Source organism: Leisingera sp. M527, from assembly GCF_025141525.1.
Classification (GTDB): domain Bacteria; phylum Pseudomonadota; class Alphaproteobacteria; order Rhodobacterales; family Rhodobacteraceae; genus Leisingera.
Map to the genome: position 1 here is coordinate 3,568,672 of NZ_CP081037.1, position 93,829 is coordinate 3,662,500.

Genomic DNA, 93,829 nt, shown 5'->3' on the forward strand with positions numbered 1-93,829 from the left:
CATTGACACTTCCAAGATCAGCAACTGGGAGAATTTGCTGCCGCAGATCAAAGATGTGGACGGCGTCACCATCGACGGCAACACCTACATGGTGCCGTTTGAATGGGGCAACACCGGGCTGATCTACCGCACCGACCAGATCAATGCTGCGGACGTCTCGCTGCAATTGCTGGGTGATCCGGCTCATCAGGGCAAGATCGCCATTCCCGATGCGGCCTCCTCGGCCTATGCAATGGCAGCTTTGGCCACCGGGGCCTCCAGCTATACCGATATGTCGGATGAAGAGTTCCAGAAAGCCTCGGACTTCCTGCGCGTGATCCACCCGAATGTCCGCTTCTACTGGTCCGACGCGGGCCAGCTGGATCAGGCCCTTGCCTCAGGCGAGGTTACCATGGGCTGGGGCTGGAACCAGTCGGAGCTGAATCTGATCTGGAACGAAACCCCCGCAAAGATGATGCGCGACGTGGACAAGGGCATCGCCACCTGGGTCTGCGGCTATGTGCATCTGAATTCCTCGACCCAAAGCGACGAACAGGTCTATGACATGCTGAATGCCCTAAGTGCCGAGGCCAGCGGCAAATACATCATTGAAAACTGGGGCTACGCCCATGCCAATGCAGATGCCTTTGCCTCAGCCGATCAGGATCTGATCAAGACCTACGGCTTTGCCGATGTGGACAGTTTCTTTGAGGACAGCCTGTTCTTTGACGCTGTAAAGCCCGAGCTTGAGGGCCGCATGCTGAAGGAATTCGAACGCATCAAAGCCGGGTTCTGATCCAGCCGGCGGCGGGCACTGAAACCCGCCGCACCGCCAAGACCAAACAACCAAGACACAAAGGATGTGCCAGCATGCAAGGCGCAAATGGGTATTCCATTCTGTTCGAGCCGGTGAAGATCGGCCCCGTCACCGCACGGAACCGCTTTTACCAGGTGCCCCATTGCAACGGGATGGGCCATGTGCGCCCCCAGGCAGAGGCCGCGATGCGCACGATGAAGGCCGAAGGCGGCTGGGCCGTCGTTTCCACCCAGGAGACGGAAATTCATCCGACCTCGGACCTTGGGCCTTATGCGGAAAACCGGCTTTGGGATGAGCATGACATCCCCGCCCTCCGGCTGATGACGGAAGGTGTGCATGACAAAGGTGCGCTTGCCGCGATCCAGCTCGCCCATAACGGCCATCATGCCACCAACCATTTGACCCGCGCGCCGGTGCTTGGCCCATCGGACATGCCGATCGACACACCATTCCCGAAGCAGGCTCGTGCGATGGACAAATCCGACATCCGCGACCTGCGCCGCTGGCACCGGGCCGCCGCGCGGCGGGCCAAAGAGGCGGGTTTCGATATTGTCTATGTCTACGCCGGCCACCAGATGACCCTGCCGCAGCATTTTCTGCTGCCGCAGCACAACAACCGCAGCGATGAATACGGCGGCAGCCTGGAAAACCGGCTGCGCCTTACCCGCGAACTGCTGGAGGAAACCCGCGAGGAGCTTGACGGCCATTGCGCGGTGGCCTTCCGCTTTGCCGTGGATCAGATGGCCGGGCCGGACGGGATGCAGGCGCAGGAGGAAGGCCGCGCCGTGGTGGAATTGCTGGCTGATCTGCCCGATCTTTGGGATGTGAATGTCTCAGACTGGAGCAATGACAGCCAGACCACCCGGTTCCAGCCGCAGGACGGGTTTCAGGTTCCTTACATCGAATTCGTCAAACAGGTGACTTCCAAACCCGTCGTCGGTGTCGGCCGTTTCACCTCGCCGGATCTGATGGCCTCGCTGGTCAAAAAGGGGGTGCTTGATCTCATTGGTGCGGCCCGGCCCTCGATCGCAGATCCGTTCCTGCCGAAGAAAATTGAAGAAGGCAGGATTGAGGAAATCCGCGAATGCATCGGCTGCAATATCTGCGTCTCTGCTGATATGCTCGGGGTGCCGATCCGCTGCACCCAGAACCCGACCATGGGCGAGGAATGGCGGCGGGGATGGCACCCTGAGGTGATCGCATCAAAGGGCCATGAGCAGCACGCGCTGGTGGTCGGTTCCGGACCCGCCGGGCTGGAATGCGCGATGCAGCTGGCCAAACGCGGCTATGACGTGACCCTTGCCGAAGCCGGGAAGGAGTTTGGCGGGCGGGCGCTGCGCGAAAGCCGCCTCAAAGGGCTGGCAGCTTGGAAACGGGTCGCGGACAACCGTCTGTGGCAGCTGCAGCAGCGGGCCAATGTCCAGATGTTCACAGACAGCCCGATGACCGCCGAAGAGGTGGCGGATCTCGGCATTCCCAATGTCTTCCTCGCAACCGGCAGCCAGTGGCACCGTGACGGGCGCGGGCGGTCTTCACTGGCCCCGCTGCCGGTGCAGGATATGCCCTGTTTCACACCGGATGACATCATGTCTGGTGAACTGCCGCCGGACAGCGGGCCGGTGCTGCTCTATGATGACGACCAGGGGTATCTGGGCGGGGTGCTGGCCGACCACCTGGCTGCCGCGGGCCGCAAGGTGATCCTGGCCACGCCCGGCGCTGTGGCTTCGGCTTTTACCGACCTGACACTGGAGCAGGCCCGGGTGCAAACCAGCCTGTTGCAGGCAGGCGTGGAGATCGTGCCGCTGCATCTGCTCCACTCGGCGGATGCCACCGGCGCGGCACTTGCCTGTGCCTACACCGGCCGCATCCGGCAAATCAGCTGCGCCAGCCTTCTGATGGTGACGTCACGCCAGCGCGATACGGCGCTTTTCGATGCCCTGCGCGCTGACTACGGGGACCGGTTCACCACGCTGGAAATGATCGGCGACGCCGCGTCGCCCGGCCTGATTGCCGATGCGGTCTTTGCCGGCCATTTGGCGGCACGCAACTTTGAACGCGACCCGGCGGCAGCCGATGCTGAATGGTTCCGCCGCGAACTTATCTCACTCAACGATATGGGAGGCGCATAATGCCCAAAGATGACCTGCAAGTGATGCGTGACCTGATTGAAACCCATCAGCCCGGATTTGCGCTTGAGCGGCATTTCTATACCTCTCAGGCGGTTTATGACCACGACATCAAGATGTTCTGGAACCGCAACTGGATCTGGGCCGGCCATGTCAGCCAGATCGCAGAGCCGGGCGACTATTTCCTGTTCGACTACGGCCCGGAATCCATCATCGTGGTGCGCGACCGCAGCGGCGATGTCCGCGCCCATCTGAATGTCTGCCGCCATCGCGGATCCCGCGTGTGCCTGGAGAAACAGGGCTCAGCCCGGGTTTTCTCCTGCCCTTATCACGCCTGGACTTTCGGACTGGACGGAAAACTGCGTGGCGGCCGTGCCATGGGGCCGGATTTCGACCCCGGCGAATACGGGCTGTTCCCGGTGCAGGTGCAGATCTTCCAGGGGCTGATCTTTGTCTGCGCCGACGAAAACCCGCCGGTACTGCAGGACAGCCTGGACAAGCTGGCACCGCTGTCCGCCCCGATGCAGCTGGAAAACCTGACGCTTGCGCACGAGGCCTCTTATCCGGTGCCCGCCAACTGGAAGCTGGCGCTGGAGAACTATCTGGAGTGCTACCATTGCGCGCCCTCGCATCAGGAATATTCGCGCAGCCATTCGCTGAAAGACCCGGCGGATGTTGAAAAACATGGCGAAGCCCTGCGCGAACGCTCTGCCGCCATCGGCCTGCCGACCGAAGAACTGGACCTCACCGGTCCCAATGCCCTGGCCTCGGGCGCGGATGTCTACTGGCGCCGCTACCCGCTGTTTCCCGGCTATCAGACCGGCAGCAGGGACGGCGCACCGCTGGCGCCTCCGCTAGGCGAGCTCAGCGGCCATGACGGCGGTGCCACCGACCTTGCGGTCGGCACGCTCAACTATTTCCTGATCTACGCCGACCACTTTGTCGGCTACCGCTTTGTGCCGCGCTCCCTGCAGGAGACCGATATACAGATCGCCTGGTATGTGCGCGGCGGTGCGGAAGAGGGTCGCGACTACGACAAGGAAGCGCTTACCTGGCTCTGGCATGTGACCTCGCTCGATGACGAGAAGATTATCCGCCACAATCAGGAAGGAGTGAATTCGCACCGTTTCGTTCCCGGCCCGCTGTCGGAAATGGAATGGAGTCTGCCCGGCTTCTACCGCAGCTATTTCGGCATGATCTGAACGCCTTACACCCTAGCAACTGTGTCCAGGTTTTCAGTCCCGGCACCTGGTGGAGCGGATTTGGGATGAAACGATCTGGCTCTGAAATCCAGATCTTGCAGATGTATTCGCAGGGTGTGAGGCCGCTAAGCGTCTTGAGCCTGCGAGCAAAGTTGTATGCGTCCATGAAGCCGGCGAGGTGCGTGCGCAGCTGATCATGGCTGTCGTAATGGAATCGTTGTACCGTCGCGTCCTTAATCGTTCGGTTCATCCGCCCGACCTGGCCGCCGCTCGGGCAAACAGTCCCCCGGACTGTTTGCCTTTCCTCGCAGCTCCATGGCTGAAACGCATAGAGGCAATCATCCAGCGGCAGTGGCGTGTGCCGCCGGAATGCGACGATCATTGCCTCCTCCGCTTCGAAGAGAACGGCCGAACACGGCTCCTTCGGCCCGGTCTTCAAATCCTCCACCGTCGCAGGCTTGCGCCACTTCGCGACGGTCTTGGGATTGATGCCCAGCTCCTTGCTCAGCTGCGCGGGCGGAGCCTGCGATCGCTGTATTGCTGCTCTGACGGCGTGCGTGCCCTATCGGCAGATTGCTGCGCAACCGCCTGCCGGCTGACAGCGCGTGGCGCTCCCATGACGAACTTGTCCCATAGTGTTTCCTTCCAGGCCCGAGAAAGGATCACACCATCAAAACCTGGGATCAAACACCTAGACCGCGAGATCGCGGTAATTGTTTAAGATCGCGGTTACTGCCGCCTTGGTTTTCGAAGGCAACACCGGTTGTTCCAGCTCGGCCAGCATGATCCTGAGGTCATCGCCGATACGCTCCAGCAGATCCTGATCCGGCGCGCCTGCGTTGCTGAGCGGTATGTTTGGCCCGAAATAGCGGGAGTTCCAGACCTGGGTCCGGCAATTGTCGACCGTGTGCTGCCGCGCAAGAAAGTTCCCCGACGGGCCGACTTCCCGGATCAGATCGGCAGCCATCTGATCGGCGGAAACTTCCAGGCCTTGCCACATCTTACGCAGCAGCCCCGCCAGATCGTCGCAGAGTAAAAGCGCATGCAGCGAATATGTCAAACCCTGATCAAGGGATCCCATATAGTCGATTGTGGCGGGACGGTTGTAGAACATCTGCGTCATGTTCGAGGAGATTTCCCAGACTGCATCCTGATTAAAGCGGCGGGCAACCGAGCAGCCGCCGATGCCAGTCAGCGACGGGAACCCCAGCGACCGGCGGATCTGGCACATCGCCATATCAGCCACTGAAGTCTGGGAAAAGCTGCCGATGGCACCGGTGGCCGGCTCCATGAAATTCACATCCGAACAGCCGACGCAGAAACTGCCCTCGGCGGCCAGCTGGCCCAGCACCGCAGCAGCGAAGTCTGTCATCAGCGCATGGGTGATGCAGCCAGCCAGGGTAATTGGGGATGAAGCGCCGCCGATCGGCAGGGTACCAACCCCAACCGGGACGCCTGCCCGGGCAGCGGTGATGATCTGGTCCGAGTGGATCCGTGCGAGATTGACCGGCAGCGGCGTGACCAGGTGCAGGAAGTAGGGCTTTTTCCTCAGCGCGTCCTGCGATCCGCGCAGCGCGGCCGCCATTTCAGTGACAGCGACAAGCGACGACGGGTGCTCGCAAAGGTATTCCAGCGGCTTGGTAGTGTTTTCCATCAGGCAGACAAATTCGTCGATCTCGCCGAACTGGTTCGACTGTTCGACATTCTTCACCGCAATGCAGACACCGTCGACATGCGGCAGCTTGTCGGCAATCAAGGTGATCAGCGCCAGGTCCTCCCGCGTCGAAGGGCGCGGCTCACCGGAGACCGCGTCATAGACCGCGATGCAAGTCATGCCGGGCATGAACCATGTGTGCTCGCAATCAATCGAGATGGGGTTTTCACCGTTGCGGTCCCAGAGCGTGGTCTTGCGGGCGGCTGTTGCCAGCGCCCTGCGGGTCACGGTTTCCGGGATCTTGACGATACCGCCGTCTGAAAGGACACAGCCAGCCTGCCGCAACAAACCATCCGCTTCGCCGCCCGGCTCGATGACCACGCCGGAGGTTGCAAGCAGCTCAACCGTGGTGTCCACGATCTTGTCCACCTGCCCCTGCGTCAGCGGCGCATAGGCCGGAGTGGCCCGGGAATGCGGGCCCTTGCTGGCAGGCGCTTCGATTGAGACGGTTTTTCTGCGGCTTCTCGCACGGCGCATTTGTTCTACCCCTTTCTTTGAGTGATCGCTCAAACTTGGTGTTCGAAATCCGGTTTGTCCAGACATCAATGCCTCCTCCGGCAAATTATTTATTTGAGCGCTTAAATAAATAATGCTAATGATTCCAACCAGAGGGAAGGAGACCCGCATGAAGGACGACGCGCTAATTCAGTCTGATCCCAGGGCCGGACGTACCGGATTACCCGCCTGGAGTTATACCAATCCGGAGCTTCTGGAAGAAGAAAAGGAGCTGCTGTTCCGCCGCCACTGGCAGCTTGTTTGCCATGTGAATGACGTGCCGGAGCCCGGCGATTTCATGGCCGCGGATTTCACCGGTGAGCGTGCCCTGGTGGTGCGGGGGAAAGACGGCGCAGTGCGCGCCTTTCACAATCTTTGCCGCCATCGGGGCAGCCGTGTCGTGGCTGAAGACAAGGGTCATTGCAAAAACGCCATCATCTGTCCGTTCCACGGCTGGGCTTTCAATCTGGATGGCACCCTGCGCGGTGCGGCACGGCCCGAAACCCTGCCGGATCTGGATCCGCAGGAATGGGGGCTGAAACCGGTTGAGATGGACATCTGGCACGGGTTTGTCTTTGTGCGCTTCAAGCCGGGACCGCAGCCCGCGGTGTCCGAAGTGATGGCGCAGTTCGAGGCGGAGCTGGCGCCTTACGGCCTGGCAGACCTTCTGCCGGACGGGAACGGGATCAGCGCCACTGAAATTGCCGCAAACTGGAAATGCGTCCGCGATGTGGACAACGAAGGCTATCATGTGCCGCTGGCGCACCCGGGCCTGCATGATCTTTTTGGCAGCAACTATGACGATCAGCCTTTCAGTAACGGCGCTGCACGGTCATTCGGCGCTTTCCGTCCCGGTAACGGGCGGCTGTGGAGCGTGCGCAACTACAAAAAGCTGCTGCCCAAAGCCGATGGGCTGGACGAGGAACATCAGGCAGCCTGGCTCTATCTTGGGGTCTTTCCCAACCTGGTGTTCGGCATCTACCCGGACTCGGTGATCTTCTACCACGAGTTTCCGGTGGAAAACGGCCGCACCATCCAGCGCGCCGCCTGTTACAAGCGACCGTCCGAAGACCGGCAGCTGCGCGCCGCGCGCTATCTCAGCGGGCGGATCGACCGGATCACCTCGAAAGAGGATGAGCAGCTTATAGAATGGTGCTGGGAGGCGGCCTTTTCCAGCGGCTATGATGGCGTCATCCTGTCGGATCTGGAGCATGGCGTGCGCAGTTACCACGACGAGCTGCGCAAGCTGTTCCCGGTTCTGCAGCATGATGAACCCGGACCAGGGCAATTGAAGGCCTGCAACGCAGAACTGCTTGCGCAGCTTGACAAGGCTTGAAGGCGGGCGCCGCCCGTGCGGGGGCGGCGCCCTTAAAACCACCCAGGAGGAGCCAGGAATGTTAACTGGAGAGAGGCGCCAGGGCCTCGCATTAATCAGCCCGACATTGCTCTATTCGCTGCTGATGCTGGCCGCGCCTTTGGTGATGGTGCTGACGTTCAGTTTCTGGACCCAGAACTATCTGGATCTCGACACCACGCTCACGCTGGACAACTACCGCGAGGCCTGGAGCAAGCCGATCTACCGCGCCTTGCTGCTGCGTTCATTGAAAATCTCGCTCATTGTCACGGCAGTGACCGTGGGGCTGGCGTTTCCGATCGCCTATTTTCTGTCCTTTCACGTCAAACAGCGCAAGGCATTGTGGCTGTTCCTGATCACCGTGCCGTTCTGGACCAGCTACCTGCTGCGGGTATTTCTGTGGAAGGTCATCCTCGGCTATAACGGCGTGCTTAACACGGCCTTCACGGGGCTGGGCATTATTGACGAGCCGCTGACCTTCCTGCTGTATAATGCCAATGCTGTGGTGCTGACCCTGGCGCATGCCTGGGCACCCTTTGCGATCCTGCCGATTTTTGTGGCACTTGAGAAAATCGACCGCTCACTGCTGGAGGCCGCTGAGGATCTGGGCGACGGGCCGGTGCGGCGGTTCTTCCGCATCACCCTGCCGCTGGCGATGCCCGGCGTGGTTGCCTCCACCCTGATTGTGCTGATCCCCACCATCGGCGATTTCATCACTCCGAAACTGGTTGGCGGCACTGACGGGCTGATGATCGCCAACATGATCCAGATACAATTCGGCAAGGCAAACAACGCGCCGTTAGGGGCTGCGCTGGCGATCACTTCGATGCTGATCGTAGCCGGCATAAGCGCGGTTATCTTCCTTGCTGGCAAACGTTTTGGAGGCAAGGTGCAATGAAACCCGCCCTGAAATTCCTCTCTGCCAGATGGCTGGCCGTTTATGCGGTTGCCTATATGGCTTTCCTCTACGCGCCGGTGATCCTGCTGCCGATGTTTGCCTTCAACGATGCCACGATCATCTCCTTTCCGCTGACCGGCTTTACGACACAGTGGTTCGACGTGCTGTGGCAAACCGAATCCCTGCATGGCGCGGTGCGGAATTCGCTGTTGGTCGGTCTCTCATCGGCGGTGCTGAGCACCATCCTTGGCGCCTGCGCGGCGCGGGCTGCGGCGCGCTACCGGTTTCCCGCAAAACGTGGCATCATGAGCTTTATCATGCTGCCGCTGGTGCTGCCCGAAATCATCGTGGCGGTGTCCCTGCTGGTGCTGCTGATGCAGCTGGGCATGCCGCTGTCGCTGGCAACCGTGGTGCTGGGGCATGTGCTGATCTGCACGCCCTTCTCCATCGCCATCCTGAACTCCGCCTTTCAGGGGCTGGACCAAAGCCTTGAGGAAGCGTCCTTTGATCTGGGCGAAAGCCGCTGGGGCACCTTCCGCCGCGTGGTCCTGCCTCTGGTCATGCCAGGTGTGGTGTCCAGCCTGCTGATCACCTTCACCATTTCGCTGGATGAGTTCATCATCGCCTTTTTCCTGACCGGCACCGAAGTTACCCTGCCCGTCTATATCTGGAGCCAGCTGCGCTTCCCTGCCAAACTGCCATCAGTGATGGCGCTGGGGACCATCCTGCTGGCTTTGTCCGTCCTGCTCCTGATCCTGGCCGAGTGGTTCCGCCGCCGCGCCGCGCGGAAACAGGGTCTCGAAGCTTCAGCCACCGGAGGATTTGCCTGACATGGCCATCCCATCTCCCAATCCCATCATCGACCTTGCGGGCGTCACCAAGTCCTTCGGAAGCTTTCAGGCTTTGAAAGGCATCGATGCAACCGTCTATGAGGGCGAATTCTTTTCACTGCTGGGCCCATCGGGCTGCGGCAAGACAACCCTGCTGCGGATGATCGCCGGGTTTGAGACGCCAACGGATGGCACCATCGTGATTGCAGGCCAGGACATGGCAGGCGTGCCCGCCAACCGCCGCCCCACCAACATGGTTTTTCAATCTTATGCTATCTTCCCGCATCTCAGCGTCGCCGAGAACGTCGGTTACGGGTTAAAGACACGCAAACTGCCCAAGGCCGAGATTGCCCGCGAGGTAGAGCAGGCGCTGCAAATGGTGGATCTGGGCGGCCTTGGGACCCGCGCCGCGCATGAACTGTCCGGCGGCCAGCGCCAGCGGGTTGCGCTGGCCCGGGCGCTGGTGATGAAGCCGAAGGTGGTGCTGCTGGATGAGCCGCTGTCGGCGCTCGACAAGAAGCTGCGCGACCAGATGCAGGTGGAGCTGCGGCAGCTTCAGCAGAAGCTTGGCATCACCTTCATCCTGGTGACCCACGACCAGGAGGAGGCGCTGACCATGTCAGACCGGATCGCGGTGATGTTCGACGGCCGGATCGCGCAGCTCGCCACCCCCGAGGAACTGTACCGCCGTCCGGTGGACAGGCGTATCGCCTCTTTCATCGGGGTGATGAACTTCCTCGGCGCCAAGGCCACCGGGCGTATGAACGGCCATCTGGCGCTCGACATTCCGGCACTTGGCAGCATCGAGCTGCCGTCGGCACAGATCCCCGACGGGCTGGACCTTCGGACCCTGGATTCGATTGGCATCCGCCCGGAAATGCTGACCATCCTGTTTGACGGAAGCGAACCGGCCGAGCAGGTGGCCAGAGGACAGGTGACCGGCACCGCCTATTACGGCGACATGACCTATTACAGCGTGCGCCTGCCCGGCCACGGCGAGGACGTGACCATCTCGATGCGCAACACGGCAGGCCGGTCCATCGTGCCGCCCGGCAGCGAAGTTCCGGTGGGTTGGGGCGCAGACTCCATTGTGCTGTTCCAATAAGGCTGGGAGGCATTGACCTCTGCTCTTTTGCAAATGCTCTGAACAACAAGAAAACGCCCCGCCATTTGGCGGGGCGTTTCGTCATCCGGAAGGCCTGACTGTTTCAGAAACCGGCTTTGATCAGTTCGAATTCGGCAATCATCTTCTCGCGCAGCGCCGAAGGCACCGGGGCCTGCCAAAGGGTTTTGGCGCGCAGCGCGTTGCTGCTTTCAAGCCCGGCCGCCGCCAGGTCTTCGGTGTTCATATCCGCCATCGCCTTGGCGTTGCCGTGGCCATAACCCCAGGCGGATACCAGGTGGTTTGCAGTCTGCGGCTCCAGCCAGGCGTTGATGAAGTCATAGAACTTGTCCTCGGACCCCGGTGCATTGGTGAGCTTTGCATAGCCGCACACCCAGCTGGATGCGCCCTCTGCCGTGTCGCGCTTGATTCCGATCGGATGGCCTTCGTAGGTCATCGTCGAATAGGTCTCGTTCCAGGCCCAGGCCAGATAAACCTCGCCGCTTTGCATCAACTGCGCCAGCGAGGCCCCATCGGACCAATAAGTGCGCACGTTCTGGTGCACGGTGCGCAGGAAGTCAGACGCCGCACGGAATTGGGCGTCTGTGGCATTTGTCCAATCATTGACACCGGTGGCCAGGAACCCCAGCGCATAGGCGTCGTCCACATTGTCCCCGATCGAGATGCGCCCCTGGTGTTTGGGGTCCGCAAAGGCCTGCAGGGACGCAACGTCTGCGTCGTTCAGATGTTCCGTGTGATAGGTGACTGCGGTATTGCCCCAGTCTGCCGGGATGAAATAGTTCTGCCCGTCCTTGGTGTAGGCCTTGACGTCGCGAAAGCTTGGCTCGAGCTCGTCCCAGCGGTCGATCCGTGCAGTGTCGAGCGGTGCGAGCAATCCGGCCTCGATCCATTTCGGCACCGATTGCGAACAGGGATGCGCAACATCTGCGCGAAACCCAGATCGCAATTTCTGGAACGCCTCTTCTTCGTCACCGAAGAACGCAAAGGTCGGGCTGTCGCCATGCGTCTCAATGTAAGCAGAGAAGAACCCTGGATCCTCGTAACCGGCCCAGTCGAAAACGGTCAGCTCCGCGTCTGCGGCCAGGCCCGCGCCTGCCTGTAGCGAAAGAACCGTGCCAAGCGCAGTGGCTGTTTTCAAAAATTTCATGAAAGTCTCCCTGTTGCCGCGGCCCTGTTTTCCCGCCATTTGCCTCCTCCGGCACAGGCTTGGCCGTGATAGAAAAGGTTAGGAGGGAAATCGGCTTGACACAACATTTATTTAAGCGCTCAATTAAATTGTGAACTGAAATATGCCCGCCAAAAGGTAAACTCTGATGCGCGATCCCCGCCATGACATCCTGTTCCAGCCGCTGAAAATCGGCCCTGTAGAAACTAAAAACCGGTTTTATCAGGTTCCGCATTGTGCGGGCATGGGCTGGCGGCGTCCGCGCACCGTGGCGGCGATGCGGGGGATGAAGGCGGAAGGGGGATGGGGGGTCGTTAACACTGAATTCTGTTCGATCCACCCGACTTCGGACAACGACTATTACCCCTATGCAGCACTTTGGGACGAGGATGACATCCGCGCCAACCGGCTGATGACCGACGCGGTGCACGAACATGGCGCGCTGGCCGGGGTGGAGCTGTGGATCGGCGGCGGCATGGTGACCAATTTCGGCACCCGCCTGGCGCCTTTGGGCCTGCGCAACCGGCCGCAGACGGATTCCACCGTCCTGCATCCCGGGCAGGCGCGCAAGATCGGCCGCGAGGACATCCGCAACATCCGCAAATGGCACCGCGACGCTGCCTTGCGTGCGGTCGATGCCGGGTTCGACATCGTTTATGTTTATGCCACCCACGGCTACCTGCTGTCGGAATTCCTCGACCCGGTGAACAACACCCGCAGCGATGAATACGGCGGCAGCCTGGAGAACCGGGTGCGGCTGGTGCGCGAGCTGATTGAGGAGACCAAAGAGGCCGTTGGCCACAAATGCGCCGTGGCCACCCGGTTCAGCGTCGGGCTGGAAGATTCCGAAAGCTATGATGCTTTTGCCATGCTGGCGGATCTGCCGGATCTTTGGGACCTTGTGGTGCCCGATTACGGGGTGGAGATGGGGGCGAGCCGTTTCGTCAAGGAAGCCTCCTTCACTGATAGCATCGCGAAAGCAAAATCGCTGACCTCGAAACCTGTTGTGGCAGTGGGCCGCTACACGTCGCCCGACACCATGGCGCAGGTGATCCGCCAGGGCGGGCAAGATCTGATCGGCGCGGCGCGGCCATCGATTGCCGACCCGTTTCTGCCCAAGAAGATCGAAGAGGGGCGTAGCGAGGACATCCGCGAATGCATCGGCTGCAACATCTGCTATGCGCATGACTCGCTGGGGGTGCCGCTGCGCTGCACCCAGAATCCGACCATGGGCGAGGAATGGCGCCAGGGCTGGCATCCAGAGAAATCCGGCCGCAGCACAGCCCCTGAGAAGGTGCTGGTGGTAGGCGCCGGCCCTGCCGGGCTAGAGGCTGCCCGGGTGCTGGGCGAACGAGGCCATTCGGTGATGCTGGCCGAGGCAAGCCGGACCCTGGGTGGCCGCGTCACCCGCGAATCCCGCCTGCCGGGGATGATCGAATGGGCCCGCGTGCGCGACTGGCGCATCGGCCAGATCGACAATCTGTCCAACGTTGAGGTTTACCCGGAAAGCCCGCTGGATGCCTCCGATGTGCTGGACCTTGGCGTCTCTCACGTCATTGCCGCCACCGGGGCGGTCTGGGCCACGGACACCATCGGGCGCCATTCCGGCACCGGGCTGGAAGAAGAAGCGCCCGGCATGATCGTCTCGGCAGAAACGGTTCTGAACGGCGAAGCGCTCAACGCCGATCACGTGGTGATTTATGACGACGACCACTACTATCTCGGTTCGGTCCTGGCACTGCAGCTGCGCAAAGACGGGCACCGGGTCACCCTTGTGACACCTGCAGGCCGCCCCTGCGATTGGGGCCAGTGGACGACGGAGGTCTACCAGTCCAACGCCGCCCTGGTCGAGGCAGGTGCCGCGGTTGTGCCCAACCGGATGCTGGTGGCCGCGCAGACAGGTGAGGCGGTGTTGTCCTGCATGCTCTCAGAAGCCCGCAGCACGCTTGCCTGCGATGCGATCATCCCCCTCACCCGCCGCCTGCCGGTGCTGGGGCTTTATGACGGGCTGAAGATGTTGGGAGACGGGTTGCAAGACACCGGGATCAAATCGGTAGCCCGTATCGGCGACGCAGAAGCCCCCCACATTATCGCCGCCGCGGTGCAAAGCGGCTACCGCGCAGCGATGGATCTGGGGCAGGAGGTCGATCTGGCCAAGAAATACGGGCGCCGCGAGCATACAGTGTAAGGCAGAATTCTAAGCCCCGGCTCCTGCGGAAACTGCCGCAGGAGCCGGGGCTTTTCATTTCCTGTGGATAGGAAGCGCGACACGTCCCGGGCTAGAGCGATGGCCCTGGCCTGCCGTCACAACCGCAGGTATTCGGAACAAAAAAAGCGGGCGCCGGAACCACCGTTTGCGCCCGCCAGTTCGGGGAAGGGTGACGGGAGCCGGTGCCACCCCCTCCAGCTTTACGCTGCCAGCTGCGCTTCCACCTGCTGGATGGCACGTTCCAGGATGTCGAACATTTCGTCGGTCTGTTCCAATGTGATGATCAGCGGCGGCGAGAACACTGCCATGTTGATCAGTGGGCGGACGATCAGCCCCATCTCCTCGCAAGCCGCATCTATCATCGAACCGAGCTTGCGCTCGGCCTCCAGATTCTCTGCCTGGCATTCGATGCATCCCAGCAGACCCTCGCCGCGGGCGTCGCCGACGATATCGAACCTCATCAGATCGCTCAGACGCGCCTGGAAATGCGGAGTGACGGCGCGGACATGCTCCAGGATGCTTTCGCGCTCGATGATCTCGATGTTCTTCAGCGCCGCAACGCAGGACACTGGATGGCCGGAATATGTGTATCCGTTGGTGTAGGAGGACGGTGTGCCCAGATCGCTCATCTGCTCCATGACGCGGTCAGAGATGATGCAGGCGCCAAGCGGCAGATAGCCGGATGTCAGCCCCTTGGCACAGGTGATCATGTCAGGCTGGATGCCAAAGACCTCCTGGGAGGCGAACCAGTGGCCAAGACGGCCAAAGCCCGTCACCACCTCGTCGGAAATATAGAGGATGTCATTGGCGCGGCACAGCTCCCACGTCCGTTTGTGATAGCCGGGTGCAGGCACGATGACACCGCCGGAGGACAGGATCGGCTCGGCAATAAAGGCGCCGATATTGTCCGCGCCGATCTCTGCAATGGCAGCCTCCAGATCCGCAACCTTGGCATCGCACCAGTCCTCCACGCTCATGCCTGCAGGGCGGCGGTAGGGGTTCACGTCGGGCAGGAAATGCACCAGCCGGGTTTCAAAATCGAAATGGCTCTGGTCGCGCTCCTTGCCGGTCACCGAATGGGCCAGATAGGTGGAGCCGTGGTAGCCCTTCTCGCGGGCGATGATCTTTTTCTTCTGCGGCATCCCGCGGCGGTTGTTCATGTACTGCATGGTGCGCAGGGCCGTATCCACCGCGGTCGAGCCGCCAGTGGTGAAGAAGACGTTGTTGAGGTCGCCCGGCGCCATTTCGGCGATCTTCCGGGCCAGCACTGCCGACGGCTCGGTGGTGTTGGTGAAGGGCGAAGTATAGGGCAGCTTCATCACCTGCGCGGCGATGGCATCGGCCATGTCCTGGCGGCCATAGCCAATCTGGGTGCACCACATGCCGCCCGGTCCGTCGATGTAACGTTTGCCGGAGGCATCCCACAGATGGATGCCGTCGGCACTCTCCATCAGCATGTTATCGTAGCCGCGCCAGTCATCCATTGCCATCCAGGGGTGCAGCTGATGGGTGCGGTCCCATTCGTGCAGGGTGTCGGCGCTCGGTTCGTTTGCGAATGTGTTCGGGGTCATCTTGGTCATGGGAGTACCTGATCCGGGTTAAAACGGGCGCGGCGGGGTTGCCCGCGCACGGCTGTTAATGAAGAAGGGCTTGTCCTCGATGGTGACCGGCACCAGGCGCCTGTCCCACTGCCCCTCTTCGTTGACGTAAACTTCGGCCCAGAGGTCATCGGTGATGCCCTCGCCGAAAGGCGCCTTGAACTCGGCCAGCGCGATGTTGCGCTTGGTGGTGGGGGACCAGACGCCAGAGGTCACATGCCCCACCTCCTTCTTTTTCTTGTGATAGATCAGCGCGCCATCCGCGGGTTTGAAACCGCCGATGTCGATCTTGCGCAGGTGATAACACAGGCCGGTCTCCTGCTGTTTCAGCAGCGCCCGGCGGCCGTTGAAATGGCCCTTGGTTAAATCCACCATCTTGGCGAATCCCAGCTCCAGCGGGGTGCGGCCCCGGCCCAGACGCATGGCCATATGCACGGGCTGGAAGTCAAAACCCGCGGCGATGAACCCGGCCTCGATCCGGCAGATGTTGAGCGCCTCAAACCCGATCGCCCGCAGGCCCCAGTGGCCGCCCTTGGCCCAAAGCCTGTCCCAAAGCTCCAGCGCCTTACCATTAGGCACCCACAGCTCATAGCCGAGATCGCCGGTGAATCCGGTGCGGGAAATCCACAGATCCGGCTCGATTTCGCGCCAGTCGAAGGGTTTCATATCCGCCACGGCGCCTAGTCCTGCGTCCTGCAGCAGCGAAAACGAGGTCGGGCCCTGCAGCGACAGCGCCGCGATCTCCTGGCTTTCGTCGGAGATCTTTGCGTCAAAGCCCCAGGCGGAGTCGAGCAGCCATGTGTACATCGGCTCCTGACAGCAAAGGCGGAAGTCAGTCTCCGAGAAGCGGAACAGGGTGCCGTCGTCGATCACCATACCCTCTTCGTCGCACCACAGGACATAGCCGACCCGCCCGGCGCGCAGCTTGGCGGCATTGCGGGTCACCAGCCGGTTCACCACTTGCAGCGCGTCCGGTCCGGTGATGCGGTATTTGTGCATCGGCGAGATGTCGAACAGGGTGGTCTGGTTGCGGATGGCGAAATATTCGAACTCCACTGTGTCCAGCATCGCAGGCGAAACATAGCCCGCCCAATTGGTCCAGCTTTTGGCGGTGCTGAGCGCCTCCAGCCGTGGCTGGAACGGGGTTTCGATCAGACCGATGGGTACATGTTTGGTCATCAGATCACCCCGTCTTTCAATAGCTGCAAGGCGCTGTTGCGGCCGGCAAGCCCGGTCACATCGCCGCCGGGATGGGCCCCCGCACCGCACAGGTAGTAGCCCTTGGGGCCGAAGCGGTAATGCGCCATGCCGTTGGCTGGCCGCACCGTGAGGATCTGATCGATGCCCATCTCCGCATGATGCCAATGCCCGCCCGGCGCTCCGGTCCGCGCCTCGATACAGGCGGGGCTGAGCACCTGGCGTTCCGTGACCAGCGCGCTGAAGCCGGGTGCGTATGTCTCCAGCGTGGAGAGTGTGACGGCGGCAAGCCTGTCACATGCGGCCTCATCCCAGCCGCCCTCCAGCCCATACGGAACAGAGCTGACAACAGCGGACAGCACATGCTGCCCGTCTTTGGCCAGCCCTGGGTCGGCAAGGCTGGGAATGACCGCCTCAATCACCGGGCTTTCCGCGATCCCGCCGAATTTTGCCGGGTTGAAGGCGCGCTCCACATAGGTGGCACTTGGCGCAATCAGCAGCCGGCCTGCCGCGAGTTCGGGGGTGAGGCCGGTGAACTTCGGTACACCGTTCAGGACCAGATTGACCTTGGCGGCCGCGCCCTTGCAGCGCTGGTTGCGCATCCGCCGCACCATTTCCACGTCGTAATGTTCTGCACCCGCCAGCTTCATCGCGGGCATTGGGCCAGTGTTGCTCAGAACTGTGCGGGCGGAGATCTCCGTGCCATCCTCCAACACCACACCTGACGCGCGGTCATTTTCGACCAGCACACGGGACACGCCGGTGCCGGTGCGGATTTCAGCGCCGGCTGCGCGGGCTGCAGCTTCAAACGCAGCTGAAACCGCACCCATGCCGCCGATCGGCAGCTGCGCTCCGCCGCCCTGCCCCAGCCGGTACATCAGCGAGAAAACCGTCCCGGGTGAGCGCGGCCCGGCATAGGCGCCGCGCACCGCATCCGCTGCCAGCGCCCCGGCCAGCGGGCCGTCTTCCAGATCGTCCAGGATCAAATCGTAGGCGTTGGAAAATAGCACGCGGAGAAACTCGCGCATGTCTTTCTTGCCCGTCCGCTTAAGATCCAGCCCCAGTTTGGCCAGCCCGGCAAGTTCCGTGAGTGTATTCAGGCTGGCCAGTCCGCCCTCAAGAGATGGCGGGGATTTTGTTGAAAGCTGTCCCAGAAGGCCGGCGAACAGTGTCAGGCGGCGCATCAGCTCCGTAAAAAGCGCGGCTTCCGGGTGGGGCCGCCCATCGGCCAGTTCTGCCTTGCCACCGCGGATCACGGCATGGTTCCCATCTTGGGACAGTGAAACAGCAGAAAGCTCGCGCATGTCCAGAGGCGCGCGGGCGGTGCCGAGGCCCAGCTCCTTCTTCACCTTGGGATGAAGGTTGTAGAGCAGATGCGCAATCTCCGGCACCTCTATGCCGCTTGCCAGCGTGGTATTGCGGGCCATGCCGCCGGTGGTTGCGTTCTTTTCGATCACGCAGACGGATTTGCCTTTGCGGGCCAGCGTTGCAGCCGCGGCCAGCCCGTTGTGGCCGGCACCAATGACAATTGCGTCGTAGGTTGGTGTATTCATTGTCTGCTCCTCACGCCGCGTAACCGGTCACTGCGCGGCCCTTGCCGATGTTGCGCAGGATTTCCTTGGCGGCATTGGCGCCCGGCGCCGCCATTACGCCGCCGCCCGGATGGGCTGAGGATCCGACGATATACATGCCGTCAATGGGGGTGTCGTATTGCGCGTAGCCTGGCACCGGGCGGTTAAAGAGCAGCTGATCAAAGGTCAGCTCGCCCTGGAAGATGTTGCCTTCGGTCAGACCGACCTCCTGCTCGATATCCCAAGGCGTGCGGATCTCGGCGTGCAGTGTCTTGCTGCGGATGTCGGGGCAGGCCTGCTCCAGCTTGTCAAAGACGCAATCAGCAAAGGCGCCGCGGGTCTGGCCGTTCCAGTTGGTGCCTGCGCGCACGCCGCCCACCTCCAGATCATAGGGCGCGTATTGCACAAAGACGGTCATCATATGCTTGCCCGGCGGCGCCATGGTCGGATCGATCTGACTGGGGATCAGCATGTCGAAATACGGATTCTGCGACCAGCGCCCCTCCTTCCAGTCGTCATAGGCGCGCTCCAGCTCATTCAGGCTCTCCGAACAATGCAGATCGCCGCGCAAGAAGGGCGCGCCTTTGGGGGCGGCCGGGAATTCGGGCAGCGCATCCAGCGCGATGTTCAGCTTACCCGAGGAGCCGCGGATCTTGAAACGCTTCACTGCCTTGGTGAAGTCCTCGGGAAGGTGTTCTTGCCCGGTATGCTTTAGGAACGTGCGCTTTACATCCATGTTGGAGGCCACGATGGGAGCGTGGTATTCGTCGCCGTTTTCCAGTGCCACCCCGGTGACCTTGCCACTGTTCACCAGGAAACGGTCGACGCCGGAGCCGGTGACGATGGTGCCGCCCGCCTCCTCGAAACAGGCCCCTAGCGCGTTGGAGATCGCCCCCATACCGCCGCGTGCAAAACCCCAGGCCCCGATCGCGCCATCGACATCGCCCATGTAGTGGTGCAGCAGCACATAAGCCGTGCCGGGTGAATAAACCCCAAGGCCAGTGCCAATGATCCCGGCGCCGGCGATATGCGCCTTGATCAGGTCATTTTCAAAATGCTCATCCAGGAAATCGCCGATCGACATCGACCAGAAACGCAGCGTCTCGCCCAGTTCTTTCTTGCCCAGCCCATGCGCCTGTTTGATCAGGAACAGCAACTCGCCGATGTCGCGCGGCTTCAGCGACGACGGGTCCGGTGCATTGCGCAGCAGGAAGGGCCGGATAAAGCGGCACTGGCGGATCACCGTCTGGCTGAACCGGTCATAGGCATCCGCGTCATGGGCGCTGTGACGGGAAATTTCCCGGCGCAGGGCGTCATGGCCCGACATGTAGGCAAAGTAATCGCCATCGCGGCTGAAACTGGCACCGCCCTCATAGGGGATCACCTGCAGCCCGTATTTCGGCAGTTCCAGGTCGCGCACAATCTCGCGACGCAAAAGCGAACAGACATAAGAGCAGTTGGAGTACGTCCAGCCCTCATGCAGGGAACGGCTTACCGCCGCGCCGCCGATCCAGTCGTTTTTTTCCACCACCAGAACCTTCAGCCCAGCCTTGGCCAGGTAACAGGCCGCGGTCAGGCCGTTGTGCCCGGCCCCTGCCACGATGGCGTCATATCTGTCATGCTGCCCCATGAGTTTCTCCTGGTTCGACTGTTGCTGACTGGAGACTAGTAGAGAAGATATTTGCCGTAAAGTTTTTTTGAGCGCTCAAATAAAAATAATCCGGCTGACAGGCGCAGCGAAGTGTGGAACAAGAAAGAAAATTGACATTTGGATTTCTCATGGTGGCATCGCAGAGCGGCGGCAGGAAGCCGCGCAAGGAACGCAAGGAAAACGCCGACATGCGGCGCCGGCAGATTCTCGATGCGACTCTGAAGTCGATTGTTGCCAATGGGCTTGCCAAAACGACGCTGGCGACGGTGGCCAATGAGGCCGGGCTGTCCCAAGGTGTTGCCGTCTTCTACTTCAAGTCCAAGACCGGCATTCTGACCGAAGCGTTGCGGGATCAGTACCAGACCTACGAGGCCCACTGGCAGGCTGCCCTGGACAAGGCCGATGCTGCACCCGCGCCCCGGCTGCGCACGATCATCGAGGCGGATTTCAGCCCGAAGATCTGCAACCCCAGTGCGCTTGCCATCTGGTTTGCCTTCTTCGGAGAGCAGAATTTTGTTCCGCAATATGCCGAGATCACTGGCGAGTTTGAAGATAAGAGATCTAAAATCCTTAGCGAGATCTGCCGGCAGCTGGCGCCGGATGATCCTGAAAAGGCGCGCCTGACTGGCGGCTGGATTGATACGCTGACCGATGGTTACTGGCAGAAATTGCACTTGTTTCCGCACATTTACACGCGTGAGGCGGCACTTGAGCAGACTCTGACATTCCTGCAAACGCTGTTTCCTAATTATACGGAGGCTTTCCAGGCAAAGACTGGCAATTAGCAGCCTAACAGGAGTTCCTCGCGTCAAAGAATTTCTGCTTGAACCTCCATGGGCTTCAACCAGTTGGCGGCGTTGAACTGAACCGCACCGGGTTTGCCGGAGACTGATTTCAGTTAGTTACGCGGCAATGTCCTCAGTTTCCAGAGCGGCGTAGAAATGGGCCTCTGCTTCTGCCGGCGGGATGTTCCCAATGGGTTCAAGCAGGCGGCGGTTGTTGAACCAAACCACCCATTCGAGCGTTGCGTATTCCACGTCTTCGAAGTTGCGCCAAGGGCCGCGGCGGTGAATGACCTCGGCTTTGAACAAACCGTTGATCGTCTCGGCCAGGGCGTTCTGCGCCTTCAAATGATCCCCCGGATCATTTGATCCGCTGCGCGGATCTGCTTGAACTCATAGCTGTCTCCAACGCTGCCCGCAGAGGGCTCGATACCGGCTTCGCCCAACCGCTCTGTGTATTTGATCGAAAGGTATTGGCTGACCCACTGCGTGACAGGCGATGCCAGCATCGCCGAGAACGGCGGCCGGAGTGATGAACAAGCCCCATCGCCTTTGTCGGCCGCCGCTCGTGAACAGCCTGCTCCAGAGCATCCATTGCCCGGCAGGCGCATGCGAAGCATGTGCGAGAGGGGAGAACGAACCCGGCATGCGCCGAGGTGCTGACACGACCCATTGACCGGCAGGCGATTGCCCAGGATGTGTTGCGCCAGAAGCCCGCGGGCGGTGCCGTCTTTGCCTTCCGTGGGCGCCGAGGCGACAGGCTGAAGCTTTTGTATTGGGATGGCCAGGGGTTCTGCCTTTACTACAAGGTTCTGGAGCGCGGACGCTTTCCGTGGCCCAGCAGCGGGGACGGTGCGGTTCGCCTGACCTCGGCGCAGCTGGCCATGCTCTGGGAAGGGATCGACTGGCGGCGTCCGGACTGGGGTGCGCCACCGGCGCGCGTCGGGTAGTTCACCCTCCTGAATCCCCTTGTTTTATTGGCCATACTGGATGCTGAATGGTAGATATCGGCATGTTCGATGACGCCCGCATTCTCTCCAACGATCCCGCCGTTCTGAAGGCGCTGATCGCCTCTATTCAGGCGGAGAATGCACGCATGTCAGCCTCGCTTCAGGCCCATGAACAGCTGGTCCAGACCCTGCGTCTGCGGATTGCCAAGCCCCAGAAGCAAGCCTTCGGCAAGTCATCAGAGAAGATCGAAAGGGAGATCGCCCAGCTTGAGCTCGCGCTGGAAGACCTGCTGATCGCCGACGTCGAGCAGCGCAGCGAGCCGCTTGAGGAACAGGGGGTGGAGCCTCCTGCCAACGATCCCGGGGTCCCAGAGGTGCGCCCCCGCCGCAGGCCGCGGGTGTCGGACGAGACGCCCCGCGAACGCCGTGAACTTGATCCCGGCACCTGCTGTCCCGATTGCGGGGGCGATCTCCGCGTGGTCGGCGAGGATATGAGCGAGCTGCTCGACATGGTCGCCGCACAGATGAAGGTCATCCAGATCGCGCGGGTGAAGAAGTCCTGCCGCCGGTGCGAGAAGATGGTGCAGCCCGCCGCCCCGAGCCGCCCCATCCCCGGCAGTATGGCCGGGCCGGGTCTGCTGGCTCATGTTCTGGTCTCGAAGTTCGATGACCACCTGCCATTGTACCGGCTCTTTGTGCTCAAGAGCGATCTGCGCCGAGTGACGGAGCAATTGGCAGTGCTGCGCCAGAAGCATTTCGGGCAGAGCTCGGAAAGAGACCTCGACGATCCTGCGGAAGATGACCTTTGCCTCGCGCTTGAGGATGACCTTGACGATGATCCGAAGGAAAAACCCAAGGGTAAGCGCGCATGAAAAGTACCCAAGGATATCAAGGTCATCACCGTTGATCATTTCCCCGACGATATGAGCTGCGGCACATGCGGCCATGATCTCAAGTCAATCAAGCGCGAGGAACGTGCCGGGAGCTTCCGGATCGTGCCGGAGCATGTGGTTCTGGTGAAAGACGTATACCACACCTGCGCCTGCAACCGCGGGATCTGCAAGGAGAACAAACCCGTGGCCGCAAAGTCGAAAAACTACATCATGAAGGGACGCGGCATGGAGCCGGGGTTTGCAGTCGAAGCTGCATGCCAGAAGTTCTTCGAGCATATTCCGCCCTACCGGCAAGCGCGGCGGTTCAGGAACGCCAACATCAATCTGGCCCGCCAAACGATCGAAAAAGGTGTTTCCCACTTGGCCAAACACGTGGAGCTGGTCCAGGATGAGCTTCATGCGCATGTGCTTGCTGGTCCCACCGCACAAATGGATGAGACTCCGGTGAAAGTTCAGGCGCCTGGAAAGGGAAAGTGCGATACCGGGTACTTCTGGGTGATCAATCGCGATGAGCGCAATTGGAATCCCGAGGCCCGGCCAGCTGTGGTGTACCGCTATGCCCATTCCCGCGCCGGCGCAGTTGCAGAGGAATTGCTTTCCGGCGCGTCGCTCCGTTTCCTGCAGACCGATGGCTACTCGGGTTACAACTGTCTCTTCAAAGAGAGCCGGGAGAATGACGGATTGATGCCGGTGCGCTGCAATGCCCATGCGCGGCGCAAGTTCTTCGAAGCCCATCTGGCGACCAAGAGCAAGCTGGCAGCCAAGGTCATTCAGATGTACCGCAAGATTTATGCTGTCGAAAAGGCGGCCAAAGGCCTGCCCCCGAAGGAGCGCGAACAGTTGCGCCTCGAGAAAACCCTGCCCATCCTGACCGAGCTCAAAGCCATCCTGACGAAACATCAGGATGACGCCACCGGGAAACTGAAAACGGCCATCAATTACACGCTCAACGCCTTTGACGGGCTGCAGCGGTTCGTGTTCGATGGCCGGCTTGAGATCGATAACAACGCAGTCGAACGCTGCATCCGCGGCATTGCTCTGACAAAGAAGAACTCGCTTTTCGCCGGGAACCATGAGGCGGCTGAAGTCTGGGCAACCTACTATTCGCTCATCGAAAGCGCGCGCCTGAACAAGGTCAACCCCCGCAGCTACCTGAACTGGGTGGTGCAGGAAATCGAGCGCAACCGCGGTGAGTTGGACTATGGCCAGCTGATGCCTTGGCACTGCCCGGTCGGCCGGATCGACGACTGACAGGCTATCACCGCCCCCAATCGGGGCGGTGACGCATTCTCACACAGCCGGAACCCCAAGCGGGGTTCCGGCCCAAAGCCGTGTCTGGACGGTCTCCCGATGGGGGCGACAGTCTTCATGTCTAAATCCGTGGTACCCTGCGCCCATCCGGTCAGTCTTAGGCAGTAACTGGGACGAGTTCAGCCGCAAGCTCCAGAACAAACCCGCTGACCGCCTCCTGGGCTTGGTCCTGCGATTTCTTCCCGCGCAATTGGCGGGCCAGCGCAGACCCGCGGGCGGAGGTTTCCTGTACCAGCAGCAGAAAAGCGATCTCCCGCAATTGGTGCATGGCCAGATCGGCCTCGTCTTGCCCTAGCAGCCTTTCAAGTTCAGCCGGTTCCGCGCATTCGAACAGCAGGCGCTTCAGGGTGGGCCCGTGTTTTGACGCCTCGGCCCAGGCAATGCAAATGTCGGTCATGCCTGCCATCTCGGAGTGAAAAACCTCAACCGGCATGCATGCCGTCTGTCTGGAATAGCCGGCCTGCCGCTCGACATGGAGCTCCCGCTGCGCCGGGTTGTAGGACATCTCAAGCCCATCGAGCGACACGTCCGATGCAAAGGGATTTCCGAAACGCTTGCGCAGGCTGAGCGCTTCCGCAAAGAGCACCAGCTGCAAAAGACCGGCCTGCGGCAGATCGCAGGAAATACGCTGGATGCCACTGCGGCCGGCGTGCTTGTAGTTGAGCGCGAGCCGGGCACCGCCGTCCTCCCGCGCCTCCATCGAAAACATCTTTGCAGGCATGGCACGGGTTAAATGGAAGGCTGCCGGGCCTTCAAGCCGCAGCAAACAGGTCCGGCGATGCTAGGCGGCCATGCGCCTAAGGCGGCGCCTGGAAAGGAAGTGTTTGCATTGAGAGCCCTTCGGTCATTCTGGAGCTATTGAAGCCGCCTAGAGGTACGTCTGCGGCATGGGGAATCGCCTAATCGTCCTTTGAGTGAAATGTTGGTCTGATGCATGTCTGCCAGCAAAACAATTTTTTTGCGGGCCAGTCAATTTCCGGGGCGGATACACCGCTTACGAATTATCGCATTCGAGCACGCGCGCGAGATGGGCGCGCGGGAACCGCCCTTGAACCAGGCATCATGTGGCAGCCACGGCGCTGACCACGGACAGAAGCATCATCTCGACACCGGGAAACCCCTCGCCAGGCCCTGGCGCCCATGCGACCCAAAACTGGGTGATCTGACACATCGGACTGGCGCTGCTCCGATCTTTGACGTCACCGAGGAGCCAGCGGCCTCATCACGCGAGCGGTGAAACCATATCGCGACTGCCGTTGTGAAAAATACCAATTGACACCAACCGCCCTATTACAGAAGCCGCTTCGTCCTTCCTGACGGTTTTCCGATGCCGGCCGCTGCGTGGCGGGAGGGCGCCTGCGGGCGTCGGCCCGCGATGCCAAACCTCGGAAAGAGCATGCCGCGGGAGCGTGCGATGTTGGCCTTGCGATCCGCGCAGGCCAGCAGCCCGTAGTGCCGGATGCGGTGGAACCCATCGGGGAGCACATGCGGTGGATGAACTCGGGCTTGCAGGAGATCCATCGGGTGCCGTCCGGCGATAGGCCGCCGCCCGGCACAATCATGCGGACATGCGGGTGGTGGGTCAGCGCCGATCCCCAGGTGTGCAGAACGCTGGTCATTCCGATCCGCGCGCCCATCTGCCGGGGGCCACGAGCTGCTGGATCGGGTTGTCGTTTCATACGATCAAGATACCAAGAATCACATTCTGGACATGCAGGGCAAATTGATCGCCATGCTTAAAAAAGCAAAACCCGCTGAAGAGGCGGGCATTGACGATGCGAAAAGTTCGCTAAAGTTGGATGCGGGAGCAGGCAACCGTCGTATCCCACCTCAATTGACCGCCGCCATTTAAGAGCTGACATGGACCTATGTTAGCCGATTGTGTTGAAAAACTCTTTGGTTTTGCCTGGCCTGTGTGATCTATCGCTTTGACTTCGTTTAGATGCCGAAGTCCTGTCCGCCACTTCAATCTGCGGCCGGCAGCATTGGCTTGAGCTTTGCCAATTTCCGGAGGTTTTGAGCGGTGGCTGCGAGGGTGAATTCGTCTTGAACGCCGCACGGGCCTCGTAATCGAAGCTGTCCCAGACCGAGGATGCGTTTGAGGTGTGCGAAGAGCATCTCGACCTTTTTGCGCCGCCCAGTCTTACGGATTGCTCGAGTTCCGCTTTTGAACATCGGCACTGATCAGGCTGGCGTCGACCGCGAAGCCCTGACCACCGACCAACCCTTCTTCCCTGCAGCGCGCGACCATCATCTCGAACACCTGGCGCAAGAGGCCGCTCTCGCGGAAACGACCGTGCCTGTTCTTTGTGAATGCCGAGTGGTCCGGGATGCGATCTGTCAGATCAAGGCGACAAAACCACCGATAGGCGAGGTTCAAATGCACCTCTTCGCATAGCCGCCGCTCGGGCCGGATGCCAAAGCAGTATCCAACCAACAGCATCCGGATCAGGAGTTCCAGGTCAATGGATGGGCGGCCCGTGTGACTGTAGAAGCCGGCCAAATGCACGCGGACGCTGCTAAGATCAACGAGCCGGTCAATCGACCGCAAAAGGTGATCTTGTGGGATGCGATCTTCCAGCGAAAACTCGTAGAATAAGGCTGCTTGTGCTTCCTGCCTCGGTCCCATCATCGCCAATCCTCCCGTTCCTTGAGAGAACTGAATCAGCCACTTACCCTCCGATCAAGCACGGGTTTTTCAACAAAATCAGCCCGAGGACGAAGCCGCTCCGCGGCATTGGCGCGGGTGGCTGATGTTCAGCGATGATCTGACAGTGGTGCATTTGGGGAACGGCATTTCTGCCTGACGATTGAGCCCTTCTCAATCATCAGACAGGAGGCTCCCATGACAGAGGAGAGATCAACCCCGCTTCGAGAGCGGATGATCGAGGACATGCGCATCCGCGGGATGGGCGACAAGGCGCAGAAAGCGCATATCCGGGCGGTCAAGGATTTCGCCATTTTCCTCGGGCACCCGCCGGATACCGCCTCACCGGAGGAACTCCGCGCCTATCAACTGCACATGACGGATACAGGGGTCACGCCGGCGACTTTCAACGCCAGGATCGTGGCGCTCAGATTCTTCTTCGGCATGACCTGCGGGCGCGAGGAGATGAAGCGCTACATGCAGTTCCGCACCCAGCCCAGGAGGTTGCCTGTAGTCTTCAGCGTTGAAGAGGTATCGGACATCCTGATGGCGGCGCCGGGGCCCGGGCTCAAATACCGTGCCGCGCTCAGCATTTCCTACGGCGCGGGGCTGCGGGCCGCCGAGGTCTGTAACCTCAAGATCGGCGATATCGACAGCAACCGGATGCTGATCCATGTCGAACAGGGCAAAGGGCGGAAGGACCGGAAGGTGATGCTGTCACCCGGGCTTCTGAGCTTGCTGCGCGACTACTGGCGCGAGGCGCGGCCGGAGGGCTGGCTGTTCCCCGGCAAGCCGAAGATCAACCCGCTGTCGCCACGGCAGCTGAACCGCGCCTTCACGTCAGCGAAGAACATGGCCGGCATCAAAAAGGCCGCCACTCTGCATACCCTGCGGCACAGCTTTGCGACGCATCTGCTGGAGGCCAACACCGATGTCCGGGTCATCCAGGTGCTGCTCGGCCATGCCAAGCTGAGCACGACGGCCCAATACACCCATGTCGCCACCAAGACGATCCGTGACACGGTCAGCCCCTACGAGATGCTGGAGCAGTTGCAGGATCAGACAATCAAGCGAAGCCTGAAGTGACGGGGCACTGGGGTGTCCCGCCCGGGGCTGGAGATTGCTGATATATTCCGTGCCCATGGTGCCGCGTGGCGGCGGGCCAATGCAGGGCATGTCAGCCTGACCCAGCTCAAGGTGATGTCGGCAATCGAAGCCTGCCGGACCGAAGCGCTCGGCGGGCATGTGGCCGGGTGCGCCAAATGCGGCCATCGCCACATCGCCTACAATTCCTGCAAGAACCGGCACTGCCCGAAGTGCCAAGGGCCAGCGGCGCGCGACTGGATGGAAGCCCGCGCCGAGGACCTGCTGCCCGTGGAGTATTTCCACGTGGTCTTCACCCTGCCCGCAGAGATCGCCCGGATCGCCTCCTGGAACAAGCGGGCGGTCTACGGTCTGCTGTTCCGGGCGTCGGCACAAACGGTCATGACCATCGCAGCGGACTCCAAGCGCCTTGGTGCTCGGGTGGGCATGACCAGCGTGCTGCATACCTGGGGATCGGCGCTGACCCATCACCCCCACATCCATATGATCGTTCCCGGTGGCGGCCTGTCTCTGGACGGCGCGAGATGGATTGCCTGCAAGCCCGGGTTCTTCCTGCATGTGCGGGTCCTGTCGCGCTTGTTCCGGCGGCTGTTTCTGGAGGGGCTGATGGCGCTTCACCGCGCCGGGGAGCTGGCCTTCTTCGGCGACCTGGAACCGCTGGCGCAGGCCGATGCCTTCGCAGAGTGGCTGGCTCCTTTGCGCAAGTCCGAATGGGTGGTCTATGCCAAACCGCCCTTCGGAGGCCCGGAAGCCGTTCTCGCCTATCTCAGCCGGTACACCCACCGGGTGGCCATCTCGAACGCACGCCTCGTCAGCGCCGACGCAGGCACCGTGGCATTCCGTTGGAAGGACTACAGGATCAAGCGCGGCGACAGGCAGAAAGTCATGCGTTTGGCCACGCCCGAGTTCATCCGCCGCTTCCTGATCCACGTCCTGCCCGCTGGTTTCCACCGCATCCGGCACTACGGCTTGCTCGCCTCAGCGCAGCGCAAGGCCAACATCGCCCGGTGCCGTGCCCTGCTCGGGACAAGGTGCCCGGCTCAAGAACCGCCAGAAGCCGCCGAGGTTCTCCCGCTCACCCTGCGTGAGCCATGCCCGTGCTGTGGCGGAACAATGCATATCATCGAGATCTTCCGGCGCGGGCAAAAACCCCGGTCGCGCGCGCCACCGCGGAAGGAGGCGGCATGACGAAACGCCCGTCATTCCGGTATTGTGAACACCGGGCATCCGCAGCCGCCCGGCTGTCTCCATTTACGCCTGTACTCTCCTGCAAGCTCAGAACCACGCCGAAACGCCGCTTTCGTCGCAGCAATTGTCCGGAGGCCCCCGTTAAGAGCATCCCAACCGGCATCGGAATGCCTCCGGCTTGGCCGCTGGCTCCAACCGCAGACCCCGCCGTCTGCGCTCTTTCCCCATAGACAGCCCCAAGAGTCCCGCGGCTTCCACCTTGGGAGGTTTTCCAACGCGGGCCGATGTCGCGCCAAGCCGCACCCTCACACCGCGGCCCGCATCAGAAAACCTTCACCAAACAAGGCAAATGCTGCAAAACGCACAAATGTCCTAAGCGGTCTGAGAAGCTGCCATCAAACGATGGCTCCGGGCCCTCCGCGAGGAATGACGGAAAACCGAAACTCCGCCGGCAGAGTCGGTTAGACCCGAGACGCCCTATTCATTCATCACAAGAGCGGACTGTTGGCCGGTCATCCTGCGGACCTCAGACACAGCCTCGGCAAGTGCCGGGCCAACCTCGTCAGAGATGCGTTGATCAGTAAGTTGCTTTGAGGTGGAACTTGCCAGAAAAGCCACCGGCTCACCTAAATCAGACGGCCGGTATGGCACAGCAGCAGCGTTGATGGTCTCGGAAAACCGGCTTACGCCCCTCACCTGAGTGTAGCCGTCAGCCAGGATCTCGTTATGCGCGGCAAGTCTTATTGCTGCGAATTCCGCCAGCAACTCTGCTGGCTCATCGCCTTGGCTGTCAAGAAAACGGGCAAATTCCTCATCGTTGAGTGCACCCAGATACGCTTTGCCGCTGGAAGAAGTATGAAGCGGCATCCGATAGCCGACATCCAGCCAGATTGCCGAGGAGTTCACTGGCCGCCAGGCCCTGGTCAGCAGCATCCGCTGGTCATCTTTGATGCTGATCGCCGTCAGCGTGCCGGTTTCATCCGCCAGCCGCTGCATCACCGGCGAGGCGATCTCAACAAAGGCGAATGAGGCCGCGGCGATGTTCCCCAGCGCCAGCGCTGCCGGGCCAAGGCGGTATTTATCGTGCCGCCGCCCGTGGGTCAGATACCCAAGCGCGCACAGTGTGAAGGTCAGCCGTGACACCGTCGGCCGCGGAATGCCGGTGCGTTCGGAGATTTCAAGGTTGCCCAGACCGTCATCCGTCGGGCGGAAGGCCCGCAGGATGGTCAGGCCCCGCGCAAGTGTATTTGCAAATCTCTTGTCCGATGCATCGGCTGGCATGGTATTCCCTGTATCTATGCGGACGTCCGGCCCGAGCGGGGTATTCGCAGTCCGCTGGTCCCCGATACTACTGAACCGCATTTGACAGCACCAGAGAGATCGACGGAAACGCCACCAGCAGAAGCAGCACGACCACATCAACGCTCAGGAACCGCCAGATGCCGGAAAATACCATGCCCACCGGGGCGTCCTTGCCGACAACATTGGACAGCACAAAGACATTCAGCCCCACAGGCGGCGTTATCAGGCCGATCTCCAGCAGCTTCACGACAACGACGCCGAACCAGATCAGGTTCAGCCCATAGGATTCCACCAGCGGCACCACCAGCGGCAGGGTCAGAACCATGATCCCGATCGGATCCAGGAACATGCCCAGCATCAGATAGACGACGCAGATCGCAAACAGCAGCGTGCCCGTAGATAACTGCGCCTGCGCCACCCAGTCCACCAGCGCCGGGGCCATGCCCGTGAGCGCGATGGCCGCGACAAAGATCTTGGCCCCTGCGGCAACAAAAAAGATTGCGCCGGTTTGCACACAAGTTTCCCGTACCGCCTGCCAGATGCCCGCCAAATCAAGCTGCCGCTGCGCCAGTCCGATCAGCACAGTCAGCACCACGCTGACCGCCGCTGCTGCGGTGGCGGTAAAATAGCCGCCGTAGATCCCGACCACGATCACTGCGAAAATCACCGCCGCGGGCCAGGCCCTGCGAAACGCCGCCAACTTGTCGGCAAAGCTGGCCGCCTCGCCGCGCGCCGGCACCGCCGCCGGATCCGCCTTGATCCACATGGCAATGACCAGGACAAAACCCGCCAGCGTCAGCAGCCCCGGCAGAATGCCGGCAATGAACAGCTTGTTCACCGAGGTCTCGGTAAAGATCGCATAGATGATGAACAGAATGCTCGGGGGGATCAGAGAGCCGAGTGTACCCCCGGCCGCGACGCTGGCGGTTGCCAGCCTTGGGTCATAGCCAAGACGCAGCATTTCAGGTGTGCAGATTTTGCCCATGGTCGACGCACAGGCCAGGCTGGAGCCGGTAATGGCGGAGAACCCGCCGCAGCCCATCACCGATGCCACCGCAATGCCGCCGCGCAGGCGCAGCAGCCAGACCTTGGCCGCATCATAAACAGCTGTGGTGATCCCGGCCCGATAGGCAATGTTTCCCAGCGCGATGAACAGCGGGATCATCGACAGATCAAAGGAATGCAGCAGATCGAACGAGTTATTGAAGACCAGCGAGGAGGTTGCCCGGAAGGCCCGTTCCGGCATGAAGGTGCCGGTGCGGAACGCAAAGATTGTAAAGGCCGCCAGCGTCGCCACGCCGATCAGGGCAAAGGCAATCGGCACACGGATGGCCAGAAGCACAAGCATAACGGCAAAGGCCACAAGGCCGATCAGGGCGGGATCCACGGGCAGTCTCCTCGGCAGGTCTGTTGAATGTCAGATGGATGTCAGGTTTTGTGCAGCGCGATCTCGCCGCCGCGCAGCAGGGTCAGCGCATCACCGGCAGCCATCACCGCAAGCCGCAGCCATCCCAGCGCAATCCCAAGGGTAAAGGCCAGCCGCCCCGGCCATTGCGGCAGGTTCAGATCGCCGTAAAACACACTGCCGGTCTGCCACTGATGCAGGAATTCCCGGCCGCCGGAATACAGGATCGGCGTCAGCGCCAGCAGTCCGAACAGGGTGCCGAACACTGTCAGCCACCCCGACACGCGCGGCGGCAGCAGATTGGTCAGAAACTCCACCGCGATATGCGCCCGTTGCGCAGTCGCGGCGGCCAGGGGCATCACAATCGCCAGAACCATCAGCTCGCGCACGATGACAATGGTGTCCGGCACCGAGCTGTTGAACAGGTTCAACGCCACCACATCGGCAAAGATCAACAGCGCCAGCAAGATGATAGCCGCAGCCGATACATCCACAAAAACCCGTTCCAGCCTGTGCAGCATCTTGTCCTCCCCCGGTACTGCCAGACGGCGCTGCCGCCGCCCGGCCCCTGTTCCGCCTTGATCAGTTGCTGCGCGTCCAAGGGTAGCCCTTGGCTTCGAACTCGGACGTGAACTCAGCCACAGCGGCGGTATAGGTCGCCATCAGCCGGTCGGCATCCAGACCAACGCTGCGGGCATTTTCCATCCAATCCGCAATAAAGGGTTCCGCCGCAGCATTCAGGGCAGACTTGTCAGCCGCGCTCAGCTCGATGACCTCGATCTTGCGGCTGGTCTCGCCTGCGGTCATCGCCTTCATCGCTTTGCTGTTGGCCCCGGTCACGATCTTGGCAAACTGGTCCGCCAGTTCCTCGCCCGCCTGCATCAGCACCTGCTGCTGGCCAGCCTCCAGGCCGTCAAAGACCTGTTTGTTCATGAACATGCCGTAGCCGCCGATCTGCCCCCAGTTCAGGACAGTATAGCTGTCGATCACCTCGTCCCATTTCAGCGAGGGAACGATGTAGTCATAGCCCTGGCTGCAATCGATCAGCCCGGTGTCCAGCCCCTGATAAGCTTCATAGACCGACAGGTTCACACGGGTTGCGCCCATTTCGCCAAAGACCTTGCCGTAAACGCCGGCGCCGCGGACCTTCTTGCCCTTGATGTCCTCAACCGAACGGATCGGCTCTCCGGCGCAGGCCACATTCACAGCCGAGGCGGTGAAGGTGCCGATATAGACTAGGTTTTGGCGGGCCAGATGTTCGGTGATCTGCGGTTCCGACCGCATCAGACGGTCGGCTGCACGCATGGCGACCCAGGCATTCGGCCCGCCGATGGGAAAGTCAGCCAGCGAATAGGCCGCCATTTCCTTTTGGAAATAGGCTGCAATGATCGACCCGGCATCCGCCACCCCGTCGCTGATCCCCTGCACTGCCGCGCTTGCCTTGAACAGCGCGCCGCCCCACTGGACATCCATCCGCAGATCGCCTGCCGACAGCTCGCCAATACGGCTGTTGTACCATTTCAGTGCGGCAGGAACCGTGCCCCGGTCGGGGCCGCTGTGGCCGTAGTAAATCACGGTCTCCCCAGAGACCGCCGTCGCGCCAAGACAGGCCGCAATGGTCAGCCCTCCCAGAATATTCCTGATCATTCCCATGACTGGCATCTCCTCCTCGAAAGCCATTCGCTTCATTTTACTATGTGGAATTTTTGCGCTCTGTCCAGAATTTTATTTCACATAATGGAATTTCTAGTGACTGCCTGCACTCGACCCGCAGCAGAACAGGACTTCCTCTTCTGCGCCTCTGCAGGACAAGAAATTGGCGCAGCAGATCAAACGCCTTCCGCCAGCTCGCTGGCAAAGGTCTCGATCAGTTTCGCTTTCAGGATTTTCCCAGTCGGCGCGGCAGGCAGGGCCGTAGCCACGATAATACGTGCCGGCCGCTTGTAGGGCGCAAGCCGGTCGTGCAGGAAGGCTTTCAGTTCCGCCTCTGTCACGCTACTGCCGGTGGCGGCGCTGACAAAGGCCAGAACCTCTTCATTCCCTTCAACGGTACGGCCCACCACGCTTGCCACCACCACATCCGGATGCTCGGTTAGCGCCGCCTCAATCTCCACCGGGTAGACATTGAAGCCGGACCTGATGATCAGCTCCTTGGTGCGCCCGGCAATATGCAGCCGCCCTTCATCATCAAAGCGGCCCAGATCGCCGGTGCGGAACAACCCGTCCTCTGTCAGCGCTGCGGCTGTTTGCACCGGATCGCGGAAATACCCCTTCATGATTTGCGGACCACCCACAAGGATCTCGCCGATGCCTTCCTCCGGGGTGGCGCCCGGCGCCTCCAGATCCAGTTCAAGGGTACAATCTCCCATTGCCAGTCCGACGCTGATGTCAGGATCGCCGAATGCGTTGCGGGTGGCACAGACACCCGCCGTGCCTTCAGTCAGCCCGTAACCGTTTTGCAGCGGCAGACCATAGAACGCCTCGGCCTCGCGTTTCCAGGCCGGATCCAGGGGCGCACCGCCCGAGGAGACAAACCGCAGTTTGCCCGCGTCATAGCGCGGCTTGCCGGCTGATCGGGCATAGTTGAACAGATGCGCATGCATCTGCGGCACTGCGGGCAGCAGGGTCACATCCTCCTGCAGCGCCTGGTACAGACGCTCTGCCGAGAATAGCGCCTCCATCCGCATCGCCGATTGCGCCAGGGTGACGGACAGCATGGTGACAAGCCCGAAAATATGGCTGAGCGGCAGCGCCAGATAGGTAACATCCGACTGCTGAATCCCCCGCACCTCGGCTGAGGCCGCCGCCCCTGCAATAAGGTTGGCGTGGGTCAGCATTGCGGCCTTGGGGGTGCCAGTTGTGCCCGAGGTGTAAAGCAGAAGGGCGGTCTGTTCGCACCCGTCCTCTGACACCGGTTCCGGCACGGCGCCAGCGCGCGGCATCAGGTCCGCCGCGCCAAAGGCACCCTGCACGTCCTGTGCGCCATAGTAGTCCGCATGGACGCGGGCCGCTGCGGAAGAGGCGGCTGTGAACATGACGGCACTGGGATCGGAATGGGCAAAGATCCGGTCCAGTTCAGCCGTGGTCAGCCGCGCATTGATGGCAACCGCGGATGCATCCAGCAGGCTGGCGCCATAGAAGAACGCGATCACCTCGGCGCAGTTCTCAAACACCAGAACCACCCGGTCGCCGGACCGCACGCCTGCGGACTTCAGCTGCTCCGCCGCGGCATGTGCCGCTTGGGACATCTCCTGCCAGGTCAGGCGGCGGCCATCCTGATCCATCAGCGCCAAAGCATCGGGGCGGGCCCCGGCGGCTGCCTGCAGCAGCCCGTGTACGCGGTTATGCATGTCTTTCCTCCTCCCGTGCGCCGTTACGCCGCCAGGCCCAGCCGCCCGAAGACCGCCAGCGCCTCAGCCTCCAGCCGGGCGGTAATTTCGGCAAAGGGCTCCACCCTGTCGACAAACCCCAGCGCATGGCCTGCCGACAGCAGCCCCTGCGAGACGTCGCCAGTGGCATAGGCTTGGCGTCCGATCTTGCCGGATACATGCTTCAGCAGTTCCTGAATGCCGATCTCCGGATTGTCGCGCTCCAGCCTGGCAACCGTTTCGGTGGTCTGATTGCGCAGGCTGCGCACAGTGTTACGCACCGAGTGCATGGTCAGCTGCGTGTCCAGCTCGCTCGCATTCACCATTGCCTGCTTGTAATCCGGATGTGCGGTCAGCTCACTGGCAACCAGGAACCTGGTGCCTATCACCACGCCGGCCGCGCCCATCACAAGTGCTGCCATGATCTGCTTGCCGTGTCCGATGCCGCCGCCGATGAGCCAGGGGATGGTCAGCCGGTCCCCGGCCAGGCCTGCGTTGACCATGCTGCCAACCATATCCATGCCGGGGTGGCCGCCGCATTCGGCACCGACAATCGACACCATGTCGACCCCCACCTGCTCCGCCTTCACCGCATAGCGCAGGCTGGGCACCTTATGCAGCACGGTAATCCCGGCATCCTTGAGGATGGGCATGAACGCCTCGGGGCTGCGGCCGGATGTTTCGACAAACTGCACACCTTCGTCCGCGATCAGACGGAACACCTCTTCGGTCTTCTCGCCCGGCACCAGCTTGGGGATCATCGAGACATTGACCCCGAAAGCCCTGCCTTCGCACATCTCGCGGCAGCGGCGGATCTCGGCGCGCAGATCGTCCATTTCGGGGAAACTAGCGGCAGTGATGAACGAGACAATCCCGGCCCGCGCCGCAGCCGATACATATTCGGCATTGGCCAGCCATTGCAGGCCGCCCGCCACAACCGGCAGCCGGGTGCCATAGGTTCGGGTCACGGCCGTGTCGAAAATCGCCGGAAGTGCAGAAGTATGCATCATGTCGGTCTCCTTACCGGAATACTGGGGAGGTTTTCTTGAGAAAGGCGCCGATGCCAACCTGGGCTTCGTCACCGCCAAGGGCCTTGGCCATGGCATCGCGTTCATGGGTCATCTGGTCTTCGAAATTGGCGGTTTCGGCCTGGTTGAGCAGCTCCTTGATGTCCGCAATCGCCATCTCAGGGCCACGGGCCACCGCATCGGCCAAAGCTTCGGCCTGCGCCAGGGTGCGCCCCTTGGGTGCCAGTTCCGTCACCGCCCCCAGCTGGTGCATCCGCTCCGCGCTGAGCGGCTCTGCCAGCATCGCCATCCGTGCCACGGTTGCCCGCGGCAGCGCCTGCGTCAGCGCATAGGTGGCGCCGCCATCCGGCACCAGGCCTGCCTTGACGTAGGCCAGGGTGAACATCGCCCCCTCTTCCGCCACGATCATGTCCGCCGCCATTGCAAGCGATAACCCAGCCCCAGCCGCGCCGCCTTCGACAGCTGCAATCACGGGCTTGGGGCAGTCCCGGACCGCACGGGTCAAGGCGTTCAGCTTGCCGATCTGCACCTGCCGCTCCTCATAGGGCATCGCGCGGCGTTCCTTCAGCATGTTCAGATTGCCGCCGGAACAGAAGAACCCGCCCGCGCCCGCCAGGATCACCGCTGCAATCGCAGGATCCCGCGCCGCCCGCGCCAGACCCTCCTGCAAGCCTTGGTAATACTCATACGACAGCGCATTGCGCATGCCTGTGTTGCAGTTCCAGATTATCAGGGTCCCACCGCGGACCTCATGCCGGTAAAGCGCGCTCATCCCGCATCCTCAGCTGCTGTCCCGCGCACCCGCTTGAAAACGCCGGTGGAGGCCGCAATCAGCCGCCCGGCCCCGTCGCGCAGGTCGCAAGAGACAAATTTGGTTGTGCTGCCGCCGCCGGTGATCCGGCCGATCGCCCGCACGCACCCCTGGCGGGCCACTGCCAGATAATTGACGTTCAACGACAGGGTGACAAAAGGGGTGATCCCTTGCGGATCGCAGGTGAGGCTGGCGGTGATCCCGCTGGCCGTATCCAGCAACGTTGCCGCCACGCCACCATGCAGGCTGCCCTGCCGGTTCAGATGCAAAGGCGAAATCTCCAGCACGCAATGCGCCTCAACCGCCTCCGGGTCGAGTTCAATGCCGTAGCCCATCGCCTCAAACAGCGGGATCAGGGGCCTGTCGGGACGGACCAGCGGCATGTCTTACCCCGCCTTCAGCGCGATGAAGCGCTCCAGATGGTAATCCGTGTCGCCGAACAGATGATCGATCATCGTCAGGCGGCGGGCGAAATGGGACAGCGCGTATTCATCGGTCATGCCGATGCCGCCATGCATCTGGATGCATTCCTCGGCCACCAGTGCCCCGGCGCGGCCAATCAGGTTCTTGGCAGCGCTGACGTGGACTTCGCGCAACTCCCGCGGCTGATCCAGATTGCCCGCCAGGTTAATCACGGCCGAGCGCGCCTGCTCCACCTCTATCAGCATATCCGCCATCCGGTGCTGCAGTGCCTGAAACTTGCCGATCGGCATGCCGAACTGCTTGCGCTCCTTCAGATAGGCGATGGTCAGATCCTTGGCGGCCTCCATCGCCCCCAGCGCCTCGGCGCAGAGGGCAGTCAGGCCGCGGGCAACAGAAGCTTCCAGCGCGCCCAGCCCCTCTCCGGCAGCCCCCAGCCGCGCCGCATCCGTCAGGCGAACCCTGTCCAATGCAACCGTTGCAGACGGTATGCCGTCCATATTGCGGTGGCTGCTGACGGTCACGCCCGGGGTGTTTTCCGGCACCAGAAACAGCGAAATGCCTGCCATATCCGCCGCATCGCCAGCCTCCCGCGCCGACACCACCAGGGTCTGCGCCTCAGAACCGTACAGCACATGGGTCTTGATGCCGTTCAGCACGATGGCATCGCCTTCGGCAGCAGCCGTGGTTTCCACATGGTTCAGGTCATAGCGCGCCCCGGCCTCGCCCTGCGCCAGCGCCGCGACATGGGTTCCCGCAATGATCTCATCCGCCAGTCCGCGCTGGCGGCCGGTGCCAAACGCGGCAATCAGCCCGCCCGCCAGAACCGCGGGCAGCACCGGTTCGATCACGCCAGCGCGGCCCAGCTCTTCGAACACCACCGTCAGGTCAAAGCCCTGGCCACCGAAACCGCCCTGATCTTCGCGGAACATGGCCCCCAGCACGCCCAGTTCGGCCAACCCGGCATAGATCCCGCTATCAAATGGCATACCCGCCGCAATCAGTGCCCGACGATTTTCATGTGAATACTTGTCCGCCAGAAACCGCTGCAGCGTATCGCGGAGCATCATCCGCTCTTCGGTCAGATTGAAATCCATGTCGCCTGCTCCCGTTACAGCCCCAGAATGGCCTTGGTGATGATGGTGCGCTGCACCTCGTTCGAGCCGCCGAAAATCGACAGCTTGCGCATGTTGAAATACGCAGGCGCCGCGGCTGCTGCGTGATCGGGCCCCAGCGCCGCCGCATTACTGCCGCCGTCCAGGAAATCAGGCTGGAACGGCAGCGCGTCCGGCCCCATCGCCCGGCGCAAGAGCGATGTTAGCTCCTGCCGGATCACCGTGCCCTTGACCTTCAGCATCGAGCTTTCGGCGCCGGGCGCCTGCCCCTTGGCCGCAGCCGAGACGACCCGCAGATTGGTGGTGGCCATCGCCATCAGGTCGATCTCTGCCTGCGCCATGCGGGCCGCGAAATGCGGGTTTTCCGCCAGCGGCCGGCCGCCGGACGCCACCCGCCCGGCCACATGTTTCAGCGTCGTCAACAGCGCGTTTGAAAAACCGACCCCGGCGATATTGGTGCGCTCATGGGTCAGCAGGTACTTGGCATAGGTCCAGCCCTTGTTCTCCTCCCCCACCAGGTTCTCCGCAGGCACCCGGACGTTGTCAAAGAACACCTCGTTCACCTCCGGCTCACCATCGATCAGCACGATGGGGCGCACCGTGACTCCGGGCGTGTTCATATCGATCAGCAGGAAGGAGATGCCTTCCTGTTTCTTGGCATCCGGATCCGTCCGCACCAGGCAGAAAATCCAGTTCGCGTGCTGGCCCAGCGTGGTCCAGGTTTTCTGGCCATTGACCACATAGTGATCGCCGTCACGCACCGCCCGGGTCTTGACCGCCGCCAGATCGGAACCTGCGCCCGGCTCGGAATAGCCCTGACACCACCAGTCCTGCCCGTTCAGGATGCGCGGCAGAAAGCGCTGGCGCTGCTCTTCAGATCCAAACGCCAGCAGCACCGGCGCCAGCATCGACAGGCCGAATGGCAGGCTGCGCGGGGCATGGGCCAGACAAGCCTCTTCTTCAAAGATATGGCGCTGCACCGCGTTCCATTCACAGCCGCCATAGGCCCGCGGCCAGTTCGGCGCCAGCCAGCCGCGCGCATTCAGCAGGCTGTGCCACTGCTCGACGTCCGCCTTGGCCAGCCGCTTGCCCAGCCGCACCTTCTCGCGCAGTTCATGCGGCAGGGTGTCGTTCAGCCACTGGCGGACCTCAGCCCGGAACGCCTGTTCTTCCTTGGTGTAGTTCAGATCCATCGCCTATTGCCCCTCAGAAGATTTCAAACAGGCCGGCAGCACCCATGCCGCCGCCGATGCACATGGTGACAACTCCCAGCCTGGCGCCGCGCCGCCGCCCTTCCAGCAGCAGGTGCCCGGTCATCCTTGCACCGGTCATGCCAAACGGGTGGCCGATCGAGATTGAACCGCCATTGACGTTGCAAATCTCCGGGTCGATCTCCAACCGGTCGCGGCAGTAGAGCGCCTGCGAGGCAAAGGCCTCGTTCAGCTCCCACAGATCAATGTCGCTGACCGTCAGCCCGTGCCGTTTCAGCAGGCGCGGCACCGCGTAGACCGGACCGATGCCCATTTCATCCGGCTCACAGCCTGCCACAACGAACCCTTTGAACGCACCCAGCGGCTCGGCGTCTTCACGTTCGGCCACGGCACTGTCCATCAGCACCAGCGCCGCTGCCCCGTCGCTCAGCTGCGAGGCATTGCCGGCGGTGACGAAATGCCCCTCACCCTGCACCGGGGCCAGCCCGGCCAGCCCCTCCAGCGTGGTGTCCGGCCGGTTGCAGTCGTCCATGGCAAAGGTCACCTCCTTACGGGTGATCTCGCCGCTTTCCTTGTCCTTGAAGGCCTGGGTCACAGTGATGGGCACAATCTCATCATCCAGACGGCCCGCAGCCTGCGCCGCTGCCGTGCGCTGCTGGCTGGACAGCGCCAATTCGTCCTGCGCCTCACGGCTGATGCCATAGCGTTGGGCGACAATATCGGCAGTCTGGATCATCGGCAGATACAGCTCGGGCTTGTTCTCCTGGATCCAGCTTTCCTGCGCCTGCGGCGGGCGTGCGGGCGGCATCTGACTGATGCTTTCCACCCCTGCCCCGATCGCGGCCGGCGCGCCCTCCATCACAATCGAATGCGCTGCCATTGCCACCGCCTGCAAGCCGGACGAGCAGAAGCGGTTCACCGTGGCTGCGGAAACAGACACCGGCAGCCCTGCGCGGATCACCGACTGGCGGGCAATGTTGGACCCGGTCCAGCCTTCAGGGTAACCGCAGCCGACCAGCGCGTCCTCAATCAGGTCCGGCGCAATGCCTGCGCGCTGCACCGCATGGCTGATGGCATGGCCTGCCATGGTGGCGCCATGGGTTTCATTGAAGGCGCCGCGGTAGGATTTGGCCAGACCAGTGCGCGCAGTGGAGACGATGACCGCCTGTTTCATGAAAAACTCCTTCAGGTGTTGAGGCTGCCGAATGTCCGGCCTTTGGCGGCCAACCGTTCCAGCAGCGGCGCAGGCTGCCAAAGCAGGGGATCTTCCTCGTGGAAGCGGCAGATATCCTGCAGGATCCTGTCCAGCCCCTTGGCATCGGCATAATGCATCGGCCCGCCGCGCCAGCGCGGAAACCCGTAGCCGTTCAGCAGGGTCACATCCACATCCAGCGGCCGCAGCGCAATGCCATCGCCGACCACGCGGGCGGCCTCGTTCACCATCGCTGCCATGTAACGGCTGATGATCTCATCTTCGCCTATCGTCCGCGGTGTGATGCCCTTGGTGGCGCGCTCTGCCGCGATGATTTCTTCCACTTCAGGATCAGGCTTCGGCCCGCCAGCGCCTTCCTCATAGATGTAAAACCCGCGCCCGGTCTTGCGCCCGAACCGGCCCAATTCGCACAGTCGGTCGGCAAACTCGGGGTAGGTTTCCCTTGGATCGCGCTCAGCCGCTAGGCGCTTGCGGTTGGCCCAACCGATGTCCAGCCCGGCCAGATCGCCAACGGCAAACGGCCCCATCGCCAGACCAAACCCGGTCAGCGCCTTGTCCACCGCATAGGGGCTGGCCCCGGCCAGCACCATGCCGTAGACCGCCTTGCTGTAATGCGACAGGATCCGGTTGCCGATAAAGCCGTCGCAGACGCCCGCGCGCACCGCCACTTTCTTCAGCCGCTTGGCCAGCGCAAAGCCGGTCGCCACCGCATCAGGGGCGGTATCTTTGCCCACCACAACTTCCAGCAGCCGCATCACATGCGCGGGCGAGAAGAAATGCAGCCCGATCACATCCTGCGGGCGGCTGGTCATTGCCGCAATCCGGTTCAGATCCAGATAAGAGGTGTTCGAGGCCAGAATGGCGCCCGGCTTGCAGACCTCATCCAGCCGGGTGAACACGTCCTTCTTGACGTCCATGCTTTCAAAGACAGCTTCGATCACCAGATCTGCCTGTGCGAAATCCTCGTACCGGGTGGTGGTGCGGAACGCTTGCGCTAGAATGGCATCTCGCTGCGGCGCTGCCAGCTTGCCGCGTTTCACAGCACTCTCCAACATCCTGCCAACGCTGTCTGCCGCCCTGTCTGCCGCAGCTTCGTCACGCTCGGCCAGGGTCACATCCAATCCGCTCAGCAAAGCGCTGACAGCAATCCCCGCCCCCATAGTGCCGCCGCCAACAACGCCCATCCGATTGATTGCGCGCGGGTCAACACCTTCGATTTCCGGCAGTTTCCCAACCTGGCGCTCGGCAAAGAAAGCGTGGATCAGGGCGGTGCTCTGGTCCGAGGCCATCAGCTCCTGAAACAATGCGCGCTCTTTCTTCAGCCCGTCCTCGAACGGCAGCGACATCGCCGCCTCCACTGCATCGAGGCAGGCGATTGGCGCAATCGCCCCGCGTGCGTCCCTGGCAACTTTGACCCGGACGCCCTCCAGTTCCGCCGGCTCCAGTATATTGCACAGCAGGCTCCCGGCCGGGCGCGGCTCCTTGCCTGCCGCGATCAGCTCCCGGGCAAATGCGATACCTTCGGCGCGGGCATCGGTGCCGTCCGCCACCCGGTCAATCAGCCCCATGGACAACGCCGCATCGGCACTAACCGGGTTGCCACCGGTGATCATCCGGGCCGCATCTGCCGCCGGGATCAGCCGCGGCAGACGCTGGGTGCCGCCCGCGCCGGGCAGCAGCCCCAGCGACACTTCCGGCAGGCCGAGACGGGTGCCCTTTACCGCGACCCGGTAATGCGCGCCCAGGGCCGCCTCCAGCCCGCCGCCAAGCACATTCCCGTGCATCGCGGCAATGACCGGCACCGGCGCCGCCTCGATTTCAGTGATCAGATCCGGCAGGAACGGCGCCAGCGGCGGCTTGCCGAATTCGCGGATATCCGCGCCGGCAAAGAAACTGCGCCCCGCGCAGCAGATGACAACAGCCTTGGTTTCCGCGCGGCTCAGCGCGGCCCGAAAACTCCCCTGCAGACCGGCGCGCACCGTATGCGAAAGCGCGTTCACCGGCGGGTTGTCCACTCGCACAACAGCAACGCTGCCATCCATTGTCAGATTAACCTGGTTTGCCATCCCGTTCCTCCGCCCGTTGTTCGCAGCATCTCTTGGCTTGGGATTCTGAGTAGCAATTTCAATTTCTAATTTCAATATGTAAAATTACATTCCTCTTTGCAGAATTCACTTCCACCGAGACACTGCTCATCCGCAACGTCACACAGGACGCGGCGGAGAAGGCAAGCCAGCACGCGTCAACTGCCAACCGTGTTGCATGTCGGCCAGTCAGGTTCCGGACCAGGGCCCATAATGAAGGTCCGCTTCTGCAGTCGGTCAAGCATCCGAGCCTGTCGCCGCGGTACCGGGAGCTGATCGGGGATCTGGCTGGCGCCCTGAACGCTCCGGATGTGCGGCGGGAGGCGGCGGCGTCGCTGCGGGCACTGATTTCGGAGGTGCGGATGGTTCCGGACGCGGACGCGCTCGGGGGCCATCAGCCTGAACTTATTGGAGAACTGGCGGGGCTGATGGCTTTGGGTCAGCCGGAATCGAAAAAGCCCCCGCTTTTTGCGGAGGCTTGGTCGGAAACGGTGGTTGCGGGAGCAGGATTTGGACACTGTTTCATCCAGGCCGGGTAGCTCGCGAGGGGGTAAGCCCACCCGGTTCTACGAAGGCACAAACGTCCGCCACTCAAAGCGGACGATCGCTGTAGGCGCTTTTTTGGACTACCCGAGCGGCATCTATGCCCGATAACCGACCTTCAAGTCGCGTTAAACAACATCCCGGAAATCACTGGCCTGATAGGGCACGAGCAGTTCTTTGAGCGGAGCAAGAAAGCCTGCTTTCCGCAGCGGGTCTGAGCCCATGTCAAGAAGTAACTCGTCGTGATAATGTGCCATGTGCAAGAGCAACGTCGCCGAACGTGCCGGGCCTACTGGCATCCAGGACCGTTTCCAGCGCCTGAGTGCATCAATCGAAGCACGCATGTCTTCTTCGTTTGGCAAGGCTATGTTTCCGACGACGACCTCGGAAAGCCATCGGGCCTGTAGTGCAAATGTCGTAACGCTCATGAAAGACGAGGCGCGACCGACAAACGCCAGGTTGGGCACGCCGGGATGCAGAATGTGCCGGTAGAGGTAGATACCGTCCGGTTCTTCGCCCAACGCGTCGCGCAGTTCCTCGGGCAGAAATCCAAAACCAGTTTTCCAGCCGGTGCCAAAAACGACGCAATCCACGGCCAGCGTGTCACCATCCTCAAGGATCAGCTCTTTTTCGGTGAACCGCTGCAAGCCGCTGCGATGAGCTGATATCTCTCCGGAGCGGATATTTTCTATGAACCCGGGCCGTGGCACCATCGTCACTTCGGAATAGGCGTCATATTCGATCGGATGCACGGGAACCAGATTGTTTCCATTGGCGATCTTGGTTCCCAGCTTTTGCTGGGTGCCCAGCAATAGCTCAACCACTCGCCAGAAAAGCCACGGCAAGGGATAGCCAACGGTGTGAAGCCCGCGCACGATGGGTGTTGGCCGGGCATAGGGCGGGATCATCGCCGCGACGAGCCGTGTCAGCATTCCCCACTTGAAAGGAAGCAGCCCCAGAAGTTTTCTGGGAACAGGCCAATGAGCGGTGCGAAACACCAGATGCACCTTGTCCGCCACGCCAATTGCAGCCCCGGCGATATCACCTGCACTTTTGCCATACCCAACGACGGCAACGCGACGCCCGCGCAATATCTCAATGTCCTTGACCTGGCTGTTGTGAAGGACTTCACCCTGAAATTGATCCCGCCCTTGAATCTCTGGCATCAGAGGCGTTTCTGAGTAAAGTCCGGTGGCGATCACGACCAGATCGGCCTGCACGCTGTTGGTGCCGTTCTCATTTTCGACTTCAAGCGCCCAGCCGTCGCCCGATCTTTGAAGCGCGGTGACGCGCATACCCAGTTGCAGGCAGTCGCGAATACCAAAATGATCGCAATAATCCTCCATGTATTTTTGGAAATCAGGGCCCGGCGTGTATTGCGGCACTGCTTCAGGCAATGGAAAATCCGGGAATTCGTAGAGATCCTTTGGAATTTGCACACCAAACCCGTGATACCCGTCGGCCCAGACGCCTCCCAACTGGGAACTTCGGTCGTATATCGTGCAGCTTACTCCCTTTTTGCTTAGGTTCTTGGCCGTGGCGAGACCGGATACACCTGCGCCGATGATTGCTGCTATCTTGATTTTCCCCTGGATCATGGCGTTTCCCGCGTTCCGTTCATCAGTTTGGAAACGCCCAACAACACCGCCCCCAGAATCCAGAACGTCAGCACATAGGCGCCGAACAACGTCCAAAGAAACCAAATCCAGATGCCTTGCCAAACTGTTTTGTTGTAAGCCAATCCGGGACGATCCAGCCGCGCCCGAAAAACGTCCAGCATATGCAAAAAACCGACGATGGCACCCATTGCGGTGCCGATCAAAAGATATGTGCTCATCTTGCAGCCCCCCATTTATCATATCGGAAAAATGCACATTTTGAAACGAGCAGGCTGGAGATCTTGTCGCACAGCGGTCATTGGAGCAATCACAGTGAAGGTTCGCTTTGTCTAAGATTTTTCGATGCGGGCCAGTTGGTTAGGTTGGGCTTGGCGGGGTGGCCCGCGTTGACAAATCTGACAAGGTGGAAGCCGCGGGATGTGTATGCTGCGCTATGGGGAAAGCGCAGGCATCCGCCATGGATATTGGTGGAATTTTCGCGGGGTTTGCTGAGCTTGGGCGATTGGCGGCACGGCCTTTGGGGCAGTGTCCGGAAACTTCGCGGGTCTTGCCGGGGCGGTTTTCATCGTCTTGAGCTGCGAGCACGGGCGCAGGCCAAAGCGCACCGTTGGCCAGCATGGGAAGTTTCTGATCTCAGAGTGGTTGTGAGACGGGCTTTTCATCATGCGGCCTGCAATCTTGGCGGTGCCCGGGATCGCGGAACCTCGCCGCTCCGGAAGGTTTCGATGATGCGCATGGTCCGCCGCAATCGGGGCATGGTTCGCGCAGGGTCAGGGGTTCTTTGAGGCCGTCTTCTGGCTGGTCCGGTTCGCCAGAGCCCGCCGTTCCGAGAACCGCGCGGACCCGGGCGACTTTCTCTTTGCGACCACTGCCCGCGAGGAAGCCATAGTGCCGGATGCGGTGGAACCGGCCGGGGAGGACATGGATCAGAAAGCGGCGGATGAACTCGTCGGTTGAGCCGCATCACCTTCATCCGGTCCCCGCGCTTGATCCGGTAATCCTTCCAGCGGAACGCTACGGTGTCGGCGTCAGCGCTGACCAGGCGATGGTTTGAGATCGCCACGCGGTGTGTGTACCGGCTCAAATAGGCAAGCACCGCCTCCGGACCACCGAAGGGCGGTTTGGCATAAACAACCCAGTCGATCTTGCGCAGCGGGGCCGACCATTCAGCGAAGGCGGGTGCGTCTGCCAATCCCACAAGTTCTCCGAAGAGTCTCAAGTGCCCGGCACCGTGCAGCGCCATCAGCCCGTCCAGAAACAACCGCCGGAACAGCCGCGACAGCACGCGTGCATGCAGAAAGAATCCGGGCTTGCACGCGACCCACCGGGTGCCGTCCGGCGACAGGCCGCCACCCGGGACGATCATGTGGATGTGGGGATGATGGGGCCACGCCGGAGGCGTGCTTTCAGCACGACGCCGAGCCCCAGGTGTGCAGCACGCTGGTCAAGCCGACACGGGCGCCGAGGCGCTTGGGATCGGCGGCGATTGTCATGACCGTTTGAGCGGACGCTTTGAACAGCAGGCTATAGAGCGCCCGCTTGTTCCAGAGAGCAATCCGCGCAATCTCGGCCGGTAGTGTGAAGACCACGTGGAAGTACTCCACGGGCAGAAGGTCCTCGGCGCGTGCTGCCATCCAGTCTCGCGCCGCTGGTGCCTGACACTTCGGACAATGCCGGTTCTTGCAGCTGTTATACGCATTATGCTGGTGGTTGCACTTGGTGCAGGCCGCCACATGCCCGCCGAGCGCCCCCGTTCGGCAGGCTTCAATCGCTGACATGGCCTTCAACTGCGCCAGGTTCAGATGCCCGGCATTGGCCCGCCGATAGGCAGGACCGTGGATTCGAAAGATGTCAGCAACCTCCAGCTTCGGGCGCGGCACTGCCCGCGCGCGTCACTCGGACCTTCGGTCCCGGAGCTGCACCAGCAACTCGTAGGGGCTGTCGGTGTCGCGGATCAGCTTGGTCGCGACATGGGTGTATTGCGCCGTCGTGCTCAGCTTGGCGTGCCCAAGCAGAACTTGAATGACCCGCACATCTGTTCCGGCTTCTAGCAGGCGGGTTGCGAAGCTGTGGCGCAAACTGTGCAGCGTGCTCCTCGGCTTCTTGATCCCAGCCAGATGCTTGGCTGCGCTGAAGGCACGGTGCAATTGGCGGGGTGAGAGCGGATTGATCCGGGGCTTGCCTGGAAAGAGCCAGCCATCCGGCCGCGCCTCGCGCCAATAGTCGCGCAGAAGCGCCAAAAGGCCAGGCGGCAGCATGACCTTGCGATCCTTGCCGCCCTTGCCTTTCTCGTGCCTTTCTCGACATGGATCAGCATCCGGTCGCTGTCGATATCGGTGACCTTGAGATTGCAGACCTCCGACGCCCGGAGCCCGGTGCCATAGGAAATGCTGAGTGCAGCGCGGTACTTCAGCCCCGGGCCGGGCGCGACCTTCAGCAGCTCGAACACCTCTTCGGCGCTGAACACGACCGGTAGCTTCCTTGGCTCCGTGCGGTAGTGCAGGCATTGCTTCATCTCCGGGCGCTGGCATGTCATCTCGAAAAAGAACCGCAGCCCGGCAAGCCGCACATTGTAGGTCGAAGGGGTGACATTCGTGTTCACCATATGCAGCTGGTAAGCGCGCAGGTCTTCGGGCGTTGCAGTATCCGGCGATCGGCCAAGAAACTCGGCAAAGTATCGAACGGCCCTGATATGCGCTTTCTGCGAACTCTCCCCGAGCCCTTTGATCCGCATATCTTCGATCATCCGCTCTCGAAGCGGTGTGGTCTTTGTGTCCGCCATGGGACCCTCCTGTCTGTTGATTGAGAGACCCCAATCGTCAGACAGACACGCCCATTCCCAAAATCTCAGTCGTCAGATCATCCCGCAACGGTATCACCGAGCGCCCCTGCCGCGGTAGCGGCTTCGTCCTCGTCCCGCACTGTCTGAGTTCACCGGCTCCAGAACCTCGCAGTCGCTGCGAACGGCTGAAACGGCGGGCTGCGCCGCAGCACAAAACCTAGGCTGGTTGCGCCAAACGGCCGAGTTTGCAAAGGGCGCTTACTGCGCTCCGCTGTCTCCGGTGCAACCCGCAGCATCCCGCAGCATCCCGTGAAGCAACTTGGCCTTGCCGAGGGTCCGCTTCCGGGAAAGTGACCATGAATTTTCGCACCAGCAGCATCGTCGGTGCGGCACCACTTATCTACGACCGCTTCGGTGAAGGGATTTTCGATGCGGGCCGTAGTGCAACGTTTTCTGGTGGTGCTTCGTCGGCCCGCGTTGGAAATCCCTTCACCTTTGCGGACATTGAGTGGGGGTGGTCGGCTCTGCAGCGCAGCACGCGATATCGGACATTGGCAGGTAGCGTGGCCTGAAAATCCAGAGCGTTGCCAATCAGCTCTGGCTCTCCCTTCGGTGCCACCATTCCTCCAGGCGGTTGCAGATCACGCCGTTCCGGGAACTGGAAAAGACTAACCGGAATACCCCGTCCAGTTTTACAAGCCTCCCAGAGGCTTTGCGCCTGAATGCGGCCTGCCATCCTGCAATTGCTGTGTTCCCTGCAATAGACCAGATCTGCGCTGAAAACCTGACGTCTTCCTGCGCGTCTGCCGCACCTTCTTGCCAATACTGCCTGATTTGATCCCGGCCCCTCAGCGGTTCGCTGAACGGGGTCTCATGGTATTCTGCAGCTACCGTGAACAGGGCAGCCGCCTCGTCCGGGTCGCCTTCGATCCAGGCCCTGCCATAGGCCTTCAACCAGTCTTCAACATCCTGTTCTCCCATGCGGACCTCCAATTTTGGCAAGTGGCTAGCGCAATATCCTTTACGCGCTGCAGCAGGCCGACGGCTCTGCCGCCGGCCCGAAAAATCACACGGCCAGCGACTGCGCGACCTTGATCAGCTTTTCCTCGTCGATGTCGTACATGTAACCGTAGATATTGGCGTGTTTGGGGGTTCCGGCGGAGTCCCGCATCAATAGGACATCATGCTCAAGGGAGGCAGTGTAGTCGCTAATGCAAATGCTTTCTGCCGGGTAAACCTGTTCAATATCGACACCATGTTCCTGCTTGTAGGCGTCAATGATCCCCTCTTTGGTGAACGAAGTGGCGCCGCAATGGGTGTGGTGAACGATGACGATGTTCTCGATCCCGAACAGGTGCTGCGCCACTGTGACGGACCGCAGGGCGTCATATGCCCGGCCTCCTGCCACACAAACCTCGAAGATGTTGGTGGTTGAAGCGATCTTGTTGCCGCTGTCATCAGTAACTATCTCTCCGGGGTGTGTCTGACCGAACTCTTCGGCGACCAGCCGCGGCACTTGGGCGATGCGCGGGTCATAGCAATAGACGACCACGGTTTTCAGCGGCACTGCCTTGGCGAATTCCTTGCGCACCGCCGCTTCGTCAAAGCCGGGTTGCTTGGAAAAGGCATAAGCGTCGAAGCTCTGATGATTGCCACACATGTTAATCTCCTTTCATCAAGTTAGAAAACCGCTGCAAGCGCGCGCTGCACCGATGCGCGCTCCTGCGCCTCGTGGTACCAGCACCGGGTGGCCGGCAAGTCCTTAAGGCGGCCGGTACCCAGCAGGTGGATCATGGGAAAAGCGGCACAGTCCGCCGCTCCGAAACGGGTGCCTCCGAGGAAACTGCAGATGCCGAGCCTCTGCTCGATGGCCGCAAGCGCGCGCGTTGCCCGCGCCTCGCCGAAGGCCAAGCCGGCGCTGCTGCCCTCTTCGCGCTCCAGGCTGAGCCCGAAATTGACGGGTGCCACCAGGTCGGTCATCACTAGGCTCAGGGCTTCAAGCGCGTGGGCGCGGTCCGCCCGGGCGACTGGCAGCAACTGGCCGGACTTTTCGGCCAGATACAGTAGGATCGCCATGGATTGGCTCAGGGTGATCTGGGCGCCGCAAGGGCCTTCGCTGTCGATGATCAGCGGCACCTGGCCCATCGGGTTGAGGGCAAGGAACCCCGGCCTGTCCTGATCACGCTCGCGCAGGTTCACAGGCACCGCCCGGTAAGGCAGCCCGGTTTCCTCCAGTGCGATCAGCACCCTGTAGGTGTTGCCGGTGGTCCATCCATAAAGATCAATCATTTCCCCCTCCCGCTGCCGGTACCGGGCTGTGATCCAGCTTAATCTGCAGCTCCTTCATCACCGCGCCGTAGCCGCCGGCCATCAGCCCGGTGACCCGGCCTGCGTCGAGGTTCAGTTCAACCGTGATCTCGCTGGGGGAAGCGGGCTCCATGAAGTGGCCCTGCTCGATCAGAAGCTTTGGCCTGCGCACGCCGAGGTGTTCATACAACGCGCAGGCCAGCGGTCCGGCTGCCATGCCGGTGGCCGATTCTTCGCTGATGCCGTAACGCGGTGCAAACATGCGAGCGGTGGCGTCAGCAGAGGTAGCACCGGGATCCGTCGTGAACACGTAAAAGCCGATCAGATCCAAGGCTTCGCTGATGGCCTCGAGTTGCGCTAGGCCGGGTTTCACCGCCTTGAGCGCGGCACCGTCTTTGACTGCAACCAGCACAAAACTGTTGCCGGTATTGGCCAGCTTGGGAGAGAAGCGCGGATCCAGATCCTCCGGCACCAACCCCAGTGCGTTCAGCACATCCTGTTCCTGAACGCCCCGGTCCGCCCAGTCCGACGGGTCTTCGTACCGTGGTGCCAGCTGCTCCATATAGGCGGCGCCATCCCGGATGATGATCTTGCGCGGGCCGTCCACGGTCTCTTTCGAGGTCTCCCCCTCACTCACCCGTCCGAGCTCAGCAAGATAGCTGAGGGAGGCGATGGTTGCATGGCCGCAATGGGCAATGCGGCGCGTCGGGGTGAAGAAATCCAATTTGACCCCTTCAGTTTTGGATCGGGACACAAAGGCGGTTTCGGACAGGCCGACCTTCTGCGCAATTTCAAGCATTTGCGCGTCGCTGAGGCCGTCTGCATCCAGGACAACGCCGGCGGGATTGCCGCCGATTGCTTGCGGCCGGGTGGCCTCGCCTTCGCCAAGCCGTTCCAAGTCCTTTTCGCTCAACCCATCGCGTCCGGCCTCAAGAAGCTCCGGGTCGCCATGATCTTTGAGAGTAACAAAACCGTTGACGATACGGGCGGTGACTATGGCTTCAGTGCGGGTCATGCATTCGGTTCCTTTTGATGAGTTACTCTCAGCATGATCCATCCCTTGCCAGGAATACATTGATATAACTATGATACAGATTCATGAAACAAACAGACAATCTGCTGCCCAAGCTGATCCAGAGCTCGCCCCTGCTGGAGGCGATTGCCGAGGAGCAGAACTTTACCCGCGCCGCGGAGCGCCTCGGCATCGAGCAATCGGCGGTCAGCCACAGGATCAAGGCGCTGGAGGACGCGCTCGGGGTGCCGCTGTTTGACCGCACAACCCGCCGGATCATGCCGACTGAAGCTGGCCGTATCCTGTGTGACGCCGCGCAGCACAGCGGCAGCGCCTGGCGTGCTGCTCTCACCCGGCTGCATGACCTGAAGACCAGCTGCAGCCTGCGCCTGTCGGTGTCTTCCTCGGTGGCGATGAAATGGGTTGTGCCCGCCCTGCAGCGTGCGCAGGACAGCGGGCTGGATCTTCTAGTCGACGTGGATGATCGGCTGGTCGACCTGCACGCAGGTGAGGCCAAGGCGGCAATCCGCTATGGGCTGGGCCCCTATCCCGGGCTGCATTCCGAGCCTCTGCTGCAGGCGGTTCTGCTGCCCGTCAGCCGGCCCGGCTATCTTGGGCCGGTGCCGCTGCAGGACTATTGCCGCCAACCCGGCGCCCGGCTTCTGGTGGATCGCTTCGGCGAAAGCGACGGCACCGGCTTCAGCTGGCAGGAGTATTTCGCTGGCCGCAGCTGGGATATTGAATTCGAGCGCTCGGTCAACGCCTTTGCCCGCGCCGATCTTGCCATTCAGGCCGCCATCGGCGGCATGGGTATCGCGCTGGGGCGCAGCCTGCTGGTGGAAAATGATCTTGAGGCCGGTTTCCTGGAAACTGTCGGCAAGCCGGTAAAATCCCGCGCCCGCTACTGGCTGGTCACCACCCCCGCCAATGCTGCCACCGATGGGTATCAGGCGTTGCGCCAGTGGGTTCATGAAGAGATTTCAGTAATCCGCGCGCAGCAATCAAAGCTGTTCAGTACGGGCTGATCCCCATATTCATGAGGCAGGCTCATGTACATATGGTTCGCCTCGCGCCCTGTTTCTGAGCTAGCCAGCAGGCAGATGCTCAGTTCAGCGGGGGTGCGGCATGCACTATGTCCTTTGCGATGCCTTCTCGGATGGCCCGTTCACCGGCAACAGCCTGGCGGTTTTCCCTGATGCGCGGGCGCTGAACAGCCGCCAGATGCTGCAGCTGACCCGGGAGCTCAAGCACTTCGAGTCCGCCTTTCTGACCGGTCCTGCCCTGCCGGACGGCAGCCGGCCGCTGCGGGTATTCGATCTGGAGGAAGAACTGCCCTTCGCGGGTCATCCGCTGCTGGGCGCCGCGGCTGTGCTGCACCAGCTTGAGCACCCCGCAGAGACCGCTGAGGCTGTCTTTGCCTTGGGAGAAAGGCGGGTCAGCCTGCGATCTGGTCGGCGTGAAGCCGGGTTTGACGTGCAGATGGATCAGGGACTGCCGTTGTATCTGGCAGATTTGAACGGCCCCGCCGCCCGGGAGCTTGCCAGCTGTTTCTCGCTGGCGCCTGAAGATCTGGCCCCGGGTCTGCCGATGGAAGTCATTTCCACAGGGCTGCGCTATCTGGTGGTGCCGGTTCACCAGGGCCTGGACAGGGCGGCCATCCGGGTCCCGGATCTGGAGCATCGGCTGGCGGATGTAGGCGCCCAGTTTGCCTATCTGTTCGATGTTCATCGGAACGAGGGGCGCCACTGGACAAACGACGGACGGATCGAAGACATCGCAACAGGCAGTGCCGCAGGCGTCATCGGCGCTTATGCTCACAAACACGGGCTGCTGAACGCGGCAAGCGGACTGGAACTTAAGCAGGGGCAGCATGCAGGCCGCCCTAGCCGGATTTCGGTGCGGGTCGACAGCGGGCCGGACGGGATCAGAGCTATCCAAGTCGGAGGTCAGGTTTCAATCCTGGGCACCGGCCGGTTCGAGGTGCTGCCATGACCCCTGCCCTGCGCCATATCACCCGCGAAGAAATCGCCGCCCGGCTGTCCCACGCAGCCCTGCTGTCACCAGTGCGTCAGGCGATGATTGCCTACAGCACGGGAAAAGCCACTGCGGCGGCTCAGGTGCTGTTCCCGGCGCCGGGCGCCGATGTGCATGTCAAAAGCGCAGTTCTGCCTGGCGCCCCCATTTTCACCGTCAAGCTCGCGGGCTGGTCGGAAAGCCTGAAAGCAGACACCGGCAGCGGCCATAGCGGGCTGATCCTTGCCTGCTGCTCCAAGACCTGCCAGCCGCTTGCGCTGCTGCACGACGGCCACCTGATTTCCGACTACCGGACCGGCGCTGCCGGCGCTTTGGCCGCGCACAGCTGCCTTTCCGCCGGCCCGGTGGATGCGGCGCTGCTGGGTGCCGGCACCCAGGCGCGCCATCAGATCCAGGCGCTGGCGCAATTGCGGGAAATCCGCAGCCTCCGCATCTGGGCCCGTCGGCCTGAGGCAGCCAGATCGCTATCAGCTTCCCTGCAGGCCGGGTTTCCGGCAAGCCGGATCTCCACCGCCGGCAGCACTGCCGAAGCGATGCGTGGAGCCCGGTTGCTTGTCTGCGCTACCGCCGCCATAGAACCCTTGTTTCAGGCCGCTGATGTGAAGACCGGACAGACAGTAATCAGCATTGGCTCTGATGACGAAACCAAATGCGAGATACCCGCCGCTCTGCTCGCCCGGGCCGACAAGGTCTTTACCGACAGCCTCGGACAGGCCCGCGCCTATGGCAACGCAGCCCGCGCCCTGTCTTCTGGCATGACGGAGGCAGAACTTGGGATGCAGGAATTGGGCGCTGCCTGGGTCGGCAATGACCGGCTGCGCAACAGCGAACGCCAAGTCATCGTTTGCAGCCTGACCGGGCTGGGCGTGCAGGACCTTGCTGCGGTTTCAACCTTGTTCAACTGGGAAACACCCCGGACGAACTCCGCACCCGCACAAAAGACCGGATAAAGGCGGCGGCCTTGAGGAACCCGCTGCGGCGAGCGGGACCTGCTTCCGCCTTTTCATAATGATCGATGTGAAAAAAAGGAGACACGAAAATGACCGACACTCTGGGCTGGAAAATCGAAGGCCATTCGTTCCGGGACGGCAGCCTGCTGGCAGATTGGGAAAAGATCTACCAGGACAGTACCTGGCACTGGCAGTACGACACCCACGAGATGACCTTCGCCATCTACAAGCACGACGGCCAGTACTGGAAACTGTATCATGCCCGCTTTGTGCAGCCCGGCGCCGATGAATATTCCTATGGCTTTGGCGGCCAATCATGCCGGATGGTGGAGGTGGAATACACCCGCCGTGCGCGTTCGACCCATTCTCACATGCTGATGGAAAAGGGCGACCGCCAGTGGATCCGGACCTACGAGTACGACCCCGCGATCATGACCGTCATCACCGCCGGTGAGGAAAACGGAAAATACGGCGCGCCCTATACCGAAATCCGCAAGAAACAGTGGGCCTGACCATGGCCGGGCCTCTCTGCATCATTACCGGCGTCGGCGACGCCACCGGCAGCGCCACGGTGCGCAAGTTCATCTCGCAAGGCTACAAGGTAGCCATGATCGCCCGCAACGCGGACCGACTGCAGGCGCTGGCAGACCAGCACCCCGGCGCGCTGGCTTATGCCTGCGACATCTCCGATCTGCAGGCCTTCGAAACCTGCCTGACCAGAATCGAGGCGGAAATGGGTGTGCCCCGGGTACTGTTGCATAATGCGGTGTCGCACAGTTTTGGCCGGTTCCGCGAGCTGGACCCGCTGGAGATCGAACGGAACTTCCGGGTCAACGCTACCGCCTTGCTAGTCTTGGCCCGCTTCTTTGCGGACAAAATGGCCGCCAGCGGCGGTGGGGCAATCCTGGCCACCGGCAATACTGCGTCGCACCGCGGTGTGCCGAACTACGCGCTATTTGCCCCGACAAAGGCTGCTCAGCGCAATCTGTGCGAGGCACTGGCGCGGGACCTGGGGCCGGAAGGCATCCACGTCTGCTACCTGTCGGTGGATGCCGCCATCGATGTGACCTGGCTGGGCGCCAGCGACGCAGAACGCCCCAGCTGGCTGGTGCCGCCGGCGGACTGGCCGCACGCAAGGGAGGACTTCTTTGCCCAGCCCGACGGCATCGCAGAGGAAATCTATCACCTCACCCACCAGCACCGGTCCACCTGGTCCTTTGAGACTACAATCCGACCCTTTGCGGAAAAGTGGTGATCCCCGCAGCCGCGGTGGGCGGCCTCAGCCTGCATCTTAACGGTTGATGTGTTTAAGGAGGAAACCACGATGCGCTGGACACTGTTTCTGATTTTCCTGGGGCTGGCCTGGGGAGCAACCATACCTCTAAACAAGCTCGCCGTGGCGGGCGGGCATTCCACTGCTGCCCTGGTCTTTTGGCAGCAGCTGGCCGGGTTTGCCTTGCTGCTGACTTGGCAGTCTTTCCGGCGGCGGAAGGGGCAGCGCAGAGGGGCCAGGCCGCAATGGGGTCTCTATTTCATTGTTGCGTCGCTGGGTACGCTGCTGCCGCATGGGCTGAGCTTTGCGGCCGTCAGCATGGTGCAGGCGAACATGATGTCCATCGGCATGGCGTTGTTGCAGAACTCTTACTGCTAAGGATTCACATCACGAATCCATGCGGTTAGACGGGGCCGATGAGTAAGCCCGCACCTGCCCGCTACCGCACGACGAATTGGTCCAGCTACAACGATGCGCTCAGGAAGCGCGGTTCGCTTCTGATCTGGCTGGATAAAGAGATGACCTGGCTCGCGCCGCATGAAGGACGGCCAGGGCGCCCACCGGTCTTCTCGAACGCGGCGATCCAGTTCTGCCTGTCGATCAAGGTTCTATTCAAGCTGCCCCTCCGGCAGACCGCCGGGATGGTCGCCAGCCTTTTGCATCTGGCGGGGCTGGACTGGCCCGTTCCTGATTTCTCTACGCTGTGCCGCCGACAGAAAGCACTGGCCGTCCAGATCCCGTATCGCCGCGCCGATGGGCCGCTGAACCTGCTGGTGGACAGCACCGGGATCAAGTTCCTTGGCGATGGCGAGTGGCAGGCCCGCAAGCACGGCGTTCAGGGGCGGCGCCAATGGCGCAAAGTGCATCTTGCGATGGATGCTGCCACGTCTGACATCCGTGCTGTAGAATTCACCCCCAGCCGCGACGGCCCCTCTCGTGGTTATGCTGCGCAAACCACTGCCGGGCAGTGGACAGCCCGGTCCTGCCGGAACTGCTCGATCAGATTCCGAAGGCCGAAGAGATCAGCAGCGTGACCGCAGACGGAGCCTATGACACGCGCCGTTGCCACTCCGCCATCATCGAGCGTGGTGCCGCCCCGATTATCCCTATCCGCAAGAATGGTCGGCCGTGGAAAGAAAACTGCCCGGCGGCACAGGTCAGAAACGAAACCTTGCGCGCCACCCGGCACTACGGCCGGGCCTTCTGGAAACGCTGGACGGGATACCACGCCCGGAGCCGGGTCGAGGCAAAGATGCGCTGCTTGAAAGCATTCGGCGAGCGCATCGCTGCAAGAGACCCTGACCGCCAAACCGCCGAAATCCACATCCGTATCGCCCTCATCAACCGCTTCAATGCACTCGGCGCCGCCGAGATCGTCCGTGTCGCCTAAGCTCAGAGGGGAAAGGGGTAGTCAGGCCTCAAGAGGGAGTTCTGCAACAATGCCCAGCACAAGCAAGGTCTTTGCGTCTGCGAGCGGGAACCCCAGATCGCGGGATCGCTTAAGGAAACGAAGCCTGCCAACGTCACGCGCTGAATATAGGCGCCGGTTATTCGGCGCCCGCTGTGGCTTCGGAACAATGCCTTCACGCTCATAATAGCGGATAGTTTCAACACTTACGCCGCTTTGTCTGGATGCTTCTCCTATCGCGGTCATGTGAATACGCCCTGCTTGATCCTGTAGCAACTACAGGAGTTATACATCTCAATGACCCTTGCTTCAATTCAAAGGCCTGGCAACGATTGGAGGTGTGGAATGCAGAAATACCTTAGACTCAGCTACCTGGGGTCGATGACGGCCCTTGGGGTCGCGTCCTGCTGTATACTGCCAATGACAATGATGCTGCTGGGCTTGGGAGGCAGTTGGATCGCAATCTTTGGCAAGATTGCAGCCGCCAGTTACTACGTCCTTGCGGTCTCGACAGTGCTAGTTGCGGTGTCCTGGTTGATGGCCCATCGGCGGGGAACGATGGCGAAGCTGAAATGGTGGCTTGCTGGAAGCGCCGCAATGACCGGCTTGGCATGGGTCATTGCGTCAAAAGAAGCCCAGATCAACGAATATCTAATAATGCAGATGTGAAACGATGACAGAACAAACGGTAGTGCTTGAAAGCACTTTGACATGTCCAGAATGCGGGCACATTGAAACCGAGACGATGCCGACAGATTCCTGCCAATGGTTCTATGAATGCAAGTCGTGCAAGAAGGTGCTGAAACCTAAAGACGGCGACTGCTGCGTCTATTGCTCCTACGGGACCGTACCGTGCCCGCCGATCCAAAAGGGCGATGATTGTTGCGGGTAGTCCCAAGCGTAAGGATCGTCCTGTTCCATAGCTTTATTGGGGCCGACTAATGGACGACCGGTATACGCCGTTAGCGACGTGCCGCACACGCGAAGACCCAGACACTGTTCGACGGCGGCAAAGGGCTCACTGCCGCCATGCGGCAGTACAACACCGAGAAACCAGCACCAGCCTGCCCCAGGCCAGTTGTGATCGGCTCAAGCCAGCCCGAAGCGGCCATGCGAGTGAGGCACGCGGCGCTGGATGCTGCAGGTGCGAGGCTTGCCAGCCAATCCATCAATTGCGGACGTTCATTCAGGCACGGGCAAGGGCAATTCATTAGAAGCTTCGCTCTCGGTCCGAGAATTCCCCATTTCATCGCCCGGTTGACCTAACCGCAATTAGCCGCGCTGCTAAAACAGCATGTTAGAATGATGCACCAACGTCGGGTTGGTGTCGTGGCAGGGCGTGGTGGATCGGAGGACCTTTCATGCCCATTGCCAATTTACCCACCATTCGCGTCCGCCTGGAGATCGCCGGGAACCACAGGGATCTCGCCCTGTTCAATCTGGCTATCGACAGCAAGCTGCGTGGCTGTGACCTGGTGAAACTGAAGGTCGCGGATGTCTATGCTTCAGGCCAGGTCAAGGAACGCGCCTCGATTGTCCAGAGCAAGACGCAGCAACCAGTACGCTTCGAGATAACGGAGGGCACGCGCAAGTCGCTCTCGCGATGGATGGATGAACCGATGATGGTCGGCTCAGAATACCTCTGGCCCGGCCGGTTTCACGATCGTCTGCACATCTCAACGCGGCAGTACGCCCGTCTCGTGCGGGGCTGGGTGAGGTCCATCGGGCTGGATTCCACATCCTATGGGACGCATTCCATGCGCCGGACAAAGGTGGCGCATATCGACAGAAAGACTGGCAACCTGCGGGCCGTTCAGCTCCTGCTCGGACATACCAAGATGGACAGCACCGTCCGCTATCTCGGCGTCGAGCTGGAGGATGCTCTCGCGATCTCCGAAAGCGTGGAAATTTGAAGAAATTGGGCCGCTTGCAAAGGCGGCCCTTAGCTGCCGCTCATACTTATATCGCATGCTACACCGCTGTCCGTCATTTCGGACATTCGCTGTATTTGCAAAACACCCGCAGCTGCCTTGAAGGTAATAGGAGCAGTACTTAAGCCTGCGGAGCGCTGCTCCCCTGGTTATGACGCGATTTCCTTTGCCTGCTCGCGCAAGGCAAATTTCTGGATCTTGCCGGTCGAGGTTCTGGGGATCTCCGAAAAGACGAACTTGCCAGGAACCTTGTAGGGGGCCAGACGGCCGCGGCACCAACTGTGCAGGATCTCCGCATCCGCCTGCTTGCCCTTGGCAAGCTCGACAAAGGCGCAGGGGGTTTCGCCCCATTTCTCATGCGGCATTGCCACAACGGCAGCAACCGCAACCGCCGGGTGGCGGTAAAGCGCCTCTTCGACCTCGATCGAGGAGATGTTCTCACCACCCGAGATGATGATGTCCTTTGACCTGTCCTTGAGCTGGATATAGCCGTCGGGGTGCATGACACCCAGATCGCCGGAGTGGAACCAGCCGCCGACAAAGGCTTCCTCGGTGGCCCTGGGATTGCGGAAATAGCCCTTCATCACGACGTTCCCGCGGAACATCACCTCGCCCATGGTCTGGCCGTCGCGCGGTACAGGCAGCATCGTGTCGGGGTCCAGTACGTCCAGCCCCTCAAGAGGCAGGTAGCGCACGCCCTGGCGCGCCTTCAGTGCGGCCTGTTCGGCAGGCGGCAGGTCCGACCAGCTGCAGTGCCAGTCATTGACCACCGCAGGACCGTAGGTTTCCGTCAGCCCATAAAGGTGGGTCACCTCAAAGCCTGCGGCCTTCATGTCCGCCAGCAGGCTTTCCGGCGGCGGCGCGGCGGCGGTAAAGAACTGCACCGGCTGGGAAAGTTCACGCTTGGCTTCTGCGGGTGCCGAGATCAGCAGCGACATCACGATGGGGGCGCCGCACAGGTGGGTCACGCCCTCGTCCGCCAGGGCGTTCCAGATCGGTTCTGCCCGCACCTGCCGCAAGCACACATGGGTGCCTGCTATGGCAGACAGTGTCCATGGGAAGCACCAGCCGTTGCAGTGGAACATCGGCAGGGTCCAGAGATAGACCGCGTGCTTCTGCATCGAGGTGGTCAGCGCATTGCCCTGCGCCAGCAGATAGGCGCCCCGGTGGTGCGAAACCACGCCTTTGGGGTCGCCGGTGGTGCCGGAGGTGTAGTTGATCGAGATCGCATCCCATTCGTCCTCGGGCATGATCCATGCGAAATCCGGGTTGCCGCGGGTCAGGAACACCTCGTAGTCGGCGGCTTCCACGTCTGTCCTCGGTCCGCCGTATTCAGGGTCGTCGCACTGGATCAGGACAGGCGACACCGTGGCAAGCGCCAGCGCCTGTTGCATCAGCGGCATGAATTCGCTGTCGACGATCACCAGCTTCGACAGGGCGTGGTCGAGCTGGAACGCGATGATTGCCGCATCCAGCCTTGTGTTGATCGAATGCAGCACCGCACCGCACATCGGCACGCCGTAATGGCATTCCAGCATCGCCGGCGTGTTGGGCAGCAGCACCGACACGGTGTCGCCGCGGGTAAGGCCGTTCTTGGCCAGGGCAGAGGCCAGCCGCCGCGACCGCGCGTAAAACTCCGCATAGTTGCGGCGCAGCTGACCATGCACGATGGCCGTGCGGTCAGGAAAGACGCTGGCGGCGCGCTCCAGAAAGGTCAGCGGCGTCAGCGGCTGAAAGTTCGCGGGGGTGCGGTCCAAACCGGTGTTGTACGGGTTGTCCGTCATGATCCTATTGATCCTGCCATTGGGGACTGCGTTTTTCGAGAAAGGCGCCGATGCCCTCTGCGGCGTCGCGGGCCAGCATGTTTTCGACCATCACACCAGAGGCATAGCTATAGGCGCCGGCCAGGGGCATTTCCCGTTGCGCATAGAAGGCGCGTTTGCCGGTGGCCAGGGTCATCACCGACTTGGAAGCAATCTTGCGGGCCATATCCATCGTGGCTTCCTGCAGTTCTGCAGGCGGTACGGCGCGGTTGATCAGGCCGATCTCTTCTGCCCGCCGGGCCGGGGTCATGTCGCCGGTCAGCAGCATCTCCATCGCGTGCTTGCTGGAAACGCTGCGCGACAGGGCCACCATCGGGGTCGAGCAGAACAGGCCGATATGCACCCCCGGCGTACTGAATTGCGCGGTGTCTGCAGCAATCGCCAGGTCGCAGCTGGCCACCAGCTGGCAGCCCGCCGCAGTGGCAATCCCGGTGACCTCGGCAATCACCGGCTTGGGGCAGTTGACGATGGCCTGCATGGTGGCAGAGCACATCGCCATCACCTTGGCAAAATAGGCCCGCCCACCATCCCCTGCCACGCGTCCGGCGGTCATCTCCTTCAGATCATGCCCGGCGCAATAGGCCGGGCCGTTTGCCGCCAGGACGACAACACGCACCTGTGAATTTTCTCCTGCATCGGCAAAGGCTTGGGCCAACGCCGCCAGCATCGCCTCAGACAGGGCATTACGCCGCGCGGAATCGTTCAGAGTCAGTCGAAGGATGCCATCGTCATCCAGATCGCTCAGCAAAATGTCTTGCTGTTGCACAGGGCATCTCCTTTGTTGGGGGTCAGCGGATGTTTATCTCGACGCTATCGGCGAGCGTATTGGCGATGAAGCAATAGCGGTGGGCGCGGTCCTGCATCTCCTCCAGCTCTTTTTCGCTGACGGAAAATCCGGTGTCGAAACGCACCACCGGGTGCAGGTCGATGCGTGTCACCGACATCTGGCCCTTGGGGTTCTTGCCCAGATGCGCCTCGGCGTAATCGTGGTAGGTGGCCACCGGCCAGCCGGCTTTGGCCGCCAGCGCCAGGAAGGTCATCATGTGGCAGCTGGACAGGGCCGAGGCCAGCGCCTGTTCCGGGTTGGTGTTGCCCGGATCTCCGCCCCAGTCGGGGGCGGAGTCCACCTGGACGTCATAGCTGTTGTTGTACTGCACCGTGTGGGCGTTCGAATACTGGCCGGTTTGCAGCACAGGTTCAGCACGCTGCCAGTGCAGCTGGATTGAAAGGTCGGACATGGCGGTATCCCTCATTATCGCTCAGGCTGCGGCCAGGGTTTTCTTCGGATCGAAGAAGGGGGTTTCCACAATGGTCGCACGGGCCGGGCCGGTGCCGGCCGTGACCTCAACCGTTGCCCCCAGCACGGCCTCGTCCGCCGAGACCATCGCCAGTGCAATGTTCTGCTCCAGCCGCGGCGAATTGACAGCAGAGGTGACCTTGCCGATGGCAGTGCCATCCTTGCGGACCGGCCAGAAGGTGGTGTTGGGCCCGGTCAACGGTGCGCCTTCGATGATCAGGCCCACTTGCTTGCGGCTGACGCCTTGCTCCTTGATTTCCCGCAGGGCTGCCTTGCCGATGAAGCTGGCTTCCATATCAAGGTTCACTAAACGGTCCAGCCCAAGCTCATAGGGGTTGGTGTTGATATCGGCGTCAGCGTGGTAGGACAGCATGCCGCCCTCGATACGGCGGATCGAGGAGGTATGGCCGGGCTTCAGCCCGAACGGCTCCCCCGCTGCCATGATCTTTTCCCATAGCTCATCACCGCGCAACCCGTCTTGCAGGTACAGCTCATATCCCAGTTCGCTGGACCAGCCGGTGCGCGACACGATCAGCGGAATACCGTCCAGATCAACCTCGCGCAGCCAGTAGTATTTCAGATCCATGATGCTGTCGCCGAACAGTGCGCGCATGATCTCGCCGGACTTCGGGCCTTGCAGTTGCAGCGGTGAGACGTCGGGTTCGACGATGGAGACATCCATGCCGGAATGCACGGCCACGCCCTGCGCCCACAAAAGGATGTCGCTGTCGGCCAGCGAGATCCAGAAATGGTTTTCCGCCAGCCGCAGCAGGATCGGGTCGTTCAGGATGCCGCCGTTCGCATTGGTGACCAGCACGTATTTGCACTGGCCAACGGCCATCTTCGACAGGTCGCGAGGGGTCAGCATCTGCACGAATTTCGCGGCGTCCGGACCGGTGATCTCCACTTGGCGTTCCACTGCGACGTCGCACAGGATCGCGTCGTTCACCAGGTTCCAGAAGTTCTGCTCCGGATTGCCGAAATCGCGCGGGATGTACATGTGGTTGTACACCGAGAACCCCTTGGCGCCCCAGCGGACGGTGGCGTCGAAATAGGGGGATTTGCGGATCTGTGTGCCGAATCCGAAACCGTTTGATTGCGTCATGTCTTTCACCCTCTGCACCGCTCGCCGTGTCAGCCGCGGACTGTTTGAACTGGGCGAAGGATTACCCGCAAAGTTGGGTCAGGAGCGGACTGAAAACTAGCTGTGGGCAGACCGAACGGGCTGATGCCAGGCGGGTTTTCAGTCTTTTCGGGCGGTTTCCGTCATTTGCGGGATCTGGTTGCTAGTCCGGGCAGATTCGGCTGGGTGGATTTAACATGGCGCGTCACGATGTAGGTCATGTAGCGGTCAATCCCCAGTTCGGCAGCCAGCAAGCCGTCCATCACGTCCTGAAAAGCTGCCAGGCTTGGAGTGAAGACCTTGAGGACGTAATCCATGCCGCCGCCCGTTGCGATGCACTCGGTGAACTCGTCCAGCTTCCGGATATGGACCTCGAAGCGGTCAAAATCAGACTTGCGGTGATGGGCGAGCGAGACCGTCACGATAACTTGCGTGAAATCGCAAACCCTGTCGAGTGCGATGTCGGCATGGTAGCCGCGGATAAACCCAGCTGTTTTAAGCCTCGTCAGACGCGCCCAGCAGGGGGTTGGCGACAAGTTGACGATCTCTGCCAGTTTGGTTTTGCTCAGCTGACCGTGCTTCTGGACTGCGCTGAGGATGCGGATATCGGTCGCATCAAGGCTGAACTTGTCCATGCATCAGGGCCTTTCAAAGCAAGGGTTTGACAGTCCAATACAATCACCAGCAATAGCCCGGAAGCAACATTTTGCGCCAGCGAGGCGGTTTGCGGCGCAGGCCACTGGCTGATTACCGTCTGGCGAAATTTGCAAAAGAGCGTATTGCTTGAAATCGATAGCAACCCACTGCCACTGCGCCATGGAAAGGTACCGGCATAAGAATTTCGGGGGTTCTGCAACTGACTATTCTGAATGTCAGCTTAACTGGACTTTGAGCTACCATCAAAAGACGCAAGGAAGGTCCGGAAACCGCCCGACCTGCATGTGCTGGCGCGCCAAGCGGGTCACCAGGCATGCGGCGGCTTAGGGCTGGCTTGAGCCGATCACAATTGGCCTGGGGCTGGCTTGTGCTGGATTCCCGATGCTATGCCGCCGCATGGTGGAAGTGAGCCCTTTGCCGCCATAAGTCGCCTGGCAGTCTCTCGCATGTGCAGCGCGCCGCAAACGGCGCTTTGCGGCCATCCAAAACACATCCAACGAACGATAGCGGTGCCGGGCGAAGCAGACACTGCGGCTTGAAACCACAATATCCGCGTTTAGTTTAGCATCTCGCGTTTCTGCAAGCTTCAGGCCGAAATTTGAACAACCATTTCAATCTCGATCTGAAGATCAGGCCCGGCCAACGCAGCGACACCGATACCGGTCAGACTTGGCTGCTCCCCATTAAGAAATCCCGCGATCTGCGCCATTGCGATGCCCATTGTCTCGTCGTTCAGCTCCGTCATGTAGACCCGCATCTGAACGATATTGCTGGTGCTGGCTTCAATTGCCTGCAAGGCTGCGCTGAGGTTTGCAACGACTTGCTTGGTTTGCGCTTCAAGTGTTTCCGGCACCGCAGACCCCGCTGTGTCCCATGCAACCTGACCGGAGACAAAGGCCAATCGGCCAGGATTGGCCATGGATATCTGGGAATAGCCGACCTTACTGGCGTCCGGCAGTGAGAACGGCGGTGAGAAAGTCGACCACGGTAGCGGCGGGATGATCCTGCTGCGGGCGGCGTAAAAGTCGTCCACCTTTGCCCTTCTTTTAACGGAGGGAGGGCGGGAGGATCTTCACCGTGGATTTATATCGCAAGATCGAGACTTTCCGGCCATTCGTCGCAGGCGCGGCAAAGAATGGCTGTCTCAGGCTCGATGGTCGGGAAGCGGGCTTTCTACTGCCCACTTTACGTTGCCAGCTTTAAGTCGGAACCAGTCTTCTGAGCGCGGAGGCATGCGTGGATAGCTCTCAATACCATGTTCGCTAGAATTGCTTCGATGGCTAGACCCTCACGGAAAATACGTCGGTTTGTAGAGAGAAGGACAAAGGTTTCCGCCTTGCATTTTGCGGTCTTGGCGAGTGGCAGAGATAATGTCACCTGCCACTCACCTTTCTTCTTACTCAAGCATGATAGCGCCAATCTCGTACATTCCGTTGTCGTTCTTAATCAGCATCAGTGTGACCAAAGCGCCTTCTGATACATCATCCGTCATTTGAACACTTGAGGCTAGAGTGAGATCCATTGTCATTGCAGGCCAACCGATTTCGGGGATCGGCTCGTGGCTGACGTTTGCAGAGTTTTCGCCAATCGAATTGATGGTTGCCTTCGCATGAACAGCACCTTCCATTTGAGCATCGCTCATCCCCATGTTGGAATGGTCCATAGTGCTAGGGCTCGTCTGAGCGGAAGCGATTGGTGCAGCCAAAAGCGAGGTGGCAAGGGTTACAGCAAGTTTTTTCATTGAATTGTCCTCTTGGGGTGATTTCACATTTCTGACTATTCTGCCGGTACTGGTGATGCCTCTCGGCCGGGTTCCTGCAGCAGGGTTCGGTTGACCCGGGTAAGAGCCAATCGCTTCCAGATCACAAAGATTGAAGGAATGACGAAAAGGGTTAGCAGCGTGGCAGTCGCCATCCCGCCTACCATCGGGGCTGCAATGCGCTGCATGATCTCCGAACCGGTGCCTTGGCCATACATGATCGGAATTAGACCGGCGAAGATTGTCGCCACCGTCATCACTTTGGGGCGTACTCGTAGAAGTGCGCCTTCGAATACCACCTCTTCGACATCATCGGTTGTCAATTTGCGCTGTGCCTCAGCCGCGAGGTTTTTTCGCTTTTCCCAAGCTAGATTGAGATACAGCAGCATAACAATCGCGGTTTCAACCGCGACACCGGCCAGCGCAATGAACCCCACCAGAACAGCGACAGAGATGTCGAAGCTTAAGTACCACAGGAACCAGACACCTCCTGCGAGGGCAACCGGCAACGCGGCAAGGATGATCCCAACCTCGATTACTCGATTGAAGGCCAAAAATAGCATCAGTGTGATGATAAGCAGCGTGGCCGGCGCTACCAGCTTCAGCCGCTCCTGCATGCGCTCAATGTACTCGTACTGACCGGACCATGTGATCGAGTAGCCAGGCGGCAATTCCACTTCGTCGACGACCAGTCGACGGGCTTCGGTTACGTAGCCTCCCAGATCCCGGCCCGCGATGTCGATGAAGACAAAACCAGTGCGGCGTGCGTTTTCAGACCGGATCATACCGGGCCCATCCACCACTTTAACCTCTGCTAGGTTGCCAAAGGGGATATGCGCACCGGACGGTGTGACCACCGGAAGGTCGCGCAGGCGTTCGGGGCTGTTTCGCCACTCCTGGGGGTAGCGAAGGTTTATTGGAAACCGCTCGAGACCTTCCACGGATTCCGACACCTGCATCCCGCCGATGGCGGTCTGAACGACATCCTGCACTTCACGCACGCTCATCATATAGCGCGCAGCGGCATCGCGGTTGACGTCGATCTCCACAAAGCGTCCTCCAACTGGCCGCTCTGCATAGGCTGATGCCGTGCCGTCGATACCTGCAACCACGCGCTCGATATCGACACCAATCTGCTCGATGACGCTCAAATCAGCGCCGGAGATTTTGACGCCGACGGGTGTCTTGATCCCTGTGGCAAGCATGTCGATGCGGTTCTTAATCGGCTGAATCCAGACGTTGGTCACACCAGGAATTTGCACGGCGCGGTCGAGCTCGCCGCGTATGCCTTCCATCGTCATGCCCTCGCGCCATTCGGATTCAGGTTTCAGCTGAATCGTCGTCTCGATCATTGTGAGCGGAGCGGGATCCGTGGCGGTATCGGCGCGTCCAAGCTTACCATGCACCGTCGCGACCTCAGGGACCGTAGCAATCAGCCGGTCAGATTGCTGCAGCACTTCGCGTGCCTTGCCGATGGAAACACCGGGATACAGTGTCGGCATGTAGAGGAAATCGCCCTCGTTCAGCTCTGGCATGAACTCGGTTCCGATACGCTGCAGCGGCCACCACATGGAAGCGACGAGCACACCGGCAAGCAACGTCGTGGCCCAGGGCCACGCGACAGCAGCATCCAGAAAGGGCCGATATATCCAGATCACGATACGGTTCAGAGGGTTCTTGTGCTCCGAAAGAATCCGGCCGCGCACAAAGTACCCCATCAGAACTGGTACCAGCGTGATGGAAAGGATCGCCGCCGCTGCCATTGCGTAGGTCTTTGTGAAGGCCAGCGGCTTGAAAAGCCGCCCTTCCTGGCTTTCCAGAACAAAGACCGGCAAGAAGCTCACGGTGATGATTGCCAGGGAAAAGAAAAGTGCTGGCCCTACTTCGGTTGCGCATTCGGTGACGAGGCGCCAGCGGTTCTGATTGGTCAGCTTTTCCTTCTCTAGCCTTCGATGCATGGCTTCGATCATGACGATGGCCGCATCCACCATCGCGCCGATGGCGATGGCAATCCCGCCCAAACTCATGATGTTGGCATTCACCCCCTGCAGCTTCATGATGATGAAGGCGGCAAAGATGCCGAGAGGCAGTGACAGAAGGATCACCAGGGACGAGCGAATGTGCAGCAAGAAGGCTGCACAGACCAGAATGACAACGATAAATTCTTCGGTCAGCTTTGTTTCGAGATTCTCGATTGCACGCTCGATAACGCCCGCGCGGTTGTAGGTCGTGACAAGCTCAACGCCTTCAGGCAGGTTTGCCCGCAACTCTTCGATACGCGCCTCAACAGCCTTGATCGTGGCCAGGGCGTTCCCGCCCCACCGCAGGATGACGACACCGCCAACGGCATCGCCTTCGCCGTTAAACTCCCCGACGCCGCGCCGCATTTCCGGCCCAAGGCGGATGTCTGCCACGTCGCCAACTGTCAGTGCTGCACCGCGTTCGTTGACCATAAGCGGTGCTTTGGCCAGGTCCGCCAGTTCATCAACATAACCAGTAGAGCGGATCATGAATTCCGCCTCGCCCATTTCGATCACAGAACCGCCGGTCTCGCGGTTGGCGTTTTGAATGGCACTGCGGATTTGCGGCAGGGTGACGTCAAAGGCTCGCAGTTTGTTCGGGTCCACAACGACCTGATACTGTTTGACCATCCCGCCTATGGTTGCGACCTCGGACACACCATCGACGGTTTGCAGCTCATACTTTAGAAACCAGTCTTGGAGTGTCCGCAGCTGGGCCAGGTCGTGCCCGCCTGTCCGGTCAATAAGCGTATATTGATAGATCCAGCCGACACCGGTTGCATCCGGCCCGAGCTGGGGCGAAACCCCTTCTGGAAGGTTCGCAGTAATCTGACCCAGATATTCGAGAACGCGGGTGCGAGCCCAGTAAAGGTCCGTGCCGTCCTCAAAAACGACATAGACGTAGCTGTCGCCGAAAAAGGAAAACCCCCTCACGTCACTGGCTCCGGGCACAGAAAGCATGGCAGTGGCAATGGGGTAAGTGACCTGATCTTCAACGACCTGGGGGGCTTGCCCGGCATAAGGCGTGCGGACAATGACCTGAACATCCGACAAGTCGGGAATAGCATCTACGGGAGTTTCGCGGACCGCCCAGACACCGATCACGCCCATCATGACTGCAAGTGCTAGAACTACGAAGCGATTTGCAACAGAAGCCCGTATTACAGAAGCGATCATTGAGTCACCTCAACCGGCTTTGTGCCTACCAGGGTCATTGAGAAGTCTGCATTCTGGGTGAAAAGCAGAGTCACTTCTTGTCCATCCGGCAATCCAGTTAAGTCGAGGGCTGGATCAATCGAGAAGTCCATGGTCATTCCCGGCATGCCAATCTGCGTCACTGGACCGTGGGTGATGTTCACCGTCCGCGTTGCGGAGTCGACACTATTGATCTTGCCCAACACCTCCATCGGCGGTGAGACCGTTTCTACCCCGGTGAGCACCATGGTCATGCCGCTCGGCCGCGCAAAGGTCAGCGCCACTTCTTTGCCGACCGGAAGGCTGGTAATTTCCAGCTCTTCACCCACTTGGAAATTCATGGTCATGCCTGGCATGCCAATTTCCATGATAGGGCCGTGAGTTATCGTGACCATGCGGGTTTCCGCGTCGACCTGGTCAATGGTTCCTGAAACGAGAACCTCTGAAGCTCCCTCGGAGGTGTTTGGCTCATTGGTCTCTGGAGGTGTGTCTGCAATGGGCTGGGAGCCTGCAGCCCGGACAGCGGTAATGGTGAACATCCCGTCATCACTTTTTGAGAGATCGAACTCGACTGGCACATCCAGGGGTACTTCGGCAGTGTCTAGGCCTGCCACTGGCATATCCATTTGCATTGCAGGCCAGCCGAGTTCCGGAATAGGTTCATGTGAGAGCGACAGCTTTCCGTCCGTTGTCACGCCACTCACAATGCCGGTGCCTGTGGCAGCAACACCGTCGTCTGGACCAAGCTCAATGAGCCCGAGCAGGCCATCTGCTCCACGAGACAGCCGAAACGACACCTGTTGACCTTCAGCCAAACGCGAAAGAGAAACATCAGCCCGGATCGGGAAACTAGACGTCATTTCCGGCCAGTCGAGGCTGTCCAGGGCTCCGTGCCGGATCTGTGCGGTCCGGGCCTCAGGATCCAGCGCAGCCAGCTCGCCTGATCCACGTGCAGGGGCCTCGTCAGTCGGCGCCATGCGCATGAGCCCGGCGCTCAGTGCGCTTTCGCTGTCGATCAGGAATTGGGCCGAGGCAACAACCTCTTCCCCCGGCGCCAGCCCTTGTGCGACTTCTGTCCGCCCGCCGCCGCCGAAATTGTCACGCAGCCCCGCGGTGATGAGGCGGGGTTTGAAAGTGCCGTCGCCGGTTTTCAGTATCACCCGTTCTGCGGCGCCGGTTCGGATAACAGCCTCGGTCGGGACCGTGAGCGCCATGCGGTTTTCTGACGGGATCAGGCTGACCGTGCCAAACATGTTCGGGCGTAGCAGCATGTCGGAGTTGTCAAATTGCAAGCGAACGGGAAGAGTCCGGGTTACTGCGTCAAGTTCAGGGTAGATGTAGTCAACTGAACCTTTGAAGACACGGCCGGGCAGATGCTCGAAACGCGCTTCAGCAAGCATATTGTCAGTCAGCTTTGCAATGTCGCGCTCAAAAACATCGACAATTAGCCAAACGGTTGAAAGCTCTGTCAGCGATGCAGCGCGTGTACCGGGCTGCAGAAACATTCCGTCCGCAGCCTCAAGTGAAATCACAACGCCGTCCTGAGGAGCCTCGACTTCAATGTTGCGCTCGGGAATGCCGCTGGTTGCAATACGCTCGATTTGCCTGTCAGACATGCCGTGACTGCGTAGTTTGTTACGGGCAGCATCAATGATCTGAAGGTTTCTCGCCTCAATGGCGCGAACCAGATCACCGGCTGACGAGCCGATCTGAGGAGAGAACATCTCAAACAAGACATCGCCCTTTTGAACGGGGTCTCCAACAGCGCGCACATTCAGCATTTCGATCCAACCGTCCACGCGAGTGTGAACATGGCTTGTCCGGTGCTCGTCATAGCCGACGAAACCAACGGTTTCGATCTTGCCGGAAACCTCGGACATGCGTGAAATCGCGGTACGGACGCCAATGGCGTTAATCTCTGCCGCAGATAGCTGCACTTCTGCAGGATCGCTGGAAGGCTCTTGGCCTGCATATACAGGGACAAGATCCATGCCCATGGGGGACTTACCCGGCCCCGGTTGCCGGAAGTTCGGATCCATCGGTGCAACCCAATACAAGATTTCGGCCTCGTTTGCCCCGGTCATTGACGACGGGTTGAGGAAAAGTTTTTCGAGAGAGATGCCTCCAGCAACCCCTGCAGCAAGCGCAAGAATACCGAGAGCTAAATAGCGTCCACGCATGGAAAACCTCGTTTTGGCTTGCGGCATGCAAGCCTTGTCTGATCAGAAACAGATGGCGCACTCGATTGAGCGCCAAGCGGATTCAATCAGATTGAACGGGGAGGACGATCATGCGGGAGCTCTGACCTGGAAACCACTCCAGCCGAGCTCGCTATCACGAGTTGAACTGATACCAGGCGGCGCTCAACAGACAGAATTGGTGCTGCGTTGAATTCATGAAAACAGCAGACAGTCACTGAACAAGTGGCATGCCGTTCTTCACCAGGGGTTTCACAGGCGCCATTTTGATGGTGCCCGTGCTGCATTCGTTTTGCCACTTTGTGCAAAGTGCAATTCTCGTGCTGTGCGTCAGAAACAGCTACGGTGGTTTTTGCGGGAAGCGATGCATGAGCAGAAATTACCGCAAGCGTGTTCAGGAAAACCACAGCAACAAGGATGGTTGACGCAAAGGTGCGTATCAACCGACCGAAGTCACTCCTGAACCCAGTAACTGCCATAGCGTGGCACATAATGAAAATTTTCTTTGGCGCAACCCCTTCCGGTGCGAAATGAAGACCATCAGGTTCCCTGGTCCTAAGCGGGTATTACCGGAGTAATGCATTGAGCGCGTTGTCTCCCAAGCCTGGACAGCAGCTTCCCTGCGCATCATTTGGGCTCTCCTCAGCCTTTCTTTTCTTAGAAGCACTGATGATCGCTCTCTGCTCAGAAAGACCGCAAAGGTGCAGAACGTTTTGTGGCGAACTGACAAAAGCGCACCCGGTTCGCAAATGTATCAAAACGTATCCTTGAGTTGGAGACCCGCACTGGCTAGCTAGATAGAGCGAAAGCAAACGGAGCTGTTTTGATGCGCTCAAAAGCGGGAAAATTGTGGGCATCATTGACGCTGGCGTTGTTGCTGGTGCTGTCCGCGCTTTTCGCGCCCCTGACTGCAGAAGTAGAAAGTCAGGCAGAGGCTGCTCCTGTTGCCCAGCATGAAACGGCAGACGGGCACAGCCATTCCTACCCCGGCCTATGCCACAAGGCTGCGGCCTGTGAGGTGCCGGTTGCACTGCAGCCCTGGCAGCAAGTTTCCATCACAGAAAAAGCAGGAAAGCTGACGGTCGTCCTGAATGATTCCGGCTTGGCTTCTGTGGTGCCCGAAGCGCACCTTCCACCTCCCAAAACGTGATCCTAAGCACCTGAGACCACTGCTTGCCATTCCCTTCGCTTGAGGACTGCAGCAGCGTGCAATTGCACCGTTCTATGAGTGAATGCTGCTTCGGCTGATTCCGGCGCGTAAAAAACTGCGATTGCGGATGCCTGCAGGGGCCAACTGATCAACATCTCAACAGACCAAAGGATTGACGATGCCACCCATCGCACCTTGGCGCACGGCCATTGCCGGTGCCGCACTTGCCCTGTCCGCCGCCGCCGCGGCCCAGGCCGGGACCTATGACATCTCTGTGGACAAGATCCGCATCAACGCCGGGGACTTCCGCAAGTCCGGTGTCGGCTACAACAACAGCCAGACCCCGACGATCCTGCGCTTAAAGGAAGGCGAAGAGGTCACGTTCAATGTGACCAACAACTTGCGCGAAAACACCTCCATTCACTGGCACGGGCTGATCCTTCCGTTCGATCAGGACGGGGTGCCGAAGATCAGTTTTAACGGCATCAAGCCGGGCCAAACCTTCACCTACAAGTTCCCGATTGTGCAGGCAGGCACCTACTGGTTCCACAGCCATTCCGGCTTCCAGGAACCGGACGGGGCCTATGGCGCCATCGTCATCGAACCGAAGCGCGGCGAGACAGTACAGACAGACCGCGACTATGTAGTACAGCTGACCGACACCCACCCGCACCGCGGCAAGCGGATCATGCGGAATCTCAAGATGTCGGCGGACTACTACAACCGCTCGCAGCGCACCCTGCTGGACCTGATCCAGGATTCCGGCAGCATGGGGCTGAAAGCGGCGCTGGAAGACCGCAAGATGTGGGGCCGGATGCGGATGATGCCCACCGACATTGAGGACGTTCAGGGCTTTGCTCCGATGATCAATGGCCAGAGCACCGCGCAGAACTGGACTGGCCTGTTTAAGCCAGGCGAGAAAGTCCGGCTGCGGCTGATCAACTCGTCTGCGATGGCCTATTTCGATGTGCGGATTCCCGGTCTGAAAATGACCGTGGTGCAGGCAGACGGCAATGACGTGAAGCCGGTCGCAGTGGATGAGCTCCGTATCGCGGTGGCTGAGACCTATGACGTGATTGTACAGCCTCGGGAAAACCGGCCCTACAGCATTGTCGCAGAATCCATGGGCCGCACCGCGATGGTGCGCGGCACCCTGGCGCCGCGCGAGGGGCTGGCCGGACCGGTCCCCGAAATGCGCCCCAAGCCGCGGCTAACTATGGCCGATATGGCCGGCATGATGGGTGACATGGGCATGGAAGGCCATGTGATGCGCAGCGACACCGGCATGTCGGACAGTGTCATGATGATGCCGGGCATGGATCACAGCCAGCACCAGATGTCGGTCGCCTCTGACAGCCCGTCCATGGCTGGAATGGACCATAGCCAGCACAAAATGAGCGGGGCCAAGACATCCAAAAGCGGCGCGATGGCCGGGATGAACCACAACGGGCATCAGATGGTGATGGCCGGCGAACAGGAAGGCTTTTATGCGGCAGGCAGCGGGCTGACCCCCAGCGCGGCAAACGGCGGAAAATTCCTGTCCTATAATGACCTAAGCGCCCGACGGCCGCTCTATAGGGACCGTCCGGCGACACGCGAGATCGAGCTGCGCCTCACTGGCAATATGGAGCGCTACATCTGGTCGATCAACGGCAAGAAACTCTCGGAGGCCGAGCCGCTGCGGCTGAAGTACGGCGAACGGGTCCGGTTCAAATTCGTCAATGAAACCATGATGGCCCACCCGATGCACCTGCACGGTATGTGGACGATCCTGGATACCGGTAAAGGCCGCAGGGATCCCATCAAGCACACCGTCAGCATCGCGCCGGGCACCACCGTCTACACCGAAACCGAAGTCGATGCGACTGGCCAGTGGGCCTTCCACTGCCACCTCTCCTACCACGCCGACGCGGGCATGTTCCGCAAAGTAATCGTCGAAGGCGGCCCGGCTTGACCCTGCAAGATCAGAAAGAGACGCAAACATGAGCAAAACACGCAACGCGGCCTTTGCCGCGGCCGGCGCGGCGGCACTTTGGTCCGCCCCTGCCGGAGCAGAGCAGCTGATCTACGGCTTTCAGGCAGAGCAGCTGGAATACCGGAAAAGCGACGGCGCGGACACGTTCGTCTGGGATTTCGACGCCCTGATCGGCAACGATGAGCTGAAGCTTGTCTGGCGCAGTGAAGGCGAGCGGATTCAGGGCGCAGGCGGGTTCGAGGCCCTGGAAAACCAACTGCGGCTGCAGTTCCCGGTTTCCACCTTCTTTGATGCGGTGGCCGGGGTGCAAGCCAGCATGCCGGACGGTCTTCCGGACCGCTACAATGCGGTTCTGGGCCTCAAAGGGCTGGCGCCGCAGTGGTTCGAAATCGACGCCGACCTGTACCTCTCGGACAACTCATTCTTCCGGTTCGAGGGCGAGTATGAGGCTGCGCTGACCAACCGCCTGATCCTGACTCCGAACCTCGAGCTGACAGTGCCGCTGCAGGATGATCCAGCCTACGATCAAGCGGCTGGCGGCGCCACGGTCGAAGCCGGGCTTCGGCTGAGCTACGATCTGATCGACCGGGCGGTCTCTCCCTACATCGGCGTCAACTACGAGGAATCCTTTGGCGGCACGGCGGGTCTGCTGCGCGCCAGCGGTGAAGAGAACGGTGTATTCTCGGTCGTCTTCGGGACCCGCCTGATGTTCTGAAGCTACTGCGCCCGGCCGGGACAGCCCGGCCAGGTGCATCCCCTTTCCGCCATAGTTCAGGTGGCGGAAGGGCAATTCCCCCTCTCTAGATCAAGGAGATACCAATGAAGAAGCTTTTCCTTTCCGCGGCGCTGGCCGCCCTGGCCAGCACCCCTGTTCTGGCCGGTGTATCAGGCCACGGCGACGGCCATGGCGCCCATGGCAGCCATGGCGAACAGATGGCGGCCGGCATGCCGGGGAACCGCAGCAAGGTCAACCGCACAGTGAAAGTGATTATGAAGGAAACCGACGACGGCGAGATGATCTTCACGCCCTCTGCCATGGAGTTCAAGCAGGGCGAAACCATCCGCTTTATGGTGGTAAATAAAGGCGAACTGGACCACGAATTCGTCCTGGACACGCCGGAGCGCAACGCCATGCACAAGCAGGCCATGTCGGAGCAGATGGAAATGCACAACACGCCGAACGCCGTCACCCTGGCCCCCGGCAAGCGCGGCGAAATCATCTGGAACTTCAGCAATGGCGGAACATTCGAATTCGCCTGCCTGATCCCGGGCCACTATGAATCCGGCATGTATGGAAAAGTCGCTATAGAGTAACACTCCCGGGCGCCATATCACTCACGAAAATGCAGCTGGCGCCCCACTGCGCGGTAAATCTTTTGATTTGCCGCGCCTTTTCTTTCCTTTTGCCGACTGTGTTCAATGCCCGCCGAGCAATCTTTTCTAGAACTCTTCTCCTTCGTCCATGGCGTCGCGAATTGGCTGGGCTTCAGACTTAATGAAGCCTCGCCGGAATGGCTGCATCCAGCAATGCATCTGGTTCTACTGCTGGCCCCGGCACTGCTGGCAGTCTCTGCGGCTGCGCTGCTCGGCCGGGCGCTCCATTTGCGGCTCGCGCGTTCCTCCGCCAGCCTTGCGAACTCGATGACCGTGTCCGTCGCCGGTCTTGACCGGAACCTAGTTACCCACATTGTCCGGACCACGCGCCGGCATCAGTTTTCCCTGATGCTTCTGAGCCTGTCTTTGTTGCCTGTTTTGTATCTATCGTTGGAACTGCCCAAGCAAATCGTAAATAACGTATTGAGCAAATCGCACGCACCTCTGAGACTGTTGGGATATGATCTGACTGCTACACAGCATCTGGCAGTTCTAAGCGGTGTTTTTCTGCTGACAATCACGCTGAACGGTGTCGGGAAGTACCTGCTGAATGTGCTGAAAGGGCGGCTTGCCGAACGCTGTCTCAGACGTCTCCGGCTGCTCATCTATTGTCGTTGGCGCAAACAAGCCGGCCGCCCGCGAAAAAGCGAGCTTCCGCAAATTTTGGGACAGGAAGCAGAGCCGATTGGCGGCTTTGCAGCGGATCTGGTTGCGCTTCCGGTGACCCAGGGCGGAACGTTGCTTACAATCCTGCTGTTCATGTTCATTCAGGATCCGATCCTGGGTGCTGCGGCACTGACTGTTCTGCCGCTGCAACTGTTTCTGCTGCCTTATTTGCAGCGGATCGTAAATCGGCTGAGCCGGGAACGTATTCAGGAGATGCGGAGACTTACCCGCGGTCTAATGGAACAGCTGAACCCTGAACAGGACCGCCCCAGAGATGTGCTGCTTACAATGGCCTCGTTGCGGCAGTTGGAGGCGATCCGCAGGCGGATCAACCGGGTGAAGTTCTTTGCCAAGGCGTTGAACAATTTCCTGACCGCGCTGACGCCGTTCCTCTTTTATTCGCTAGGCGGGTACTTTGTGCTTGAGGAACGCATCACTCTGGGCGCTCTGATCGCAGTGTTGGCAGCGCATAAGGATTTCTCAGCTCCGCTGAAAGAGCTGTTCCGCTTTTACCAGCAGCTCGAAGATACCCGGATACGCTACAAGGAGATCCTGGGGTTTCTGTTGGAACCGCAGCAAGCGGATTTAGAGTCTGCAGTGAAAAACTGACATCCAGCAGCGCTGCTGCCCAGCCTTCTGGCAGAAAAAGCTATGCTGGCAAGTCCGTCCGATCTCAGTGGATCCCGTTTGCGCGTTGCAGCTCTCGCACGTAGCGTGTCACCAGGTTGACTTCGCCATCAGTCACCCCGGGCACTGGCGGCATGTTTCCGAACCGCCAGTGATGTGCTCGAACGCCGTTTTTGGCAGCCAGCAGGAATGCGGTATCGGAGTGGTGGCTTGGCTCATAGATCTTGTGAACTAGCGGTGGGGCAACCCCTTCCTGACCAGCGGCGTTTTCGCCATGGCAAGATGCGCATTTGGCTTCAAAGATGTGTTTTCCGATCTGCGCGTTTTCAGAAAGGGTCTCGGGCAGCTTCACCTCAACAATAGCTACGCCCTCCAATATGGCTTCCGCTGCTCCCGGCTTCTGCTCTGTTGGTCGGGAAACGCCCCACATGGCAAATCCGCCGACGGCAATCACTGCTATTGCAAGTAAAAGGCCCGTTCTGTTCATGTCTTCCCCATCCAATTGTCAAAGTCGCCACCGTTGCGGGAGCTGTCCTGGCGGCCACTAGGTTTGCGGCCTTCCAGCGCAGGAAGGTCAACGCCTGTACGGCCCGTGATTTGTATCGGTATGTATCCGAATTTGGCCGGTCTCACTGCCCAAGCGGCAGCTTCAGCACGGCGCAGAGACCGCCCTCTGGCTGGTTGTGCAATGTGAGGCTGCCGGCATGCGCACGCAGGATGGTGCGGGCAATCGACAACCCCAGCCCGTGTCCGCCGGTTTCAAGCGAGCGAGAGTCTTCCAATCGCGTGAAGGGATCGAATACACGCTCCAAGTCAGTTTCTGGAATACCCGGTCCTGGGTCCGACACAGTGACTACCGCGCCACCGTCCTGTAATCGATATTCAACCTGCGCCGCGCCGCCATACCTCAACGCGTTTTCAATCACATTGCGCAGAGCCCTTCGCGTGGCGCTCTGCCGCAGGCAGATCTGGACGGGATCCCCAGGCAGCAGTTCAAAACCGTTCAGCATGTCGTTTCGTAAAGCCTGGAGAAAACTGCCCAGCTCGCAGTCTTCAGGCTTCTCTGCGTCTGCCAGGCCACGGGCAAAGGAGAGTGTTGATTCGACCATGCTCTGCATCTCCCCGATAAGGGATATCATGCTACTGCGGGTTTCATCGTCTTCCACAAACTCTGCCCGCACCCGCATGGCTGTCAGCGGCGAGCGCAGGTCGTGGCCTAAGGCGGCAAGCATCCGGGTGCGCTCGGCGACCAGGCTGGTTATTCGATGCTGCATTCTGTTGAACGCATGGATGAGCTCTTGTATCTCCAGGGGCCCGTCTGCGGGAAGCGGTTCAGTAGCTTCCTCACCCCCCAGGTTTTCAGCCGCTGAGGAAAGCATGCGCAGTGGAGCCGTGACACGGGTCAGCACAAACAGAAAAATTGCAGCCAGGATGAAGCCTGCGCTGAGGGCAAAAGTGATCGTCGGCTGTAAGGACCATTGCAGCGGTGGCCGCTCGAACAATGTCGCTGCGTTCAGCCATTGGCCATCGCTCAGCGCAATTGACAGGTTCAATTCAATTGCCAGCATCTGGCCGCGCATCATTTCCCGATGGATCTCAGCCATCTCTGGTTCCAGATAGGGAAGTGGCAGTCCAGCACTATCAGTCTCGTGCAGTTCAGCCCGGATCTCCCGGCTGGTGTCTCCGCCCAGAAGTGCGCGAACCCGTGCCTCGGCAGCACCATCAGTGTCATGTGAGGTGTGCGTTACGGCCGGGCCATCGCTCAGTTCGAAACGCACCAGGGGAGAATTGGCAGCCCGGATTATCGAGGGATGGAGGGACGGGGGGGCTTCTTCAATCAGCCTTGCGACATTGGCTGCTCTGCCGGCTGCTTCGGTGCTCATTGCAGCCCGGATCGCTAAGCTGCGTTCCCCAGACAAGAAAAACAGGCTTACGGCTTGTGCGGCGGCCAGCGCCAGCACGACCAAAAGCACTAACTGCGACCGTAACCTGCGCGGAACAAAACTCATTGATCCAAAACTTCGATATCCACGGACAGGCAGTATCCGCCATTGCGAACCGTGGTAATCAGGCGCGGGCGCAAGGGATCACTCTCAATCTTGCGGCGGAGGCGGCTGATCTGATTGTCAATTGCCCGATCCATTGGCGCCGCTGCACGGCCAGCGGTCAGATCCATCAACTGATCGCGGCTCAGTACCAGGCGGTTTCGCTCTAGCAGCGCGACTAGCAGCTTGAATTCGGAGCCGGTCAACGCCGTTTCTTGTCCTGCGCTGTCGAGGATCACCCGCCTGTCGCTATCCAAAACCCATTGCCCGAACTTCACACGTTTTCCTGCCAAGCGGCCTGCGGGTGGTTCTTCCTTTGCTGTACGGCGCAGGATGGCCCGGATGCGGGCCAACAGCTCGCGCGGGTTAAAGGGTTTGGCCAAGTAGTCGTCTGCACCGGTTTCCAGCCCGGTGATCCGGTCGTGCTCCTCGCTCAAGGCGGTCAACAGCAGCACGGGAAATTGCCCTTCTTCAGACAAGCGTTTGCAAACGGACAGCCCGTCCTCACCTGGCATCATCACATCCAGAACAACCAGATCGAAGCTTCCGGAGGCGAGCATCGCATCCATTTCTTCGGCGTCTTTGGCGGCGGAGGACCTCATGCCGTTTTTCTCCAGGTAACGTGTGACCGCAGACCGGATTTCACGGTGATCGTCGACCACCAGAATATGGGGGGTGTTGCTCATACTTGTTTGAAATATACCAACACTGCGGCAAGGTTCGAAAGAGATTTGTCGCGAAGTGTATCAGAGGCAGCTTCGCTAGCTTGCCTGTTTGCGCAGTAATGAAAACACTCAGCAGCGAGCGAGCAGTGTGAGGTTATCTACCTTGCAGAAGAGCTTTCCTGCTTATCTGCGAGTGCATTAACTTAAGGCCCCACATGAACGAGCCGTATTGTCCGGCAGAGTAAATTGCGACGGTCGGCCGCTTGACCCGGATGGGTAGGAAAGGCATCGTTGCCTGTGTCCGTGAACTTAGCCACGAAAACGGGATAAACTGAGCAGTGCGCCTCTTTGCCAGACTGGAAATTGGTTATTTGTTGCTGGCTGCGGGTCTACTCGTCGCAGTTATCTTCCTGTGTGCAAGCCAGGCCAATGCACACGGGGCTGGCGGCGGAGCGCATATCGCTGTCACTGTTCAGGACATTGATCAAGAACAGGCGGGCAGTGGCCATACTGAACACTGTCATGGCAGTTCGCTCTGTGGTGGTTTTGCTGTTCTCATAGGCAATTGCCTTTCAATGCGGCCAAGCATGCAGATCTCTCGTCATGATATGCCGCTGGCCTTATTGAGGCCGTTTACGATCACTGGCTTTGATCCGCCGCCTCCCCGTTACCTTTCCTGAACACTGATCCTGCGCCTTCAAAGCGCAATCTCAAACTATTTCAGGAAAACAAGATGACACTTTCCAAACTGGTTTCCGGCGCCGCATTGGCGTCGCTCATTGCTGTAGCTGCTCATGCCCATAGCGGTGCAACAGGCGTCGTAAAGGAACGGATGGATGGCATGGGAGTTATGAAAGACAGCATGAAAGTGCTGGCTCCGATGATGCAGGGAAAAACGGCCTATGATGCAGCCGCAGTCCGCAGAGAGGCCAAAAAAATCGGAACCCATGCGGGTGATGTCCTGACGGCGCTCTTTCCGAAGGGCTCAAATGGGCATCCATCTGAAGCCAAGGCTGAAATATGGACGTATTGGGAAGGTTTCGTCGATCTCGCGGAAAGACTGCAGACTTATTCTGATGGTCTGGCGTCGGCGGCGGAGAACGGGTTGATGATGTCAAAAGCCCAAGGGACGGGCATGATGTCCAACAGCACAATGATGGGATCATCCCATATGGGTTCCGGAAGCATGATGGGGGGCGGTATGGTGGCGGGCGGCGCAATGATGGGCGGCAGTCCAGGCGCTGAGGCCCTGTCCCAGATGCCTGCCGACGGTGTGTTCATGATGCTGAGCCAAACCTGTTCAGCGTGCCATACCCGTTTCCGTGAGGAGTGAGGCCGTGACATGAAGCGCATGTTACGTTTTGCCCTTGGCACCGTAGTTGCTGCGCCGGCAGCTCTCGCCGCAGTGGTCGCTTGGCCTATCGGCGAGCCGCTGAGCGAGCTTAACCTCGAGGGAGATGTGAACCGGGGAGCCTATCTGGCCAGAGCGTCTGGCTGTATCGCTTGCCACACCGACTTTTCTAAAGGCGGAGCACCTTTGGCGGGAGGAGTAAAACTCGAAACTCCATTCGGTACTCTGTACTCGCCCAACCTCACATCGGACAGCGAACATGGACTCGGCAGCTGGACGGTTGAAGAATTTGCACTGGCTGTCCGCCAGGGTGTTTCTCCTGACGGACAGCCTTATTATCCGGCCTTCACCTACCCGTTTTATAGAAACTTCACGGATCAGGACATTGCTGATCTCTGGGCCGCTTTTCAGACGGTTTCGGCCGTGGCCCAGCCGTCCAGGCAACAAGAGATGGTATTTCCGTTCAACCAGCGATGGGGGCTGAAGCTTTGGCGCGCAGCGTTTCTTGAACCTCCAAGAACGGAACCTGTCCCTGGGAACGGTGATATTTGGAATCGCGGGCGGCTTTTGGTTGAGGGGGCCGCGCATTGTGCGGCGTGCCACACCGGGCGCAATTTGGCCGGAGCCCGGAAAACAGACACAGAGCACTTCAAGGGCAGTGATGCCCTGCCTGGCGGCGGGAAAGCTCCGGCCATAGACCACTTGTCGCTTCAGAAACGCGGCTGGACCGTCGACAGCCTGGCCTACGCACTGCGTACTGGCGTGATGCCGGATGGCGACGCATTTGGCGGAACGATGGGGGAGGTTGTTCTCTATGGAACCGCCTTTCTGACCGACAAGGACCGCAAGGCAATGGCGGCCTACCTCCTTGATGACCATTCAGGTGGTTGAGGAACTTACCGAAAAGCAGGTCTAGCATGCAAAAGAAGGATGGTATGAACCTCAATCGTCGGCAGGCCGCAGTGTCTCAGGTTAAATTAGAAATGCTTTAGTTGTAAAACTTCAGACTTGATCTGACGGACAGCTCAGTTTTCTGTGCTGAGAACGGGTTGCTGGCTGTCCGATGTCCCACTCCTGAATGATCGGCTTTCAAAAACCGCTCTGGCGACATCGGCTGCAACGCGGCGATAAGTGCGCCGCACCTGCGAGGGAATGCTGCGTCAGCAATAGCCGCGTGAGCAAAAGACGGCATTGTCCCGCACAGCAAACCTTGGCTTTTCACGCAGCAAAAGTCAGCAATCGGCCCTATTTCGGTCCGCTGTCTATCCCACCAAGCGTGATCCTCGACAGCCGCGCTGCATCTTCCGGTTCCCATTTCTGACGCAGGCCGCGGACATAATCCGCGTCACTCTTCAGCTTTTGCCGTTCCTTGGCGAGGACGCGTTTCACGGTCCTCGCCACCAGTTGAGCAATGCGCGTGACCATCCGCATTGCTGGACGGATTTCTTTCAGCTTTTCATCCCGCGCGCCTTTGGTATCCGGAGCGGAAACGCCCCATACCAGCCGTGGTTTCTGGTCCGGGGATGGCTCCTGCCAGCAAATCGCCCCATCAGCAACCAGATCCAATCCGCTTTCAATCGCATCCGTGATGACCTCTGCCTCCGCAGCCTTCAACCGGACCTTTTCTTCTGCCTCCTGCAGCCTCTTCTCCTCAGCCAGCCGGGCAGCCCGGGCCTCAGCAGCCGCTTTCTCTTCCTGGCCGCGGAGCTGAACCATCTGCCGCAGCTGAGCGGCCAGATCAGATTTCTCCGCCTTCGCGGCGTTCAGCACCTGCTCGGCCTGTTGCCTTTCTTGGATAACCCGCGCGCGTTCTTCCTCTTCGGCCTTCCGCGCTGCCGTCTCGGCCCGGTACTTTTCTTCAGCTTCTTCTGCCCTTGCCTCATACCCCTTAACCCTCGGCTCCAATGCCCCGACCTCAGCCACAATTTTCTCTTTCAGAGCATTCGCGGCGTCAGCCGCTTTTTCAAACTGCACAGCCTGGGCCTCCGCCGCATCGCGGCGGCGGATCATCTTTGCAGTTTCCCGCGCGGTCCGTTGTTTGCGGGCCCGCGCCTCTTTCACCGCGCGCTTGCGCGACTTTTTGACCGTGGCCTTGGCCAGGTCCCGGCCGTTTTCAACGGCCGCCTTTGCCTCATCCAGGGCATCGCCCAGGATGCGTTTTTTCTCTGCCTGCGCCTTGAGGCGCTCCTCGGCACGCCACTTTGACGGCGGCACATGCTGCCGCCGCTCGGGCAGAGGTTTTCCCTCTGCCCGAGCCTGGCGCCGGGCTTCGGCACGGCGCTCCCCCCTGGTGATCCCGATTGTCTCGAAGGCCTCTCCGGCAAGATCCTGGGCATGCTCATAGCTTTTGATGAGCGGGTTCTCAGATGCCTGCAGCAGGATCTGATGCCCGCGGTTGGCGGATGGCTTCTCGGTCCAAACTGCCACGACAAAGTGGATATGGTAAGCCTCCTCATCGACGTGGGCACTTGCGTAGCGCAGCTGACCATTTGGAAAGTTTTCACGGAGGAACAACATGGCGGTTTTGCGGAAAGCAGAGACACGTTCCGGATCCCATTCAGAGAGCCCTGCGCCGCCGAACCAGTCTTTGTTGACAGTAAATATGCCTTCGCGCAGCGGGCCCCTGCTGCAGGACCGCCAGGGGTCTGCAGGCCCTTCCGCCTCCAGCTTCCTGGCATCCTTCATGCGTGATTTAGCTCTGAGGGCACGCAAATGCTCCTCGTGATTGTGACGGCGCATCTCAGCAATTTCGCCGCGTATCTGCTGCTGCCAGCCCGGCCCGCCGGCCAGCACCTGGTTCAGCCGCGACAGCTCCTGGTCGACATGATCCAGGTCGCCGCCGCCGCGCTTGTCATGCATCTTGAACTTGCCGAGGCCCTGCGGAAACAAGCCTGCAAAGCGCAGCACAACCGGTGCCTCATCAAGAATTACGGGCTGGGCTTGGGTGAACTTGGGCTGTAGGGTCATCTTGCTGCTCGGATCTGCTTCTCTGATCCGAGTCTCCGCGAAGACGAAGAAAATCCCGATAGGCTTATTTTTGTTTTTGTGAGGCTTGTACTCACTAGGCAAGTTGCAATCCAGGGCTGGGCCCCGGAATTGCAACTTACCAGTTCGCGAGGGGGATACCCCCTTCGATCCCCTCCTCGTCAGCTTGTTTCAGGCCTTCGCCATCAAAAGCTTCCTGCGGCCAGCAGCCTGCTGGACCCGCCCTGCCGGGGGCCTGGGATGACTTATTGTTTTCCGATAATCTGGAAGGGGTGAAGATTTACACTGACAGCAATTGCTATTCGTCGACTTCAATTCCGCGATCCTGGCACCATTGCTTCAACATCCGCCGGATCATAGCAGGCCGTGTCGGAAGATCGTCTTGCTCGCGGCGCTGGTTATCAATGACTTCAATCATCCCACGCGCCAATCGGAGATTGACCGCTTCGGTATCCACCGCCGGGCGTCCTCGCGCTTTTTTTGACATGTCTGACAATCTCGTATTGATTTTTGGTTTTATGGTACCATATATTACAGGTGCAGCAAGGCTCCTACCCCTTGCCGCACCCTAACCAAAACCGATCTCGCGAGAGGAGACCGACTATGGCTGATATTTGCCGTATCATGCGCATGGGCACAGAAAAAGGCTTGTGGCCTGCAAACGAAGCAGATGATGGTTCCACCTTCATCACCCGCACCTTCGACACGCTGACCAAAGCAGTGGATGAAGCCCTCGAACTGGAGCGTGATCTGTCGCACGCTCTTTCGTGGGATCCCGCATCCACCGGTATCCAAGAGGCCGCCGAAGCCAAGTGGCAGGATTGCCTTAAACTCAGCGGCGACATCCTGACGGCACAGGTGGTCAGTGCCGAAGATTTGCCAATGCAGCGCATGAGCATGCTGCTGCATTTCCTCATCGAGTCCACGGGGCCGGAAGAGGCTCTCAGATTTCAGCAGCTGTTCCATGAGAACCAGGAGCTGTTCACCGTCGAAGATGGTGATTGTCAGGCCCTACTGCAGACCGGCGCGCGCCAGATGAACGCACTCGTCGAACTCTCCTTAGCGGCTGAAGCGCAGAACTTTCTGCCCAACTAAGCCACCATCCCAGCATTCTTCTGACCCCGGCCCGCGGCGGACACGCCGCTGCGCCCGGCTCAGCCATGCCAATTCTGAAGTTTCAGCAAGCGCCAGTCCCGGCGCCTGCTCTGCCCAATTATGCCATGCGGAGGCTGCCATGCCCCACTCAACCTGCGAACATTTCCCGCGAACGGTCCATCCCCACTGGCGCGCCGCCGCCAGCGCAAAAGGTTTCAAAATCGTCCAGCGCATCAAGGACCGCTATCACCTGCTCCTATCCTGCCACACCTGCCGACGGGCACATGCCAGCAAGATCTTTGTTCTCATGAACAGCCAGCCACAGTGCCCGCACTGCATTCAAGACCGGTGGCGGGACGATGCCGCGGCAGCCGGCCTGAACTGGGCCGGCCGCGACCCGGAAGACCGTCACTATGCCCACTATATCGCCCCCTGCGGCCATAACTTGCGCCGGCAATTTGAGATGGTGAAGCGGGCAGCCGAAGGCCTGTGCAGTGTACGGTGCGAGATTTGCCACGCTGACAAAGAACAGGCCGAAGCAGAAGAACGGGGGTGGCACCTGATCGGAGAAGACACAGGTGGCAACCAGAATTACCGTCTGTACCAGCATCAGGCCTGCGGCCATGTTCAGCGGATTGCCCGTGCCAACATGCAGACTGGCCGGTTTCAATGCAGCAACTGCGGCGAGGGCTGGAGCAGTGCGCCAAGCTTTCTCTACGTCATGCAGCTCAAACTCGCCAATGGCGCCAAGCTGATCAAACTCGGCTACAGCCGCGATCCCGTCTCCCGCCTCTACCACCAACTTCTGAGGACAAAGGAGACGGAGGCGCAGGTCCTGCGGACAGTTCCCATCAGCTCCGGCCACACAGCTGTGCAAATTGAGAAAGGCCTGCATGCGCGGCTGAAGGCAGAGCACCCCGACAGCGTCGCGCCGCCAGACCTCTACGCAGAAGAGCTGAGCGTCAAAAGCGAGGTCTACTTCGCCGATGCGACCCAGGTGATCTTCGCGATGCTCGACGCCATCCGAGCGGAAGAAGACACCTAAGCGCCCCCCTCCCCTTCAATTTCCGACCTGTTTTCCGCCCGGCACCGCTGGGCGCCCGATCCCTTTTGCCTGTTCACAGGAGGCTTGCCATGAACCAATCCAACCACTCCCCCGCGCGCCCCGATTGGTGGAAGTTCGCTGAAGACTGCGCCCGCCGCTATCATCTCTACTACGAAGAGCTGCAGCAGACGCGGCGCAAGACACTCAAAGAAGACGCGCCAGCCGACGGTGCCGACACCGAGGAGCCGCTTGTGTCCACGCCCCAGGAACAGCCCCATTCTTTGCTGCAGCATCTGAGCGAGCACCCGAACGCGCGGCATCTGCCGCCAGAACTCTGGGAACACCTGGAGCAGGAAGGCGCCGACCCATTTGCCTGCGATGAGACAGGTCGCTGGCTGCCGCACACAGACCTCCCGGCAGACAAGCTGCTTCTGCTGCTGCGGATCGCCGCGGCCTTCGGCTCCCCGGCTGCAGTGGACGCGCAGCTTTCCCGTGGCGCAGTTCTGATCCTCCGCAACATTCCTGCTTTCGGGTTTTCAAGCGTGGAAAATCTCCTCAACCACGCCCTGCTGCCGCCGGGCTGGCAGGCCTATGACGCCCGGCGCCAGGTGCAGCTGCCTCAGCGCGTGACCCTCGCTGTCCCCAGCGTCCGAGATGGCGCGATTGACCAGGGTCACTTTGATGACCTGCAGGATCTGATCATCAAAGGCCTGGCGCACAGCCAGCCTTTGTGGATCTGCTTGCCGGATGAGATGGCGCTGCCGGCGCCGCTGGTGGCGGAGCACTGCCATCAGCTGGCATTGCCGCAAGTGGACGCAGATTTTCTGATCGCCCTGCTGCGTCAGACGCACAGCCGGACGGGCCGCATTGATGAAGCCGCCGCCCGCGCCGCCCTGCCCCCGAACGGCCAGTTGCAAGAGCTCTCCACCCCCGCACTCTCTTTTGCCCTGCGCGCGCCCACAGCGAAGAAGATGGCGCAGCGCCTGTCCCAGGCACTTACCGCCCCGGCAACGCCGGAACCCGAAGCCGGAACACCACCAAGAGAGATCACCGGCATCGGCCCGTCCTATGACACCGCCCGGCAACTGGTTGCAGACCTGCGGCTCTGGGCCGAAGGCGACGTGGCCTGGAATGAGATCCCGCACTCCTTGCTGCTTTTTGGCCTGCCGGGCACCGGCAAAAGTTATCTGGCCAGGGCAATGGGAGGAAGCGCCGAGGTTAACTGCATCGAGACCAGCTGCGCTGAATGGCAGGCCAACGGTCACTTGGGTAACCTCCTGCTTGCGATGCGAAGAAGCTTCGATGAAGCCCGGAAGAATGCGCCCTGTATCCTTTTCTTGGATGAGATTGACGCGATCGGTTCCCGCGACAGTGCCAGCGACAACAGTGCCAGCTACAGGCGCCAAGTGGTTGCTGGCTTTTTGGAGCAGATGGACCGCATCAGCCGGGATGCAGGGATCATGGTGGTTGGTGCCTGCAACCACCCGCAGCACATCGACCCCGCGGTGCTGAGAGCCGGGCGGTTTGACATCAAGATCGAGATGCCGCTGCCAAGCATGGCGATGCTGCAGCACCTCCTTGCTGAGCGGCTGCAGGACGCAGTCCAAGAGGAGGATTTGCAGCAGCTGGCACGGGAATGCATTGGAAAGACCGCTGCCGACGTGGACGCCGCGGTGCGCTCAGCCCGCAGTGAAGCCGGGCACAGCGGCTGCCCACTCGATCTGCAGCTTCTGCGCCGCCATTTGCAAGTCATGGCGCAGGAGGAAAACCACGGCCTGCTTTACCGCATCGCAGTGCATGAGTCTGGCCACGCCATCGCCGCCTGGATCTTCGCTGAGACGATCACGCAGATCAGCCTGTCTCCTTCAGGCGGCACAATTGAGCGGGATGTTCCCCCGAACGCGGGGCTGGACACAGACTTTGAATGCCAGCTGTATATCCACCTCGCAGGGCGGGCGGCGGAGCGGCTCATCTTCGGGACTGTGTCCGCGGGCGCTGGCGGCAGCGCCACGTCCGACCTCGGAAAAGCAGCTCGGATGGTCCTGGCGATGGATTTTGAACTGGGTTTAGGGACCTTCGGCAACGGCTGGTTCGGACCGCAGGATCCGGCGCAGCTGGCGGAACCCGACCGCAAACGCCTGCGTGAGAAGCTCGACTACGCGGAGGACCACGCGCGCGCACTGCTGTACCCCCATCAGCAGCTGCTGCAGGACATGGCTGCAGACTTGGTGCAAAAACGAGAGTTCGATGCCAAAACGGTCCGGTCCTGGCTGCGTGATGTGCCACGCAAAAATGGTCCAGAGCAGGTCCTGGACCAGTAGATGCGCCCGCCAAACAAGCCGCCCAGCCACCGGATTTGCACAAAGCTTATGTGCAAACTTCCGAGGTGCAGGCTTGAGTTGGTCCAAAATCCGGATAATTCCCTTCCGGAAATACTTTGTCCCAAAGCCCCGCCGGAGCGGTCTATGCCCCGCATCCCTGCCCAGCTCCCTCTGCAGAGGGAAAGTTCCGTATTTCTAGGCCCTTATCTACAATTTCCGTCTCCGCAGGGTTACAACCCGGGTCGCTCCAACCCAATCCGGCGCAGTAAACTGTCTCCATCAGCACACGCGGGCGGCCACCGCCCACCGGAGACAGGAGACCTCGGCCAATGGCACGGGACCGGAAGAGACATGCCGAATGCCAGCAGGCGCCGGAAACACCCGGCCGCCCGCAAAACGGCTCCTGCCGGCAGGACGCCAGCACCCGCGCGTCACTTCACGAACTCCTGCGCGCCCTCGCCCGCGAGGCAGCCCGCACCGACCACCGGGACGGCAATTCTCCCGGTTAACATCAAACCACCGGAGAACACCGCCATGTCCCAGCCCAGGCTCAGAGCAGCCATCTACGCCCGCTACTCGACAGACCTGCAACGCGACGCCTCTGTCGAGGACCAGATCCGCGACTGCACCGATTACGCCAAGGCCCAGGGGCTGGAGGTAGTGGCCACCTATTCCGACCGCGCCATCTCCGGCGCCAGCCTTATGCGCAGCGGCATGCAGGCCCTGCTCCGCGATGCGCGCGGCGGCACCTTCGATGTGGTTATCTCGGAAGCCCTCGACCGTCTAAGCCGCAACCAGGCCGACATTGCCCACATCTACCAGGAATTTTGCTTCAACGGCCTCCCGATCGAGACCGTGGCGGACGGGCTGATTTCGGAGATCCATATCGGGCTGAAGGGGACGATGAATGCGCTCCAGCTCAAGGACATCGCGATGAAGACTCACCGCGGTCTCAAAGGGCGCGCACTGGAGGGCAAATCCGCGGGCGGCAAAGCTTACGGATACCGCATGAAGCCGCAACTCACGAGCAATGGCGACGTGATCCGCGGCGAGCGCGAGATCCACCCGGAAGAGGCAGATGTCGTGCGCCGGATCTGCGCGGACTACGCCAGTGGCCTGTCGCCGAAGAAGATCGCCGAAGCGCTCAACAAGGAGCGCGTGCCTGCCCCATCCGGCCGCCACTGGGGTGCCTCCACCATTCACGGCAACCGCCAGCGCGGGACCGGCATCCTGAACAATGAGCTCTACATCGGCCGGCAGGTCTGGAACCGGCTGCGCTACGTGAAGGATCCGCAAACGGGCAAGCGCATCTCGCGGCTGAACCCGGAAAGCGAGTGGACGATCACCGACGTTCCGCAGTTGCGGATCGTCGAACAGGATCTCTGGGATGCGGTCCGGGCCCGCCAGGGCGAACTGAAGACCGCGGGCACCAATGTGCCGGTCTGGGACCGGCGCCGCCCCAAGACCTTGTTTTCCGGCCTGATGGCCTGCGGCTGCTGCGGCGGCGGCTTTGCCAAGATTTCGAAGGACAGCTTCGGCTGCTCCCCGGCAAGGAACAAGGGCGCCGCGGTCTGCAGCAACAAGCGCACGATCAAACAGGCTGATCTGGAAGCCCGAGTTCTGGATGCGCTGGCGAACCACCTAATGGATCCGGACGCGGTGCAGATCTTCTGCGAAGAATACACTGCCGAGCGCAACCGGCTGAAGGCGGCAGCCGCCGGGAACCGCAAGGAAAAGGAACAGGCGCTCGCCCGTGCCAAGCGCGACCACCAAAAGCTGGTGGATGCAATCATCGCAGGCATTCCCGCAGATCAGGTGAAGGACCGGATGATCGAGCTCGACACGCGGCGCCAGCAACTGGAACGGGAGCTGGAGCATACCCCTGCCCCGGACACGGTGGTGTTTCACCCGTCGATGGCGGAAGCCTACCGCGAACGGGTGTCGCGGCTGATCACGACCCTTGGCTCCACCGAAAGCATGGAAGAGGCCAAGGAGGCGCTTCGGGCGCTGGTGGAGCGGATTGTGCTGACGCCGGCGACGGAAGGCACCGGCCTGGATCTGACGCTGGAGGGGGATCTGGCGGGGCTGCTGCGGCTGGCGGCGGGTGCGGGAGGTCCGAACACGAAGAAGGCCCCGGGCGTGCCGCCTGAAGCCTTTGATATGTCTTGTGAATTAGTGTTGGTTGCGGGAGCAGGATTTGAACCTGCGACCTTCAGGTTATGAGCCTGACGAGCTACCTGGCTGCTCCATCCCGCGTCAGGTTTTTTTGAGACCGTATTGAGAGATATTTGGATTTTACTAGGTTTGGCGGTGACCTACTCTCCCAGGGCTTGAGCCCAAGTACCATCGGCGCGACAGTGCTTAACTTCCGGGTTCGGGAAGGGACCGGGTGTTTCACTTGTGCTGTAGCCACCAAACCGAGAAAAATCCAAATACCGAAGGCATTTGGATTTTTCTCGTGTGGCGGTCGGCAGCGTATTTACGAAGTAAATGCGCGAGAGACCGCACCTGAGTTATGTCACGGGGACATTGCCAAATGCGTTCGGCTGCAATCAACGTTGTCCAAGCGTTTGTATTATGGGATGTGTTTGCTTGTTTGGTTTTTCCGTAACACTGTCTGTTACTGGATCAAATCAAGCCTATCGGGCGATTAGTACCGGTCAACTGAATGCATTGCTGCACTTACATCTCCGGCCTATCGGCGTGGTGGTCTTCCACGGCCCTCAGGGATACCTTGTTTTGAGGGGGGCTTCCCGCTTAGATGCCTTCAGCGGTTATCCTGTCCGAACATAGCTACCCTGCACTGCTGCTGGCGCAACAACAGGTCCACCAGTGGTTCGTTCACCCCGGTCCTCTCGTACTAGGGGCAACTCCTCTCAAGTATCCTACACCCACGGCAGATAGGGACCGAACTGTCTCACGACGTTCTAAACCCAGCTCACGTACCTCTTTAAACGGCGAACAGCCGTACCCTTGGGACCTGCTCCAGCCCCAGGATGAGATGAGCCGACATCGAGGTGCCAAACACTGCCGTCGATATGGACTCTTGGGCAGTATCAGCCTGTTATCCCCGGCGTACCTTTTATCCGTTGAGCGATGGCCCTTCCACTCGGGACCACCGGATCACTATGGCCGACTTTCGTCTCTGCTCGACTTGTCAGTCTCGCAGTCAGGCTGGCTTCTGCCATTGCACTCAACGAGCGATTTCCGACCGCTCTGAGCCAACCTTCGCGCGCCTCCGTTACTCTTTAGGAGGCGACCGCCCCAGTCAAACTACCCGCCACGCAGGGTCCCGGATCCGGATAACGGACCGCGGTTAGATATCAAGAGTGCGAAGGGTGGTATCTCAAGGGAGGCTCCACCGCGACTTGCGTCACGGTTTCGATGCCTACCACCTATCCTGCACATCACAATCCTGATACCAGTGCGAAGCTGTAGTAAAGGTGCACGGGGTCTTTCCGTCTAACCGCGGGAAGCCTGCATCTTGACAGGCAATTCAATTTCGCTGAGTCGATGTTGGAGACAGCGGGGAAGTCGTTACGCCATTCGTGCAGGTCGGAACTTACCCGACAAGGAATTTCGCTACCTTAGGACCGTTATAGTTACGGCCGCCGTTTACCTGGGCTTCAATTCGGAGCTCTCACCCCTCCTTTTAACCTTCAGGCACCGGGCAGGCGTCAGACCCTATACGTCGTCTTGCGACTTCGCAGAGCCCTGTGTTTTTAATAAACAGTCGCCACCCCCTGGTTTGTGCCCCCGGATTCCACTTGCGTAGGACCCGGGCCTCCTTCTCGCGAACTTACGGAGGTATTTTGCCGAGTTCCTTCAACATCGTTCTCTCAAGCGCCTTGGTATTCTCTACCTGTCCACCTGTGTCGGTTTAGGGTACGGTCTGATGGAGGGCTATTTCCAGGGACTGATCAGCAGCCCATTCAATCCGATAAGGATGAACTACCTTCACAATCCGTCACATCCTCCTGGCCCACGAATATTAACGTGGTTCCCATCGCCTACGCCTTTCGGCCTCGGCTTAGGGGCCGGCTTACCCTGCTCAGATTAGCTTTAAGCAGGAACCCTTGGACTTTCGGCGAGAGTGTCTCTCACACTCTTTGTCGCTACTCATGTCATCATTCTCACTAGTGATCTCTCCACGGGATCCCTCACAGGCCCGCTTCATCGAAAGCTCCTTGCGTCCAATTCTTCCCGCAGGAAGATAAGGACGCATGGAACTATGTCACACTACGCTCTGCTACCATGCACTATGTGCATCCTCGGCTTCGGCTCATGGCTTGAGCCCCGTTACATCTTCGCCGCAAGACATCTTGATTAGACCAGTGAGCTGTTACGCTATCTTTAAAGGATGGCTGCTTCTAAGCCAACCTCCTGGTTGTTTTGGACGTCTCACCTGCTTTCCCACTTAGCCATGAATTGGGGGCCTTAGCCGGAGGTCAGGGTTGTTTCCCTCTCCACGACGGACGTTAGCATCCGCCGTGTGTCTGCCATCTAGTACTCCCGGGTATTCGGAGTTTGGTTAGGATCAGTAAGCCTGTGGGGCCCCATTACCCATCCAGTGCTCTACCCCCCGGGGTATTCGGATGACGCTCTACCTAAATAGATTTCGCAGAGAACCAGCTATCTCCGAGTTTGATTGGCCTTTCACCCCTAGGCACAGCTCATCCCGATCCTTTTCAACGGATGTGGGTTCGGTCCTCCAGTGCGTGTTACCGCACCTTCAACCTGGCCATGCCTAGATCACTCGGTTTCGGGTCTGATCCCACAAACTCATTCGCCCTATTAAGACTCGCTTTCGCTGCGCCTACACCTAACGGTTTAAGCTTGCTTGTGAGACCAAGTCGATGACCCATTATACAAAAGGTACGCTGTCAGCCCTCAAGGGGCCTCCAACTGATTGTAGGCGTTCGGTTTCAGGTACTGTTTCACTCCCCTCGCCGGGGTGCTTTTCACCTTTCCCTCACGGTACTGGTTCGCTATCGGTCAGTAAGGAGTACTTAGCCTTCGGAGGTGGTCCTCCGATCTTCAGACAGAATTTCACGTGTTCCGCCCTACTTAATACGTCCCTCAGAGCTTAGAATACGGGGCTGTCACCCGCTATGGCCATGCTTCCCAACATGTTCTTCTCACTCATCAGGCTCGGCTGGTCCGCGTTCGCTCGCCGCTACTAACGGAGTCTCTATTGATGTCCTTTCCTCCGGGTACTTAGATGTTTCAGTTCCCCGGGTTTGCTCTTATAAACCTATGTATTCAGTCTATAAGTACCTGGTTAAGCCCATTATAAGCAGCCATCCGGAATGAACCGGCGGCTATTATAACAAACTTTCAGGTGGGTTCCCCCATTCAGAGATCTTGGGATCAAAGCCTATTCCCGGCTCCCCCAAGCTTATCGCAGGGTATCACGTCTTTCATCGCCTCTTACTGCCAAGGCATCCACCAAACGCCCTTCTCGCGCTTGATTTGATCCAGAAAAAGAGAGTGTTCTAAAACACGCTCAGCTGCGGAAGCTGGTAAGAAACCGCAGCATGTTTTCCTGAACCAAAAAGCAAACTATCCCGCTCCCGGCCACAATTGCGACCAGGAACTTATTGCATGATCGTGCGATCATGCGGGTTCAAATCCTTGCGGATATTGAACCGGGTTAGTGTACTTGACTTGGACAACACTGTCTTTTCATTCAGGCAGACTTCAGGACGTCTGAGGAAACATGACGTATTCTGAAGCTCGCATCCCGTCCCGAAGGGCGGTCAGCACCTGACTGAGGTCAATCCCACACTCGGGCGACCAACAGTCTTGTTGATTGTATCTCTCTTTACGATGTCAATT

80 protein-coding genes, 1 tRNA gene, 2 rRNA genes and 9 pseudogenes (1 of these 92 cut by a window edge) are annotated in these 93,829 nt (G+C 60.4%); 40 read left to right on the top strand and 52 right to left on the bottom strand.

The features are described 5' to 3' along the window. The 3 genes from K3555_RS17660 to K3555_RS17670 form a co-directional block, all read left to right on the top strand. Positions 1–775, top strand: the 3' portion of a protein-coding gene (locus K3555_RS17660) for a PotD/PotF family extracellular solute-binding protein (protein ID WP_260006460.1). It extends 284 nt beyond the left edge of the window; the window shows 775 of its 1,059 coding nt (coding positions 285–1,059); its start codon lies off the left edge, out of view; it ends in the stop codon at positions 773–775. A gap of 74 nt (positions 776–849) precedes the next feature. Beyond that, a complete protein-coding gene (locus K3555_RS17665; protein ID WP_260006461.1) occupies positions 850–2,925 on the top strand; it encodes an FAD-dependent oxidoreductase in 2,076 nt (691 codons plus the stop codon). Further along, positions 2,925–4,124 carry an aromatic ring-hydroxylating dioxygenase subunit alpha gene (locus tag K3555_RS17670; RefSeq protein WP_260006462.1) on the top strand — a complete coding sequence of 400 codons (1,200 nt, stop codon included), beginning with the start codon at positions 2,925–2,927 and terminating at the stop codon, positions 4,122–4,124. Before K3555_RS17665 ends, K3555_RS17670 begins: the two co-directional genes overlap by 1 nt. A 28-nt stretch (positions 4,125–4,152) precedes the next feature. On the opposite strand, the pseudogene K3555_RS17675 reads toward K3555_RS17670, so the two are convergent. Beyond that, positions 4,153–4,662: pseudogene (locus K3555_RS17675) on the bottom strand (hypothetical protein); the annotation flags it as partial. Between the two features lie 153 nt (positions 4,663–4,815). After that, a complete protein-coding gene (locus tag K3555_RS17680; protein WP_260006463.1) occupies positions 4,816–6,315 on the bottom strand; it encodes a trimethylamine methyltransferase family protein in 1,500 nt (499 codons plus the stop codon). 148 nt (positions 6,316–6,463) lie between these two features. Here K3555_RS17680 and K3555_RS17685 point away from each other — a divergent pair, with 148 nt between their 5' ends. The 4 genes from K3555_RS17685 to K3555_RS17700 are packed head-to-tail and all read left to right on the top strand — an operon-like array spanning position 6,464 to position 10,520. After that, positions 6,464–7,669 carry an SRPBCC family protein gene (locus K3555_RS17685; protein ID WP_260006464.1) on the top strand — a complete coding sequence of 402 codons (1,206 nt, stop codon included), beginning with the start codon at positions 6,464–6,466 and terminating at the stop codon, positions 7,667–7,669. Between the two features lie 58 nt (positions 7,670–7,727). After that, positions 7,728–8,585 carry an ABC transporter permease gene (locus K3555_RS17690; RefSeq protein ID WP_259987771.1) on the top strand — a complete coding sequence of 286 codons (858 nt, stop codon included), beginning with the start codon at positions 7,728–7,730 and terminating at the stop codon, positions 8,583–8,585. After that, entirely contained in the window at positions 8,582–9,415 is an 834-nt protein-coding gene (locus tag K3555_RS17695; protein WP_260006465.1) for an ABC transporter permease, read from the top strand. The genes K3555_RS17690 and K3555_RS17695 overlap by 4 nt, the downstream gene beginning before the upstream one ends. 1 nt (position 9,416) lies before the next feature. Continuing rightward, positions 9,417–10,520, top strand: coding sequence for an ABC transporter ATP-binding protein (locus K3555_RS17700; RefSeq protein WP_260006466.1), 1,104 nt, complete (start codon positions 9,417–9,419; stop codon positions 10,518–10,520). Between the two features lie 103 nt (positions 10,521–10,623). Here the strand turns inward: K3555_RS17700 and K3555_RS17705 are convergent, their stop codons facing one another. Then, positions 10,624–11,685 carry an extracellular solute-binding protein gene (locus tag K3555_RS17705; RefSeq protein ID WP_260006467.1) on the bottom strand — a complete coding sequence of 354 codons (1,062 nt, stop codon included), beginning with the start codon at positions 11,683–11,685 and terminating at the stop codon, positions 10,624–10,626. 166 nt (positions 11,686–11,851) lie between these two features. Here K3555_RS17705 and K3555_RS17710 point away from each other — a divergent pair, with 166 nt between their 5' ends. Continuing rightward, the gene (locus tag K3555_RS17710) at positions 11,852–13,891 is read left to right on the top strand and encodes an NAD(P)-binding protein (RefSeq protein WP_260006468.1); all 2,040 of its coding nucleotides are present in this window, start codon (positions 11,852–11,854) and stop codon (positions 13,889–13,891) included. A 221-nt stretch (positions 13,892–14,112) separates the two neighbouring features. Here K3555_RS17710 and K3555_RS17715 read toward each other — a convergent pair whose 3' ends face one another. From K3555_RS17715 to K3555_RS17730, 4 genes are read right to left on the bottom strand one after another with little or no spacing between them, the layout of a single operon-like run. Continuing rightward, a complete protein-coding gene (locus K3555_RS17715) occupies positions 14,113–15,492 on the bottom strand; it encodes an aminotransferase (protein ID WP_260006469.1) in 1,380 nt (459 codons plus the stop codon). A gap of 18 nt (positions 15,493–15,510) precedes the next feature. Continuing rightward, positions 15,511–16,689, bottom strand: a complete 1,179-nt coding sequence (locus K3555_RS17720) for an aminomethyltransferase family protein (protein WP_260006470.1) — start codon at positions 16,687–16,689, stop codon at positions 15,511–15,513. Continuing rightward, positions 16,689–18,260, bottom strand: coding sequence for an NAD(P)/FAD-dependent oxidoreductase (locus K3555_RS17725; protein WP_260006471.1), 1,572 nt, complete (start codon positions 18,258–18,260; stop codon positions 16,689–16,691). Before K3555_RS17725 ends, K3555_RS17720 begins: the two co-directional genes overlap by 1 nt. A 10-nt stretch (positions 18,261–18,270) precedes the next feature. After that, positions 18,271–19,908 (bottom strand): NAD(P)/FAD-dependent oxidoreductase, encoded by a 1,638-nt coding sequence (locus tag K3555_RS17730; RefSeq protein WP_260006472.1) that lies wholly within the window; start codon positions 19,906–19,908, stop codon positions 18,271–18,273. 113 nt (positions 19,909–20,021) lie between these two features. Between K3555_RS17730 and K3555_RS17735 the strand changes: the two genes are divergently transcribed. Next, positions 20,022–20,714: a TetR family transcriptional regulator C-terminal domain-containing protein gene (locus tag K3555_RS17735; RefSeq protein ID WP_260006473.1), complete on the top strand. Its 693-nt coding sequence runs from the start codon at positions 20,022–20,024 to the stop codon at positions 20,712–20,714. Between the two features lie 117 nt (positions 20,715–20,831). On the opposite strand, the pseudogene K3555_RS17740 reads toward K3555_RS17735, so the two are convergent. Further along, positions 20,832–21,378: pseudogene (locus tag K3555_RS17740) on the bottom strand (integrase core domain-containing protein); the annotation flags it as partial. Between K3555_RS17740 and tnpB the strand changes: the two are divergent. From tnpB to tnpC, 4 genes and pseudogenes are all read left to right on the top strand, one after another. Further along, the gene (gene tnpB / locus K3555_RS17745) at positions 21,368–21,661 is read left to right on the top strand and encodes an IS66 family insertion sequence element accessory protein TnpB (protein ID WP_260006474.1); all 294 of its coding nucleotides are present in this window, start codon (positions 21,368–21,370) and stop codon (positions 21,659–21,661) included. The pseudogene K3555_RS17740 and the gene tnpB sit on opposite strands and share 11 nt — an antisense overlap. A gap of 62 nt (positions 21,662–21,723) precedes the next feature. Then, positions 21,724–22,350, top strand: a pseudogene (locus K3555_RS17750) (IS66 family transposase zinc-finger binding domain-containing protein); the annotation flags it as partial. Positions 22,351–22,356: 6 nt separating this feature from the next. Then, positions 22,357–22,533 (top strand): hypothetical protein, encoded by a 177-nt coding sequence (locus K3555_RS17755; protein WP_409201700.1) that lies wholly within the window; start codon positions 22,357–22,359, stop codon positions 22,531–22,533. A gap of 51 nt (positions 22,534–22,584) precedes the next feature. Beyond that, a complete protein-coding gene (tnpC, locus tag K3555_RS17760; protein WP_260006475.1) occupies positions 22,585–23,805 on the top strand; it encodes an IS66 family transposase in 1,221 nt (406 codons plus the stop codon). Between the two features lie 157 nt (positions 23,806–23,962). Here tnpC and K3555_RS17765 read toward each other — a convergent pair whose 3' ends face one another. From K3555_RS17765 to K3555_RS17770, 3 genes and pseudogenes are all read right to left on the bottom strand, one after another. Next, entirely contained in the window at positions 23,963–24,586 is a 624-nt protein-coding gene (locus K3555_RS17765; protein WP_260006476.1) for a hypothetical protein, read from the bottom strand. Between the two features lie 569 nt (positions 24,587–25,155). Then, a complete protein-coding gene (locus tag K3555_RS25025) occupies positions 25,156–25,386 on the bottom strand; it encodes a transposase (RefSeq protein ID WP_409201664.1) in 231 nt (76 codons plus the stop codon). After that, positions 25,362–25,505 (bottom strand): annotated as a pseudogene (locus tag K3555_RS17770) (transposase); the annotation flags it as partial. The pseudogene K3555_RS17770 and the gene K3555_RS25025, both read right to left, overlap by 25 nt. A gap of 71 nt (positions 25,506–25,576) precedes the next feature. On the opposite strand from K3555_RS17770, the gene K3555_RS17775 reads away from it, so the two are divergent. Next, positions 25,577–25,717 (top strand): hypothetical protein, encoded by a 141-nt coding sequence (locus K3555_RS17775; protein WP_260006477.1) that lies wholly within the window; start codon positions 25,577–25,579, stop codon positions 25,715–25,717. Between the two features lie 113 nt (positions 25,718–25,830). Here K3555_RS17775 and K3555_RS17780 read toward each other — a convergent pair whose 3' ends face one another. Continuing rightward, the gene (locus K3555_RS17780) at positions 25,831–26,040 is read right to left on the bottom strand and encodes a transposase (RefSeq protein ID WP_311199995.1); all 210 of its coding nucleotides are present in this window, start codon (positions 26,038–26,040) and stop codon (positions 25,831–25,833) included. Beyond that, a pseudogene (locus K3555_RS17785) lies at positions 26,021–26,497 on the bottom strand (transposase); the annotation flags it as partial. The gene K3555_RS17780 and the pseudogene K3555_RS17785, both read right to left, overlap by 20 nt. Before the next feature lie 213 nt (positions 26,498–26,710). Here K3555_RS17785 and K3555_RS17790 point away from each other — a divergent pair. Together K3555_RS17790 and K3555_RS17795 are read left to right on the top strand one after the other, a co-directional pair. Next, positions 26,711–27,598, top strand: coding sequence for a site-specific integrase (locus K3555_RS17790; protein WP_260005203.1), 888 nt, complete (start codon positions 26,711–26,713; stop codon positions 27,596–27,598). A gap of 12 nt (positions 27,599–27,610) precedes the next feature. Continuing rightward, positions 27,611–28,804 carry an IS91 family transposase gene (locus K3555_RS17795; RefSeq protein WP_260005205.1) on the top strand — a complete coding sequence of 398 codons (1,194 nt, stop codon included), beginning with the start codon at positions 27,611–27,613 and terminating at the stop codon, positions 28,802–28,804. 477 nt (positions 28,805–29,281) lie between these two features. Here the strand turns inward: K3555_RS17795 and K3555_RS17800 are convergent, their stop codons facing one another. From K3555_RS17800 to K3555_RS17875, 16 genes and pseudogenes are all read right to left on the bottom strand, one after another. Continuing rightward, positions 29,282–30,085 carry an IclR family transcriptional regulator gene (locus K3555_RS17800; RefSeq protein WP_260006478.1) on the bottom strand — a complete coding sequence of 268 codons (804 nt, stop codon included), beginning with the start codon at positions 30,083–30,085 and terminating at the stop codon, positions 29,282–29,284. A 67-nt stretch (positions 30,086–30,152) separates the two neighbouring features. Beyond that, complete coding sequence (locus tag K3555_RS17805; RefSeq protein WP_260006479.1) at positions 30,153–31,493, bottom strand: TRAP transporter large permease; 1,341 nt, start codon at positions 31,491–31,493, stop codon at positions 30,153–30,155. Between the two features lie 41 nt (positions 31,494–31,534). Next, on the bottom strand, positions 31,535–32,032 hold the full coding sequence (locus K3555_RS17810) for a TRAP transporter small permease (protein WP_259958015.1): 498 nt from the start codon (positions 32,030–32,032) through the stop codon (positions 31,535–31,537). A 61-nt stretch (positions 32,033–32,093) separates the two neighbouring features. Continuing rightward, a complete protein-coding gene (locus K3555_RS17815) occupies positions 32,094–33,164 on the bottom strand; it encodes a C4-dicarboxylate TRAP transporter substrate-binding protein (protein WP_260006480.1) in 1,071 nt (356 codons plus the stop codon). A gap of 176 nt (positions 33,165–33,340) precedes the next feature. Beyond that, on the bottom strand, positions 33,341–34,861 hold the full coding sequence (locus tag K3555_RS17820; RefSeq protein ID WP_260006481.1) for a class I adenylate-forming enzyme family protein: 1,521 nt from the start codon (positions 34,859–34,861) through the stop codon (positions 33,341–33,343). A 23-nt stretch (positions 34,862–34,884) separates the two neighbouring features. Further along, on the bottom strand, positions 34,885–35,889 hold the full coding sequence (locus tag K3555_RS17825; RefSeq protein WP_260006482.1) for a nitronate monooxygenase family protein: 1,005 nt from the start codon (positions 35,887–35,889) through the stop codon (positions 34,885–34,887). A 10-nt stretch (positions 35,890–35,899) separates the two neighbouring features. Continuing rightward, a complete protein-coding gene (locus K3555_RS17830) occupies positions 35,900–36,679 on the bottom strand; it encodes an oxepin-CoA hydrolase, alternative type (RefSeq protein ID WP_260006483.1) in 780 nt (259 codons plus the stop codon). Beyond that, entirely contained in the window at positions 36,676–37,101 is a 426-nt protein-coding gene (locus K3555_RS17835; protein ID WP_260006484.1) for a PaaI family thioesterase, read from the bottom strand. The genes K3555_RS17830 and K3555_RS17835 overlap by 4 nt, the downstream gene beginning before the upstream one ends. A gap of 3 nt (positions 37,102–37,104) precedes the next feature. Next, a complete protein-coding gene (locus K3555_RS17840; RefSeq protein ID WP_260006485.1) occupies positions 37,105–38,235 on the bottom strand; it encodes an acyl-CoA dehydrogenase family protein in 1,131 nt (376 codons plus the stop codon). A 14-nt stretch (positions 38,236–38,249) separates the two neighbouring features. Further along, positions 38,250–39,446 carry an acyl-CoA dehydrogenase family protein gene (locus tag K3555_RS17845; protein WP_259996726.1) on the bottom strand — a complete coding sequence of 399 codons (1,197 nt, stop codon included), beginning with the start codon at positions 39,444–39,446 and terminating at the stop codon, positions 38,250–38,252. Positions 39,447–39,459: 13 nt separating this feature from the next. Further along, positions 39,460–40,638 (bottom strand): acetyl-CoA C-acyltransferase, encoded by a 1,179-nt coding sequence (locus K3555_RS17850; RefSeq protein ID WP_260006486.1) that lies wholly within the window; start codon positions 40,636–40,638, stop codon positions 39,460–39,462. A gap of 11 nt (positions 40,639–40,649) precedes the next feature. Continuing rightward, complete coding sequence (locus K3555_RS17855; protein WP_260006487.1) at positions 40,650–42,743, bottom strand: 3-hydroxyacyl-CoA dehydrogenase NAD-binding domain-containing protein; 2,094 nt, start codon at positions 42,741–42,743, stop codon at positions 40,650–40,652. Positions 42,744–43,432: 689 nt separating this feature from the next. Beyond that, the gene (locus K3555_RS17860; RefSeq protein WP_260006488.1) at positions 43,433–44,902 is read right to left on the bottom strand and encodes an NAD(P)/FAD-dependent oxidoreductase; all 1,470 of its coding nucleotides are present in this window, start codon (positions 44,900–44,902) and stop codon (positions 43,433–43,435) included. Next, a complete protein-coding gene (locus tag K3555_RS17865) occupies positions 44,899–45,141 on the bottom strand; it encodes a hypothetical protein (RefSeq protein ID WP_260006489.1) in 243 nt (80 codons plus the stop codon). Before K3555_RS17865 ends, K3555_RS17860 begins: the two co-directional genes overlap by 4 nt. Before the next feature lie 443 nt (positions 45,142–45,584). Next, positions 45,585–46,803: pseudogene (locus K3555_RS17870) on the bottom strand (IS91 family transposase). Between the two features lie 12 nt (positions 46,804–46,815). Further along, positions 46,816–47,705, bottom strand: a pseudogene (locus tag K3555_RS17875) (tyrosine-type recombinase/integrase). Between the two features lie 356 nt (positions 47,706–48,061). On the opposite strand from K3555_RS17875, the gene K3555_RS17880 reads away from it, so the two are divergent. Beyond that, positions 48,062–48,277, top strand: a complete 216-nt coding sequence (locus K3555_RS17880; RefSeq protein WP_260006490.1) for a hypothetical protein — start codon at positions 48,062–48,064, stop codon at positions 48,275–48,277. Between the two features lie 19 nt (positions 48,278–48,296). Here the strand turns inward: K3555_RS17880 and K3555_RS25030 are convergent, their stop codons facing one another. The 4 genes from K3555_RS25030 to K3555_RS17895 all read right to left on the bottom strand — a co-directional run bounded on the left by K3555_RS25030 (position 48,297) and on the right by K3555_RS17895 (position 51,027). Further along, positions 48,297–48,686 (bottom strand): nuclear transport factor 2 family protein, encoded by a 390-nt coding sequence (locus K3555_RS25030; RefSeq protein ID WP_259996565.1) that lies wholly within the window; start codon positions 48,684–48,686, stop codon positions 48,297–48,299. An 85-nt stretch (positions 48,687–48,771) separates the two neighbouring features. Then, on the bottom strand, positions 48,772–49,365 hold the full coding sequence (locus K3555_RS17885) for a hypothetical protein (protein WP_260006491.1): 594 nt from the start codon (positions 49,363–49,365) through the stop codon (positions 48,772–48,774). A 20-nt stretch (positions 49,366–49,385) separates the two neighbouring features. Beyond that, a complete protein-coding gene (locus tag K3555_RS17890) occupies positions 49,386–49,994 on the bottom strand; it encodes a glutathione S-transferase family protein (protein WP_260006492.1) in 609 nt (202 codons plus the stop codon). Next, on the bottom strand, positions 49,987–51,027 hold the full coding sequence (locus K3555_RS17895) for a PhzF family phenazine biosynthesis protein (protein WP_260006493.1): 1,041 nt from the start codon (positions 51,025–51,027) through the stop codon (positions 49,987–49,989). The genes K3555_RS17890 and K3555_RS17895 overlap by 8 nt, the downstream gene beginning before the upstream one ends. Positions 51,028–51,110: 83 nt before the next feature. Between K3555_RS17895 and K3555_RS17900 the strand changes: the two genes are divergently transcribed. The 7 genes and pseudogenes from K3555_RS17900 (at position 51,111) to K3555_RS17930 (ending at position 56,671) form a co-directional block, all read left to right on the top strand. Next, entirely contained in the window at positions 51,111–52,049 is a 939-nt protein-coding gene (locus K3555_RS17900) for a LysR family transcriptional regulator (protein WP_260006494.1), read from the top strand. Between the two features lie 100 nt (positions 52,050–52,149). Continuing rightward, positions 52,150–53,016 (top strand): PhzF family phenazine biosynthesis protein, encoded by an 867-nt coding sequence (locus tag K3555_RS17905; RefSeq protein WP_260006495.1) that lies wholly within the window; start codon positions 52,150–52,152, stop codon positions 53,014–53,016. Further along, the gene (locus tag K3555_RS17910) at positions 53,013–54,008 is read left to right on the top strand and encodes an ornithine cyclodeaminase family protein (RefSeq protein WP_260006496.1); all 996 of its coding nucleotides are present in this window, start codon (positions 53,013–53,015) and stop codon (positions 54,006–54,008) included. The genes K3555_RS17905 and K3555_RS17910 overlap by 4 nt, the downstream gene beginning before the upstream one ends. An 89-nt stretch (positions 54,009–54,097) precedes the next feature. Then, on the top strand, positions 54,098–54,520 hold the full coding sequence (locus K3555_RS17915) for a hypothetical protein (protein ID WP_260006497.1): 423 nt from the start codon (positions 54,098–54,100) through the stop codon (positions 54,518–54,520). 2 nt (positions 54,521–54,522) lie between these two features. After that, entirely contained in the window at positions 54,523–55,263 is a 741-nt protein-coding gene (locus K3555_RS17920; protein WP_260006498.1) for an SDR family NAD(P)-dependent oxidoreductase, read from the top strand. A 69-nt stretch (positions 55,264–55,332) separates the two neighbouring features. Continuing rightward, positions 55,333–55,659, top strand: coding sequence for a DMT family transporter (locus K3555_RS17925; protein WP_260006499.1), 327 nt, complete (start codon positions 55,333–55,335; stop codon positions 55,657–55,659). Between the two features lie 38 nt (positions 55,660–55,697). After that, positions 55,698–56,671 (top strand): annotated as a pseudogene (locus tag K3555_RS17930) (IS5 family transposase). Positions 56,672–56,692: 21 nt separating this feature from the next. On the opposite strand, the gene K3555_RS17935 reads toward K3555_RS17930, so the two are convergent. After that, positions 56,693–56,935 carry a MerR family transcriptional regulator gene (locus K3555_RS17935; protein ID WP_260006500.1) on the bottom strand — a complete coding sequence of 81 codons (243 nt, stop codon included), beginning with the start codon at positions 56,933–56,935 and terminating at the stop codon, positions 56,693–56,695. Between the two features lie 99 nt (positions 56,936–57,034). Here K3555_RS17935 and K3555_RS17940 point away from each other — a divergent pair, with 99 nt between their 5' ends. The 3 genes from K3555_RS17940 to K3555_RS17950 all read left to right on the top strand — a co-directional run bounded on the left by K3555_RS17940 (position 57,035) and on the right by K3555_RS17950 (position 58,602). Next, positions 57,035–57,358 carry a hypothetical protein gene (locus K3555_RS17940; RefSeq protein WP_260006501.1) on the top strand — a complete coding sequence of 108 codons (324 nt, stop codon included), beginning with the start codon at positions 57,035–57,037 and terminating at the stop codon, positions 57,356–57,358. Positions 57,359–57,362: 4 nt separating this feature from the next. Beyond that, entirely contained in the window at positions 57,363–57,581 is a 219-nt protein-coding gene (locus K3555_RS17945; protein ID WP_260006502.1) for a GDCCVxC domain-containing (seleno)protein, read from the top strand. A 469-nt stretch (positions 57,582–58,050) separates the two neighbouring features. After that, the gene (locus K3555_RS17950) at positions 58,051–58,602 is read left to right on the top strand and encodes a tyrosine-type recombinase/integrase (protein ID WP_260006503.1); all 552 of its coding nucleotides are present in this window, start codon (positions 58,051–58,053) and stop codon (positions 58,600–58,602) included. A gap of 167 nt (positions 58,603–58,769) precedes the next feature. Here the strand turns inward: K3555_RS17950 and K3555_RS17955 are convergent, their stop codons facing one another. From K3555_RS17955 to K3555_RS17995, 9 genes are all read right to left on the bottom strand, one after another. Continuing rightward, positions 58,770–60,404: an acyl-CoA synthetase gene (locus tag K3555_RS17955; protein ID WP_260006504.1), complete on the bottom strand. Its 1,635-nt coding sequence runs from the start codon at positions 60,402–60,404 to the stop codon at positions 58,770–58,772. A 4-nt stretch (positions 60,405–60,408) separates the two neighbouring features. Next, positions 60,409–61,209 (bottom strand): enoyl-CoA hydratase, encoded by an 801-nt coding sequence (locus K3555_RS17960; RefSeq protein WP_260006505.1) that lies wholly within the window; start codon positions 61,207–61,209, stop codon positions 60,409–60,411. A gap of 22 nt (positions 61,210–61,231) precedes the next feature. After that, on the bottom strand, positions 61,232–61,681 hold the full coding sequence (locus tag K3555_RS17965) for an OsmC family protein (RefSeq protein ID WP_102848475.1): 450 nt from the start codon (positions 61,679–61,681) through the stop codon (positions 61,232–61,234). Between the two features lie 21 nt (positions 61,682–61,702). Next, positions 61,703–62,845: a glycine cleavage T C-terminal barrel domain-containing protein gene (locus K3555_RS17970; RefSeq protein ID WP_260006506.1), complete on the bottom strand. Its 1,143-nt coding sequence runs from the start codon at positions 62,843–62,845 to the stop codon at positions 61,703–61,705. A 161-nt stretch (positions 62,846–63,006) separates the two neighbouring features. Continuing rightward, positions 63,007–63,498 (bottom strand): Lrp/AsnC family transcriptional regulator, encoded by a 492-nt coding sequence (locus K3555_RS17975; protein WP_260006507.1) that lies wholly within the window; start codon positions 63,496–63,498, stop codon positions 63,007–63,009. Positions 63,499–64,106: 608 nt separating this feature from the next. After that, positions 64,107–64,553, bottom strand: coding sequence for a RidA family protein (locus K3555_RS17980; RefSeq protein ID WP_260006508.1), 447 nt, complete (start codon positions 64,551–64,553; stop codon positions 64,107–64,109). A gap of 363 nt (positions 64,554–64,916) precedes the next feature. Continuing rightward, positions 64,917–65,261, bottom strand: a complete 345-nt coding sequence (locus K3555_RS17985) for a copper-binding protein (RefSeq protein WP_260006509.1) — start codon at positions 65,259–65,261, stop codon at positions 64,917–64,919. Positions 65,262–65,296: 35 nt separating this feature from the next. Next, positions 65,297–68,476 carry an efflux RND transporter permease subunit gene (locus tag K3555_RS17990; protein WP_259996696.1) on the bottom strand — a complete coding sequence of 1,060 codons (3,180 nt, stop codon included), beginning with the start codon at positions 68,474–68,476 and terminating at the stop codon, positions 65,297–65,299. Then, entirely contained in the window at positions 68,473–70,674 is a 2,202-nt protein-coding gene (locus K3555_RS17995) for an efflux RND transporter periplasmic adaptor subunit (RefSeq protein WP_260006510.1), read from the bottom strand. The genes K3555_RS17990 and K3555_RS17995 overlap by 4 nt, the downstream gene beginning before the upstream one ends. An 844-nt stretch (positions 70,675–71,518) precedes the next feature. Between K3555_RS17995 and K3555_RS18000 the strand changes: the two genes are divergently transcribed. The 5 genes from K3555_RS18000 to K3555_RS18020 all read left to right on the top strand — a co-directional run bounded on the left by K3555_RS18000 (position 71,519) and on the right by K3555_RS18020 (position 76,466). Further along, positions 71,519–71,842 carry a hypothetical protein gene (locus tag K3555_RS18000; RefSeq protein ID WP_260006511.1) on the top strand — a complete coding sequence of 108 codons (324 nt, stop codon included), beginning with the start codon at positions 71,519–71,521 and terminating at the stop codon, positions 71,840–71,842. Positions 71,843–72,020: 178 nt separating this feature from the next. Next, entirely contained in the window at positions 72,021–73,796 is a 1,776-nt protein-coding gene (locus tag K3555_RS18005; protein ID WP_260006512.1) for a copper resistance system multicopper oxidase, read from the top strand. A 28-nt stretch (positions 73,797–73,824) separates the two neighbouring features. After that, complete coding sequence (locus K3555_RS18010) at positions 73,825–74,532, top strand: copper resistance protein B (RefSeq protein ID WP_260006513.1); 708 nt, start codon at positions 73,825–73,827, stop codon at positions 74,530–74,532. A 104-nt stretch (positions 74,533–74,636) separates the two neighbouring features. Further along, positions 74,637–75,131, top strand: coding sequence for a cupredoxin family protein (locus tag K3555_RS18015; RefSeq protein WP_260006514.1), 495 nt, complete (start codon positions 74,637–74,639; stop codon positions 75,129–75,131). A 105-nt stretch (positions 75,132–75,236) separates the two neighbouring features. Further along, entirely contained in the window at positions 75,237–76,466 is a 1,230-nt protein-coding gene (locus K3555_RS18020) for an ABC transporter transmembrane domain-containing protein (protein ID WP_260006515.1), read from the top strand. A 64-nt stretch (positions 76,467–76,530) separates the two neighbouring features. Here the strand turns inward: K3555_RS18020 and K3555_RS18025 are convergent, their stop codons facing one another. From K3555_RS18025 to K3555_RS18035, 3 genes are all read right to left on the bottom strand, one after another. After that, positions 76,531–76,971 carry a cytochrome c gene (locus K3555_RS18025; RefSeq protein ID WP_260006516.1) on the bottom strand — a complete coding sequence of 147 codons (441 nt, stop codon included), beginning with the start codon at positions 76,969–76,971 and terminating at the stop codon, positions 76,531–76,533. 142 nt (positions 76,972–77,113) lie between these two features. After that, entirely contained in the window at positions 77,114–78,493 is a 1,380-nt protein-coding gene (locus K3555_RS18030) for an ATP-binding protein (protein ID WP_260006517.1), read from the bottom strand. Then, on the bottom strand, positions 78,490–79,215 hold the full coding sequence (locus K3555_RS18035) for a response regulator (protein ID WP_260006518.1): 726 nt from the start codon (positions 79,213–79,215) through the stop codon (positions 78,490–78,492). The genes K3555_RS18030 and K3555_RS18035 overlap by 4 nt, the downstream gene beginning before the upstream one ends. A 317-nt stretch (positions 79,216–79,532) precedes the next feature. Between K3555_RS18035 and K3555_RS18040 the strand changes: the two genes are divergently transcribed. The 3 genes from K3555_RS18040 to K3555_RS18050 are packed head-to-tail and all read left to right on the top strand — an operon-like array spanning position 79,533 to position 81,436. Continuing rightward, on the top strand, positions 79,533–79,874 hold the full coding sequence (locus tag K3555_RS18040) for a hypothetical protein (RefSeq protein ID WP_260006519.1): 342 nt from the start codon (positions 79,533–79,535) through the stop codon (positions 79,872–79,874). A 53-nt stretch (positions 79,875–79,927) separates the two neighbouring features. Beyond that, entirely contained in the window at positions 79,928–80,527 is a 600-nt protein-coding gene (locus K3555_RS18045; protein ID WP_260006520.1) for a cytochrome c, read from the top strand. 9 nt (positions 80,528–80,536) lie between these two features. Next, positions 80,537–81,436, top strand: coding sequence for a cytochrome c (locus K3555_RS18050; protein ID WP_260006521.1), 900 nt, complete (start codon positions 80,537–80,539; stop codon positions 81,434–81,436). Positions 81,437–81,790: 354 nt separating this feature from the next. Here the strand turns inward: K3555_RS18050 and K3555_RS18055 are convergent, their stop codons facing one another. Together K3555_RS18055 and K3555_RS18060 are read right to left on the bottom strand one after the other, a co-directional pair. Next, positions 81,791–83,512 (bottom strand): plasmid recombination protein, encoded by a 1,722-nt coding sequence (locus K3555_RS18055; protein ID WP_260006341.1) that lies wholly within the window; start codon positions 83,510–83,512, stop codon positions 81,791–81,793. A gap of 316 nt (positions 83,513–83,828) precedes the next feature. Then, entirely contained in the window at positions 83,829–83,987 is a 159-nt protein-coding gene (locus tag K3555_RS18060) for a hypothetical protein (protein WP_167738125.1), read from the bottom strand. A 146-nt stretch (positions 83,988–84,133) separates the two neighbouring features. On the opposite strand from K3555_RS18060, the gene K3555_RS18065 reads away from it, so the two are divergent. The 5 genes and pseudogenes from K3555_RS18065 to K3555_RS24835 all read left to right on the top strand — a co-directional run. Then, positions 84,134–84,625: a hypothetical protein gene (locus tag K3555_RS18065; RefSeq protein WP_260006342.1), complete on the top strand. Its 492-nt coding sequence runs from the start codon at positions 84,134–84,136 to the stop codon at positions 84,623–84,625. A 307-nt stretch (positions 84,626–84,932) separates the two neighbouring features. Next, positions 84,933–85,670 (top strand): GIY-YIG nuclease family protein, encoded by a 738-nt coding sequence (locus tag K3555_RS18070; RefSeq protein WP_260006343.1) that lies wholly within the window; start codon positions 84,933–84,935, stop codon positions 85,668–85,670. A gap of 89 nt (positions 85,671–85,759) precedes the next feature. Further along, on the top strand, positions 85,760–87,991 hold the full coding sequence (locus tag K3555_RS18075; RefSeq protein ID WP_260006522.1) for an AAA family ATPase: 2,232 nt from the start codon (positions 85,760–85,762) through the stop codon (positions 87,989–87,991). A 329-nt stretch (positions 87,992–88,320) separates the two neighbouring features. Further along, on the top strand, positions 88,321–88,500 hold the full coding sequence (locus tag K3555_RS18080) for a hypothetical protein (protein WP_260006523.1): 180 nt from the start codon (positions 88,321–88,323) through the stop codon (positions 88,498–88,500). A gap of 25 nt (positions 88,501–88,525) precedes the next feature. Beyond that, positions 88,526–89,563 (top strand): annotated as a pseudogene (locus K3555_RS24835) (recombinase family protein); the annotation flags it as partial. A 69-nt stretch (positions 89,564–89,632) separates the two neighbouring features. On the opposite strand, the gene K3555_RS24840 reads toward K3555_RS24835, so the two are convergent. From K3555_RS24840 to K3555_RS18100, 4 genes are all read right to left on the bottom strand, one after another. Beyond that, positions 89,633–89,869, bottom strand: coding sequence for a hypothetical protein (locus tag K3555_RS24840; RefSeq protein ID WP_311199996.1), 237 nt, complete (start codon positions 89,867–89,869; stop codon positions 89,633–89,635). A 301-nt stretch (positions 89,870–90,170) separates the two neighbouring features. Then, positions 90,171–90,247, bottom strand: a tRNA-Met gene (locus K3555_RS18090). Between the two features lie 46 nt (positions 90,248–90,293). After that, positions 90,294–90,408 (bottom strand): 5S ribosomal RNA (gene rrf, locus K3555_RS18095). 212 nt (positions 90,409–90,620) lie between these two features. After that, positions 90,621–93,464, bottom strand: a 23S ribosomal RNA gene (locus K3555_RS18100). Between the last annotated feature and the right edge of the window lie 365 nt (positions 93,465–93,829).

What these genes read in the sequence shown, in the direction of transcription:
- K3555_RS17665 (WP_260006461.1), top strand. Translation starts at nt 850, where the DNA reads ATGCAAGGCGCAAATGGGTATTCCATTCTGTTCGAGCCGGTGAAGATC.
- K3555_RS17670 (WP_260006462.1), top strand. Translation starts at nt 2,925, where the DNA reads ATGCCCAAAGATGACCTGCAAGTGATGCGTGACCTGATTGAAACCCAT.
- K3555_RS17680 (WP_260006463.1), bottom strand. Translation starts at nt 6,315, where the DNA reads ATGCGCCGTGCGAGAAGCCGCAGAAAAACCGTCTCAATCGAAGCGCCT.
- K3555_RS17685 (WP_260006464.1), top strand. Translation starts at nt 6,464, where the DNA reads ATGAAGGACGACGCGCTAATTCAGTCTGATCCCAGGGCCGGACGTACC.
- K3555_RS17690 (WP_259987771.1), top strand. Translation starts at nt 7,728, where the DNA reads ATGTTAACTGGAGAGAGGCGCCAGGGCCTCGCATTAATCAGCCCGACA.
- K3555_RS17695 (WP_260006465.1), top strand. Translation starts at nt 8,582, where the DNA reads ATGAAACCCGCCCTGAAATTCCTCTCTGCCAGATGGCTGGCCGTTTAT.
- K3555_RS17700 (WP_260006466.1), top strand. Translation starts at nt 9,417, where the DNA reads ATGGCCATCCCATCTCCCAATCCCATCATCGACCTTGCGGGCGTCACC.
- K3555_RS17705 (WP_260006467.1), bottom strand. Translation starts at nt 11,685, where the DNA reads ATGAAATTTTTGAAAACAGCCACTGCGCTTGGCACGGTTCTTTCGCTA.
- K3555_RS17710 (WP_260006468.1), top strand. Translation starts at nt 11,852, where the DNA reads ATGCGCGATCCCCGCCATGACATCCTGTTCCAGCCGCTGAAAATCGGC.
- K3555_RS17715 (WP_260006469.1), bottom strand. Translation starts at nt 15,492, where the DNA reads ATGACCAAGATGACCCCGAACACATTCGCAAACGAACCGAGCGCCGAC.
- K3555_RS17720 (WP_260006470.1), bottom strand. Translation starts at nt 16,689, where the DNA reads ATGACCAAACATGTACCCATCGGTCTGATCGAAACCCCGTTCCAGCCA.
- K3555_RS17725 (WP_260006471.1), bottom strand. Translation starts at nt 18,260, where the DNA reads ATGAATACACCAACCTACGACGCAATTGTCATTGGTGCCGGCCACAAC.
- K3555_RS17730 (WP_260006472.1), bottom strand. Translation starts at nt 19,908, where the DNA reads ATGGGGCAGCATGACAGATATGACGCCATCGTGGCAGGGGCCGGGCAC.
- tnpC (WP_260006475.1), top strand. Translation starts at nt 22,585, where the DNA reads ATGAGCTGCGGCACATGCGGCCATGATCTCAAGTCAATCAAGCGCGAG.
- K3555_RS17765 (WP_260006476.1), bottom strand. Translation starts at nt 24,586, where the DNA reads ATGCCTGCAAAGATGTTTTCGATGGAGGCGCGGGAGGACGGCGGTGCC.
- K3555_RS25025 (WP_409201664.1), bottom strand. Translation starts at nt 25,386, where the DNA reads ATGGATCTCCTGCAAGCCCGAGTTCATCCACCGCATGTGCTCCCCGAT.
- K3555_RS17775 (WP_260006477.1), top strand. Translation starts at nt 25,577, where the DNA reads ATGCAGGGCAAATTGATCGCCATGCTTAAAAAAGCAAAACCCGCTGAA.
- K3555_RS17780 (WP_311199995.1), bottom strand. Translation starts at nt 26,040, where the DNA reads ATGTTCAAAAGCGGAACTCGAGCAATCCGTAAGACTGGGCGGCGCAAA.
- K3555_RS17790 (WP_260005203.1), top strand. Translation starts at nt 26,711, where the DNA reads ATGACAGAGGAGAGATCAACCCCGCTTCGAGAGCGGATGATCGAGGAC.
- K3555_RS17800 (WP_260006478.1), bottom strand. Translation starts at nt 30,085, where the DNA reads ATGCCAGCCGATGCATCGGACAAGAGATTTGCAAATACACTTGCGCGG.
- K3555_RS17810 (WP_259958015.1), bottom strand. Translation starts at nt 32,032, where the DNA reads ATGCTGCACAGGCTGGAACGGGTTTTTGTGGATGTATCGGCTGCGGCT.
- K3555_RS17815 (WP_260006480.1), bottom strand. Translation starts at nt 33,164, where the DNA reads ATGGGAATGATCAGGAATATTCTGGGAGGGCTGACCATTGCGGCCTGT.
- K3555_RS17820 (WP_260006481.1), bottom strand. Translation starts at nt 34,861, where the DNA reads ATGCATAACCGCGTACACGGGCTGCTGCAGGCAGCCGCCGGGGCCCGC.
- K3555_RS17825 (WP_260006482.1), bottom strand. Translation starts at nt 35,889, where the DNA reads ATGATGCATACTTCTGCACTTCCGGCGATTTTCGACACGGCCGTGACC.
- K3555_RS17830 (WP_260006483.1), bottom strand. Translation starts at nt 36,679, where the DNA reads ATGAGCGCGCTTTACCGGCATGAGGTCCGCGGTGGGACCCTGATAATC.
- K3555_RS17835 (WP_260006484.1), bottom strand. Translation starts at nt 37,101, where the DNA reads ATGCCGCTGGTCCGTCCCGACAGGCCCCTGATCCCGCTGTTTGAGGCG.
- K3555_RS17840 (WP_260006485.1), bottom strand. Translation starts at nt 38,235, where the DNA reads ATGGATTTCAATCTGACCGAAGAGCGGATGATGCTCCGCGATACGCTG.
- K3555_RS17845 (WP_259996726.1), bottom strand. Translation starts at nt 39,446, where the DNA reads ATGGATCTGAACTACACCAAGGAAGAACAGGCGTTCCGGGCTGAGGTC.
- K3555_RS17850 (WP_260006486.1), bottom strand. Translation starts at nt 40,638, where the DNA reads ATGAAACAGGCGGTCATCGTCTCCACTGCGCGCACTGGTCTGGCCAAA.
- K3555_RS17855 (WP_260006487.1), bottom strand. Translation starts at nt 42,743, where the DNA reads ATGGCAAACCAGGTTAATCTGACAATGGATGGCAGCGTTGCTGTTGTG.
- K3555_RS17860 (WP_260006488.1), bottom strand. Translation starts at nt 44,902, where the DNA reads ATGATCCAGGGGAAAATCAAGATAGCAGCAATCATCGGCGCAGGTGTA.
- K3555_RS17865 (WP_260006489.1), bottom strand. Translation starts at nt 45,141, where the DNA reads ATGAGCACATATCTTTTGATCGGCACCGCAATGGGTGCCATCGTCGGT.
- K3555_RS17880 (WP_260006490.1), top strand. Translation starts at nt 48,062, where the DNA reads ATGAATTTTCGCACCAGCAGCATCGTCGGTGCGGCACCACTTATCTAC.
- K3555_RS25030 (WP_259996565.1), bottom strand. Translation starts at nt 48,686, where the DNA reads ATGGGAGAACAGGATGTTGAAGACTGGTTGAAGGCCTATGGCAGGGCC.
- K3555_RS17885 (WP_260006491.1), bottom strand. Translation starts at nt 49,365, where the DNA reads ATGTGTGGCAATCATCAGAGCTTCGACGCTTATGCCTTTTCCAAGCAA.
- K3555_RS17890 (WP_260006492.1), bottom strand. Translation starts at nt 49,994, where the DNA reads ATGATTGATCTTTATGGATGGACCACCGGCAACACCTACAGGGTGCTG.
- K3555_RS17895 (WP_260006493.1), bottom strand. Translation starts at nt 51,027, where the DNA reads ATGACCCGCACTGAAGCCATAGTCACCGCCCGTATCGTCAACGGTTTT.
- K3555_RS17900 (WP_260006494.1), top strand. Translation starts at nt 51,111, where the DNA reads ATGAAACAAACAGACAATCTGCTGCCCAAGCTGATCCAGAGCTCGCCC.
- K3555_RS17905 (WP_260006495.1), top strand. Translation starts at nt 52,150, where the DNA reads ATGCACTATGTCCTTTGCGATGCCTTCTCGGATGGCCCGTTCACCGGC.
- K3555_RS17910 (WP_260006496.1), top strand. Translation starts at nt 53,013, where the DNA reads ATGACCCCTGCCCTGCGCCATATCACCCGCGAAGAAATCGCCGCCCGG.
- K3555_RS17915 (WP_260006497.1), top strand. Translation starts at nt 54,098, where the DNA reads ATGACCGACACTCTGGGCTGGAAAATCGAAGGCCATTCGTTCCGGGAC.
- K3555_RS17920 (WP_260006498.1), top strand. Translation starts at nt 54,523, where the DNA reads ATGGCCGGGCCTCTCTGCATCATTACCGGCGTCGGCGACGCCACCGGC.
- K3555_RS17925 (WP_260006499.1), top strand. Translation starts at nt 55,333, where the DNA reads ATGCGCTGGACACTGTTTCTGATTTTCCTGGGGCTGGCCTGGGGAGCA.
- K3555_RS17935 (WP_260006500.1), bottom strand. Translation starts at nt 56,935, where the DNA reads ATGACCGCGATAGGAGAAGCATCCAGACAAAGCGGCGTAAGTGTTGAA.
- K3555_RS17940 (WP_260006501.1), top strand. Translation starts at nt 57,035, where the DNA reads ATGCAGAAATACCTTAGACTCAGCTACCTGGGGTCGATGACGGCCCTT.
- K3555_RS17945 (WP_260006502.1), top strand. Translation starts at nt 57,363, where the DNA reads ATGACAGAACAAACGGTAGTGCTTGAAAGCACTTTGACATGTCCAGAA.
- K3555_RS17950 (WP_260006503.1), top strand. Translation starts at nt 58,051, where the DNA reads ATGCCCATTGCCAATTTACCCACCATTCGCGTCCGCCTGGAGATCGCC.
- K3555_RS17955 (WP_260006504.1), bottom strand. Translation starts at nt 60,404, where the DNA reads ATGACGGACAACCCGTACAACACCGGTTTGGACCGCACCCCCGCGAAC.
- K3555_RS17965 (WP_102848475.1), bottom strand. Translation starts at nt 61,681, where the DNA reads ATGTCCGACCTTTCAATCCAGCTGCACTGGCAGCGTGCTGAACCTGTG.
- K3555_RS17970 (WP_260006506.1), bottom strand. Translation starts at nt 62,845, where the DNA reads ATGACGCAATCAAACGGTTTCGGATTCGGCACACAGATCCGCAAATCC.
- K3555_RS17975 (WP_260006507.1), bottom strand. Translation starts at nt 63,498, where the DNA reads ATGGACAAGTTCAGCCTTGATGCGACCGATATCCGCATCCTCAGCGCA.
- K3555_RS17985 (WP_260006509.1), bottom strand. Translation starts at nt 65,261, where the DNA reads ATGAAAAAACTTGCTGTAACCCTTGCCACCTCGCTTTTGGCTGCACCA.
- K3555_RS17990 (WP_259996696.1), bottom strand. Translation starts at nt 68,476, where the DNA reads ATGATCGCTTCTGTAATACGGGCTTCTGTTGCAAATCGCTTCGTAGTT.
- K3555_RS17995 (WP_260006510.1), bottom strand. Translation starts at nt 70,674, where the DNA reads ATGCGTGGACGCTATTTAGCTCTCGGTATTCTTGCGCTTGCTGCAGGG.
- K3555_RS18000 (WP_260006511.1), top strand. Translation starts at nt 71,519, where the DNA reads ATGCGCTCAAAAGCGGGAAAATTGTGGGCATCATTGACGCTGGCGTTG.
- K3555_RS18005 (WP_260006512.1), top strand. Translation starts at nt 72,021, where the DNA reads ATGCCACCCATCGCACCTTGGCGCACGGCCATTGCCGGTGCCGCACTT.
- K3555_RS18010 (WP_260006513.1), top strand. Translation starts at nt 73,825, where the DNA reads ATGAGCAAAACACGCAACGCGGCCTTTGCCGCGGCCGGCGCGGCGGCA.
- K3555_RS18015 (WP_260006514.1), top strand. Translation starts at nt 74,637, where the DNA reads ATGAAGAAGCTTTTCCTTTCCGCGGCGCTGGCCGCCCTGGCCAGCACC.
- K3555_RS18020 (WP_260006515.1), top strand. Translation starts at nt 75,237, where the DNA reads ATGCCCGCCGAGCAATCTTTTCTAGAACTCTTCTCCTTCGTCCATGGC.
- K3555_RS18025 (WP_260006516.1), bottom strand. Translation starts at nt 76,971, where the DNA reads ATGAACAGAACGGGCCTTTTACTTGCAATAGCAGTGATTGCCGTCGGC.
- K3555_RS18030 (WP_260006517.1), bottom strand. Translation starts at nt 78,493, where the DNA reads ATGAGTTTTGTTCCGCGCAGGTTACGGTCGCAGTTAGTGCTTTTGGTC.
- K3555_RS18035 (WP_260006518.1), bottom strand. Translation starts at nt 79,215, where the DNA reads ATGAGCAACACCCCCCATATTCTGGTGGTCGACGATCACCGTGAAATC.
- K3555_RS18045 (WP_260006520.1), top strand. Translation starts at nt 79,928, where the DNA reads ATGACACTTTCCAAACTGGTTTCCGGCGCCGCATTGGCGTCGCTCATT.
- K3555_RS18050 (WP_260006521.1), top strand. Translation starts at nt 80,537, where the DNA reads ATGAAGCGCATGTTACGTTTTGCCCTTGGCACCGTAGTTGCTGCGCCG.
- K3555_RS18055 (WP_260006341.1), bottom strand. Translation starts at nt 83,512, where the DNA reads ATGACCCTACAGCCCAAGTTCACCCAAGCCCAGCCCGTAATTCTTGAT.
- K3555_RS18065 (WP_260006342.1), top strand. Translation starts at nt 84,134, where the DNA reads ATGGCTGATATTTGCCGTATCATGCGCATGGGCACAGAAAAAGGCTTG.
- K3555_RS18070 (WP_260006343.1), top strand. Translation starts at nt 84,933, where the DNA reads ATGAACAGCCAGCCACAGTGCCCGCACTGCATTCAAGACCGGTGGCGG.
- K3555_RS18075 (WP_260006522.1), top strand. Translation starts at nt 85,760, where the DNA reads ATGAACCAATCCAACCACTCCCCCGCGCGCCCCGATTGGTGGAAGTTC.
- K3555_RS18080 (WP_260006523.1), top strand. Translation starts at nt 88,321, where the DNA reads ATGGCACGGGACCGGAAGAGACATGCCGAATGCCAGCAGGCGCCGGAA.
- K3555_RS24840 (WP_311199996.1), bottom strand. Translation starts at nt 89,869, where the DNA reads ATGCTCCAGCTCCCGTTCCAGTTGCTGGCGCCGCGTGTCGAGCTCGAT.